Annotated in this window: 107 protein-coding genes, 2 pseudogenes and 2 riboswitches (1 of these 111 only partly in view); of the genes and pseudogenes, 46 read left to right on the top strand and 63 right to left on the bottom strand. The window is 71.3% G+C overall.

Going from position 1 to position 111654, the window contains the following annotated elements; genetic code table 11:
* Positions 1-178, bottom strand: partial view of a zinc-binding dehydrogenase gene (locus tag FHX33_RS08660; protein ID WP_183428351.1) — the beginning only. It extends 785 nt beyond the left edge of the window; only the first 178 of its 963 coding nucleotides appear in the window; its start codon is at positions 176-178; its stop codon lies beyond the left edge, outside the window.
* Between the two features lie 106 nt (positions 179-284).
* Here FHX33_RS08660 and FHX33_RS08655 point away from each other — a divergent pair, with 106 nt between their 5' ends.
* A complete protein-coding gene (locus FHX33_RS08655; protein ID WP_021763338.1) occupies positions 285-884 on the top strand; it encodes a TetR/AcrR family transcriptional regulator in 600 nt (199 codons plus the stop codon).
* A 67-nt stretch (positions 885-951) separates the two neighbouring features.
* Here FHX33_RS08655 and greA read toward each other — a convergent pair whose 3' ends face one another.
* Together greA and FHX33_RS08645 are read right to left on the bottom strand one after the other, a co-directional pair.
* Positions 952-1443, bottom strand: a complete 492-nt coding sequence (gene greA / locus FHX33_RS08650) for a transcription elongation factor GreA (protein ID WP_021763337.1) — start codon at positions 1441-1443, stop codon at positions 952-954.
* Between the two features lie 108 nt (positions 1444-1551).
* Positions 1552-1947 (bottom strand): DUF4307 domain-containing protein, encoded by a 396-nt coding sequence (locus tag FHX33_RS08645; RefSeq protein ID WP_248616264.1) that lies wholly within the window; start codon positions 1945-1947, stop codon positions 1552-1554.
* 135 nt (positions 1948-2082) lie between these two features.
* Here FHX33_RS08645 and FHX33_RS08640 point away from each other — a divergent pair, with 135 nt between their 5' ends.
* The gene (locus FHX33_RS08640; RefSeq protein WP_021763335.1) at positions 2083-2358 is read left to right on the top strand and encodes a hypothetical protein; all 276 of its coding nucleotides are present in this window, start codon (positions 2083-2085) and stop codon (positions 2356-2358) included.
* Between the two features lie 37 nt (positions 2359-2395).
* On the opposite strand, the gene trhA is transcribed toward FHX33_RS08640, so the two are convergent.
* Entirely contained in the window at positions 2396-3085 is a 690-nt protein-coding gene (gene trhA, locus FHX33_RS08635) for a PAQR family membrane homeostasis protein TrhA (protein WP_039922470.1), read from the bottom strand.
* A gap of 201 nt (positions 3086-3286) precedes the next feature.
* Here trhA and FHX33_RS08630 point away from each other — a divergent pair, with 201 nt between their 5' ends.
* From FHX33_RS08630 to FHX33_RS08615, 4 genes are all read left to right on the top strand, one after another.
* Positions 3287-4081, top strand: a complete 795-nt coding sequence (locus FHX33_RS08630; RefSeq protein WP_021763333.1) for an isoprenyl transferase — start codon at positions 3287-3289, stop codon at positions 4079-4081.
* A 316-nt stretch (positions 4082-4397) separates the two neighbouring features.
* The gene (locus tag FHX33_RS08625; RefSeq protein ID WP_021763332.1) at positions 4398-5513 is read left to right on the top strand and encodes an aminotransferase class V-fold PLP-dependent enzyme; all 1116 of its coding nucleotides are present in this window, start codon (positions 4398-4400) and stop codon (positions 5511-5513) included.
* Between the two features lie 229 nt (positions 5514-5742).
* Positions 5743-7086: a PhoH family protein gene (locus FHX33_RS08620; protein WP_248616263.1), complete on the top strand. Its 1344-nt coding sequence runs from the start codon at positions 5743-5745 to the stop codon at positions 7084-7086.
* A gap of 102 nt (positions 7087-7188) precedes the next feature.
* Complete coding sequence (locus tag FHX33_RS08615; RefSeq protein WP_021763330.1) at positions 7189-7776, top strand: prepilin peptidase; 588 nt, start codon at positions 7189-7191, stop codon at positions 7774-7776.
* Between the two features lie 103 nt (positions 7777-7879).
* On the opposite strand, the gene FHX33_RS08610 is transcribed toward FHX33_RS08615, so the two are convergent.
* Genes FHX33_RS08610 through xseA form a run of 5 tightly spaced genes read right to left on the bottom strand, consistent with a single transcriptional unit; the run spans position 7880 to position 12197 of the window.
* On the bottom strand, positions 7880-9286 hold the full coding sequence (locus FHX33_RS08610) for a class II fumarate hydratase (RefSeq protein ID WP_039922465.1): 1407 nt from the start codon (positions 9284-9286) through the stop codon (positions 7880-7882).
* A 37-nt stretch (positions 9287-9323) separates the two neighbouring features.
* Positions 9324-9992, bottom strand: coding sequence for a carbonic anhydrase (locus FHX33_RS08605; RefSeq protein ID WP_039922463.1), 669 nt, complete (start codon positions 9990-9992; stop codon positions 9324-9326).
* Positions 9993-10649: a DUF4245 domain-containing protein gene (locus FHX33_RS08600; RefSeq protein ID WP_021763327.1), complete on the bottom strand. Its 657-nt coding sequence runs from the start codon at positions 10647-10649 to the stop codon at positions 9993-9995.
* Entirely contained in the window at positions 10646-10897 is a 252-nt protein-coding gene (locus FHX33_RS08595) for an exodeoxyribonuclease VII small subunit (protein WP_039922461.1), read from the bottom strand. The genes FHX33_RS08600 and FHX33_RS08595 overlap by 4 nt, the downstream gene beginning before the upstream one ends.
* Before the next feature lie 10 nt (positions 10898-10907).
* A complete protein-coding gene (gene xseA, locus FHX33_RS08590) occupies positions 10908-12197 on the bottom strand; it encodes an exodeoxyribonuclease VII large subunit (protein ID WP_338092007.1) in 1290 nt (429 codons plus the stop codon).
* Between the two features lie 78 nt (positions 12198-12275).
* Between xseA and FHX33_RS08585 the strand changes: the two genes are divergently transcribed.
* Positions 12276-13316, top strand: coding sequence for a 4-hydroxy-3-methylbut-2-enyl diphosphate reductase (locus FHX33_RS08585; RefSeq protein WP_051336892.1), 1041 nt, complete (start codon positions 12276-12278; stop codon positions 13314-13316).
* Positions 13317-13325: 9 nt separating this feature from the next.
* Here the strand turns inward: FHX33_RS08585 and FHX33_RS08580 are convergent, their stop codons facing one another.
* The 3 genes and pseudogenes from FHX33_RS08580 to FHX33_RS21545 all read right to left on the bottom strand — a co-directional run.
* The gene (locus FHX33_RS08580) at positions 13326-14444 is read right to left on the bottom strand and encodes an acyltransferase (protein ID WP_021757609.1); all 1119 of its coding nucleotides are present in this window, start codon (positions 14442-14444) and stop codon (positions 13326-13328) included.
* Positions 14441-15202, bottom strand: a pseudogene (locus FHX33_RS21550) (PP2C family protein-serine/threonine phosphatase); the annotation flags it as partial. The pseudogene FHX33_RS21550 and the gene FHX33_RS08580, both read right to left, overlap by 4 nt.
* A gap of 87 nt (positions 15203-15289) precedes the next feature.
* A pseudogene (locus FHX33_RS21545) lies at positions 15290-15673 on the bottom strand (winged helix-turn-helix transcriptional regulator); the annotation flags it as partial.
* Positions 15674-15767: 94 nt separating this feature from the next.
* On the opposite strand from FHX33_RS21545, the gene FHX33_RS08570 reads away from it, so the two are divergent.
* Complete coding sequence (locus tag FHX33_RS08570) at positions 15768-16637, top strand: SDR family oxidoreductase (protein ID WP_183428350.1); 870 nt, start codon at positions 15768-15770, stop codon at positions 16635-16637.
* Between the two features lie 25 nt (positions 16638-16662).
* Here the strand turns inward: FHX33_RS08570 and FHX33_RS08565 are convergent, their stop codons facing one another.
* Positions 16663-17319, bottom strand: coding sequence for a DUF6264 family protein (locus tag FHX33_RS08565; RefSeq protein WP_021765777.1), 657 nt, complete (start codon positions 17317-17319; stop codon positions 16663-16665).
* A 64-nt stretch (positions 17320-17383) separates the two neighbouring features.
* On the bottom strand, positions 17384-18412 hold the full coding sequence (gene fbaA / locus FHX33_RS08560) for a class II fructose-bisphosphate aldolase (protein ID WP_021765778.1): 1029 nt from the start codon (positions 18410-18412) through the stop codon (positions 17384-17386).
* 203 nt (positions 18413-18615) lie between these two features.
* Here fbaA and glpX point away from each other — a divergent pair, with 203 nt between their 5' ends.
* Positions 18616-19617 carry a class II fructose-bisphosphatase gene (glpX, locus tag FHX33_RS08555; RefSeq protein ID WP_021765779.1) on the top strand — a complete coding sequence of 334 codons (1002 nt, stop codon included), beginning with the start codon at positions 18616-18618 and terminating at the stop codon, positions 19615-19617.
* Positions 19618-19709: 92 nt separating this feature from the next.
* On the opposite strand, the gene FHX33_RS08550 is transcribed toward glpX, so the two are convergent.
* Together FHX33_RS08550 and FHX33_RS08545 are read right to left on the bottom strand one after the other, a co-directional pair.
* Complete coding sequence (locus tag FHX33_RS08550; RefSeq protein WP_183428349.1) at positions 19710-21140, bottom strand: DNA recombination protein RmuC; 1431 nt, start codon at positions 21138-21140, stop codon at positions 19710-19712.
* A 103-nt stretch (positions 21141-21243) separates the two neighbouring features.
* The gene (locus FHX33_RS08545; RefSeq protein ID WP_021764862.1) at positions 21244-21825 is read right to left on the bottom strand and encodes an exonuclease domain-containing protein; all 582 of its coding nucleotides are present in this window, start codon (positions 21823-21825) and stop codon (positions 21244-21246) included.
* 6 nt (positions 21826-21831) lie between these two features.
* Between FHX33_RS08545 and FHX33_RS08540 the strand changes: the two genes are divergently transcribed.
* From FHX33_RS08540 to FHX33_RS08530, 3 genes are all read left to right on the top strand, one after another.
* Positions 21832-22680: a class I SAM-dependent methyltransferase gene (locus FHX33_RS08540; RefSeq protein WP_246396888.1), complete on the top strand. Its 849-nt coding sequence runs from the start codon at positions 21832-21834 to the stop codon at positions 22678-22680.
* 32 nt (positions 22681-22712) lie between these two features.
* The gene (gene ychF / locus FHX33_RS08535; RefSeq protein WP_021764238.1) at positions 22713-23786 is read left to right on the top strand and encodes a redox-regulated ATPase YchF; all 1074 of its coding nucleotides are present in this window, start codon (positions 22713-22715) and stop codon (positions 23784-23786) included.
* Positions 23787-23955: 169 nt separating this feature from the next.
* Positions 23956-24342 carry a hypothetical protein gene (locus FHX33_RS08530; RefSeq protein ID WP_021764239.1) on the top strand — a complete coding sequence of 129 codons (387 nt, stop codon included), beginning with the start codon at positions 23956-23958 and terminating at the stop codon, positions 24340-24342.
* Positions 24343-24388: 46 nt separating this feature from the next.
* On the opposite strand, the gene FHX33_RS08525 is transcribed toward FHX33_RS08530, so the two are convergent.
* Complete coding sequence (locus FHX33_RS08525; RefSeq protein WP_039923143.1) at positions 24389-24886, bottom strand: DUF427 domain-containing protein; 498 nt, start codon at positions 24884-24886, stop codon at positions 24389-24391.
* Between the two features lie 50 nt (positions 24887-24936).
* Between FHX33_RS08525 and FHX33_RS08520 the strand changes: the two genes are divergently transcribed.
* Positions 24937-25524, top strand: coding sequence for an LON peptidase substrate-binding domain-containing protein (locus tag FHX33_RS08520; protein WP_183428442.1), 588 nt, complete (start codon positions 24937-24939; stop codon positions 25522-25524).
* A gap of 130 nt (positions 25525-25654) precedes the next feature.
* Here the strand turns inward: FHX33_RS08520 and FHX33_RS08515 are convergent, their stop codons facing one another.
* Positions 25655-26002: a YciI family protein gene (locus FHX33_RS08515; protein WP_021764242.1), complete on the bottom strand. Its 348-nt coding sequence runs from the start codon at positions 26000-26002 to the stop codon at positions 25655-25657.
* Between the two features lie 121 nt (positions 26003-26123).
* Between FHX33_RS08515 and FHX33_RS08510 the strand changes: the two genes are divergently transcribed.
* Positions 26124-26567 carry a hypothetical protein gene (locus FHX33_RS08510; protein ID WP_183428348.1) on the top strand — a complete coding sequence of 148 codons (444 nt, stop codon included), beginning with the start codon at positions 26124-26126 and terminating at the stop codon, positions 26565-26567.
* A gap of 69 nt (positions 26568-26636) precedes the next feature.
* Here the strand turns inward: FHX33_RS08510 and FHX33_RS08505 are convergent, their stop codons facing one another.
* Positions 26637-27401, bottom strand: a complete 765-nt coding sequence (locus tag FHX33_RS08505) for a hypothetical protein (RefSeq protein ID WP_155829075.1) — start codon at positions 27399-27401, stop codon at positions 26637-26639.
* Positions 27402-27541: 140 nt separating this feature from the next.
* Complete coding sequence (locus FHX33_RS08500) at positions 27542-28084, bottom strand: sugar O-acetyltransferase (RefSeq protein ID WP_021765165.1); 543 nt, start codon at positions 28082-28084, stop codon at positions 27542-27544.
* A 179-nt stretch (positions 28085-28263) separates the two neighbouring features.
* Between FHX33_RS08500 and FHX33_RS08495 the strand changes: the two genes are divergently transcribed.
* Positions 28264-28830, top strand: a complete 567-nt coding sequence (locus tag FHX33_RS08495) for a GNAT family N-acetyltransferase (protein WP_021765166.1) — start codon at positions 28264-28266, stop codon at positions 28828-28830.
* Between the two features lie 82 nt (positions 28831-28912).
* Here the strand turns inward: FHX33_RS08495 and FHX33_RS08490 are convergent, their stop codons facing one another.
* The 10 genes from FHX33_RS08490 to FHX33_RS08445 all read right to left on the bottom strand — a co-directional run bounded on the left by FHX33_RS08490 (position 28913) and on the right by FHX33_RS08445 (position 40064).
* Positions 28913-29689 carry an ABC transporter permease gene (locus tag FHX33_RS08490; RefSeq protein WP_039923850.1) on the bottom strand — a complete coding sequence of 259 codons (777 nt, stop codon included), beginning with the start codon at positions 29687-29689 and terminating at the stop codon, positions 28913-28915.
* A complete protein-coding gene (locus FHX33_RS08485) occupies positions 29689-30477 on the bottom strand; it encodes an ABC transporter ATP-binding protein (RefSeq protein ID WP_021765168.1) in 789 nt (262 codons plus the stop codon). Before FHX33_RS08485 ends, FHX33_RS08490 begins: the two co-directional genes overlap by 1 nt.
* The gene (locus FHX33_RS08480) at positions 30474-30848 is read right to left on the bottom strand and encodes a DUF1048 domain-containing protein (RefSeq protein ID WP_021765169.1); all 375 of its coding nucleotides are present in this window, start codon (positions 30846-30848) and stop codon (positions 30474-30476) included. Before FHX33_RS08480 ends, FHX33_RS08485 begins: the two co-directional genes overlap by 4 nt.
* Position 30849: 1 nt before the next feature.
* A complete protein-coding gene (locus tag FHX33_RS08475; RefSeq protein ID WP_021765170.1) occupies positions 30850-31182 on the bottom strand; it encodes a PadR family transcriptional regulator in 333 nt (110 codons plus the stop codon).
* Between the two features lie 104 nt (positions 31183-31286).
* Positions 31287-31835: an AAA family ATPase gene (locus tag FHX33_RS08470; RefSeq protein ID WP_021765171.1), complete on the bottom strand. Its 549-nt coding sequence runs from the start codon at positions 31833-31835 to the stop codon at positions 31287-31289.
* A 31-nt stretch (positions 31836-31866) separates the two neighbouring features.
* On the bottom strand, positions 31867-32610 hold the full coding sequence (locus FHX33_RS08465) for an ABC transporter ATP-binding protein (RefSeq protein WP_183428347.1): 744 nt from the start codon (positions 32608-32610) through the stop codon (positions 31867-31869).
* Positions 32597-33514: an ABC transporter ATP-binding protein gene (locus FHX33_RS08460; protein WP_021762980.1), complete on the bottom strand. Its 918-nt coding sequence runs from the start codon at positions 33512-33514 to the stop codon at positions 32597-32599. The genes FHX33_RS08465 and FHX33_RS08460 overlap by 14 nt, the downstream gene beginning before the upstream one ends.
* Complete coding sequence (locus tag FHX33_RS08455; RefSeq protein WP_183428346.1) at positions 33511-36252, bottom strand: ABC transporter permease; 2742 nt, start codon at positions 36250-36252, stop codon at positions 33511-33513. The genes FHX33_RS08460 and FHX33_RS08455 overlap by 4 nt, the downstream gene beginning before the upstream one ends.
* Positions 36249-39332: an FtsX-like permease family protein gene (locus FHX33_RS08450; RefSeq protein ID WP_183428345.1), complete on the bottom strand. Its 3084-nt coding sequence runs from the start codon at positions 39330-39332 to the stop codon at positions 36249-36251. The genes FHX33_RS08455 and FHX33_RS08450 overlap by 4 nt, the downstream gene beginning before the upstream one ends.
* Before the next feature lie 72 nt (positions 39333-39404).
* Entirely contained in the window at positions 39405-40064 is a 660-nt protein-coding gene (locus tag FHX33_RS08445; protein ID WP_183428344.1) for an alpha/beta hydrolase family protein, read from the bottom strand.
* A 93-nt stretch (positions 40065-40157) separates the two neighbouring features.
* On the opposite strand from FHX33_RS08445, the gene FHX33_RS08440 reads away from it, so the two are divergent.
* Complete coding sequence (locus FHX33_RS08440; protein ID WP_183428343.1) at positions 40158-41213, top strand: NAD(P)H-dependent flavin oxidoreductase; 1056 nt, start codon at positions 40158-40160, stop codon at positions 41211-41213.
* An 18-nt stretch (positions 41214-41231) separates the two neighbouring features.
* Here FHX33_RS08440 and FHX33_RS08435 read toward each other — a convergent pair whose 3' ends face one another.
* Together FHX33_RS08435 and FHX33_RS08430 are read right to left on the bottom strand one after the other, a co-directional pair.
* Positions 41232-42635, bottom strand: coding sequence for an MFS transporter (locus tag FHX33_RS08435; RefSeq protein WP_183428342.1), 1404 nt, complete (start codon positions 42633-42635; stop codon positions 41232-41234).
* A 35-nt stretch (positions 42636-42670) separates the two neighbouring features.
* Positions 42671-42916, bottom strand: coding sequence for a hypothetical protein (locus FHX33_RS08430; protein WP_021762289.1), 246 nt, complete (start codon positions 42914-42916; stop codon positions 42671-42673).
* A 78-nt stretch (positions 42917-42994) separates the two neighbouring features.
* Here FHX33_RS08430 and FHX33_RS08425 point away from each other — a divergent pair, with 78 nt between their 5' ends.
* Both FHX33_RS08425 and FHX33_RS08420 read left to right on the top strand, forming a co-directional pair.
* A complete protein-coding gene (locus FHX33_RS08425) occupies positions 42995-43363 on the top strand; it encodes a DUF7882 family protein (protein ID WP_021762287.1) in 369 nt (122 codons plus the stop codon).
* A gap of 3 nt (positions 43364-43366) precedes the next feature.
* Complete coding sequence (locus FHX33_RS08420) at positions 43367-43687, top strand: DUF7882 family protein (protein ID WP_021762285.1); 321 nt, start codon at positions 43367-43369, stop codon at positions 43685-43687.
* Positions 43688-43717: 30 nt separating this feature from the next.
* Here the strand turns inward: FHX33_RS08420 and FHX33_RS08415 are convergent, their stop codons facing one another.
* The 4 genes from FHX33_RS08415 to FHX33_RS08400 form a co-directional block, all read right to left on the bottom strand.
* On the bottom strand, positions 43718-44653 hold the full coding sequence (locus FHX33_RS08415; RefSeq protein ID WP_183428341.1) for an NADP-dependent oxidoreductase: 936 nt from the start codon (positions 44651-44653) through the stop codon (positions 43718-43720).
* Between the two features lie 80 nt (positions 44654-44733).
* The gene (locus FHX33_RS08410; protein ID WP_183428340.1) at positions 44734-45855 is read right to left on the bottom strand and encodes an NYN domain-containing protein; all 1122 of its coding nucleotides are present in this window, start codon (positions 45853-45855) and stop codon (positions 44734-44736) included.
* Between the two features lie 135 nt (positions 45856-45990).
* Positions 45991-47406: an aspartate aminotransferase family protein gene (locus FHX33_RS08405; protein ID WP_021764394.1), complete on the bottom strand. Its 1416-nt coding sequence runs from the start codon at positions 47404-47406 to the stop codon at positions 45991-45993.
* A 27-nt stretch (positions 47407-47433) separates the two neighbouring features.
* Complete coding sequence (locus tag FHX33_RS08400; protein WP_183428339.1) at positions 47434-48918, bottom strand: CoA-acylating methylmalonate-semialdehyde dehydrogenase; 1485 nt, start codon at positions 48916-48918, stop codon at positions 47434-47436.
* 142 nt (positions 48919-49060) lie between these two features.
* On the opposite strand from FHX33_RS08400, the gene FHX33_RS08395 reads away from it, so the two are divergent.
* Positions 49061-50671: a PucR family transcriptional regulator gene (locus FHX33_RS08395; RefSeq protein ID WP_338092006.1), complete on the top strand. Its 1611-nt coding sequence runs from the start codon at positions 49061-49063 to the stop codon at positions 50669-50671.
* A gap of 16 nt (positions 50672-50687) precedes the next feature.
* Here the strand turns inward: FHX33_RS08395 and FHX33_RS08390 are convergent, their stop codons facing one another.
* The 7 genes from FHX33_RS08390 to FHX33_RS08360 all read right to left on the bottom strand — a co-directional run bounded on the left by FHX33_RS08390 (position 50688) and on the right by FHX33_RS08360 (position 58298).
* Entirely contained in the window at positions 50688-51068 is a 381-nt protein-coding gene (locus FHX33_RS08390) for a cupin domain-containing protein (protein ID WP_021765018.1), read from the bottom strand.
* A complete protein-coding gene (locus FHX33_RS08385; protein WP_021765017.1) occupies positions 51065-51997 on the bottom strand; it encodes an ABC transporter permease in 933 nt (310 codons plus the stop codon). Before FHX33_RS08385 ends, FHX33_RS08390 begins: the two co-directional genes overlap by 4 nt.
* Entirely contained in the window at positions 51994-52977 is a 984-nt protein-coding gene (locus FHX33_RS08380) for an ABC transporter permease (protein ID WP_021765016.1), read from the bottom strand. Before FHX33_RS08380 ends, FHX33_RS08385 begins: the two co-directional genes overlap by 4 nt.
* The gene (locus tag FHX33_RS08375; RefSeq protein ID WP_183428337.1) at positions 52977-54173 is read right to left on the bottom strand and encodes a polyamine ABC transporter substrate-binding protein; all 1197 of its coding nucleotides are present in this window, start codon (positions 54171-54173) and stop codon (positions 52977-52979) included. Before FHX33_RS08375 ends, FHX33_RS08380 begins: the two co-directional genes overlap by 1 nt.
* A 1-nt stretch (position 54174) precedes the next feature.
* On the bottom strand, positions 54175-55278 hold the full coding sequence (locus tag FHX33_RS08370) for an ABC transporter ATP-binding protein (protein WP_183428336.1): 1104 nt from the start codon (positions 55276-55278) through the stop codon (positions 54175-54177).
* 46 nt (positions 55279-55324) lie between these two features.
* Entirely contained in the window at positions 55325-56731 is a 1407-nt protein-coding gene (locus FHX33_RS08365) for an NAD(P)/FAD-dependent oxidoreductase (protein WP_039921938.1), read from the bottom strand.
* Between the two features lie 115 nt (positions 56732-56846).
* Positions 56847-58298: a helix-turn-helix domain-containing protein gene (locus tag FHX33_RS08360; RefSeq protein WP_246396886.1), complete on the bottom strand. Its 1452-nt coding sequence runs from the start codon at positions 58296-58298 to the stop codon at positions 56847-56849.
* A gap of 132 nt (positions 58299-58430) precedes the next feature.
* On the opposite strand from FHX33_RS08360, the gene aceA reads away from it, so the two are divergent.
* A complete protein-coding gene (gene aceA, locus FHX33_RS08355; RefSeq protein ID WP_039921939.1) occupies positions 58431-59750 on the top strand; it encodes an isocitrate lyase in 1320 nt (439 codons plus the stop codon).
* A 37-nt stretch (positions 59751-59787) separates the two neighbouring features.
* Positions 59788-61422: a malate synthase A gene (gene aceB / locus FHX33_RS08350; protein ID WP_021762665.1), complete on the top strand. Its 1635-nt coding sequence runs from the start codon at positions 59788-59790 to the stop codon at positions 61420-61422.
* Between the two features lie 11 nt (positions 61423-61433).
* On the opposite strand, the gene FHX33_RS08345 is transcribed toward aceB, so the two are convergent.
* Together FHX33_RS08345 and FHX33_RS08340 are read right to left on the bottom strand one after the other, a co-directional pair.
* Positions 61434-61808, bottom strand: a complete 375-nt coding sequence (locus FHX33_RS08345) for a DUF488 domain-containing protein (RefSeq protein ID WP_248616249.1) — start codon at positions 61806-61808, stop codon at positions 61434-61436.
* Positions 61805-62374, bottom strand: coding sequence for a carboxymuconolactone decarboxylase family protein (locus tag FHX33_RS08340; RefSeq protein WP_021762667.1), 570 nt, complete (start codon positions 62372-62374; stop codon positions 61805-61807). Before FHX33_RS08340 ends, FHX33_RS08345 begins: the two co-directional genes overlap by 4 nt.
* A gap of 231 nt (positions 62375-62605) precedes the next feature.
* On the opposite strand from FHX33_RS08340, the gene FHX33_RS08335 reads away from it, so the two are divergent.
* Positions 62606-63424 carry an NmrA family NAD(P)-binding protein gene (locus tag FHX33_RS08335; RefSeq protein ID WP_183428335.1) on the top strand — a complete coding sequence of 273 codons (819 nt, stop codon included), beginning with the start codon at positions 62606-62608 and terminating at the stop codon, positions 63422-63424.
* Here the strand turns inward: FHX33_RS08335 and FHX33_RS08330 are convergent.
* The 7 genes from FHX33_RS08330 to FHX33_RS08300 all read right to left on the bottom strand — a co-directional run bounded on the left by FHX33_RS08330 (position 63421) and on the right by FHX33_RS08300 (position 71019).
* Positions 63421-63783 carry an iron chaperone gene (locus FHX33_RS08330; protein WP_183428334.1) on the bottom strand — a complete coding sequence of 121 codons (363 nt, stop codon included), beginning with the start codon at positions 63781-63783 and terminating at the stop codon, positions 63421-63423. The genes FHX33_RS08335 and FHX33_RS08330 overlap by 4 nt on opposite strands.
* A 44-nt stretch (positions 63784-63827) precedes the next feature.
* A complete protein-coding gene (locus tag FHX33_RS08325; protein WP_021764212.1) occupies positions 63828-65312 on the bottom strand; it encodes an MDR family MFS transporter in 1485 nt (494 codons plus the stop codon).
* 120 nt (positions 65313-65432) lie between these two features.
* Entirely contained in the window at positions 65433-66584 is a 1152-nt protein-coding gene (locus tag FHX33_RS08320; RefSeq protein WP_183428333.1) for a cysteine desulfurase family protein, read from the bottom strand.
* Positions 66581-67441, bottom strand: coding sequence for a carboxylating nicotinate-nucleotide diphosphorylase (gene nadC, locus FHX33_RS08315; RefSeq protein ID WP_021755161.1), 861 nt, complete (start codon positions 67439-67441; stop codon positions 66581-66583). Before nadC ends, FHX33_RS08320 begins: the two co-directional genes overlap by 4 nt.
* The gene (nadB, locus tag FHX33_RS08310) at positions 67435-68997 is read right to left on the bottom strand and encodes an L-aspartate oxidase (protein WP_183428332.1); all 1563 of its coding nucleotides are present in this window, start codon (positions 68995-68997) and stop codon (positions 67435-67437) included. The genes nadC and nadB overlap by 7 nt, the downstream gene beginning before the upstream one ends.
* A 1-nt stretch (position 68998) precedes the next feature.
* Positions 68999-70288: a quinolinate synthase NadA gene (nadA, locus tag FHX33_RS08305; protein ID WP_420870874.1), complete on the bottom strand. Its 1290-nt coding sequence runs from the start codon at positions 70286-70288 to the stop codon at positions 68999-69001.
* Between the two features lie 5 nt (positions 70289-70293).
* Positions 70294-71019, bottom strand: a complete 726-nt coding sequence (locus tag FHX33_RS08300) for an NUDIX hydrolase (RefSeq protein WP_021765033.1) — start codon at positions 71017-71019, stop codon at positions 70294-70296.
* Between the two features lie 139 nt (positions 71020-71158).
* Positions 71159-71251: riboswitch (glycine riboswitch) on the top strand.
* Position 71252: 1 nt separating this feature from the next.
* Positions 71253-71363, top strand: a riboswitch (glycine riboswitch).
* 62 nt (positions 71364-71425) lie between these two features.
* On the opposite strand from FHX33_RS08300, the gene gcvT reads away from it, so the two are divergent.
* Genes gcvT through gcvP form a run of 3 tightly spaced genes read left to right on the top strand, consistent with a single transcriptional unit; the run spans position 71426 to position 75897 of the window.
* Positions 71426-72592: a glycine cleavage system aminomethyltransferase GcvT gene (gene gcvT / locus FHX33_RS08295; RefSeq protein ID WP_183428331.1), complete on the top strand. Its 1167-nt coding sequence runs from the start codon at positions 71426-71428 to the stop codon at positions 72590-72592.
* A gap of 2 nt (positions 72593-72594) precedes the next feature.
* Complete coding sequence (gcvH, locus tag FHX33_RS08290; RefSeq protein ID WP_021764747.1) at positions 72595-72966, top strand: glycine cleavage system protein GcvH; 372 nt, start codon at positions 72595-72597, stop codon at positions 72964-72966.
* A gap of 15 nt (positions 72967-72981) precedes the next feature.
* A complete protein-coding gene (gene gcvP / locus FHX33_RS08285; protein ID WP_183428330.1) occupies positions 72982-75897 on the top strand; it encodes an aminomethyl-transferring glycine dehydrogenase in 2916 nt (971 codons plus the stop codon).
* Positions 75898-75988: 91 nt separating this feature from the next.
* Here gcvP and FHX33_RS08280 read toward each other — a convergent pair whose 3' ends face one another.
* On the bottom strand, positions 75989-76783 hold the full coding sequence (locus FHX33_RS08280; RefSeq protein ID WP_021760059.1) for a CPBP family intramembrane glutamic endopeptidase: 795 nt from the start codon (positions 76781-76783) through the stop codon (positions 75989-75991).
* Between the two features lie 281 nt (positions 76784-77064).
* On the opposite strand from FHX33_RS08280, the gene FHX33_RS08275 reads away from it, so the two are divergent.
* The 3 genes from FHX33_RS08275 (at position 77065) to FHX33_RS08265 (ending at position 81592) form a co-directional block, all read left to right on the top strand.
* On the top strand, positions 77065-78855 hold the full coding sequence (locus tag FHX33_RS08275; RefSeq protein WP_021760063.1) for an ABC transporter family substrate-binding protein: 1791 nt from the start codon (positions 77065-77067) through the stop codon (positions 78853-78855).
* A 190-nt stretch (positions 78856-79045) separates the two neighbouring features.
* Positions 79046-80578 (top strand): ABC transporter permease, encoded by a 1533-nt coding sequence (locus FHX33_RS08270; RefSeq protein ID WP_021760065.1) that lies wholly within the window; start codon positions 79046-79048, stop codon positions 80576-80578.
* Positions 80579-81592, top strand: coding sequence for an ABC transporter permease (locus FHX33_RS08265; protein WP_021760067.1), 1014 nt, complete (start codon positions 80579-80581; stop codon positions 81590-81592). It abuts the gene before it with no gap.
* Between the two features lie 32 nt (positions 81593-81624).
* Here the strand turns inward: FHX33_RS08265 and FHX33_RS08260 are convergent, their stop codons facing one another.
* On the bottom strand, positions 81625-82251 hold the full coding sequence (locus FHX33_RS08260) for a PH domain-containing protein (RefSeq protein WP_179701840.1): 627 nt from the start codon (positions 82249-82251) through the stop codon (positions 81625-81627).
* A 68-nt stretch (positions 82252-82319) separates the two neighbouring features.
* Between FHX33_RS08260 and FHX33_RS08255 the strand changes: the two genes are divergently transcribed.
* Positions 82320-84176: an ABC transporter ATP-binding protein gene (locus tag FHX33_RS08255; protein ID WP_021758079.1), complete on the top strand. Its 1857-nt coding sequence runs from the start codon at positions 82320-82322 to the stop codon at positions 84174-84176.
* A gap of 128 nt (positions 84177-84304) precedes the next feature.
* Complete coding sequence (gene typA, locus FHX33_RS08250) at positions 84305-86221, top strand: translational GTPase TypA (protein ID WP_021758077.1); 1917 nt, start codon at positions 84305-84307, stop codon at positions 86219-86221.
* A gap of 90 nt (positions 86222-86311) precedes the next feature.
* Here typA and efeB read toward each other — a convergent pair whose 3' ends face one another.
* The 3 genes from efeB to efeU all read right to left on the bottom strand — a co-directional run bounded on the left by efeB (position 86312) and on the right by efeU (position 89759).
* A complete protein-coding gene (gene efeB, locus FHX33_RS08245; RefSeq protein ID WP_183428329.1) occupies positions 86312-87622 on the bottom strand; it encodes an iron uptake transporter deferrochelatase/peroxidase subunit in 1311 nt (436 codons plus the stop codon).
* Positions 87623-87629: 7 nt separating this feature from the next.
* Positions 87630-88811, bottom strand: a complete 1182-nt coding sequence (efeO, locus tag FHX33_RS08240) for an iron uptake system protein EfeO (RefSeq protein WP_021762466.1) — start codon at positions 88809-88811, stop codon at positions 87630-87632.
* An 84-nt stretch (positions 88812-88895) separates the two neighbouring features.
* The gene (gene efeU / locus FHX33_RS08235; RefSeq protein WP_021762465.1) at positions 88896-89759 is read right to left on the bottom strand and encodes an iron uptake transporter permease EfeU; all 864 of its coding nucleotides are present in this window, start codon (positions 89757-89759) and stop codon (positions 88896-88898) included.
* A 100-nt stretch (positions 89760-89859) separates the two neighbouring features.
* On the opposite strand from efeU, the gene FHX33_RS08230 reads away from it, so the two are divergent.
* The 4 genes from FHX33_RS08230 (at position 89860) to FHX33_RS08215 (ending at position 93247) form a co-directional block, all read left to right on the top strand.
* The gene (locus tag FHX33_RS08230) at positions 89860-90291 is read left to right on the top strand and encodes a hypothetical protein (RefSeq protein ID WP_021762464.1); all 432 of its coding nucleotides are present in this window, start codon (positions 89860-89862) and stop codon (positions 90289-90291) included.
* A 46-nt stretch (positions 90292-90337) separates the two neighbouring features.
* A complete protein-coding gene (fdxA, locus tag FHX33_RS08225; RefSeq protein ID WP_021762463.1) occupies positions 90338-90658 on the top strand; it encodes a ferredoxin in 321 nt (106 codons plus the stop codon).
* Between the two features lies 1 nt (position 90659).
* Positions 90660-91778: a succinyldiaminopimelate transaminase gene (gene dapC, locus FHX33_RS08220; RefSeq protein WP_021762462.1), complete on the top strand. Its 1119-nt coding sequence runs from the start codon at positions 90660-90662 to the stop codon at positions 91776-91778.
* Positions 91779-91975: 197 nt separating this feature from the next.
* Complete coding sequence (locus tag FHX33_RS08215; protein ID WP_051336935.1) at positions 91976-93247, top strand: citrate synthase; 1272 nt, start codon at positions 91976-91978, stop codon at positions 93245-93247.
* Between the two features lie 37 nt (positions 93248-93284).
* Here the strand turns inward: FHX33_RS08215 and FHX33_RS08210 are convergent, their stop codons facing one another.
* Both FHX33_RS08210 and FHX33_RS08205 read right to left on the bottom strand, forming a co-directional pair.
* The gene (locus tag FHX33_RS08210) at positions 93285-95909 is read right to left on the bottom strand and encodes a penicillin acylase family protein (protein ID WP_183428328.1); all 2625 of its coding nucleotides are present in this window, start codon (positions 95907-95909) and stop codon (positions 93285-93287) included.
* A 64-nt stretch (positions 95910-95973) separates the two neighbouring features.
* Positions 95974-96588, bottom strand: coding sequence for an SACE_7040 family transcriptional regulator (locus FHX33_RS08205; RefSeq protein WP_039922534.1), 615 nt, complete (start codon positions 96586-96588; stop codon positions 95974-95976).
* 73 nt (positions 96589-96661) lie between these two features.
* On the opposite strand from FHX33_RS08205, the gene FHX33_RS08200 reads away from it, so the two are divergent.
* From FHX33_RS08200 to FHX33_RS08165, 8 genes are all read left to right on the top strand, one after another.
* The gene (locus tag FHX33_RS08200; protein ID WP_021763403.1) at positions 96662-98248 is read left to right on the top strand and encodes a carboxyl transferase domain-containing protein; all 1587 of its coding nucleotides are present in this window, start codon (positions 96662-96664) and stop codon (positions 98246-98248) included.
* A gap of 5 nt (positions 98249-98253) precedes the next feature.
* A complete protein-coding gene (locus tag FHX33_RS08195; protein WP_183428327.1) occupies positions 98254-100314 on the top strand; it encodes an acetyl/propionyl/methylcrotonyl-CoA carboxylase subunit alpha in 2061 nt (686 codons plus the stop codon).
* Complete coding sequence (locus FHX33_RS08190; RefSeq protein ID WP_021763221.1) at positions 100311-101528, top strand: acyl-CoA dehydrogenase family protein; 1218 nt, start codon at positions 100311-100313, stop codon at positions 101526-101528. Before FHX33_RS08195 ends, FHX33_RS08190 begins: the two co-directional genes overlap by 4 nt.
* Before the next feature lie 58 nt (positions 101529-101586).
* Entirely contained in the window at positions 101587-102348 is a 762-nt protein-coding gene (locus FHX33_RS08185; protein ID WP_021763222.1) for a CoA transferase subunit A, read from the top strand.
* Positions 102345-102992, top strand: coding sequence for a CoA transferase subunit B (locus FHX33_RS08180; RefSeq protein ID WP_021763223.1), 648 nt, complete (start codon positions 102345-102347; stop codon positions 102990-102992). Before FHX33_RS08185 ends, FHX33_RS08180 begins: the two co-directional genes overlap by 4 nt.
* Entirely contained in the window at positions 102989-103474 is a 486-nt protein-coding gene (locus FHX33_RS08175) for a MaoC family dehydratase (protein ID WP_021763224.1), read from the top strand. Before FHX33_RS08180 ends, FHX33_RS08175 begins: the two co-directional genes overlap by 4 nt.
* Complete coding sequence (locus FHX33_RS08170; protein ID WP_183428326.1) at positions 103471-104310, top strand: aldolase/citrate lyase family protein; 840 nt, start codon at positions 103471-103473, stop codon at positions 104308-104310. The genes FHX33_RS08175 and FHX33_RS08170 overlap by 4 nt, the downstream gene beginning before the upstream one ends.
* Before the next feature lie 163 nt (positions 104311-104473).
* Entirely contained in the window at positions 104474-105538 is a 1065-nt protein-coding gene (locus FHX33_RS08165) for an aldo/keto reductase (protein ID WP_039921095.1), read from the top strand.
* A 92-nt stretch (positions 105539-105630) separates the two neighbouring features.
* On the opposite strand, the gene FHX33_RS08160 is transcribed toward FHX33_RS08165, so the two are convergent.
* Positions 105631-106215, bottom strand: a complete 585-nt coding sequence (locus FHX33_RS08160; protein WP_021758141.1) for a TetR/AcrR family transcriptional regulator — start codon at positions 106213-106215, stop codon at positions 105631-105633.
* Positions 106216-106412: 197 nt separating this feature from the next.
* Here FHX33_RS08160 and FHX33_RS08155 point away from each other — a divergent pair, with 197 nt between their 5' ends.
* Together FHX33_RS08155 and FHX33_RS08150 are read left to right on the top strand one after the other, a co-directional pair.
* Positions 106413-107759 (top strand): M16 family metallopeptidase, encoded by a 1347-nt coding sequence (locus FHX33_RS08155; RefSeq protein WP_179701855.1) that lies wholly within the window; start codon positions 106413-106415, stop codon positions 107757-107759.
* A 38-nt stretch (positions 107760-107797) separates the two neighbouring features.
* Positions 107798-108400 (top strand): histidine phosphatase family protein, encoded by a 603-nt coding sequence (locus tag FHX33_RS08150; protein WP_021757930.1) that lies wholly within the window; start codon positions 107798-107800, stop codon positions 108398-108400.
* A gap of 28 nt (positions 108401-108428) precedes the next feature.
* On the opposite strand, the gene FHX33_RS08145 is transcribed toward FHX33_RS08150, so the two are convergent.
* Positions 108429-108926, bottom strand: a complete 498-nt coding sequence (locus tag FHX33_RS08145) for a GNAT family N-acetyltransferase (protein WP_021757931.1) — start codon at positions 108924-108926, stop codon at positions 108429-108431.
* Positions 108927-109006: 80 nt separating this feature from the next.
* Between FHX33_RS08145 and dapB the strand changes: the two genes are divergently transcribed.
* Both dapB and FHX33_RS08135 read left to right on the top strand, forming a co-directional pair.
* Positions 109007-109786 carry a 4-hydroxy-tetrahydrodipicolinate reductase gene (gene dapB, locus FHX33_RS08140; RefSeq protein ID WP_179701857.1) on the top strand — a complete coding sequence of 260 codons (780 nt, stop codon included), beginning with the start codon at positions 109007-109009 and terminating at the stop codon, positions 109784-109786.
* Between the two features lie 7 nt (positions 109787-109793).
* A complete protein-coding gene (locus FHX33_RS08135) occupies positions 109794-110252 on the top strand; it encodes a tetratricopeptide repeat protein (RefSeq protein ID WP_021762484.1) in 459 nt (152 codons plus the stop codon).
* 18 nt (positions 110253-110270) lie between these two features.
* Here the strand turns inward: FHX33_RS08135 and FHX33_RS08130 are convergent, their stop codons facing one another.
* Positions 110271-111167 carry a TIGR01777 family oxidoreductase gene (locus FHX33_RS08130; RefSeq protein WP_021762485.1) on the bottom strand — a complete coding sequence of 299 codons (897 nt, stop codon included), beginning with the start codon at positions 111165-111167 and terminating at the stop codon, positions 110271-110273.
* A gap of 3 nt (positions 111168-111170) precedes the next feature.
* Positions 111171-111596, bottom strand: coding sequence for an OsmC family peroxiredoxin (locus tag FHX33_RS08125; protein ID WP_021762486.1), 426 nt, complete (start codon positions 111594-111596; stop codon positions 111171-111173).
* Positions 111597-111654 lie beyond the last annotated feature (58 nt).

The raw sequence follows: 111654 nt of genomic DNA, 5'->3' as shown, positions 1-111654 counted from the left end.
GGCCCTCTTGGAAACCGAACCCGCCGAGCGTGCCCCGCCGGATCACCGCATCCACCCCGCCGACACCGATGGCCTCGGTGCGGATGACGACCTGCCCGGGAGCGGCGACCGGCGACGGTGCCTCGACCACCTCCATCCCGCTCGGGTCTCCGAATCGGCGGATGGACACTGCTCTCATCGTGGTCTCCTCGTCCTGCTCGCGCTCTGCGATACTGAGGGCCACGGTAGTGGACGCCCCCGTCCACTTACCCGAAGTGAGAACGAGGACGGGACGATTGCCTCAGATGCTCCGAGCCGATGCCCAGGACAACCGCGACCGGATGCTGGAGGCGGCCCGCCGGCTCTTCGCCGAGCGCGGCATCGACGTCACGATGCGGGAGGTCGCCCGGCACGCCGGCGTCGGCCCGGCCACCCTCTACCGGCGGTTCCCGACCAAGCAGATCCTGGTCGACGAGGCGTTCGCGGAAGAGCTCCGCGCGTGCCGGGGAATCGTGATCGACGGCTGCGCCGATCCCGATCCGTGGCGCGGCTTCTGCACCGTCATCGAGAGCATCAGCGTGCTCAACGGGCGCAACCACGGCTTCGTGGAGGCGTTCCTCTCCGCGAGCCCGTCGGACCAGAGCTTCACGGTCCACCGGACCGCTCTGCTCCAGATGCTCTCCGATCTCGCGGCTCGGGCACAGGCGTCGGGAGGCCTGCGGCCCGACTTCGTGATCGACGATCTCGTGCTGGTGCTGCTCACCGGACGGGCCCTGTCGACCACTCCGGTCGACGGCCGCACGGCCGCTGCCCGTCGCTTCGCCGCGCTCGCCATCGACGCGTTCCGCGCCTCGGACGCGCATCGGCCGCTGCCACCGCGTGCGCGACTGCAGGCCGCACTCTGAGAGAGCCCGGTGTCAACGACGACGGGCCCGCGATCTCTCGCGGGCCCGTCGTGATGCTGAGACGTCGTTACTGTCCGGCGTAGGTCTCGACCTTGGTGATCTCCACCGCGATCTGACGGCCGTTGGGAGCCGTGTACTCCGTCTTCTCGCCGATGTTGAGGCCGAGGATGGCCGCGCCGAGCGGGCTCTGCTCGCTGTAGACGGGCAGCTCGCTGCCGGCCGCGATCTCGCGGTTGCCGATGAGGAAGACGCTCTCGTCGCCCGCGATGGTCGCGGTCACGACCGTGCCCGGCTCCACGACGCCGTGGCTCTCCGGCGCGTCGCCGACGGTGGCGGCGCGCAGGAGGTTGGTCAGCTGCACGATGCGGGCCTCGATCTTGCCCTGCTCGTCCTTCGCGGCGTGGTAGCCGCCGTTCTCCTTGAGGTCGCCCTCCTCGCGGGCCGCCTCGATGCGCTTCGCGATCTCGTTGCGGCCGTTGATGCTGAGCTCCTCGAGTTCCGCCGCGAGGCGGTCGTAGGCGTCCTGGGTCAGAAAGGTGACCGGGGTCTCCTGGGCCATGGTGAGCTCCTTTGCGCCCGCGGCGATGGCCGCGTGGGCAGATCGTCCGGCCGGGGCCGGTGGGTAAAGTAGACGCCCCGACCTCGGTCGGGGCGTATCCACAGAATGCTAGGTCAGCCAGCAGGTGTTAATCAAACCTGTGTTGCTCTGCTGGATGGTGCGGATCGTCTCCGTGTGCTGGGTGATGCGGAGGTCGGAGCCCGGGTAGCTGACGATGCGCCAGCCGACGATCGCGAAGTCTTCGTTGAGCGCCTGGATGGCGCACGTCACGGGCGTGCCCTTCGGTGCGTTGATCGTGAAGCTGATGTCCACGTGATGCGCGTCGGGGATGGTGTACGCGGTGTCGGTGGCCTCCAGATCGGACTGGTTGTTGTCCCAGCCCGCCCAGAAGACCCAGGCGACGACGACCGCGAGGACGGCGACAGCGCCACCGATGAGCAACCAGCGGTCCCGGCGCTTGCGCTGCGGCGTACGCCCGTAGCGGCGATCGATGGTCTCCGTCACGGCCATGCTCGCCGGTTCCGCCTCTCGGTACACGTTCAGGCCTGCCGTCGGGGCGGCGGTAGGCTGAGTCAAGACTAGGAGACGAAGCTGGGAATCGCGGCTTCCTCCCGACTCGAGAGAAGAGATCCCCGAACGATGATCGCCGACGCCCTCCTGCGCGCCTCCGTCTGGCTGGCCGCGACGCCGACCCCGACTCCGTCGAGCGGTCCGAGTGAGGACCAGGTCACTCCGGGCGTCGTCGGGTTCGTCGTCACGTTCCTCGTCGCGGTCGCCGTCGTGCTCCTGGTGATCGACATGGTGCGCCGCATCCGCCGTGTGCGCTACCGCGCGGAGATCGCGGAGAAGCTCGACGCCGAGCAGGCCGGGCAGCAGGATGCCGCGCCGGGCGCCGAGGACGACGACCGGGCGTAGCCCCGCTCAGCCGACGTCGTGCTCAGCCGACGCCCGCTCAGCCGACGTTGTAGGCCGGGTGCAGGGCGATGAGCAGCGTCGCCGTCCAGTGGCAGAGGAACGCCAGCACGGTCAGCGTGTGGAAGATCTCGTGGAAGCCGAACTTCCCCGGGAACGGGTTCGGCCGCTTCACTCCGTAGATGACGGCGCCGATCGTGTAGAACACGCCGCCGACGAGCACCAGCACCATCATCGCGACGTTGGCCTCCACCAGGTCGACGATGTACATCATCGCCGCCCAGCCCAGCAGCAGGTAGATCGGCACGTACAGCCACCGCGGGGCGCCGATCCAGAACACCCGGAAGCCGATGCCGAGCAGCGCGCCGCCCCAGACGATGCAGAGCAGCAGGACGCCCTTCGACGGCGGGAGCGCCAGCACCGCGAGCGGTGTGTAGGTGCCCGCGATCAGCAGGAAGATGTTGGCGTGGTCGATGCGCTTCAGCACGACCTTGGTGCGCGGCTTCCAGTTGAAGCGGTGGTACAGGGCCGAGTTGCCGAACAGCAGCATCGATGTGAGCACGAAGACGGCGGATGCCCACTTGGCCGGTGCCCCCTGCGCGAGGCAGATGAGCACGATGCCCGCGGCGATGGTGAACGGGAAGGTGCCGGCGTGGATCCAGCCGCGCCAGGTCGGCTTGATCTCGGCCGGATTGGCCGGGGAGGCATCCAGCAACGGGATGTTCGGCAGATCCGGTCCCTGCTCGCGTGCGGCGGCGTCGTCCGCTTGAACGGCCGCGTCGGACGCATCGAGCGACGAGGCGGGCTCGTGCAGCAGCTCGGCGACGTCCTCGGGTTCGTGGCGGTTGCGGGGCGACATGGCCCAAGCGTAGGGGAATCCGGTGCCGGGATGCTGAGAGTCGCACCCGGTGCGGGGCGCTAACGTATCCCCGTGAGCAAACGCAGTACCGCCCCGGGGAGCGGGCTGCTCTACGGGCTCTACCAGAAGCGGCTGCGCCGCGAGCTGGCGGGACTGGGGGAGCAGGCCCTTCCGAAGCACGTCGCCATGATCATCGACGGCAATCGGCGCTGGGCGCGCCAGGCCGGGCTCACCACCGTGGCCCACGGCCACCGCGCCGGAGCCGCGAAGATGCGCGAGTTCCTCGAGTGGTGCGACGACCTCGGCGTCTCGGTCGCCACCCTGTACCTGCTGTCGAGCGACAACCTCACGAACCGCGAGAGCACCGAGCTCTCGGACCTCATCGAGATCATCGCCGAACTCGCCGACGACCTCTCCCGCTACCGCGACTGGCGCGTCCAGCACGTGGGGTCGCCGGCCGGCCTCCCGGAGCCGCTCGTCGCCGCGCTCGCCGCCGCCGAGCAGCGCACGGCAGGCAACACGGGCATGCACATCAACCTCGCCGTCGGTTACGGAGGCCGCAAGGAGATCACCGACGCGATGCGCAGCATCGTCGCCGCGCACCACGCGGACGGGGGCAGCCTCGAGACCCTTGCCGACCTCCTGACCCCGGACATGATCGGCGAGCACCTCTACACCGGCGGCCAGCCCGATCCCGACCTCGTCATCCGCACCTCGGGAGAGCAGCGGCTCAGCGACTTCATGCTCTGGCAGAGTGCCCACTCGGAGTTCTACTTCGTGGAGGCCCTCGGGCCGGACCTGCGCGAGGTCGACTTCCTGCGCGCGGTGCGCGACTACTCCCGCCGTCAGCGTCGCTTCGGCGGCTGAGCGGGCGCAACGCGGGCCCGTGCCGCGAGCCCGTGCCGCTAGCGGAGGAGTTCCGTGCGTCCCGGGCATGAATCCCCTCCGTTCCCTGCCGACACGCCGAGCACCCCGCCCGAACTCCTCCGTTGCCGACAGGCCGGTCGCCGTGCGGCGAAAGGAGGAGGTCCTCTGTGTCGTGCCCTGACAGGACGGGTAGGGAGGAGATCGGCGGGTACCAGGTCCAGATGTCCTCCGCTCGCTTTGCCGCGTGGCCGACGGCGCGCCGCCGCCGGGCTCGCCGGGGGCTCCGCCGACCGGCAGAATCGTACGGGAGGTTCGGATGACGTCTGTCGAAGAGTTCGCACGCGGGTTCGGCGAGGAGCCGGGATACCTGGACTACGGCCGGGTGGGCCCCGTCTCGCAAGCGGTGCGGACGGAGGCCTCCGCCCAGTACGAGATCCTGGGCCGGGCGCGCTACGGGACCGTCGACCGGCTGCAGCTGGAGGACGCCCGTGTCCGCGACGCCGTCTCGGCCCTCACCGGCTTCCCCGCCGACCGGATCGCGTTCCAGCCGAACGCGTCGCTCGGCCTGATGCACGCCGCCTTCGGTCTCACGGGCGGCGAGGTGCTGCTCTCCCGGGGCGAGTTCCCGTCGGTCACCTACGCCGCGGTGCGCGCCGCGCAGGCGATGCGCGTCATCACGCCGACCTGGCTCGAGACCGACCACGGCCGGGTCACGCCCGCGCAGATCCGCGAGCAGATCACGCCCGCGACGAGCGCGGTGATGGTGAGCCTCGTGGACTCGCGCACCGGCTACCTGACCGACATCGACGGCATCCGCCAGGTCATCGGCGACCGGCTGCTGATCGTCGACGCCATCCAGGGCTTCGGGGTCGTGGATGCGCCGTACGAGGTCGCCGACGTCGTCCTGTCCGGCGGCCAGAAATGGGCCCGTGCGGGATGGGGGACCGGCTTCCTCGCGCTCAGCGAGCGGGCGATCGACCACCTGACCCCCGTCTTCAGCGGCTGGACCGGGACGGCGGAGGGGCTCACCTGGGACGAGGTCGTCGAGCCCGCCCACGCCGCCAAGGCCTTCTCGATCTCCAACCCCGATTCCATCGCGCAGGCGCGTTTCGCGGCCTCCCTCGAGGAGATCGCCGCGACGGGCGTGCCCGCGATCAACGACGCCATCGCCGACGGCGTGGAGCGGGTCATCGACCTGGCCGACGAGTTCGCGCTCCCGGTGACCTCCCCGCGCAACCCCGCGGAGCGCGCCGGCATCGTCGTCGTCGAGCCGCCGGAGACGCTGACCGCGCTCAGCGCCTCCCTGTTCAACCACGGGGTGAGTGCGTCGGTCCGGCAGGCCTCGGTGCGGTTCAGCGTGCATGCCGGGACCACCGAGGAGACGCTCGGGATGCTGCGGGCGGCCCTCACCTCGTACGCCTCGGCGATCTGACGCGCGCGCACCGGCGCGCGTCCAGCCTCCACAACTGGGGGCGAATGTTCACCTGATGGAAACACGACACGCGGGTGCCGCGGCGTTTCGTGTCGGAGGTGCGGCGTAGTTTCAAGGCATCGGGCATGGCGCCCGGTCGAGACGGCCACATAAGTTCGTTTCGGAACCCAGCGGCCGACTCGCCAAGTTGATCCGCAGCCCTCGCGGGGGCGGCGGGGTGGGAGTGGTCGTGGCTGAATCAAAGACCCGGCAGTTCGAGGCGGCACCCGACGGAACGAAGCAGGCCGAGCGCACGTACGTGCTCGACACCTCGGTCCTCCTGTCGGATCCCAAGGCGATCCACCGGTTCGCGGAGCATTCCGTCGTCATCCCGGTGGTCGTCGTCAGCGAGCTGGAGGGCAAGCGGAACGACCCGGAACTCGGGTACTTCGCACGGCAGGCGCTGCGCAACCTGGACGACCTGCGGGTGGAGCACGAACGGCTCGACTTCCCGATCCCGATCGGCGAAGGCGGCTCACTGCGGGTGGAGCTGAACCACTCCAGCATGGCGGTCCTCCCGAGCGGGCTGCAGCTCGGCGACAACGACTCCCGCATCCTCGCCGTCGCCCTCAACCTGGCGAACGACGGCCTCGATGTCACCGTCGTATCCAAAGACCTCCCGCTGCGCGTCAAGGCCGCCTCGGTCGGCCTCGCCGCCGAGGAGTACCGGCACGAGCAGGTCGTCGACTCCGGCTGGACCGGGCTCGCGGAGATCTCGCTCGGCAGCGATCAGATGAGCGACCTCTACGAGGAGGAGGGGATGCGCACCCCGCTCGTCGACGCCCTCCCCGTCAACACCGGCCTCGTCATCCACTCGGACCGTGGTTCGGCTCTCGGCCGCGTGGTCGCGAAGGGCGAGGTCAAGCTCGTCCGCGGCGATCGCGACGTGTTCGGGCTGCACGGTCGATCGGCGGAGCAGCGGCTCGCGATCGACCTGCTGCTCGACCCGGAGATCGGCATCCTCTCGCTGGGCGGCCGCGCGGGCACCGGCAAGTCGGCCCTTGCCCTGTGCGCCGGCCTGGAGGCAGTGCTCGAACGGCAGCAGCACAAGAAGATCATGGTGTTCCGGCCGCTGTACGCGGTCGGCGGCCAGGAGCTCGGGTACCTGCCCGGCGACCAGGGCGAGAAGATGAACCCGTGGGGTCAGGCGGTCTTCGACACGCTCGGCGCGCTGGTGTCGCAGAACGTGCTCGACGAGGTGCTGGACCGCGGCATCCTGGAGGTGCTCCCGCTCACGCACATCCGCGGCCGCTCGCTGCACGACGCGTTCGTGATCGTCGACGAGGCGCAGTCGCTGGAGCGCAACGTGCTGCTCACCGTCCTCAGCCGCATCGGCCAGAACTCGCGGGTCGTCCTCACCCACGATGTCGCCCAGCGGGACAACCTACGGGTGGGCCGCCACGACGGCGTCGCCTCGGTGATCGAGACGCTGAAGGGGCACCCGCTGTTCGCCCACGTGACCCTGACCCGCTCCGAGCGGTCGGCCATCGCCGCCCTCGTGACGGAGATGCTGGAGGCCAACGAGCTCGCGTGACGGGATGCGCACGCCGCGCGTGACGGCGTGTGGATGGCCGTCGGATTCCCGGATGTCCTGTGGGTTTCTCCCGCCAGAGAGGCAGTCTCCTAGCGTGGAGGCATGGGGGGAAACACAGGGATCCGGGTCCTGATCCGGATCGTGACCGTGGCTGGGCCGGCCCTCGCGCTGTGGGGAGTGCGGGGCGCCGGTCCGGCCGCGGTGGGCGCGATCTATCTGGCCGTCGTGACAGTGCCGCTGGTCGTCACGGATGTGCGCGAGCGGCGGTTGCCGAACGCGCTGGTGCTTCCGGGATACGCGTTCGCAACGGTCGGGCTCGTGTGGGATGCGTTGGCGCGCGGGTCACCGAGGCACGACACGCTGGCGTCGGTGACGGTCGTGCTCGCCGGGGGAGCGGGCGTGCTCGGGCTGTTCCTGCTGCTGGTGTGGAGCGGCGGGCTCGGGATGGGGGATGCGAAGCTCGCCGGATTGCTCGCGATTGCGCTGGGGGCGGCGGTGCCGGTGTTGCTGTGGGTGGCGGCGGTGTTCCTCGCGGCGGCGCTGCACGTCGTGATCGAGGGGGTGGTACGGCGCGGGAGCCGGAAGAGTGGGGGCCGGGGGAGCGGAGGACCGGCGAGCGACCGGCCGGAGGTCGCCTTCGGGCCGGCGATGCTGGGGGCGTTCTGGATGGTGGTGGTCGGAGCGCAGTAGGGACCCGTAGGGGGAGCGCAGCGGGCGACCTGGTCGTCGCAACACGCCGCGCCGGAGATGCCGGGCGCGGCGTGTTGCGACCACTGGTTGGTGCGGTGCGGGCTCAGCCCGGGTGGGTCATGCTGAGCACGTCGAGGGCGGTGTCCAGCTGCTCCAGCGTGACCTCGCCGCGGTCGACGAAGCCGAGGTCGATCACGGCCTCACGCACCGTGATGCCCTGGGCGACCGAGTGCTTGGCGACCTTGGCGGCGGCCTCGTAGCCGATCACGCGGTTCAGCGGCGTGACGATGGACGGGCTCGACTCGGCGAACGCGCGGGCGCGGTCGAGGTTGGCCTCGAGACCGGCGACGGTCTTGTCGGCGAGCACGCGGCTCGCCTGCGTCAGCAGACGGATCGACTCGAGCAGTGCGGTGCCCATCACCGGGATGGCGACGTTCAGCTCGAAGAGACCCGACGCGCCGCTCCACGCGATAGTGGCGTCGTTGCCGACGACCCGGCTGGCGACCATGAGCACGGCCTCCGGGATGACCGGGTTGACCTTGCCGGGCATGATCGACGACCCCGGCTGCAGGTCGGGGATGTGGATCTCGCCGAGACCGGTGTTCGGGCCCGAGCCCATCCAGCGCAGGTCGTTGCAGATCTTGGTCAGGCTGACCGCGATGGTGCGCAGCGCGCCCGACGCCTCCACCAGCGCGTCGCGGTTGGCCTGGGCCTCGAAGTGGTCGCGCGCCTCGGTGATCGGCAGCTCGGTCTCGGCGGTGAGCAGCTCGATGACCAGCTGCGGGAAGCCGAGCGGCGTGTTGATGCCGGTGCCGACGGCCGTGCCGCCGAGCGGGACCTCCGCGACGCGGGGGAGAGCCGACCGCACGCGCTCGATGCCGTAACGGATCTGAGCGGCGTAGCCGCCGAACTCCTGGCCGAGGGTCACGGGGGTGGCGTCCATGAGGTGGGTGCGACCCGACTTGACCGCGGTGGCCCATGTCTGGGCCTTCTCCTCCAGCGCGACAGAAAGGTGGTCGAGCGCGGGGATGAGGTCGTCGATGAGCGCGCCGGTGACGGCGATGTGCACCGAGGTCGGGAAGACGTCGTTCGACGACTGCGACGCGTTGACGTGGTCGTTCGGGTGCACCGGCTTGCCCAGGCGACGCGACGCGAGCGTCGCCAGGACCTCGTTCATGTTCATGTTCGACGAGGTGCCCGATCCGGTCTGGTAGACGTCGATCGGGAACTCGGCGTCGTGCGCCCCGCTCACGACCTCGTCGGCCGCGGCGGCGATGGCGTCGGCGATCTCCTGGTCGAGGACGCCGAGGCGCGCGTTGGCGAGGGCCGCGGACTTCTTGATGCGGGCCAGCGCCGCGATCTGGGTCGGCTCGAGCACCGATCCCGAGATGGGGAAGTTCTCGACGGCTCGCTGCGTCTGCGCGCTGTAGAGCGCGGCCGCGGGAACGCGGACCTCGCCCATCGTGTCGTGCTCGATGCGGTACTCGGCGTCCGCCTGGGTGTCCACCACGGTGTGTTCTTCCTTTCTGATGCCGAAGACGCTGCGGTCAGCGCTCGGGCTGCTTTTCGGCGACCGGATCGGTCATGCCGACGACGATGTCGGGGACGACCCGACCTTCCTGAAGACGGTAGTTCGCCCCGACGATGGCGAGGACGTTCTCGGCCACGGCGGTGCTGATGATCTCGGAGCGGGCGAGAAGCTCGGCGACCGTGTCGCGCAGATGCTCGCGGCCCACCTCCATCGGGTCGGCGGCGCCGGGCGCCACGGGCTCGTCGTCGCGGGTGCCGGAGACCCGGTGGACCGCGGGGACGATCGGCGCGATCAGGTTGGCGATGTGTGGGGGGAGGGGCTCGGCGTCCGGCTCCTGGGAGGCGATGGCCGACGCGACCGCGCCGCACGAGTCGTGGCCGAGCACGAGGATCAGCGGCACCTTCAGCACGGCGACGGCGTACTCGAGCGAGCCGATGACCGACTCCGACGCCACCTGGCCGGCATTGCGCACGACGAAGGCGTCGCCGAGGCCCATGTCGAAGATGATCTCGGCGGCGAGGCGGGAGTCGGCGCAGCCGAAGATCGCGGCGACCGGCGTCTGGCCGGTCGAGAGGGACTCGCGGCGCTCGACATCCTGGCGGGGGTGCTGCGGGGCGCCGGCGATGAAGCGCTCGTTGCCCGCGAGCATGGCGTTCCAGATACGTCCGGGACGGGTCGTGGGCATCTATTCGCCTTTCAATGCGGTGATCTGGTCGGCCAGCGACGCGGCCACGGTGCGGAACTCGGCGTCGTCGGCGGTCCCGACGACGACGATGGAACTGTGGCCGGCGTTCGTGGTGAGCCCGTACTCGACGTCGCCGACGTCGGACGAGGACTTCCGGTTGTCGTAGACATCCCAGGTGACGCCATCGATGTCGCGCGTGCCGGCGATGCGGGACTTGTTCACCTGGTCGGCCACCCAGCTGTCGTTGGCGTCGAAGCCCTGGGTGATGCCGATGTACTCGCCCTTCGGCGTGATCAGCCCGATGTACCAGGAGTCGACGCCGTCGGCGGTCTTGGTGCGCAGCTCGGCGCTGTTCGACTTCCAATCGGCGGGGAGCTTGGGCACGAGGAGGCGATCCGCCTGGCTGCCCTGGGCCTCCTGGGCGACGCTCGCGTAGTCGACGGGAGGCTGCGTGGCGGTGGGGTTGCCGCGCGGGACGACCAACACGATCACGACGACGAGCGCGACCGTCGCGATCAGCGAGTAGACGAGGTTGTTGATCGTCTGCCGGTTGCGGTGGTTCGCGGAGTTCTGCGCCTTGCGGGCGGCGGTCTCCTCGGGGGTCTCGGGACGGCCGAGCTCGGCGACGACCGCCGGCGGCTTCTCTCGGGGGCTCATTCGCTGTCAGCGGCTCCCGCTGCGGCGGACCCGGCGCGCGCCGCGTCCAGGCGGGCCTTCGCTCCGATCAGCCACTCCTCGCAGTGCCGGGCCAGCGCCTCACCGCGCTCCCAGAGCGCGATCGACTCCTCGAGCGTCGCGGATCCCTGCTCGAGTTCCGTGACGACGCGGACCAGCTCGTCGCGGGCCTCCTCGTAGCTGAGATCGCTGAGGGGGTCCACGCCGGAGGTGGTCTGGGAGGTCGGCATGGCATCCATTCTATTTGCCCGGCCGAGTGCCCGCTGAGTCCGCGTCCGACCGGGCCGGGGAGGGGAGCTCCTCGCCGGCCGTCGCGGCGAACGCGCCGCCCGAGACGGTCACGCGCAGCGCGCTCCCGGGCGCCGCCTGGGTCGGATCCGAGACGACGTGCCCCTCGCCGTTCTGCACGATCGCGTAACCGCGGTCGAGGGTCGCCTGGGGGGAGAGGGCGCGCAGGTGGCCGCGCAGTTCGGCGATCCGCGCGGTCTCGCGTTCGACGCCGCGTTCGACCAGCTCGACGCCGCGCGCCACGTAACGGGTGAGCTCCTGGGCGCGCGAGTCCACGATCCAGGTCGAGGAGGCCAGGGCCGGGCGGCTGCGCAGGTGGCCGATCCGGTCGACCTCGTTGCGGATCATGTGCGTGAGGCGGGCGCCGATGCGCGCGCGGGCCTGGTGCACGCGGGCGAGTTCCTCGGCGACGTCCGGCACGACCCGCTTCGCCGCATCCGTCGGGGTGGAGGCGCGGAGGTCGGCGACCTCGTCGAGGAGCGGGCGGTCGGCCTCGTGCCCGATCGCGCTCACGAGCGGGGTCGTCGCGGCCGCCGCGGCGCGCACGAGGGCCTCGTCGCTGAAGCCGAGCAGGTTCTGGAAGTCGCCGCCGCCGCGCGCGACGATGATGACCTCCACCTCCGGGTCGGCATCCAGCGTCCGGATGGCGGCGACGACCTCGGGAACCGTGCGCTCGCCCTGCACAGCCGCGTAGACGGTGCGGAAGCGCACCTGCGGCCAGCGCAGCTGCGCGTTGCGGAGCACGTCCTTCTCGGCGTCGGAGTCCCGGCCGGTGACCAGCCCGATGGTGTGGGGGAGGAACGGGAGGCGCTTCTTGCGCTCGGGCGCGAACAGCCCTTCCGCCGTCAGCTGCTGACGCAGGCGCTCGAGACGCTCGAGGAGGTCGCCGATGCCGACGTGGCGCATGTCGGAGACCTGCATGGTCAGGGTGCCGCCCTTGACCCAGTAGTTCGGCTTGACCGCCGCGATGACGCGATCGCCCTGCTTGAGGTCGGCCGGGATGCGCGCCTTCACCGACGACCAGATCGTGAAGCTGATCGTGGCGTCGCCCTCGAGGTCCTTGAGCTTGCCGTAGACGTTGCCGCCGGAGACGCCCCACTGGGTGATCTCTCCTTCGACCCAGGCCGTGCCCAGCCGGTCGATCCAGCCCTTGATCTTGCCCGCCAGCACCGAGACGGGCCAGGGCGCGTCCAGCGTCGGCGGCCCGGGCGTGAACGTGGGCACGTTCGTGGTCTCCGTCACCGTTCGGGAGCCTCCCATCCGTTCCTCAGCGCTCACCCGTAGGATCGAAGGGTGAGCGACGCGACTATCAGCCTGCCGATGCCCCGGATCCCGCGGACCCCCGGTGCGCGCGGCCGGCTTCAGGATATCCCGGTCGCCGGACGCAAACGTGTGCTGCTGGCGGCTCCCCGCGGCTACTGCGCCGGCGTGGACCGTGCGGTGGTCGCCGTCGAGAAGGCGATCGAGCACTACGGTTCGCCCGTCTACGTGCGCAAGCAGATCGTGCACAACGTGCACGTCGTGTCCGAGCTCGAGAAGCAGGGCGCGATCTTCGTCGACGAGGTCGACGAGGTGCCCACGGGATCCCACGTCGTCTTCTCGGCGCACGGCGTCTCGCCGGCGGTCGTCAACGCCGCCTCCGACCGCGGCCTGCACGCGATCGACGCGACCTGCCCACTGGTCACCAAGGTGCACCGTGAGGCCGTGCGATTCGCGCGCGACGACTTCGAGATCCTGCTCATCGGCCACGAGGGCCACGAGGAGGTCGAGGGCACCGCGGGCGAGGCCCCCGAGCACGTGACCCTCGTCAACGGCCCGGAGGACGTCGACCGCATCGTCGTCAAGGACCCGGACAAGGTCGTGTGGCTCTCGCAGACCACCCTCTCGGTGGACGAGACCATGGAGACGGTGCGCCGCCTGCGCGAGCGCTTCCCGAACCTCCAGGACCCGCCCAGCGACGACATCTGCTACGCCACCCAGAACCGCCAGGTCGCGATCAAGAAGGTCGCCGAGCAGGCCGAGCTCGTGATCGTGGTCGGCTCCGCCAACTCCTCCAACTCGGTGCGCCTCGTGGAGGTCGCGCTCGAGTACGGCGCGAAGGCCGCCTACCGCGTCGACTACGCCAGCGAGATCAAGCAGGAGTGGCTCGACGGCGTCGCGAGCATCGGTGTCACCAGCGGTGCGTCCGTGCCCGAGGTGCTGGTGCAGGAGGTCCTCGACGACCTCTCGGGTGCGGGTTACCGCGACGTCGAGGAGGTCAAGACGGCCGAGGAGGACCTGATGTTCTCGCTGCCGAAGGAGCTCCGCAAGGACATCACCGGCAAGCAGGACGCCCGGGCGATCGGTGGCCGCGGGCGCTGACGGCAGCGTTCAGAACAGCCTGCGCAGGACCGGCACGCGCCGGGCACCGATGCTGATCGCGAACGACAGTACGCAGACGCCGGCCCACACCGCGATGGCGACCCACAGCGTGGTCTGAAGCCGGGGGAGGAGTCCAGGGACCACCAGCTCGGCGAGCACCAGGATGAAGAAGTGCACGAGGTAGACGCCGAACGCGGCGTCCGAGAGCGTGGTCAGCATCCCGCGTCGCTGGACCGGCCGCGTGCGCACGTGCGCGCACAGGCTGTTCACGACGACGAAGACGCCGACGGACGCGGCGGCGACGATCGCCGAGTAGTAGCCGGGGGGCGACACCGCGTTCAGCCAGCCGGGCACCGCGACTCCGTTGTACTGCCAGATCGTCATGGCCAGCAGGGCCACGGTGGCGAGGGCGGCCGCGATCGTCCAGCCGGCCCGGAGGGTGACATTCCGGAGTGCCCAGCCGGCGAGGAAGTAGCCGACATACGGCACCCATTGGGTCAGGGCGTTCAGCACGATCGGGTGGGGATCGCCGTGCATGGTCGCGAGACCGGAGAGACCGACCACGACGACGGTCAGCCCGAGGGTGCACGAGGCGAAGATCACGGCACGCCGCGGCCCGCCGCCGTGGAGGAAGGCGGCCAGTACGGGCGCCACAGCGTAGAGGCCGACGATCAGCCAGAGGAAGTAGAGATGCGTGTACGTCTTCGCGTCGAAGACGAGCCCCGCCGTCTCGACGAGAGTGAAGTGCTGATGCGACATCAGCATCCGCACGACGACGAAGTAGAACACCTGCCAGAAGACGAAGGCGGGGCCGAGCCGGAGCAGCCGCTTGCGGTAGAACGCTGCCGGCCCGTCGACGTGAGCGCGCGGCGACAGGACGAGCGCGCCGCTCACCATCACGAACACGGGCACGACCCACACGTTGGCCACGTCGATGACGGTCGCCGCCCACCACGTTCCGGATCCGCGGATCGCAGGGTTGCCGACGATGTTGCCGAACACGTGGATCGCCACGACGCCGAGAATGGCCGTCGTCCGCAGGACGTCGAGCCCGACCGAGCGGGTGCGGGGAGCGGCGACGTCATCTCCCGTCGCGATCGCGTCGAGCTCGTGGGGCGGCTGGTTCACCCGGGAAATCTACCAGGCCGGTCTCGAGCGCGCGGGCTGTCGCCGTCCAGGGAGCGGGAGGACGCGGGGTCGTCGGCCGCCGAGCCACCGAACACCGGGGCGTAGGCCGGGGCTTCGGGATACTCGACGACGTCCGCGACGACGACTGACACGTTGTCGCGCGCTTCGTGAGCGCGGGCGATCGTCAGCAGGGCGTCGGCCGCCTCCTGCGGGGTGCCGGAGGCGAGGGCATCGGCGATGATCTCGCGCGCGACGTAGTCGGTCAGGCCGTCGCTCGCGAGCAGCCAGCGGTCGCCTCGCCGGGCTGGCTCGGCGACCACGTGCAGGGCGGCGGCGTCGTCCGGGTCGCCGCCGAGGACGTGGGTCACGATGGAGCGCAGCGGGTGGATGGGCACGTCGGCCTCGTCGATCGCTCCGGAGGCGACCAGCTCGGCGACCAGGGAGTCGTCGCGGGTCAGCTGCTCCATCCGACCCGACCGCAGCCGGTAGGCGCGCGAGTCGCCCGTGTGCGCCACCAGGATCCGGGCGCCGTCGGCGAAGAGGCCTGCGAGCGTCGTCGCCATGCCGGCCAGCGCCGGATCGAGCCGCACGCGGAGCGCGAGATCGGCGTTCGCGATCGCGATCAGCTCGCGGAGGCGCTCCTCGGTCGGGACGCGCCCGCCCGTCGCATCCAGCATCGATGCGAGCCGGATCGCGACCGTCGCCGACGCGATCTCGCCGGCTGCATGACCACCGACCCCGTCGGCGACGAAAGCGGACCACGCGGAGGCGTACAGCGAGTCCTCGTTGCCGTCGCGGAAATCGCCGCGCGTGGACGCCTGCCCCGTCGAGAACCCGAGCGGCACGGGTGGGGCGGCCGGTTCGCCGGAGAGGATGTCGTCGGCGTTGCCGGCGATCCACTCCATCAGCGGCAGCAGGTGCGTGGTCAGGTCGCGCCCGCGCGGCGTGAGGCTGTAGTCGACGCGCGGTGGCACGGTGGGCTGCGCCGTGCGCAGCACGAAGCCGTCGGCTTCGAGGGTGCGGAGGGTCTGCGCGAGCATCTTCTCGCTGATCCCCTGGACGGTACGTCGCAGCTCTCCCCAGCGCAGATCGCTCTGAGAGAGGGCGACGAGCACGAGCACGCCCCAGGTGCTCGTGACGTGATTCAGCACGATCCGGCTCGGGCAGGCCGACGGGAGCACGCCGTCGGTGAAGCCGAACCCGTTCAATGACGCGAGACTGGTGTCCACGTCAGTAACTTACCAAAAGGTGGGTACCTCCGATCGGGAAGTATCGGGCGTGTGGATGGGTTCCCCTCGATGTCCGATCGAAAGGAAACCCTCCATGACCATCGTCGTCACCGGCGCCACCGGCCACCTCGGCCGCCTCACCGTCGACTCCCTCCTCGCCCGCGGCATCGCCGCCTCCGACATCCGGGCGGTCGGCCGTTCCGCGGAGCGGCTCGCCCCGCTGGCCGCGCAGGGCGTCGAGACCGCCGTCATCGACTTCGAGAAGCCCGAGACGCTGACCGCCGCCTTCGCGGGTGCGGACGCGGTGCTGCTCGTCTCCGGCTCGGAGGTCGGCAAGCGCGTGCAGCAGCACCGCAACGCCATCGAGGCCGCTGAGGCCGCCGGAGTCGGCCGTCTCGTCTACACCAGTGCGCCGCACGCGACCGACGGCGCGCTCGTCCTCGCGCCGGAGCACAAGGCGACCGAGGAGCTGCTGGCCGCCTCCTCGCTGCCGGTCACCATCCTGCGCAACAACTGGTACACCGAGAACTACAGCGGGCTGATCGACCAGGCCGCCGCGACCGGCGAGATCGTCGGCAGCGCCGGTGAGGGCCGCGTGGCCAGCGCCTCCCGCAAGGACTACGCGGAGGCTGCCGCCGTCGTGCTCACGACCGACGGCCACGAGGGCGCGATCTACGAGCTGAGCGGCGATGTCGCCTGGACGTTCGACGAGCTCGCCACCGCCGTCGGCGCACTGGCCGGCCGGGAGGTCGTCTACCGGTCCGTCACGCCGGACGAGCACACGAGCATCCTCACCGGCGCCGGGCTGGACGAGGGCACGGCCGGGTTCGTCGTGGCGCTCGACGGCAACATCCGCGACGGCGAGCTCGCCGACGCGACGAGCACCCTCGCCGAGCTCATCGGCCGGCCCACGACGCCGCTGGCGCAGGGCCTCGCCGAGGCACGCGAGGAGGCGGCGGCCTGACCGTCGCCCCCGGATCGTCGGGGGCTCAGGGCGTCGCCGGTGCCGTGGGCACCGGCGACGCCGGCATCACGCCGCTGTAGAAGTCGATCAGCGTGGGATCGGTCGACAGGATGATGGCGAGGAACACGAACAGGACCACCAGCGCGACCACCCCGGCGGTGAGCGGGATCCAGAACGCCATCCTCCGCCGGACGAGCTGCCAGACGGCGAGCCCGGTCGAGAGGGCCCACAGGCCGGTCATCGTCACGGTGCCCACGGTGATCAGCGTCCCGACGGCCGCAGCGGGCGTGAAGTCACCGAGTCCCTGACTCGAGTGCAGCAGCTGCATCGAGGTCGGGAAGGCCTGCAGGATGGCCACCGAGTACGACATCCCGAAGAAGCCGAACGCGATCAGCAGGATCGTGAGGGTGAGGTTCCACCGCGGCGCCGGAGGCCGACCGTGCGCAGCGTCCGGTGCGGCACCGGGATACGGAGACGTCGTGGGCGGAGGGGCCTGACGGTACGGAGCGCGCGTGGATTCCGGGGCCGACGGCTGCGTCGCCTCGTCGTCGACGGTGGGGTTGGGGCGGGCCGTGTCGAGCCGGTCGACGTCCTCCGGCGGCTTCCACACCCACCCGGGCGGGGCCAGCTCGCCGTACTGCGGCCGTGGCCGCTCGTCCGGCTTCGGGTCTTCGTCGGCCATGCAGGCCGCCTCCTTCGGGATACGCGAAGCGGCGGCCGGCCGAAGCCGACCGCCGCCGGGGGGATTACTTGCCGGAGTGTCCGGCCGAGCCGAGCTGCTGCGTGGCCTCGATGACGCGGGCGGCCATCGCCGTCTCGGCGACCTTGCCCCACGCGCGCGGGTCGTACAGCTTCTTGTTGCCGACCTCGCCGTCGACCTTCAGCACGCCGTCGTAGTTCGACAGCATGTAGCCGGCGATCGCGCGGGTGTAGGCGTACTGCGTGTCGGTGTCGATGTTCATCTTGATGACACCGTTGCGGACCGCCTCGGCGATCTCCTCGTCGGTCGAGCCCGAGCCGCCGTGGAAGACGAGGTCGAGCGGCTTCGGGCCGGTGCCGTACTTGGCGGCGAGGCCGTCCTGGATCTCCTTGAGGAGCTCCGGGCGCAGCTTGACGTTGCCCGGCTTGTAGACGCCGTGCACGTTGCCGAAGGTGAGCGCGGCCATGTAGCGGCCGTTCTCGCCGAGGCCGAGCGCCTCGACGGCCTTCTCCACGTCGGCGAGGGTCGTGTAGAGGGCCTCGTTGGAGCCCTCGTGGCGCACGCCGTCCTCCTCGCCGCCGACGACGCCGATCTCGACCTCGAGGATGGCGTTGATGGCCTTCGTGCGCTTGATCATCTCCTGCGCGATCTCGAGGTTCTCGTCCAGCGGCACCGCCGAGCCGTCCCACATGTGGGACTGGAAGATGGGGTTGCGGCCCGCACGGACCTCCTCCTCGGAAGCGGCGATGAGCGGCAGCACGAAGTCGTCGAGCGCGTTCTTCGGGCAGTGGTCGGTGTGCAGGGCGACCGTGATCGGGTAGTTCTTGGCGACCTCGGTCGCGAACTTCGCGAACGCGAGCGCGCCGGTCGCGCGGGCCTTCACGGTCTGGCCGGCGAAGTAGTCGGCGCCGCCGGTGGTCACCTGGATGATGCCGTCGCTGCCGGCCTCGGTGAGGCCCTGGAGCACCGCGTTGATCGTCGACGACGACGACACGTTGAACGCGGGATAGGCGAACCCGCCGGCCTTCGCTTTGTCGAGCATCTCTGCGTACTGGTCCGGCGTGGCGATGGGCATTGCAGCTCCTTGGGAATCAGGGTGTCGAACGGGTCTCATCATACCGACGACGCCCCGCGCCCGGCCGTGGGGTCGTGCGAACGCGCATCGGAGGTGAACGTTCGTGCGCATCCTGCCGCGTCTGCGCACGGCGTGGATACACTGGCAGCGTCGCCACGGGCGGCCTAGACAATGTCGTTCGATTCCGTCCGGGAGGACCCATCATGACCAGCACCGACACCGCATCCCTGTTCCTGCATCCTGACCGGAACCTGGCGATGGAACTGGTGAGAGCGACGGAGGCGGCCGCGATCCGCGCGACGCCGTGGATCGGCCGGGGCGAGAAGAACCTCGCCGATGGTGCGGCGGTGGACGCGATGCGCAAGTTCCTCGGCACGGTCAACTTCGACGGCCTGATCGTCATCGGCGAGGGCGAGAAGGACAACGCCCCGATGCTGTTCAACGGCGAGCACGTCGGCAACGGCCGCGGGCCGGCCTGCGACATCGCGGTCGACCCGATCGACGGAACGTCGCTGACCGCCGCGGGGCGCCAGAACGCGCTCTCCGTGATCGCGGTGTCGGACCGCGGCACCATGCTCGACGCGTCGAGCATCTTCTACATGTCGAAGATCGTCACCGGGCCGGAGGGCGCCGGGGTCGTCGACCTGTCGCAGTCGATCGGGGACAACATCCGGGAGCTGGCGAAGGCCAAGGGCAAGCCGGTCGGCGAGATCCGCGTGGCCGTGCTGGACCGGCCGCGGCACGCGGAGCTGATCGAGGAGATCCGCGCCGCGGGGGCCGGCACGCGTCTGTTGTTCGACGGTGACGTCGCCGGTGGCATCAACGCGGCCCGGTACGAGTCGCGCATCGACATGTGCGTCGGCGTCGGTGGAAGCCCCGAGGGCGTCATCACGGCCGCTGCCGTCAAGGCGCTCGGCGGGTTCATGCAGGGCAAGCTCGCCCCGAAGGACGACGCCGAGCGGGCCGGCGGCATCGCCGCGGGCCTCGACGTGGACCGGATCTACGGCGCGGACGACCTCGTGCAGGGCGACAACACGTTCTTCGTCGCGACCGGCGTGACCGATGGCGGTCTCGTCGAGGGTGTGCGCCGCAAGGGACCGATCATCCGCACCGAGTCGATCGTGCTGCGGTCGAAGTCGGGCACCATCCGCCGCGTCATCGCCGACCACCTCGCCGAGAAGTGGCTGGAGCCGGAGCAGCTGTAAGGGGGGCGTTCCCCGCACGCATTCGTGCCGAATGTCGACTCTGGTGGTACCAAAGTCGACATTCGGCACGAATGTTTCTGGGGAGTGTCGCGTCAGGCGGCGCCGGACTCCTCGTCCTCCGCGTCGCGCTCCTGCTCCTGCGCGTGCGCGCGCTCCTGCTCGTCGATCGCGAGCTTGTCGATGCCGTGCATGTCGCGCGGCTCGAGGTCGAGTTCGAGCTCGGTCGTCAGCTCGAAGGCGGTGAGCTCGCGGGGAGACTCCTCGATGCCCTCGATCACGCCGATGACCTTGGACTCGTCGAGGGCGCCCAGCTTGCGGGCGGCGGGGAAGACCTGGCGCTCGAACGAGCCGACGAAGCCGTTGTAGTCCTTGACCGTGCGCTCGATCGAGCGGCCGAGCTTCTCGATGTGGGTCGCGGTGCTGGCGAGCCGGCTGTAGAGGGTGCGGCTGAGGTCGAAGAGCTGCTTCGCCTCCTGGGTCAGCACATCCTGCTGCCAGCTGAACGCGACCGTCTTGAGCACCGACCACAGGGTGACGGGGGAGGCGAGCGCCACGCGCTTGCCGAACGCGAACTCCATGATCGACGGGTCCGCCTCCAGCGCCGACGAGACCAGCGACTCGCTCGGGATGAACGCGATGACGAGCTCGGGGGAGGACTCGAGGCCGGTCCAGTACGCCTTGCTGCCGAGCGCCGTGATGTGGTCGCGGACGGCCTTCACGTGCTGCTTCATGAGCGCCTGACGCTGCGCGCCCTCCGCACCGGTCGCCGTCGCCGGGATCTGGCTCGCCTCGAGGTACGCGTTGAACGGCACCTTCGCGTCGAGCGCGATGTTCTTGCCGCCGGGGAGGCGGACGATCATGTCGGGGCGGCCGGCGCCGGACTCCGAGTGGATGCTCGACTGCACGTCGAAGTCGACACGCTCCAGCAGGCCGGCGGCCTCCACGACGCTGCGCAGCTGGGTCTCGCCCCACACGCCGCGGGTGCTGTTGGAGCGGAGCGCCGAGGCGAGGGCCTCCGCGGTGCTGCGCAGCCGCTCCTCCGACTCCGCCGCCGTGCGCAGCTGCTGCGTCAGCTGACCGTGCTGCTCGCTGCGCTGCGACTCGAGCGCGACGACCTTGCGTTGCATGTCGGTGAGGCTCTCGCGCACCGGCGCGAGCGCCTGCAGGACCTTGCTCTCGGCGCGCTCGCGCTCGACCTGCGCCTGCGCCTCGGCGCGGTGGCGCTCGACCGTCTCGCGCTGCAACTCCTGCGCCGTGCGCAGCTGCTCCTCCAGCGCGTCGACGCGCGACTGCGCGCCCGCCAGGTCGGCGCGGATCTCCGCCTGGACGGCCTGCTCGGCCGCGCGCAGCTCCGCGAGGGCCGTGGTGTGCTGCGCCTCGATCACCGCCGGGTCGACGGCGGGGGCGGCCGGGGCGGAGTTCGCCGCGCGGTCGCGCAGCAGCTTCGCGACGGCGAAGCCGGCACCGACGGCGCCGACGACGAGGCCCAGGAGGAGACCGAGGAGCAGGGCGAGGATGTCCATGCCGCCAGTGTGACAGGGGGGTCCGACACTGGGGCGCTCCCGCGCGGCGGGTGCGGCTAACGGTCGGTGGCTGCCGGAGGAGTCGCGGTGCGGCGCGGCGGGATCAGGCCGCGGCGACCATCCCGATCCGGCCGACCCGGGCACCGGTGAGGGCGGAGAGGTCGTCGATCGTGGCGGCCTCGTGCCGCTTCGCCGCGTGGATGACGATGGCGGCGCACGCCTCGGCGTCGGCGAGGGCGTCGTGGTGGGCGAAGTCCTCGAAGCCGGCGGCCATCGCCGCGACCGGCAGGCGGTACGAGTCGAGGGAGTAGGTGTGGCGGGCGACCTGCAGGCTGCACAGGTAGCGGTACTCGGGGCAGGCGACGGCGGTCGCGGCGCACGCGGCCCGGATGACGCCCATGTCGAAGCCGGCGTTGTGGGCGACGAGGTGGTCGTCCTCCGCGAACTCGACGAGGTCGGCGAGCTGGTCCACCCATCCCGCAGCCCCGATGACGTCTTCGGGCTGGATGCCGTGGATGCGGACGTTCCACTCCTGGAAGTGGTCGTGCCCGAACGGCGGCTGGATGAGCCAGCCGACGCGGTCGACGACCCTGCCGTCCCTGACCTTCACCAGCCCGACGGAGCAGGCGGATGCCGCGGAGGAATTCGCGGTCTCGAAGTCGATGGCGGTGAAGTCCAGTGTCACGTCGTCATGCTCGCACGGCCCGCCGACACCGCCCGCGCACGGGGCGGGCGCGCCGCCGCATCGGCGACGCCCGATCTCGCCCCGACCTCCCGCGCGTACGATCGCAGCATGCGCCAGCGTCACGACCGAGACCTCCTCGCCGCCTCCTTCGACCGTGCCGCGGAGGTGTACGACGCCTCCCGTCCCGGGTACCCGGCCGAGGCCGTCGCCTGGATCGCCGAGGGCGTCGCGGGGGACGTGCTCGATCTCGGCGCGGGCACGGGCAAGCTCACGGCCTCGCTCGTCGAGGCCGGCCTGACCGTGACCGCCGTCGACCCGTCGCCCGAGATGCTGCGCGTGCTCGGCGAGCGGCTGCCCGGTGTGGAGGCGCGTCTCGGCACGGGGGAGAGCCTCCCGGTGGCCGACGCTTCCCAAGACCTGGTGGTCGCCGCGCAGGCGTGGCACTGGGTCGACACCGAGCGGGCCGTGCCCGAGGTGGCGCGCGTGCTGCGGCCCGGGGGCCGGCTCGGCCTGCTGTGGAACGACCGCGACGAGCGCGTCGACTGGGTGCGCCGCCTGGGCGAGCTGATCGGCGCGGGGGATGCGTACTCCGGCGACGAGGAGGAGCCCGTCGTCGGGCCTCCCTTCGGCGAGCTGGAGCGGCGCGACGTGCCGTGGACCCAGCGGCTCGACCTCGACGGGCTGCTCGACCTCGTGCGGTCGCGCAGCTACTTCATCACCAAGGACCCGGACGCGCAGGCGGCCGTCATCGCCTCCGTGCGGCGGCTGCACGCCGAGCATCCCGAGCTCGCCGGCGCGGCGACGATCGAGCTGCCGTATGTGACCCGGGCCTACCGGGCGGCCCTCGCGGGCTGAACGGCGGCCACCGCCCCGTAGAATGGACGACCGTGGCTCTCACTATCGGTATCGTCGGACTCCCCAACGTGGGCAAGTCCACCCTGTTCAACGCGCTGACCAAGAACGACGCGCTCGCCGCGAACTACCCGTTCGCGACCATCGAGCCGAACGTCGGCGTGGTGAACCTTCCCGACCCGCGGCTCGACAAGCTGGCCGAGGTCTTCGGGAGCGAGCGTATCCTCCCGGCGCCCGTGTCGTTCCTCGACATCGCCGGCATCGTGAAGGGCGCGAGCGAGGGTGAGGGTCTCGGCAACAAGTTCCTCGCCAACATCCGCGAGGCCGACGCCATCGCGCAGGTCGTCCGCGGCTTCAGCGACCCGGATGTCGTGCACGTCGCCGGCAAGGTCGACGCCGCCGGCGACATGGAGACCATCAACACCGAGCTCATCCTCGCCGACCTCCAGACCCTGGAGAAGGCGGAGGCGCGGTACGAGAAGGAGGTCAAGGGCCGCAAGCTGGAGCCGATCGTGCTCGAGACCGCCCGCGAGGCCGCCGCGTACCTCAACGAGGGCAAGCCGCTGTCGACCTCCAGCATCGACCTCGAGCCCATCAAGGAGCTCGGCCTGCTGACCGCGAAGCCCTTCATCTACGTCTTCAACGTGGACGAGGACGTGCTCACCGACGACTCCCGCCGTGCCGCGCTCGCCGCGCTGGTCGCCCCGGCCCAGGCCGTCTTCCTCGACGCCAAGCTCGAGTCCGAGCTCATCGACCTGGACGCCGCCGACGCCGCCGAGCTGCTCGCCTCCACCGGCCAGACCGAGAGCGGCCTCGACCAGCTCGCCCGCATCGGCTTCGACACCCTCGGCCTGCAGACCTACCTCACCGCCGGCCCCAAGGAGTCGCGCGCCTGGACCATCCCGAAGGGCGCCAAGGCCCCGCAGGCCGCCGGCGTCATCCACACCGACTTCGAGAAGGGCTTCATCAAGGCCGAGGTCATCTCGTTCGACGACCTCGTCGAGGCCGGCTCCGTCGCCGAGGCCCGCTCCCGCGGCAAGGCCCGCATGGAGGGCAAGGACTACGTCATGCAGGACGGGGATGTGGTGGAGTTTCGATTCAACGTGTAGGCGGTCCGGGCCTCGCGCCCGCTCGTCGCTGACGGAGGAGATCCCGGCCGGTACCCGGTCGGATCCCCTCCGTTACCTGTTTCTACCCGGCGCGTCGCCGGTGATCTCCTCCGTTGCCGACGGTAAAACTCGATAGGTCAGCTGTAGCTTTCGTTGAGGGGGTGTGTCCATGACCGAGTATCTCGACGAACTCGTCGGCGCCGATCTCGCACAGGTGTGGTTTGTGCGCGACTACCTGCAGCTGATCTTCGAGAACGATCGGGAATCACTTTCGCTCCAGTGCTACGTGTGGCCTCAGGTCCAGACCGAGGCCGCTCAGATCCAATTCGGGGATGCCGGCTATCGGGACTCTCTATGCGCTGCAATCGGTCAGCGAGTGTCGGGCGTGACCTCGAGCCGCGGAATCGCGATCAGTCTCGCCGATCGGACTTTCTCGCTCATGCCCAACGCAGACGAGCTCGTCGGACCCGAAATAGCCATGCTTCATTCACCCGGAAGCGGGAGTGACTGGATGGTCTGGCGTCCGGGGGAAGAGTCGTTCGAGTACCTCGCATGAACCGTGACGTTGTGAGTTCCGGTTCACTGCGTAGGCATCCCGGCATTCACCACCCCAGCGACCCCGGCGCCCCCTTGAAGGGCCCGACGACGGCGCTCGTGATCCAGCCGCCGTAGAAGTCTCCGGGCTGCGGCGTGACGACCTCGCCGTCGACCGTGCACTCGTCCATCTGCTGTGCGTAGACGGCGACGCGGTCTCGGAGCAGCTCGTACCCGGGCGACGGATGCGGGTAGTTCCACGCGCATGCGGACCGCGCCTCGCCTCCGCCGCGCACGTCGAGATAGCGCGCGGCGCCTTTGAACTCGCAGAACGACGAACCGTCGGCGTCAGCCAGCGCGTCGGCTGCGAAGTCCGCGATCGGGAGGTAGTAAACCGGTGGGTGGCTGGTCTCGAGCACCCGGACGACATCTCGGGTGTCGACGATGAGCTGCCCGCCCAGGCGGATCGTGACGGTTGCGGGGACGCGCTCGATGCGCGGCGGCCTCGGGTAGTCCCACACGGACTCCTGTCCCGGTCCTGGGGTCTCGGGGCGCGGTCGGGGCACCTGTTCACCCTACGCCGGTGGTGATTCACTGGAGTATGGCCGCCTCCCCGATGTTCCCGCTCGGCTCCGTGCTGTTCCCCAGCGTGCCCATCCCGCTGCGGGTGTTCGAGCCGCGGTATCTCACGTTGGTCGGCCGATTGCTCGACGAGGTCGAACCGGATTTCGAGTTCGGCGTCGTCCTCATCGAGCGCGGGTCCGAAGCCGGGGGCGGCGACCAGCGCGCCTCGGTCGGGACGATGGCGCGACTCGTGAGCGCCGCCGCGGGCGCCGACGACCTGCTCATCGTCGGCGTGGGGACCCGGCGGTTCACGGTCGAGCGTTGGGCCGACGAGGACCCGTATCCCCGGGCCGAGCTCTCCATGCTGCCGGACCTCGAGTGGTCCGAGGCGCTCGCACCACTGCGGACCGAAGCCGAAGCGGTTGTCCGCCGCTCGATCGCCCGCGTCGCGGAGCCGCGCGCGGAGGCCGATGTCGAGCTGTCGGACGATCCCGTCGAAGCAGCGTGGCAACTGGCAGCGATCGCCCCGCTGGGCGAGTACGACAGGTACACCCTGCTGCGGTCGACATCGATGGGAGGCCTCCTGCGTCAGGTGATCGACCTGACCTTGGAGGCTGAGGAGCTCTGGTCCGCTGAGTGAGGCCGCGGACCATCGGACGCCACCTCTGGTCGTGCCTGGCGGAGGAGATCCCGGCCGGTTTCAGCTCTGATCTCCTCCGTTACCTGTTCCTGCGCGGCGCGTCGCCACAGAACTCCTCCGTTCCCGTCACTTACTGCCCGACGACCCCGCCGCTGTGCACCAGCCGCACCTCCACACCCGCATCCCCGCGGATCGCCGGGTTGGTGCGGGCGATCGCGAGGGCGGCATCCAGGTCCGGCGCTTCGATGACGTAGACACCCGCCACCGCGACGGGCGCGTCGACGAACGGCCCCTCGGTCACGCCGCTCTCGCGCACGGAGCGGGCGAGGTCGCGCGGGGTGAAAGCGTAGGCGGTACGAAGGGCGCCGGAGTCGGCCAGGGCATCGCCGTGGGAATTCGGCTCCTCCAGATCCTCCTCGGTCGCGTCCAGGCGGTGTGCGGAATCGCCCGTGTAGATGAGGACGGCGTACTGAGGCATGGTGGGTGTCCCTTCGACGACGGTGACGTTACCCGTGGCAGGGCGGCTCCGCCACCCGCGGACGGGTGGGCCGCTCGAACGGACGTGCCCTCGACGCTACGCTGATGGCATGGGGGATGTTATGAAGAAACCAGTGGTCATTGCCGTCGTCATCGGACTGACGGCATTTCTGGCCGGTTGTGCGCCGATGGACACCTCGGCCGGGGAGCCGACGTCGAGCCCGGTCCGATCGTCGTCGCCGGATCCCGCGCCGTCCGAAACGGCGACGTCGACACCCGTGGCCGACTACACGGTCCTCGGGTTCGATGCGCAGAGTCTCTGGAATCAATGCCAGGAGGGGGTCGTCGCGCAGAACCAATGGATGGAGGAGACCCATCCCGGGATCACGACCATCCAGCCCCTCACGCCCGACGGCGTCCGCGACGCTCAGGACCGTGGCCGCGTGCAGGTCGTCGCGCCCTCGGCCGTGCTGCAGGACGGCAAGCCGCTCGCCATCTGGATCTGCGAATTCTCCGGCGAGCCGGCGTCGCCCCACCTCGAGTACGCGTCGATCTCCGATCGGTGACGCGAGGAGGTTACCGGCCCATCCCGTAGCGGGGGATCGCCGCCGCCGGAACGGTCACCGCCCGGCCGGCTACCCGCCGTACTTCGCGTGGACGACGATCGGGGTGCCGTTCGCGGAGCAGATCTGACCGACGAGCGCGTCGGCGGCGGTGAAATCGCCGAGGGGAGCGTGGGTGAAGCCGCCGGGATGGTCGCCGTCCCCGGTGAGCCACTCGGCGAGCTGCGGGATGGAGGGGCCGAGCAGGCCCGCCTTCTCCGGGTGCGCCTGCGCGGTGGCGGCGAGAGCGGACAGGTCGGTCTTCGCTTTCGCGGTCTGCTCGCTCCACTGCGCGTCGGTCACGTCGCCGGCATCGTGACCTGCATCGGCATTGGTGTACGCCTCCGTGATCGACGACAGCGTGGCGCACTGGGTCGTGGTGGTGCGGTCCGGTGCGAACGGCCGCGGGCTGAAACGGAGGTCGGCGGTGAGGCGCGAATCGGCGGGAACCCACACGTCGATCCGCAGGTGCGTCCCCGGCGCGACGGCGGTCACATCGAAGTCGAACGACTGTGCGCCGCCACACGCCCCGGAACGGGAGTCGACGCCGGTCGCGGGGGAGATGGTGTAGAGGCCGCCGAGGCACGAGAAGTCGACGTGCAGCGACTTCGCTCCCGTCGGAAGCACCAGGTCCGCTGTCGCGGGGCCCTCGTGATAGAGCTGGGCGGTGGGCCAATCGGCGGTGGACACCGGAGTCGGCGTGGACGTCGACGCGCTGCGGGCAGCGGTGCAACCGCTCAGCGCCGCGGTCGAGATCGCTGCGATTGCGATGGTGGTCGTCCAGCGTGAGATGCGCATGATCGTGGTCCCCTCCACACGGTGATACGGATGAGGACATCCTGCCGCATCCCGCTGCCCGCACGCGTCGCCGCCGCGCGGGCGTCTGCGGCGCGTCGGGACGTTTGCGGTGCGGCACGCGGGGCGCCGCGCAGCGCGCCTCACCACCGCCGCTTGATCGCGCCCTTCGGGCCGGCGACCAGGCTCGCCTCCGGCACGTCCTCCGCGACGACGGTCCCGGCGGCGATCACGGAGTCGCGGCCGATCGTGACGCCGGGGAGGATGGTGGCGCCGGCCCCGATCCAGACGTTCTCCTCGACGACGATGGGGCCGCCCGTGAGCCAGACGCGGCGGTCGTCGGTGTCGACGGGATGGCCGACGGTGATGAAGGTGACCTTCGGGGCGATCATGACGCGCTCGGCGAGACGGATGCCGGCGTAGTCGAGGAAGGTGCAGTTCTGGTTGATGAAGACGCGCTCGGCGAGCTCCAGGTTCAGCCCGTGGTCGGTGAAGAACGGCGGGTAGATGGTGGTCTTCGCCGGCACCGGGCGGCCGAGGATCCGCTCGAACAGCTCGGCCTTGCCCGCGTCGTCGTCGAACGGGAGGACGTTGAGCCGCGAGGTCAGTGCGGTCGCCTCCAGGACCCGCTCCGACATCGCCTGGAACTCGGGACTGTGGATGCGCATGAGGAGGTCGCCGGGCATGCGCCCATGCTGCCACCGATGTCCCCGCTGCCGGACCAGGGGCGCCGTGGGTCGCCACTGCTGCTCCGAGTGCGGTCGCTCGGGACGATTGCGGCGCGGCGCGCGCGGGCAATCGTCCCGGGGCGCAGCAGTCGCCATTCGGCGCCACCGATGTCGCCGCCTCCCGCTACGCTTCCGGCATGTCCATCGAAGTGCTGCCGGCGACGGGTCGCTGGGATGATTTCGCGACGTTCATGGTGCCGCGCAAACCCGGGGGCGGGGGATGCGTGTGCATGTCGTACCGGGATGCGCGGCTCGACATGCCCGCCCGCATCGAGTACATGCACGCGGAGTGCGAGACCGAGCCGGGGCCGGGGGTGCTGGCATACCTCGACGGCGAGGTCGCGGGCTGGTGCTCGGTGGCGCCGAAGTCGACGTACCGGCGGCTGCTGAACTCCCGCACCATCCCGCATCTGGACGAGGAACTCGACCCGTGGTCGATCGTGTGCTTCGTGGTGCGGGGCGGGTTCCGCAAGCGCGGCGTGATGCACCAGCTGCTCGACGGGGCGGTGGAGCACGCGCGGGCGTCGGGCGCGACGATCGTCGAGGGCTACCCGGTCGACACGGGCGGCGAGAAAGTGGATGTGATCAGCGGCTACGTCGGAACGGTGGCGCTGTTCGAGAAGCACGGCTTCGAGCGGTACGCCGAGACGAACGCGCACTCCGGGGGAGCGGACCGCTGGGTGATGCGGCGGACGTTGCGCTGACGTCCGCTCGGTTAAACACGACCACCGCCGACCCGGGAGGGCTGGCGGAAGTCGGTGCCGGACGAGGCCGGCGGGGCGGGGATCACCCCGCCGTGACCCGGCGGCGGTAGACGGCCATCGCGACGGCGTAGGCGACGACCAGGATGCCGACGCACCAGGCGAGGGCGACCCAGATGTCGCTGCCGACCGGCTGGCCGGCGAACAGGGCGCGGATCGAGTTGACGATGGACGTGACGGGCTGGTTCTCGGCGAACCACCGGACGGGGCCGGGCATGCTCTCGGTCGGGACGAAGGCCGAGCTGATGAACGGCAGGAAGATGATCGGGTAGGCGAACGCTCCTGCGCCGTCCACGGTCTTCGCCGACAGTCCGGCGATGACGGCGATCCAGGTGAGTGCCAGGCTGAACAGCAGCAGGATGCCGGCGACGCCGAGCCAGGCGAGCACGCTCGCCCCGGTGCGGAATCCGACCAGCAGGGAGACGAGCACGACCAGCACGACCGAGATCATCGTCGAGACGAGGGACGTGATCACGTGCGCCCAGAGCACGCTCGACCGGGCGATCGGCATGGACTGGAAGCGCTCGAAGATCCCGCCCTGCAGATCCATGAACAGCCGGTACGCGGTGTACGAGATGGCCGTCGCGACCGTGATCAGCATGATCCCGGGCAGGAGGTAGTCGACGTACGAGCCGGAGAACGAGCCGGTGTCGATCGCGCCGCCGAAGACGAACACGAACAGCAGCATGAACGCGATCGGCATGAGCGCGGTGGTGATGATGGTGTCGAGGCTGCGCGTGATGTGGCGCATGGACCGTCCGGTGAGGACGGTGGTGTCGCTGAAGAATGTCGCGGTGGACATCATGACTCCTTCGAGGTCGTGCCATCGCCGACGATGGCGAGGAAGACGTCCTCCAGGCTGGGCTGCTTCTCGACGTACTCGACCTCGGCCGGCGGAAGCAGCTGCTTCAGCTCGGCCAGGGTGCCGTTCGCGATGATGCGGCCCTCGTGGAGGATGGCGATGCGGTCGGCGAGCTGCTCGGCCTCATCCAGGTACTGCGTGGTGAGCAGCACCGTGGTGCCGCGGCCGGCGAGCTCCTTCACGGCCTCCCAGACCTCGATCCGCGCCTGCGGGTCGAGACCGGTGGTGGGCTCGTCGAGGAAGATCACCGGCGGATCGCCGATCAGGCTCATGGCGATGTCGAGCCGGCGGCGCATGCCGCCCGAGTAGGTCGCGACCTTGCGGGAGCCGGCCTCGGTGAGCGAGAAGCGGGCGAGCAGCGCGTCTGCGATCGCTGCCGGCTTCTTCCGGTGCCGCAGCTGGGCGACGAGGATGAGGTTCTCGCGCCCGGTGAGGATCTCGTCGACGGCCGCGAACTGGCCCGTCAGGCTGATCGAGTCGCGCGCCTCGGCGGGCTTGGTGGCGACGTCGAAGCCGTTGACGACGGCCTTCCCGGCGTCGCCCTTGAGCAACGTCGAGAGGATCTTGACCGCCGTCGTCTTGCCCGCGCCGTTGGAGCCGAGCAGGGCGAAGATGCTGCCGTGCTCGACGTCGAAGTCGACGCCGCGGAGGACGCTGAGCTTCTTGTAGGACTTCTCGAGGCCCCGGACCTGGATGGCCGGGCCGCGCTCGACGGTCTGCGTGGTCATTCCTCCGCCTCCTGCTTCGTCTCGGCCGCCTCGACGGCGGCGTTCAGACGGGCGCGCTCCTTGTCGATCCAGCGCTTGCCCGTGTAGGCCTCGGCGAACGCCTCCGCGAACTCGACCGGGTCCTCCCCGACGATGTCGCGGACGGGGGTGCCGTCGGTCGCGGCGCGCTCCCAGAGGTCGACGAAGTCGCCCATCATCGTGACGAGGGTGTCGCCGTCCTCGACGCCGCCGTTGTACATGAAGTACCGCTGCACGGCCTTCGCGACGGCGTTGTAGGGCTCGGGCAGGGCCTCCAGCCGTGCCCGGTACAGCCGGTACTGCTTCTTCTGCTCGAGCGATCCGGTGATCGCCTCGACCCATTTGGCCGCCATGTCAGTTCTCCCCTTCGTGTCGGAGCTGTTCCAGTCGTTCTGCGAGGAAGCTCCACGTCCTCCAGAACTCGTCGAGGTACTCGTGTCCCGCGGTGTTCAGCGAGTACACCTTGCGCGGCGGGCCCTTCTCGGACGGGACCTTCTCCACGTCCACGAGGCCGCGCTGCTCGATGCGCACGAGGAGCGCGTAGATCGTGCCCTCGGCGATGTCGGTGAAGCCCTGATCCCGCAGCCACGAGGTGATCTCGTAGCCGTACGCGGGCCGGGCCTGGAGGATGGCGAGGACGATGCCCTCGAGGGTCCCCTTGAGCATCTCGGTCGCTTGCTTGCTCATGGACTCTCCTTCCGGCTACTCAGTGTTGCTTGGTACTGGTAGATAGTAACGCCGAGTACCGGTAGATAGCAACACTGAATAGTGAGGAGGTTCCGCAGCCGGCGTCAGGAGTCGTGCAGGATCGAGCGGATCGCCTGGAGCGCGCGCTCCGGCTCTCCGTCGACCGTCGGCACGAAGTGGACTCCGGGCCGCTGCTCCGCCATCGCGAGCAGGTCGGCGTAGAGCGCCTCGATCGGCTCCGCGGCCGGCAGGCGCTGGAGCACGGCAGCGTCGCGGTGTCGGGGATCGTCGGACGCGGACCGTGCGGCGAACCGTGCCGACGCCTCCGCCGGATCGCCGACGAGCACGATCTCCACGAACCCCGCCTGCGCCGCGTGCGCGGCCGCGGCGAGTTCGTCCGCGAATTCCGGCCGCCGCAGGAACTGCGGCACGACGACATCGTGCCCTGCGGTCAGGTGCGCATCGATCATGGCGAGCGCGATGCGGCGCGCGGCCGTCCCGGAGGCTTCGGGATCGTCCGACCAGCGCCCCAGCGCGCCGCGCACGGAGTCGATGTCGAGGGCGAGCGCGAGCGGGCGATCCTCGACCAGCAGCGCAGCGAGCGTCGACTTGCCGGAGGCCGGAGCGCCGTTGATCAGGATGAGCCTGGCCATCCACCGACGATATCCGAGGCGGTCCCCGCCGTCACTCCCGCACGTGCGCTCCACGCCGCCGGGGCACGGTGCGCCCGTCGTGCAGCTCGATCACGCGGTCGGCGCGCGCCATCAGGAGCGGGTCGTGCGTGGTGACCACGGCCGCGACGCCGGAGTCGTGCACCAGCTCGACGAGCAGATCCATCATCGCCGCGCCGGTCACGCTGTCGAGCTGACCGGTCGGCTCGTCGGCGAGCAGGACCTGCGGGCGGGCCGCGAGCGCGCGGGCGATGCCGACGCGCTGCTGCTGGCCGCCGGAGAGCTCGGACGGTCGCTGGGCGGCGTGCCCGCTCAGCCCGACACGGTCGAGCAGGTCGGCCACCCGTGCGTCGCGCTCGGCCGGCTCGACGCCGAGGAGTCGCAGCGGGACCTCCACGTTCTCCGCTGCCGACAGCACCGGGACGAGGCCGAACGCCTGGAAGACGAAGCCGAGGCGCGTCCGCCGCGCGGCGACGAGTTGCGACTCGGTCGCGGTCGTGAGGTCGAGACCGCCGAGGGTGACCGTTCCGGTGGTCGGCATGTCCAGACCGCCGAGCACGTTGAGGAGGGTCGTCTTGCCGGAGCCGGACCGGCCGCGGACGACGAGCAGCTCGCCCGGGTGCACCTCCAGCGAGACCGCTTCGAGCGCCGTGACGTTGCCGGCCGCGGTCGTGAAGACGCGCCCGACCCCCTCGGCCCGCAGGAGCGGCCGGAGCGCGGTGTCGTCGACCTGTCCCGGCATCTCAGCGCTGGTCATCGTGGCTCCCGTCGTCCTCGCGGTCCTGGTGCGGGAAGACCCCGACGTGGTCGGACTCGAGTGCGAGGCGCACCCGATCGCGCATCGAGAGCGCGCTGAGGTACTCGGGGGGCAGCTGGAGGCGCCCGACCCGGTCCAGCACCGCGAACTCCTCGGCGACGGTGTGCTCGTCCCCGCTCTCGGTCCGCCCGGTGCGCCGCAGCACCTCCGTGGAGGTGCGGCCGTCGCGGATCTGAATGGTCCGCGCGACGTGCTCCGACACCGCGGGGTCGTGCGTGACGATGAGGGTCGTGACGCCGAGCTCGCGGTTGACGCCGCGCATCGCCTCCAGCACGTCCGCCGAGGTGTGCTCATCGAGTTCACCCGTCGGCTCGTCGGCGAGCAGCACGGCGGGCTCGTTCGCCAGTCCGACGGCGATGGCGACGCGCTGCTGCTCGCCGCCGGACATCTCGGCGGGCCGGCGGTCGGCGCAGTGCGACACCTCCAGCAGGTCCAGGAGGTCGCGGCTGCGCTCGACCCGGTCGGGACGGCGCGCCAGCGACATGGTGAGCGCGATGTTCTCGCGGGCCGTGAGGTAGGGGAGGAGGTTGCGTGAGGTCTGCTGCCAGACGAAGCCGACCGTGCGGCGTCGGTAGTCGACGCGCTGCCTGGCGGTCAGCGCGAGCAGGTCGCGGCCGGCGACGGAGGCGGCGCCGGCGGTGGGCTTGTCGAGCCCGGAGAGGATTCCGAGCAGCGTGGACTTGCCCGAGCCGGAGGCGCCGACGATCGCCACGAGCTCGCCGCCGCGGACGCGCAGGTTGAGGCCCTGCAGCGCCTGCACCTCCACGCCCTCGGCGGTGAAGATGCGGACGAGGTCGGAGCATTCGATGCCCGCGTCCGGGCGGTCATGCGGCATGACGGTCATTCTTCCCCTCCTACCCGCAGCACGGCGGCCGGAGAGCGGCGGCGTGCGACGGCGAGCGCGATGAGTGTGACGGCGACGGTCGAGAGGGCGAAGCCTCCCGCCGCCAGAGCGATGAGCCCGGGGTCGATGACGACCTCCGGTGCGATCGGGCCGCCCGTGAACCCGCTGAGGTCGATCGGGGCGAGCACGATCGCCGGCAGAGCGATGCCGACCAGGACGCCGGCGACGATCCCGACGATCAGGAGCGGCCCGAGCTCCCAGCCGAGCAGGGCCGCGGTCTGGCGGGAGGTGTAGCCGATGGTGCGCAGGGTGGCGACCAGCCGGGTGCGCGCGGCGGTGCCGATCACGAGCGCGAGCAGGAGGGCGCCGACGCACATCAGTGCCGACAGGGCGATGGACAGCAGCGCGACGGTCTCGAGCCCGGCCACGAGCGGCGCCTGACGCAAGGCCGTCTGCTCGAGCCGGGCGTCACCGATGGTCGCGCCGTCGCCCGCGATGGCGGCGAGTTCGCGGTGGACCGTTCCCGGATCGGCGCCGGGGGCGAGGGCGACCAGCACGGTCTGGGGCGCGCCGGTGATCTCCGCGGAGGCGGGCAGGGCCGTGCGGTCGATGATCGCCCACTGGCTGTCCCGGATGTAGATGCCCGGCGCGAAGGAGAACTCGGTGACGCCGAGATGGACGGCGGTGCGTCCGTAGAGGATGGCGCTCGTCACCGGGATCGCCGGATCGAAGCCGCCGATGACGGCGCCGGTGCGGGCGGAGTCCTTCTGCGGGAGCGCAGCCGAGACGCGTGCGGACTCCGGGATGCCCGACTGCACCCGGGCGAGCTCGACCGGGTCGACCAGGTATCCCGACAGCTCGCCGCCCTGCGATCCGGCCTGCACGCGCACGCCGCCCGCCCACTCGACCACGGCGCTCGCTGCGACGCCCGGTGCGGTGCGCAGGCCCTTCACCTGGGCGTCGCTGAACGTCGTCGGCGCGGTCACGCTGAGGTCGGCGCCGACGCGGGCGAGCGCGCCCGTCTCGATGCCGGAGCGCTCGGTGCTGAGCACGCTCGCGGAGAACACCGCGATCGCGACGCCGAGCACCACGGCGAAGACCGGCCAGAGACCGCCCGAGCGGGCACGGAGGGCGCCCGCCGCGCCCAGATAGGCTACCGGGCCGCGGCGCCGGCGCAGGGAGCGGGCCAGCCACGCCAGGGGGAGGGGATAGACGCGGAGGACGATCACGCAGGCGGCGAGGGCGATCAGCACCGGCGTGACCGCCAGGAGCGGGTCGACGCCGAGCCCGGCATCCCGCGGGGCGAGCCCGCGCTGGAAGAGGGCGGCCACCCCGAGAGCGGCGAGCCCGACGACGAGGACCTCCAGCACCCAGCCCCAGCGGCGGCGGACGGCGTGCTCGCTCCGGAGGTCGTCGCCCGGGCCGAGCCGCCCGGCGGCGACGGCGCAGAGGGCGGGAGGCGCGAGTGCGCAGAGCACCGCGAGCGCGACGGGCAGCGCGATCGTGTCGACACCAGGAGTCAGGAGCAGCGCGGCCGTCAGTCCCAGGGCCGCGGCCGGAACGGAGACGACGGCGGTGTCGACGGCGAGACCGAGTCGCAGGCGGGCCGGGGAGGCGCCGCGAGCCGCCAGCAGCGCGAGCGTCTCGCGCCGGCGCCCGAGCAGCAGCCGCACTCCGAGCACGAGGACCGCGAACGCGACGCCGATCGGGCCAGCGGCCAGGATGGCGAAGAGCGTGTTCGCGGGCTGCGCGCGGGTGACGTAGTCGTCGAGCGTGCGGTCGAGGGAGGTGGAGAACCGCAGCGCCGTCGGGGTGCCGTCGAAGGTCGCAGGGGGCGGACTGGACAGGAAGCGGGCGAGCGACGAGCGCACGGCATCCAAGCGGTCCACCGAGAATGCCGCGGGGGAGACGGGGAGCCAGGCCTGCGTGGAGGTCGCGGTGAAGAGGGGCGCTATGCGCGTCCAGGAGTCCGGATCGACCCAGGCGACCGCGCGGTAGAGCTTGCCCGCGTCGCCGAGGTCGGCGTAGCTGCCGTGCGCCCGGAGCGTTCCGAGCGCCCAGAGGTCGGAGCCGGACGCCCGCGGGTGCACCGTGCCGCTGAGCCGGAGCCGGAAGGAGCCGGTCGAGAACGCGGTGCGGGTCTCGCCGACCTTCCAGCCGAGCAGCGTCGCGGCCTCCGTCGCCATGACGACGTCGATCGTCGTGCCCTCGGCGGGGGTGCCGCTCGCTGTCGTGCTCGGCAGGGCAGCCGGCCACGTGCCGGCATCGAGCGTGGCCGACTCCCGCAGACGCTGGTACGCCTCCACGTCGGTGACGTACTGCGTGTTCCCCGCCGCCCCGGCCGGACCCTCGGTGGCGACGTCGTCGCTCCGCGCGGCGAAATCGCCGGGGAGCGTGACCGCCGAGAGCGCCGGGAGCATGCCCGAGCGCGCGGCGGCGAGCGCGGCCGGCATCCCGTTCCACACGGCGGCGGGATCGGCGGCGCCGGTGGACGGCGTGGCCGACATCGACGACATCCCCGTCACTACCGACGTGAGCAGGTCGCGGTTGGCCGGGGTCGCCTCCTCGACGCGGTAGTGCAGCTCGTCGCCGAGGAGGCCGTCCGCGAAGCGCGGCCAGGCCGACACCGCCGTCGTCGCGATCAGCACGACGACGCCGAGCAGGGCGAGGCCACCGCGGGAGGCGGCGAACGCCCGCGCCGCGAGCGCGGGAGCGGAGAGGAGGGAGCGCCGGCTCATCGCGTCTCCGCCCGGTACGAGGTGTCGGCGGTCTGGCGCCGGACGGCGCGTCCGTAGAGCCACAGGACGACGGCCACCGCGACGGCCAGCGCACCGATCGCGACCGCCAGCCCGATCGGGTCGAGCCGTCCTTGCACGGAGAGCGTGCTCGGTGCGGTGACGACCGACAGGCGGGCGAGGGCGTTCCCGGCCAGGAGGAAGACGGCCAGGCCGCCGACCACGCCGACCAGGGCGGCGCCGAGCACGACTCCGGCGAGTTCGCGTCGCCGCGCGGACACCTGCTGCCGCGAACCGACGCCGACGGCGCGCAGCACGACCACCTCGGCACGTCTGTCGCGGAGGGCCGACAGGGCAGCGGCCGCGACGGCCACCACCGCGAGGAGCGCGCATCCCGCCGCTCCCAGCCACAGCGCGGCGACGGCGCTCGCCATGAAGCGCGCGACGAAGGCGCCCGACGCATCGGTGACGACGGCGTCGGCACCGCCCGCCTGCTGTGCAGCGTGGGCCACCCGCTGCGGGTCGGGCGTGGCGAGCCAGATCGAGCCCAGTCGCGGGACGGTCGGGGCGGTGCGGAGCATCTGGTCGTCGAGCGCGCGGAGGTCGACGAGGACGGCGCTCTGGTCGGAGGTCCCGGGAACGGCGGCGACGACGCCCGCGACCGTGCCCTGGAGGGTCGCCCACGGCGAGTCGAGTTCGATGCGTGCGCCGGTATCGAGCCCGGCAGCGTCTGCGGTCGCCCGGGTGACGATCACCGGGACGTCGCCGCCCGACCCGGGGAGCAGGCGCACCGCCTCGTCGCTGCCGGCGGGCACGAGCGGGGAGTCGAAACCGAGGGCGCCTGCCGTGCCGTTCGTCACGGTGAACGCGGACCCGAAGGCCGCAGACGCCGGCTTCCAGCCGCTCGTCGTGAGCGGCCCTCCCGCATCCACGTCGGTGATCCGGACCTGGACCGGGACGGCGGTCGCGCCGGTGTCGAGGTGGGTGTCCACGGCGACGAGCGACCACGGGCCGCCGTCCGGGATGGCGGCGGAGACCCGCCCGGGTGCGCCTCCCGCGACCGGTGCCGCTGACAGCGGGGCGACGGCGCCGTTCCCGTCGCTCACCCAGAACGTCAGCCGAACGGCCGGCGCGGGGACCCCGCCTCCGGGAACCGTCGCGGTCACGACCGCTGCGATGGTGTGCGCGCCGTCGCCGAGCGCCACACCTCGCAGCGGATCCTGGGCCGTCAGCTGCTGAGCGGCGGCACGCGGCGCGAACATGTAGGCGCCCACGTCGACCAGCGTGGGCAGCGCGCGGGCGGGTGCGGCGACCAGGGTCACGTCCTCCTGACCGAGCGTCGCGTCCGTCACGAGCGCGGGAGCGGCGGTCGATACGGTCGGGATGTCGGCGAACCGGTCGGTCGGCGGGAGGTCCCCGGCCCCGCGCACGCTGCCCGCGACACCGAGGTCCACCCGCACGTCCGCCCCCGCCACCAGCCGCGACGAGTCGTGGAGGAAGCCGGACCACGTCCCGACGTACCCCGCCGCGAAAGTGGCGGCGCCGACCGCGAGCACGACGAGCGCGACCGGGGCGGCGACCAGCTGGACGCCGCGGCTCACCTGCCGGGCGGGCAGCACCGCCGCGAGGCCCCTGCGACGCGCGGCCAGCCGTTCGACGCCGGCGGCGACGGGTCCGAGCGCGACCAGTGCGGCGACCACCACGGCGCAGAGCACGGCTGCGGGGGCGACGGTGCCGACCGGGTCGACCCTCCCGTCCGCATCCGGCGCGCCGTAGGAGAGGAACCGCCAGAGCGTCACTCCAGCGGCCGCCAGCGCGAGCACGCCGAGGGTGAGGGAGGCGGCCGAACGCACCCGGCCCGACTCCACCTGCCCGGGAGCGGAGTCGGCCGACCGTGCGGTGACGGCGGTCACGACCGCGGTGGCCGCGACGGCGACCACGAGCACCGCCGCGGCCGGCACGATCGCCGCGAGCACGGCCTCCGGGAGCCCGGTGGCGGAGCCCGCTCCGGTGGTTGCGAGCACGGCGAGCGCGAGTGCAGCGCCGATCGCGGTGGCGATGAGCGCGACGAGCGCGGACTCGGCAGCATCGGCGCGCACCAGCGTGCCCACTGTCGCCCCGCGGGCGCGCAGCACCCGGGTCTCGCCGAGCCGGGACCGGGCCAGCAGCCGCGCCAGGAGGACGAGCGAGATGGTCGAGCAGACGGCGAGCAGCGCGAGCGGCACGGGAAGGACGGCGGCCAGGGCGCCGACGGACTGCTGCATGTCTGCCACGGTCGCGGCGGCCTGCCCGAGAGGCGTGAACGGCCCCGACGCCGCCTCGGAGTCGGTCAGGGCACCGACGGCATCGGTGTAGCCGGTCCGGAGGCGCGGGAGGTCCGCCGCCGTCACGCGCGACGCGTCGGGCGTGACGACCCACTGCGCCGTCACCGAGGTGGTGACCGCGGTGAGGAGGCCCGAGTTGCCGATCAGGCGTCCATCGGTGCCGCCGGTCCCGGCGGTGACGCCGAGCCAGGCGGGCGCAGCGGCATCCTTCGGCGCCCAGATCCCGGAGACGACGACACCGACCGTGCCGGCATCGGCGGTCAGCGGCAGCCGTGCGCCGACCTCCAGGCCGGCCGCGCGGGCCAGGGCGGCGTCGACGGCGACCTCGGAGTCCCCCTTTGGCCACGTCCCGGAACGCAGGTCGGCGCGCGCACGCAGGTCCGCCGCATCGGTCAGGAGCAGCGCGGTCCGGTCGCCGCCGATCGCGACGGACGCGGCGAAGGCGGTCCGGTCGACCGTCACCGGCGCCGCCCGGAACTGCCGGGCGAGGACGGATCGCACGGTACGGTCCTGAGCGCGTGCATCGTCCGGATCGAGCGCCGACTGGTACGCCTCCGCGACGGTCGCCGCGGGCCCGGCCTCGATGCTCTGGCGCACCGCGAGCGTCGGCGAGCGCACGGCCAGCCCCGCCATGGTGCAGGCGAGGAAGGCGATCACGACGACCGTCAGAGCAGTCGCCGCGAGAACGCCCGCCTGCGCGCGCGAACGCTGCGGCCAGAACGCACGGATGCGTCCCTCCGTCCGAGCCCCCACGCGCATCCCCTCACCGTATCGCGACGGGGACGGTGTTTTTGTGCGCGTGCGCGCGGGGCGGCGACGATCGTACCGCGGTCAGGCGCCTCGGCCGACGACCTCGTCCACGAACCCGGCGACCGTCGACCCGATCAGCTCCCGCACCGCCGCCGCGCCGAGAGGCGACGACTTCAGGGTCTTCATGCCGTGGTCGGCGCCCGGAACGGCGACAACCCGGACCCCGTCCCGGGCCGCCGCCTCGGCCGCCACCGTCTCGGCCGTCCCGAACGTGTCACGGTCTCCTTGGAGTACCAGCACCGGCACGTCCGGGAGCAGCAGCTCGTCGAGGCGCGACTTCTCGGGTCGCCCCGGCGGGTGCAGCGGGAAGGCGAGGCAGACGACTCCGGCGGCGCCGAGCTCCGTCGCGGTGCGGCAGGCGACCCGGGCGCCGGCGCTGCGACCGCCGACGAACAGCGGGAGGCCCGCCGCGAGGTCCGCCACGACCGGTGCCGTCTCGCGCCACGCGATGTCCAGCGCCTCGGGACGGGAGGCGACGCGCTTGCCGGCGACCCGCCAGGGCTGCTCGTAGCGGGCGACGGAGATGCCGGACGCGGGCAGGGCGTGCGCGAGCGCGTCCAGGTCGACGGCGTCGATGCCGCCGCCGGCGCCGTGGCCGAGCCAGAGCAGTGCGCGCGGAGCGTCCGCCGCCGCGACCACGAGGCGACCCGGACCGAGCGAGGTGGGGGCGGTGATGTCCATCCCTTCGACGGTACCCGGTCCGCGCTGTGGCGGCGCGGATAGGCTTGTCGCGTCGGAGGCGTGCGCACGGGCACGCGGCGTCGGGAGGCCGGAATGCGTTTCGAAGAGCTCGTCGGCGTGGAGCTGCCGCTGGTGCTGGGCCCGTTCGGCGGCCTCTCCTCCGTGGAGCTGACCACGGCCGTCAGCGCGGCGGGCGGCCTCGGATCGTTCGGGCTCTACGGCTTCACGGCCGACCGCATCCGGGCGACCGCTGCGGCCCTCCGCTCCCGGACGGACCGCCCGTTCGCCCTCAACCTGTGGCTCCCGCTCGAGCTGCCGGGGGAGCACCCGGTCGAGCGGGAGGAGTACGCGCGGTACGTCGAGGCGCTCGGTGCCCTGTTCGACGCGGCGGGTGCGGAGCGCCCTGCGTGGCCGATCGCGCTGCCGCCGTCGTTCGACGAGCAGATCGAGGCGGCGCTCGCGGCCGCGCCCGCCGTGCTGAGCTTCATCTTCGGCGTGCCGCCGGCGGAGATCGTCGAGGCCGCCCACGACCGCGGGATCGTCGTGATCGGGACGGCCACCACGGTCGCCGAGGCGCGTGCGCTCGCGTCCGGCGGGGTGGATGCGGTCGTCGCGTCGGGCTCCGAGTCGGCCGGGCACCGCCCCTCCTTTCTGGCCCCGGCGGAAGACAGCCTCGTCGGCGGTCTCGCGCTCGTGCCGCAGGTGGTGGACACCGTGGAGGTGCCGGTGATCGCGGCAGGTGGCATCGCCGATCGGCGCGGTGTCGCGGCAGCGTTCGCCCTCGGCGCGGACGCCGTACAGGTCGGGACGGCCTTCCTCGCCACCCGGCAGTCGGCCGCCCCGGAGGCGCACCGCGCGCGCATCCGCACGGCCGAGGCCTCGGACACCGTCCTGACCCGCGCCATGAGCGGGCGGCTGGCGCGGGGTCTGCGCAACCGCGCGGTCCGCGAGATCGAGGAGGGCGGCACGATCGCGCCCTTCCCGGTGCAGAACGCGCTCACCGGGGTGTTCCGCCGGACGGCGGGCGAGCGCGGAGACGACGAGCTGCTGTCGCTGTGGATGGGGCAGAGCGCGGCGCTCGCCCGGCACGACGACGCCGCGGAGGTGCTGGCCGAGCTGGCTCGGGGCCTCCCGGACCGCTCGCGCTGACCCGACCCGATGCTCCGCTCAGGCCGCCGCGCCCGCCGCGCGCCCGCCCGGCCGCACGAACACCAGCAGCCCCAGGTGCACGACGGCCAGGCCGGTCGCGACGGCGACGGCGGTGAGCCAGCTCCCGCCGGTGGTCCCGCCGCTGAAGAGCAGCCCGAGGAGTGTGGTGGCGACGATCGCGCCGACATAACGCGAGGTCTGGAAGATGCCCGCCGCGACCCCGCTGTCCTCCGGCCGCGCCGACGCGTAGAGGGCCTGGTTCATCGAGATGCTGACGACGCAGTAGGGGATGCCGAGCGCGGCGGTCAGCACCAGCACGACCCACGGCGCGGTCGAGACCGTGGCGACACCGAGCAGGGCCGCGCCGACGATCAGCGACGACGCGCCCCAGAGCAGGGTCCGGCGCAGCCCGACCCGCTCGATCGCCCGGGCCGCCAGGGGCGTCGCGACGATCGTGACCGCGGCCAGCGGGAACATCAGGAGGCCCGCGATGCCGGCCGGGTACCCCGCGTGCGCCTGCAGGTACTGCGGGAGGCCGAAGAACGCCGAGTAGTAGACGACGCTGAAGATGGCGAAGCAGAGGTACACCATCATCAGCCGGCGGTTCGCAGCGAGCAGGCGCAGGTCGAGGAACGGGTGCCGGGTGCGCAGCTCCCGCCAGACGAACGCCGCGCCGGCCGCAGCGAAGATCGGCAGCAGCCACCAGAGCGGCGCGGGGGAGAGGTCGAGCAGGAACACGAGCAGCGCGGTCAGCGTCGTGACGAAGAGCAGGATGCCCGGGATGTCCGACTCGGCCAGAGTGCGCGACAGCGGCACGCGCTCCCGCTCGGCGTCCCGCGGCGCGAACACCCACACCCCGACGAACGCGAGCGCGGCGAGCGGCACGTTCACCCAGAAGATCGACTGCCAGCCGAGGAAGGTGACGAGCGCCCCGCCGAGCACGGGGCCGATCGCGGCGCCGGACGTGTTGGCGATCTGGAGGCGTCCCAGCAGCCGCGGGGTGCCGACGTCCGTCCCGGCGGAGAGCGGCCGCAACATGGCGATGGCGGAGGGGAAGGCGGTCGCCGTCCCGATCGCCAGGGCGACCCGGCCGGCGCAGACGGCGGCGAAGGACTGCACGAACGGCGTGACGGCGCAGGCGATCGCAACGACGATCATCCCGAACAGGAACAGCCGGCGCGGCCCGAACCGGTCGGCGAGCCGCCCCATGAGCGGCTGCCCCGCCGCAGAGGCCAGATAGAAGGAGGTGATCACCCAGGTGACCGTCGTCACATCCACCCGGAAGTCGCGCTGCAGCGACACCAGCGCGACCGCGATCATCGACGAGTTGAGCGGGTTGAGCACCGTCCCGACGCTGAGCGCGGCGACGGCGGCGCCCACCCGGCTCCCGCGCGGTCGGGGGTCCGGGGCAGGGGAGGTCACCCGTCCAGCCTAATCAGGCGTCGGCCGGCCGGTGGTCAGGCGTCGAGGTCGTCGGTCGTCACGGGGATGGTGGAGCGGTAGGGGTACGCCGGGACTCCCGCGTACTCCTCCTCGTCCGCCAGCTCGTACACGTCGTACGCGAGTGCACCGGCGAAGAGGGTGGCGACGCGGATCTCGCCCGGCGGACATCCGCCGATCAGCGGCACCACGACGAGGCTGTCCAAGGTCCGGCCGTCCTCGTAGAGGAGGGCCGCTCTGATGGTTCGCGTGAGAGCGTCCATGGCCCGGACTTTACGCCGAGGTCCGCGGATCACTTGACGACGCGCCCGCTCGCCGCGAAAGTGGGAGCCGGAGGAACGATGGGCACTTTGATCTACGACGGCGCGGACGGATTCGCCTTCGACGACCGCGTACTGGCGCACCTGCAGGCGGTCATCGCGACCAAGCTCCGGCGGCGGGAGGGTTTCCTCCTGATCTGGACGGACACGACGGTGGGCGCCGAGGGCACGTTGCGCTCGATCTGGCTCGATCCCGCCATCAGCCTGCAGTTCGTCTTCGCCCATCCGACGTTCCCCGAGCTGAACCGGGAGTGGCTGGGGCTGCTCACCGAGCGCGCCAACGGCAACGGCGGCCTCGTGCTCGAAGACGCCCTGCGCGCCGAGATCCGCGCCGAGGTGCCGGAGGGCACCTACAAGGCCGCACGGTCGCAGCAGCGCAAGGAGGGCTGAGCGATGGGCAAGCTGCTCTACGCCAACGGTCAGGAGTACGAGTTCGACGACCGCACCCTGTCGCACGTCAAGATCGCGCTGGTCACCAAGCTGCGCCGGCACGAGAGCTTCCTGCTCAACTGGCAGATCCCGCCGGAGCAGGGCGGCGGCCGGATGAGCATCTGGGTCAGCCGCGAGATCCCCATGGCGTTCGTGTTCGCCGGCAGCCGCCCGCCCGTGCTCAACGAGCGGTGGATGGAGGCCCTGCTGCACTCCAGCCAGCGCACCGGCGGCATGGTGGTCATGACCGAGGAGGAGGCCGAGTCCGGCCACTTCAGCGAGTAGGCGGACCGCTGCTCCCGTCCGGCGGCCCGGTCAGGGCAGCAGTGCGATCTTCCCGCCCGGGTGGCCCTCGGCGAGGAAGCGCAGGGCTTCCGGCGCCTCGTCCAGCGGGTAGGTCCGCGCGATCGGCACCTGCAGGCGACCGCTTCCGGCCAGCTCGAGCAGGGAGGCGCGGACGGAGTCGCGGTACGCCTGGCTCTCCGGCTGCGCCCCGAAGACGGCGGCGAAGCCCTCCTGGTCAGCGCGGGCCGCGGCGACGATCGTGACGATGCGAGAGCGGTCGGGCACGAGTTCCAGGGAGACGTCGATCGCCTCGTCCGTGCCGACCGTGTCGAGGGCGGCGACGATCGGCCCGTGCGCCGCTGCGCGCGCCCGGTCGGCGAGCCCGTCGCCGTAGAGCACCGGGACGCCGCCGAAGCGGCGCACACGGGCGAAGCTCGCCTCGCTCGCCGTGCCGACGACGTGCACGCCGAGCTCCCCGGCCTGCTGCAGGATCATGACCCCGACGGCGCCGGAGGCACCGTGGACAAGGATGGTCTCGCCCGCCCGGGCTCCCACCGTGTGCAGCATCTGCGCCGCGGTGGTGCCCGCGAGGAGGAGGTTGGCCGCCTCCTCGTCGGGGATGCGCTCCGGCTTCGCGAAGACGTCCTTCGCGGGCACGGTCACCTCATCGGCGTAGCCGCCCTGGATACGGAAGGCCACGACCGCGTCGCCGACCGCGGCGGCGCCGGAGCCGATCTCGGTGTCGGGACCGACGGCGCTCAGCACGCCGGCGACCTCGTAGCCGATGGCGACCGGCAGCTCGAGTCCGGGTCGCGGGGAGGAGACGTGCTTGTAGTCGGCCGGGTTCACCCCGGCGGCGCGCACCCGGATGGTGACCTCACCCGGCCCCGGCGCGGCGACCTCCCGCTCCACCAGCTCCCAATCCTCGGGTCCACCCCACCGCGTCGCGATCCACTGTCGTGCCATGGGGCCAGTCAACGCCCGGATGCTGTGTGCCGGCTCAGCGTCTCGGCGCCGCGGCGACACGGCATCCGGACGTCCGGCCGTCAGGCCGAGACGGTGTCGGTCGCGCGGCCGCTGTGACGGGCGCGGCGCGAGCGGGTGGGCGCGAGCCGCACCATCTGCGCGGTCGAGCTGTCGTCGAGCTCGACGATCGGGCTGCGCGACTTCACGAAGTCGCTGAACGAGCGGAAGCCGAGGGCCTTCTCGCTGAACGACGGATCCATCCGCTTCATCTGGCCCTTCACCGTGGAGCTGTGCAGCCACTCGGTGTCGTCCTTCTCGTGGCCGAGCTGGAGGGCGCGGGTGAGCAGGCGCGTGGCCTCGGCCTGGAGCTCGGCGTCGGCCTGCTCGACCGGGGTCGGCTCGGCGGCCTCGGCGGCTTCGGCCGGCTGCTCGACCGGGGTGCGCTTCCGGCGGGAGCGCGAGCCGCGTCCCGTGGTGGCCGGCTCGGCCTTCGCGGCGTCGGCTTCGGCGTCGCTCTCGGGCGCGTCGGCGACGGTGTCGGCACCGCTTGCTTCTGCCGCAGCGGTGCCGGTCGCGGCCTCGTCGGCGGCGGCCTCCTCGACGACGTCGTCCGCGGTGTCGTCCGCGACCTCGTCGTGGGCGACGCCCGGGATGTCGTCGTAGCTGTCGAACTCGTCGCACGCGGCGGCGAGGGACTTCGCGGTGGAGCCCGCGACGCCGATCCCGATCACGTAGCGGCCGAGGCGCTTGATCCGCTGGGCCAGCGGCACGTAGTCGGAGTCGCCGGCCACGACGACCACGTGGGTCAGCTCGGGCAGGCGGAAGAGGTCTTCGACGGCGTCGACGGCGAGCCGGATGTCGGCGCCGTTCTTCGCGTAGGCGGCGGCGGGGAAGAGCTGGACGAGGTCCACGGCGCGGCCGACGAGCTGGCCGCGGTAGTCGGCGTTCACCGTCGCCGACCAGTCGGCGTACGCCCGGGTCAGCACGAGCGTGCCGAACGACGACGCGAAGTCGATGATGGCGCCCAGGTCGACCCTGGCCTCCTCGAGCTTGGCCGCGAACGCCGGCTTCGGCTTGTCGCCGGACGACTTCTGCCGGTCGCGCATGAACTGCCCGCGTCCGTGCACCTGGTCGTAGCGGGAGATGACGATGTTGTCGAAGTCGATGTAGACCGCGACGCGGCCGTGCCCAGGTTCACTCATGGCCCCACGATATCCCGCGCGCCCGACCCCTCCCTGTGCCGGCCCCTCGCAGATGTGGCCCAAATGTCGGGGATGCGCGTGGCATACCCGACATTTGGGCCACATGCGGAGGGGCAGAGGAGGGGATCGAGCGGGTCAGGAGGCGGTGTAGCGGTCCGCGACGTCGAGCGCGGCGTCGATGGCGGCGAGGCCGCGGCGCAGCTCGTCCTCCTCGATCACCAGCGGCGGGGCGATGTGCACGCGGTTGAAGTGCGTGAACGGCCACACGCCGGCCGCCTTGCACGCGGCCGCGACCGCTCCCATGGGAGCCGCGTCGGCGCCCGTCGCGTTGAACGGCACCAGCGGCTCCCGCGTCTCCCGGTCGCGCACGAGCTCCAGCGCCCAGAACAGCCCGCGGCCGCGTACCTCGCCGAGGGACGGGTGCTTGTCGAACCAGGAGGTGATCTCGGGCTCGACGACGCGCTCGCCGAGGTCGCGCACGCGCTCCAGGATGCCGTCGCGCTCGAACACCTCGAAGGTCGCGACGCCCGCCGCGCAGGCCAGCGGGTGGCCCGAGTAGGTGAGCCCGCCGGCGAACGACACATCGTCGAAGTACGACGCGATCGGCTCGGAGATGACGACGCCGCCGAGCGGCACATATCCCGAGTTCACCCCCTTCGCGAAGGTGATGAGGTCGGGCACGACGTCGAACGCGTCCACCGCGAACCACTCGCCGATGCGCCCGAAGCCGACCATGACCTCGTCGGCGATGTAGACGATGCCGTACTTGTCGCACAGCGCCCGCACGCCGGGAAGGTAGCCGGGCGGCGGGACGAGCACGCCGTTGGTGCCGACGACGGTCTCGATGATGATCGCCGCCACGGTGGCGGCGCCCTCCAGCACGATGACGCTCTCGAGGTGCTCGAGGGCGCGCTGCGTCTCCTCCTCCGGCGTGGTCGCGTGGAAGGCCGACCGGTACGGGTACGGGCCGAAGAAGTGGGCGACCGAGGGATCGCTCGGCTCGTTCGGCCAGCGGCGCGGGTCGCCGGTCAGCGAGATCGCCGTGGCGGTGCCGCCGTGGTACGAGCGGTACATCGAGAGGACCTTGTGGCGTCCGGTCACGCGGCGGGCCATCCGGACCGCGTACTCGTTCGCGTCGGCGCCGCCGTTGGTGAAGAACACCTTGTCGAGGGTGCCGGGCGCCACGCGGGCGATGCGGCGCGCGAGCTCGCCGCGCACGTCGTTCGCCATCGAGGGCTGGATGGTCGCGAGGCGACCGGCCTGCTGCTGGATGGCCGCGACCAGGTCCGGGTGCTGGTGCCCGAGGTTCAGGTTGACCAGCTGGGAGCTGAAGTCCAGGTACGCGTTGCCCTGGTAGTCCCAGAACGTGGAGCCGTCGCCGGCCGCGATCGGCAGCGGGTCGATCTGCGCCTGCGCGCTCCACGAGTGGAACACGTGGCTGCGGTCGTCGCTGCGCACCTGGGTCTCGGCGTCCGTGTCACCGAAGGGGTGGCGCGCCCCGGTGCGGTCGTCGAACCCGGTGCGGGCGGTGATGGGGAGGGTGTCGGTCATGAGGATCCTCGTGTCTCGTCGCGCGGGTCAGGAGTTGCCGGGGAAGGCCAGCTGGATGCTGGACTGCACCGGGTCGGGCCAGCGGGTGGTGACGACCTTGCTGCGCGTGTAGAAGTGGAACGACTCGGGGCCGTAGATGTGGGAGTCGCCGAAGAGCGAGCCCTTCCAGCCGCCGAACGAGTAGGCGCCGACGGGCACGGGGATGGGCACGTTGACGCCGACCATCCCGACCTCGACCTCGAACTCGTACTGGCGGGCGGCGCCGCCGTCGCGGGTGAAGATCGCGGTGCCGTTGCCGTACTGGTTGGCGTTGACGAGCGCGATCGCCTCATCGAAGGTGTCGACGCGCACGACCGACAGCACCGGGCCGAAGATCTCGTCGTCGTAGACGCGCATCCCGGGCTTCACGTCGTCGACGAGGCTGACGCCGATGAAGAAGCCGTCTCCGTCGAACTGCTTGGTGGTGCCGTCGACGACGACGGTCGCGCCCTCGGCGGCGGCTCCGGTCACGTAGGAGGCGACCTTGTCGCGGTGCTCGCGCGTGATGAGCGGCCCCATCTCGCTGGCGGCGTCGGTGCCCGCGCCGATGGCGAGGTCGCCGAGGCGGCGCTCGATGGCGGGGACGAGCCGGTCGCCCACGTCGCCGACGGCGACGAGCACGCTGACGGCCATGCAGCGCTCGCCGGCGGAGCCGTACGCGGCCGAGACGGCGGCGTCGGCGGCCGACTCGATGTCGGCATCCTCGAGCACGACCATGTGGTTCTTCGCGCCGCCCAGGGCCTGCACCCGCTTGCCGCTGGCGCTCGCGCGCTGGTAGATCGACCGGGCGATCGGGGTGGAGCCGACGAAGCTGACCGCGGAGACGTCGGGGCTGTCGAGCAGCGTGTCGACGGCCTCCTTGTCGCCGTGCACGACGTTGAGCACGCCGGCGGGCAGGCCGGCCTCGAGGAAGAGCTTCGCCAGGAAGACGGAGGCGCTCGGGTCCTTCTCGCTCGGCTTGAGGACGACGGTGTTGCCGCACGCGATCGCGCTGGCGACCATCCAGAGCGGCACCATGACCGGGAAGTTGAACGGGGTGATGCAGGCGACGACGCCGACCGGCTGCTTGACGCTGTGCACGTCGATGCCGGTGGAGACCTGCTCGCTGAACTCGCCCTTGAGCTGGTTGATCAGGCCGGACGCGAACTCGACGTTCTCGAGGCCGCGGCCGATCTCGCCCGCGGCGTCGGAGAGCACCTTGCCGTGCTCGCTGGTGACGATGGCGGCGAGGTCGTCGCGGCGCTCCGTCAGCAGGTGGCGCAGGCGGAAGAGCACGTCGGCGCGCTTGGTCAGGCTGGTGGCGCGCCATCCGGGCAGGGCGGCGCGGGCCGCGGCGATGGCGCGCTCGACGTCGGCGCGGCTGCCGAGCACGACCTCGTGCTGCTGCTCGCCCGTGGCGGGGTCGTACACGGCTCCGGTGCGGGCGGTCTCGCCGGTCTCGGTCCCGTCGATCAGATGGCGGATGAGGGCCACGGGCATTCTCCTTGCGTGGTTCCGGACGAAGTGCCCGGATGGAACAGTAGGCTTGTCTCCCAATGGTTGCAGAGAGCGAGGCGGGCGAGTGATGCCAGATCGTCGGGGCTTGTCGGTGGATGAGACAGATCGTCCGGATCCGGTGTCGCCAGTCGTGCTGCCCACCATCCGCGAGATCCTCCGGTTCGACGAGGTCGCCGCGGCCCTGCCCGAGGTCCTGTCCGGCGACGACGCCCTCGACCGGCCGGTCCGGTGGGTGCACGTCTCGGAGACCGCCTCCAGCGCCCGCCTGGTCAGCGGGGGCGAGCTCCTCCTGTCGACCGGCGCCGGCTGGCCCACCGACGACGCCGGCCTGCGTGGCCTCGCCGAGCAGCTGGCCGGGGGCGGGATCGCCGGGCTGGTGCTCGAGCTCGGCGAGCGGATGCCCTCCGCGCCGACCGCCCTCCTCGACGGGTTCCGTGCCGCGGGTCTGCCGTTCGTCGTCCTGCACCGGGAGGTGCGCTTCATCGCGATCACCGAGGCGGTGCACTCCCGCATCATCGCGGACCAGATGGGCGCGCTGCGCGCCCGCGACGAGATCCACGCCCTCTTCACCGAGCTGAGCCTGCGCGGCAGCCCGGCGGACTTCATCGTCGCCCAGGCCGCCCGTGCGCTCGACGCCCCGGTCGTGCTCGAGGACCTCAACCACCGCGTGATCGCCGCATCCGGCATCGACGGCGACGAGCAGGCGCTGCGCGACTGGGAGCAGCGCTCCCGGCAGGAGCACCGGGGGACCGGCGGCGAGCGCTGGCTCATCACGCCGATCGAGGCGCGGGGGATGCGGTGGGGTCACCTCGTCGCCCTCCCTGGCCGCGCCCATCCCGCCGGCCGGTCGAACGTGCTGGAGCAGGCCGCGGTGGCCCTCGCTCTCAGCAGGCTCGCCGACCGGGACGCCGACGAGTGGACGCGGCAGAGTCACGACCGCCTGCTCGGCGCGCTCCTCGGGCGCCGGTTCGCGACCGAGAGCGGGCTGGTCGCCCGGTTCGAAGCGTCCGGGCTCCCGGTCGCCGGGCGGGCGCTGAGCGGCGTCGCGATCGGGTTGCACGCGGTCGCCGGGCAGACCCCGGACGTCGCGGCCCTCGTCGCCGCCGCGAGCGCCGAGGCGAGGGACCAGGGCGTCGAGGCGCTCGTGTCGCAGCATCCGGACCGTGCGTCCGGGATGCTCGTGCTCGCGATCTCCTCGCGGCCCGAGCGGTCGGTGACGGACGCGACGCTCACCGCCATCGGCACTGCGGTCGCGCGCGCCGCAGCCGCGAACCCGGGGACCGGCGGAGCCGTCACCGTCGCGCTCGGATCGGAGGCGCCGGGCATCCCGGGCCTGCTCGCCTCCGTCGCGGAGGCCGGGCAGCTGCTCGCGCGCGCCGATCCCCGCCGGTCGCAGGGCGTCACGGTGCTGCGTGCCGAGCACCGCCCCCTGCTGCGCCTGGTCACCACGCTCGGTGCCGACCCGCGCATGCAGGAGCACAGCGAGCTGATGCTCCGGCCCCTGATCGACTACGACCTCGCCAGCGGCGGCGACCTGCTGGAGGTGCTGCGCGCCTACGCGGCCCATCCCGGCAACCGCACCAAGGCGGCCGCCGCCAGCCATCTCTCGCGCTCGGTCTTCTACCAGCGCATCGCCCTCATCGAGGAGCTGCTCGGGATGGACCTGGACGACGGCGAGACGCTGAGCGCCCTGCACGCCGCCCTGCTGGCGCGCAGCGCCCGCGGCTGAGGCCGCCCCGCCGCCGTCAGGCCAGCCAGACCTTGCGGAGGGTCTCGGTCACGGTCCACACCGTCTCGTCGCCCGCGGTGAGGCGCACCACGTCGCCCGGCCCGATCGCCAGGATGTCCCCGGTCGCGACGAACTCGACGGTCGCGCGGCCGGCGATCACGACGAAGAGCTCGTCGGACTCCACGTCGCTCATCGTGCCGGGCGTCATCTCCCAGACGCCGACCTCCGAGCCGCCGAAGGAGCCCAGCTCGGCCAGTCCCGTGCGAGGGGTGCCCGACACGCGCTGCGTATCGGGCACGTCCTCGTGATCGAGCGGCAGGGCCAGCGCGTCCACCCGGCCGGTCGTGGCGAAACGGTCGCCGGCAGGGCCCGCGCCGGCGGAGTATCCCTCGCTCATGCGCTCGCCAGCGTCTTCGCCATCTCCTCGGTCGACGCCCCGCTGCGGCGGAGCACGAACCCGACGACGGCCAGGGCGACCAGGGTGAGGACGAACATGACCGCCGAGACCGCGGCGATCTCCGGCCGAAGACCGACGCGCAGCGAGCTGAAGATGTACACCGGCCACGGCGTCGACCCCGGCACCTGCACGAAGCTCGACACGATGGTGTTGTCGAGGCTGAGGGTGAACGACATGAGTGCGCCGGCCCAGATCGCGGGGCTCGCGACCGGGAGGGTGATCTGCCAGAAGCGCTTCAGCGGGGGTGCGTAGAGGTCGGCGGCGGCCTCCTCCAGCGCCTCGTCCATGCCCTGCATCCTGGCCCGGACGATGAAGGTCACCACCGCCACCGAGAGCACGGCGTGCGCGACGACGAGGCGCACCATCCCGTTGCTGAAGATGCCGATGCCGAAGTCGGTGCCGAGGCTCACGAACCACGGCAGCATCGAGACGGCGTCGACGATCTCGGGGGTGAACAGCGTGATCGACAGCAGGAGCGTCGCCCACAGCACCCAGGAGGTCTTCGCCTTCGACCGCGCGAGGGCCAGGCCGCCGAGCGTCCCGAGGATGGTCGAGAGCAGCGCGGCCCCGACGGCGGCCTCCAGCGACGTGATGACCGAGGAGCGGATGACCGGGCTGGCCCACGCTGCTGCGTACGCGTCGAAGCCGAAGCCCTGCCACGTCGCGAGCAGGCGTCCTGTGTTGAACGAGTACACCAGCATCACGAGGATCGGCAGGAACAGGAAGGCGAACACCAGGATGCCCCACACCGTCAGGCCGATGCGCACGCCGTCGGGGCGTCGGCGACGGCGCACCGTCCGGCGCCGTGCGTTGCGGCCGCTGTCGCTGCGGACGGCGAGCATGGCCTCTGTCGCGGTCTGCGTCGTCATGCGCCCGCTCCCTTCGAGAGATCGACCCGGCGGGACCGCCGGACGACGTACCGGATGACCAGGGCGACGCCGCCCACGATGACGACCGCCGCCGCGATGAACAGCATGAGCAGCACCGCCATCGCCGAGCCCAGCGCCCAGTTCTGAGCCGTGTTGAACTGGCTGGCGACCAGCTGGCCGACCATGTTCCCCTGGGCGCCGCCGAGCACCGAGGCGGTGACGTAGTCGCCCATCAGCGGGATGAACACCAGCAGGCAGCCCGACGCGATCCCCGGCGCGGCCAGCGGCAGCGTCACCTGGAGGAACGTGCGCACCCGGTTGGCGCCCAGGTCGCCGCTCGCCTCGCGCAGCGGCTGCCCGGCGCGGTCCATGGCGACGTACAGCGGCAGGATCATCAGCGGCAGGTAGTTGTAGACGACGCCGAGCTGCACGGCCGCCTGCGTGTAGAGCACGTTCAGGTCGCCGTGGATGATGCCGAGGCTCTGCAGGGCGTCCGAGACGAATCCCTGCGGCGAGAGCACGATCTGCCACCCGAGCGTCCTGACCAGGAAGTTCGTCCAGAACGGCACGAGCACCAGGGCAAGCGCCAGGGCGCGGTACTGCGGGCGCAGCTTCACCGCCAGCCAGTACGCGAACGGCACGCCGATCACGAGGCAGATCGCCGTGCCGACGAGCCCGATCCGCAGCGTGTTGACGAACGTGCCGAGGAAGGTCGCGTCCAGCGCCTCCCCGTACCGGTCGAACGAGAGCTTGTCGTTGGCGTGCGCGGAGAACAGGTCGGGCTTGTACCCGAAGCTGTACCAGAGCACGAGGGCCAGCGGGACGACGAAGAAGAACAGCACGAACGCCCAGGTCGGGAAGCCGGCGATCGTGGTGCCCGAGATGCGGGTGCGCAGGCGGCGCCGCTGCGGTCCGGGTGCCGGCCCGGAGCCGGTGGCGTCGCGCTCGCCGGCGCGGGATGCGGTCGCTGTCGCGGTCATCAGGAGCCTGCCTTCGCCATCATGCGGTTCACGATCGAGACGAGCCGCTCGGCCGCGCCGTTCAGCTCGGCCGGGGTCAGCCGGGCGATCACGTCGTCGGTGGGGAACACGAGTTCCGGCAGGGCGAAGTCCTCGCTCTGCGCGCGCTCGCGGAGCCCCTTCACCCCGGTCGAGTACCCGATGTAGTCGACCTCGCGGTACGACGCGTCCGGTTCGAGGATCGCGTCGATGAACGCGTAGGCCGCGTCGGGATGCTGCGCACCGGTCGCGATGGCCCAGGTGTCCATCCACAGGTTCGCCGTCGGCGTCGGGTAGACGAACTTCCAGTTCTTGGGGATCGTGTCCGTGGCGAGCATCCCCTGGCGGGCGTCGCCGTTGAACGCCTGGCAGAGGGCGAAGGTGCCCTCGGGGATGCCGCTGGTGACGGCCGTGGAGTTGAACGCCTTGATGTGCGGCGCGAGCGTGTTGACCAGGTAGTCCTCGGCGGCGTCGAGGTCGGCCTTCTTCGTCGTGTTGGGGTCGATGCCGTTGGCCGCGAAGTACATGCTCGCGACCTCCCACGGATCCTCGAGCACGGCGACGTTCTTGCTCGCCTCCTTCTGGGCGGCATCGAGGAAGTCGGACCACGAGGTCATCGGCCGGCTGATCACGTCGGTGTTGTAGGCGAACCCGGTGGTGCCCCAGTCCTTGCAGACCGAGTAGACGTTGCCGCGATCCCACGACTGGTCGAGGTAGTGCGGGTCGATGTTGCTCAGGTTGCGCAACCGGGAGTGGTCGAGCTTCTGGAGGAGCCCGTTCGCCGACATCATCGGGATGTAGCTGCCCGTCGGCACGACGATGTCGTACCCGCTCGTGCCGCGGGTGGCGCCGAGCTTCGCGATCATCTCCTCGTTGGAGCCGTAGCTGTCGAGCTGCACGGTCACGCCGTGCTTCTTCTGGAACGACGTGATGTTCGACGGGTCATCGTAATCGCCCCAGCTGTACACGTTGAGCTGGGTCTCGAGCTTGCCGTCGGGTGCCACGGAGGCGCCGAACGCGGTCTCCCTGGTGCACGCGGTGAGGGCGAGCCCGGCCGCGGTGACGGCGAAGCCGCCGAGCAGCGCGCGCCGGGTGATGCGGGCTGCCCCGGCCTGGGGGATCAGGGCGACGACGTCGGCGGCGCTGCTCGGGCGGCCGGTGCGGGAGGTGCGCCGCATCTCAGGCGGCCTCGGCGTCGGCGTCGGGCTCGGCCGCGAACACATGCAGGTCGCTGTCGTCCCAGCCGCACCACACCGCGTCCCCGGTGCTCAGCTGCTCGACCTGGCTCGGCGGCCGGCGCGAGAGCAGCTCGACCCCGGCCGCGGTGACGACGACGTACTGGATCACGTCGCCGAGGAACGAGATGCCGGCGAGCGTGCCCTGCACGCCCGTCCCGGCGGGACGCTCCCGGCCGACGGTGACGGCTTCGGCCCGTACGGCGACCCGCACGCGCTCGCCGCTGCGGGCGTCCGACCCGGTCGCCGCGCCCACCCGGCCGTCGGCGGCGAGCAGCGAGCCGTCGGGCTGCACCGTCGCGTCGATGAAGTTCTGCTTGCCGATGAACCCGGCGACGAACGCGTTCGCCGGCGACAGGTACACGGCCTCCGTCGTGCCGATCTGCTGCACCGCGCCGCCCTGCATCACGACGATCCGATCGCTCATCGAGAGCGCCTCCTGCTGGTCGTGGGTGACGAAGACGAAGGTGATGCCGAGCTGGCGTTGCAGCAGCTTCAGCTCGATCTGCATCTCCTCCCGCAGCTTGCGGTCGAGTGCCGACATCGGCTCGTCCAGCAGCAGCACGCGCGGCCGGTTGACGAGCGCGCGGGCGAGGGCGACGCGCTGCTGCTGGCCGCCCGAGAGCTTCTGCGGGCTCCGGTCGGCGAAGGAGCCCATGCGCGAGAGCTCCAGCGCGTCCCGCACCCGTTCGGCGATCTCCGCGCGGGGCACCCGCTTCTGCCGCAGGCCGTACGCGACGTTCTCGGCGACGGTCATGTGCGGGAACAGCGCGTAGGACTGGAAGACCGTGTTGACCGGGCGCTTGTGCGGAGGCGTGTCGATGACGCTCACCCCGCCGACCGCGATGTCGCCGTCGTCGGGATGCTCGAACCCGGCGATCATCCGCAGCAGCGTCGTCTTGCCGCAGCCGGAGGGGCCCAGGAGCGAGATGAACTCGCCGCTGCGCACCTCCAGATCGATGTGGTCGACCGCGATCTGCGATCCGAACAGCTTGGTGACCCCGCGCAGCTGCACGGAGCCGTCGGAGGCCGGTGGGGTGGACGTCATCGTCGGGGTTCTCCTCGTGGTCGGATGGAGGCGGAAGGCGAGGTGCTCAGCTGTCGAAGCCGAGCCCCACCGCATCCAGGGTCTTCAGGAACAGGTTGCGCTTGCCGTCGTTGTGGTCCGCGCGGTCGAGCGACAGCCGCGTCAGGTTGATGCCGAGGGAGGCGGCGGGCTCGGGCGGGAAGGGCAGCGGCCGGCTCTTCACCATGTCGAGCTCGGTGCGCTCGGTGCTGCGGCCGGCGAGCAGGTCGAGCATGACCTGCGCGCCGAAGTGGGTCGCGGCGACGCCGAGGCCGGTGTAGCCGGTGGCGTACGCGACCCGGCCGCCGCGCGCCGAACCGAAGAACGCGCAGAACCGGCTGCACGTGTCGATCGCGCCCGCCCACTTGTTCGTGAAGCGCACGCCCTCCAGCTGCGGGAACGTGGTGAAGAAGTGGCTCGCGAGCCGGGCGAAGGTCTCGGGGCGGTCCTCGTACTCCTCGCGCACGCGTCCGCCGTAGTGGTAGATCGCGTCGTAGCCGCCGAACAGGATGCGGTTGTCCGCCGAGAGCCGGTAGTAGTGGAACTGGTTCGCCGAGTCGCCGAGGCCCTGCCGTCCGCTCCAGCCGATGGAGGCCAGCTGCGCGTCCGACAGTGGCTCGGTCATGAGCACGTAGTCGTACACCGGCACCGTCTGGAGGCGGTTGCGCTTCAGCAGGCTCGGGAAGACGTTGGTCGCGAGCGCGGTGCGCTCCGCGCGGACCACACCGTTCGGGGTCTCGAGAGTGGTGCCGTCGCCGATGCTCTCCACCGGGGAGTGCTCGAAGATCTCGACCCCGAGGTCCGCGCAGGCCCGGGCCAGCGCTCGGGCCAGCTTCGCCGGGTGCACCAGCGACGAGTCGGCGGTGCGGAGGAGGCCGGCGAGGTAGGTGGGGGAGTGCACCTGGGCGCGCACCGCGTCGGTGTCGAGGAAGACGGCGTGCTCCCCGTCCGCGGCCTCGCGCAGCCACTCGACCTGGTGCGGCTCGGTGGCGAGGTCGATGGCGCCGTTCCGTTCGAAGTCGGCGTCGAGGTCGAGCTCCGCGATGATCGCCTCGATCTCGTCGAGGTTCCGCATCCCGAGCCGCTGGAGCTGGTCGAACTCCTGCGGGAACCGGCTGAGGCCGTTGTCCTCGCCGTGGGTCAGGCTCGCCTCGCAGAAGCCGCCGTTGCGCCCGGAGGCCGCCCAGCCGATGCGGCGCCCCTCCAGCAGGACGACGCGGGCGCCGGGGTTCTCGCGCTTGGCGAGCAGCGCCGTCCACAGTCCCGAGTAGCCGCCCCCGACGACCGCGAGATCGCACGAGAGATCGCCGCTGAGCGTGGGGTACGCGTCACCCGGGGCGTCCTCGATCCAGAAGACGGACTGCCGGGTGCCCGCGAGCGCGTGCCGCACCACGGACGCATCCGGTCGGCTCCGTTCGAAAACCGTACTGCCCACTCGATTCACGCGCCTCTCTGCTGGGTTTGTGACATTCTGCCCCCTGCGAGCGGGACAGAACGACGGATTCCGTACCGAATCCGTCGGCATTCCGTTCATTCCGTCCGACGGGTGGTCAGGGCTGGTGGCGCTCGAGGAAGTCGTAGACCTCGGTGGTGTCCACCCCGGGGAACGTCCCCGTCGGCAGCGCGGCGAGAAGTGACGTCGGCGTGCGCGCTGCCGGCCAGGCCTGCCCCTCCCACCGCTCCGCGAGCGCGCCGGACGGGCGGCGGCAGCAGCTCTCGTCCGGGCAGCGCGAGAGGGCGCGGTGCGAGGTCTCCCGGCCGCGGAACCACTTCACGTGCTCGAACGGCACGCCCACGCTCACCGAGTAGTCGCCCTCCTTGGCCTTCTCGATGCGGGAGGTGCACCAGAACGTTCCGCGGGGCGTGTCCGTGTACTGGTAATACGGGCTGAACCGGTCCTCCACGTCGAACACCGTGCGCGCCGTCCAGCTGCGGCAGACGGGCGTCCCTTCGATCGCGCCGAGGGCGTCGGACGGGAACGCGACCGAGTCGTTCTCGTACGCCTTGATGATCGTGCCGGACTCGTGCACCTTCATGAAGTGCACCGGGATGCCGAGCCGCGCGGTCGCGAGGTTCGTGAACCGGTGCGCCGCCGTCTCGTACGACACGGCGAAGGCGTCGCGCAGATCCTCCATCGAGATGCGGCGGAAGTTCTTGGCCTCCGTGAGCACGGCCACGGCATCCTTCTCGGGCAGGAGCAGCGCTGCGGTGAGGTAGTTGGTCTCGATCCGCTGCCGCAGAAATTCTGCGTAGTTTCCGGGCTCGTCGTGACCGAGCAGCTGGGACGCGAAGGCCTGCAGGATGGGGGAGCGGGAGTCGCGGGAGGCCGACTGCTCCGTCGGCAGGTAGATGCGCCCGTTGCGCTTGTCGGTCACCGAGCGGGTGGAGTGCGGCAGGTCGCCGACGTAGTGCAGCGAGAAGCCGAGGTGATCGGCCATATCGGCCACGGTCTGCTGCGAGACGGGCCCGCCGGTGTGACCGACGGCGGCGAGGAGCTCTGCGGCGATGGTCTCCAGCTCGGCGAAGTAGTTGTCGCGGGCGCGCATGGTCGCGCGCAGCTCGGCGTTCGCGCGACGGGCCTCCTCCGGGGTCGCGGCGCGCTCGCGGTGCAGCCGCTCGACCTCCTGGTGGAGGGCCAGGATGGCGCGGAGCGTGGCGTCCGGAACCGACTTCGATACCCGCACGGGATCGATCCCGAGCGCGCTGAAGACCGTGCCCCGCTGGGCCCGCTCGACCGCGATCTCGAGGGCGGAGCGCTCGTCGGGCGCCTCGGGGGCGAGCAGGTCGTCGACCGTGACGCCGAGCGCGGCCGCGATGGCCCGCAGTTGCGGCAGCCGCGGCTCGCGGTTGCCGTTCTCGATGGTGGAGACCTGCGAGGGGGCGCGGTCGATCGCCGCGGCCAGGACCTCCAAGGTCATGCCGCGCTGCACACGCGCCGCCCGGATGCGCCGCCCGAGGGTGAGCGCGTCCGCCGCCAGGTCCTCATCGACCGTGTCTGTCATGCAGGCCATGCTGACACCCGCCGGAAGTTCTGGCAAACAGAAGAACCGCCGGATTTCTGTGGACGGATCCGTCCGGGACGGCGCGCGCGGGGCACAGGATCGTCTCAACCGAACCGACCGATGGAGGTCACGATGAGCACCGCAGCCCACCCCGAGCCCCGCCCCGGCGACACCGTGCAGACCGCCGCCGAGCTCCAGCTGGAATGGGACGCCGACCCGCGCTGGTCCGGCATCCGCCGCGACTACACCGCTGCCGACGTCGTCGCCCTGCGCGGCCCCGTCCGGGAGGAGCAGACGCTCGCCCGCCGCGGCGCGCAGACTCTCTGGGAGCTGATCCAGCGCGACGGCAGCGGGCCCGACGCCCGGTGGGTCTCGGCCCTCGGCGCCCTCACCGGCAACCAGGCTGTGCAGCAGGTGCGCGCCGGCCTCGAGGCCATCTACCTCTCCGGCTGGCAGGTCGCCGCCGATGCAAACCTCTCCGGCCAGACCTACCCCGACCAGAGCCTGTACCCGGCCAACTCGGTGCCCGCGGTCGTCCGCCGCATCAACAACGCGCTGCTGCGCGCCGGGCAGATCGAGGGCGTCGACGGAACCGTCGGCGACTGGATGGCGCCGATCGTCGCCGACGCCGAGGCCGGCTTCGGCGGCCCGCTCAACGCCTACGAGCTCATGCACGGGATGATCCAGGCCGGCGCCGCGGGCGTGCACTGGGAGGACCAGCTCGCCAGCGAGAAGAAGTGCGGTCACATGGGCGGCAAGGTCCTCATCCCGACCGGCCAGCACATCCGCACGCTCAACGCCGCGCGCCTCGCCGCCGACGTCGCGGGCGTCCCCACCATCGTGATCGCCCGCACCGACTCGCTGGCCGCCACGCTGCTGACGAGCGATCACGACGAGCGTGACAAGCCGTTCCTCACCGGCACCCGCACCGCGGAGGGCTTCTACGAGGTGACCAACGGCATCGACCCGGTCATCGCCCGCGGGCTGGCCTATGCGCCGTACGCCGACCTCCTCTGGGTCGAGTCGGCCGAGCCGGATCTCGACCTCGCCCGCCGCTTCGCCGAGGCCGTCCACGCGCAGTACCCGGGCAAGAAGCTCGCCTACAACTGCTCGCCGTCGTTCAACTGGAAGAAGCACCTCGACGACGAGACGATCGCCCGGTTCCAGCGCGAGCTCGCGGCGATGGGATACGCCTTCCAGTTCATCACCCTCGCGGGCTTCCACGCCCTCAACCACTCGATGTACACGCTCGCCCGCGACTACGCGTCGCGGCAGATGAGCGCCTACGTCGACCTGCAGGAGGCCGAGTTCGCCTCCGAGGCCGACGGCTACACCGCCACCCGCCACCAGCGGGAGGTCGGCACGGGCTACTTCGACCGCGTCGCGACCGCGCTCAACCCCGACAGCGCCACCCTCGCCCTCGTGGGATCCACCGAACAGCACCAGTTCTGACGGACTGGCCGCACCGACTGACCAAGGAGACACGACCATGATCGAGATCACCGGTCCGACCGTTCCCGGCTCGGACGAGATCCTCACCCCGGAGGCGCTGAGCTTCCTCGACCACCTGCACCAGGCGTTCGCCGCCCGGCGGCAGGAGCTGCTCGCCGAACGGCAGCAGCACCGCGGGGAGGCCGGCAACGGCCGCGACCCCAAGTTCCTGAGCGCGACGGCCGCCGTCCGCGAGGACCCGACCTGGCGCGTCGCCGGCGCCGGCCCGGGGCTGGAGGACCGCCGCGTCGAGATCACCGGCCCGACCGACCCGAAGATGGCGATCAACGCCCTCAACTCCGGCGCCCGCGTCTGGCTCGCCGACCAGGAGGACGCGACCAGCCCCACCTGGGCGAACGTCGTCGGCGGCCAGCGCACCCTGCGCGCCGCGGTGCGCGGAGAGCTGGAGTTCGCGAGCCCGGAGGGCAAGGAGTACCGCGTGACGACGCCGCAGGAGCACACCCCGACCATCGTCATGCGCCCACGCGGCTGGCACCTGGTCGAGAAGCACCTCGCCTTCACCGATCGCGCCGGACGTACGGCGCCGGCCAGCGCGTCCCTCACCGACTTCGGGCTGTACTTCTGGCACAACGCCCAGGCGCTCGTCGACGGCGGCCGGGGACCGTACTTCTACCTCCCGAAGCTCGAGGGGCACCAGGAGGCGCGGCTCTGGAACGACATCTTCGTCTTCGCGCAGCAGCGCATCGGGATGCCCGTCGGCACGGTCCGCGCGACCGTCCTGATCGAGACCATCCCGGCCGCGTTCGAGATGGAGGAGATCCTCTACGAGCTGCGCGACCATTGCGCCGGCCTCAACGCCGGCCGCTGGGACTACATCTTCTCGATCATCAAGACCTTCCTGGGTCGGGGCCGCCGCTTCGCGTTCGGCGACCGGGACCGCATCACCATGACCGTCCCGTTCATGCGCGCCTACACCGAGCTCCTCGTCGCGACCTGCCACAAGCGGGGCGCGCACGCGATCGGCGGCATGAGCGCCTTCATCCCGAACCGGCGCGACCCGGAAGCCACCGAGCGTGCTCTCGCGAAGGTCGCCGACGACAAACGACGGGAGGCGGGCGACGGCTTCGACGGCACCTGGGTCGCCCATCCCGACCTCATCCCGACGGCCCTCGCGGAGTTCGACGCCGTGCTGGGAGAGCGCCCGAACCAGCTGTCGCGGAAGCGGCCGGACGTGCACGCCACCGCCGACGATCTGCTCGATGTGACGACGGCCGACAGCACCGTCACCGACGCGGGCGTGCGCTCCAACGTCTCCGTCGCGCTGCGCTACATCGAGGCGTGGCTCGGGGGGACGGGCGCCGTCGCGATCGACGGGCTGATGGAAGACGCCGCGACCGCCGAGATCTCACGCTCCCTGCTGCGCCAGTGGATCGACAACCGCGTGACCACACAGGAGGGCACGACCGTCGACCGCGCCCTCGTCGAGCGGATCCTGGACGAGGAGCTCGACCGGCTCCGCAGCCCGGAGGGCGACGACCGCTTCGCCGAGGCGGCGGACATCCTGCGCGAGGTCTCCCTCGGCGAGGAGTTCCCGACCTTCCTCACGATCCCGGCGTACGCCCGTCATCTCGTGGACGCGCCGGAGCCCGAGCGGCTCGCGCTGGCGGGCTGACCGCCCGCCGGTCATCCGGGGTGGTGCTCGAGGAATCCTTCGAGCACCACTCCGTGGTTGTGCTCGCCGCGCGCCCCGACCAGCAGCGTAACGACGGGATGCGCGCGGCCGATCTCCCGCAGCTCCTCCACCGCGGGGTTCTCCGCCAGCTCCGCTTCGTAACGGGCGCGGAACTCCTCGAACGGCGGGTCGTCGTGGTGGAACCACTGCCGAAGCCCCGTGGACGGCGCCACCTCCTTCAGCCAGAGATCGAGCTCCGCCCGCTCCTTCGAGACGCCGCGCGGCCACAGCCGGTCGACGAGCACGCGGAAGCCGTCGTCGGGCGACGGATCGTCGTAGACCCGCCGCACCCGGAACGTGCCCACTCGATCCGGTGTCGCGCTCACAGCGGAGCCAGGAGGGCGCCGCGCAGCCGGTCGCTGAGCCCGGGCGGGACGTCCACCGCCACCCCGAGCGCCTGGATCGCCCGGCTGAAGTAGTTGCGGGCCGCGGCGGCGAGCGTGATGTCGACGATCTCCCGGTCGGTGAAGCCCAGCTCCCGCAACCGCAGGGTGTCAGCGTCGGTCATGTCGGCCGCATCGGTGCTGATGCGCTCGGCGTACTCCATCATCGCCACCTCCGCCTCGCTGAGATCGGCGCGACGGTAGTCGCGCGCGATGGCCTCCAGCGACTCCTCGTCGACGAGCGTCAGCATCTTGGAGCCGTGCGCGAGCCGGCAGTGCTTCGAGTGGGCACCCTGCGCGGCGGCCAGCGTGACGAGCTCGTAGCGGCGCAGTCCCAGCTGCGAGGCGATGGCGCGGGCGAGCTGCTCCCACGCCAGATACGCCTCGGGGTTCACGGCCATGACGCGCGTGTGCTCCGGCACGTAGCCGAGATGGCGCTGGTCGTCCGCGTAGATCTCGGCGACGACCCCGGTCGCCTGGTCCGGTTCGCTGGTCTGGATGATGGACACGGCTGCCTCCTCGTGACGCCCCCGACGCGCCCATGATGCCATCGGGCCACCACCGCCACCAGTGCGGATCCGGGGAGGCTGCACTAGGCTCGCGGGCAGATGTCGATTCTGCTGAGCGATCTCCGACGGGCCTGACCGTCCGCTCGTTCGCTGCGCCTGTGGCCGGGTCGTGACGCCGCGGGAGCCTCCTGGCTCCCGTCCGTCCCTACGACCCCCTCATCAGGAGCAGACATGGAATCCATCCTCATCACCGGTGCCTCCGGGCGCCTCGGCGGCGCGATCGTCGCCGCCCTCGCCGCGCGAGTCCCGCGCGAGCGGCTTCGCGTGCTCGTTCGCACCACCCCCGCCGCGGACGCCTTCCGGGCCCGAGGCGTGACAGCCCGGCTCGGCGACTACGCCGATCGAAGATCCCTGGTGGACGCCTTCGCCGGCGTCGACCGCCTCGTCTTCGTCTCGAGTCCGGTGCACGATCCGGCGATCCGGGTGCCGCAGCACCGAGCCGTTGTGTCCGCCGCGGTCGCCGCGGGCGTGCGCCGGGTCGTCTACACGAGCGCGTTCGGCGCCGCGCACGATCCCGGGCATGCAAAGACGGAGGCTCTGCTGGCCGAGCGGTTCGGTCACGGCGACGACTCCGGCGCCACCATCCTGCGCAACGGCTTCTACACCGAGCCGTTCGTCGACCGGGCCCTGGCAGAGGCCGTCGTCGGTCGCGTCACATCGGCAGCCGGTGGGGGAGCTCTTGCGACGGCGTCGCTCGTCGACCTCGCCGAGGCGGCCGCGCTCGCGGCGACCCGACCGCCTGCGCGCCCTGTGCTCGAACTGCGCGGCCCCGCGTGGACCTACGACGAGCTGGCCGCCCACCTCTCGTCCGAGCGCGGCAGGCCGGTCGTCCACGAGCGCGTCGACGTCGAAGCGGCAGGAGCCTTCGGCCCGCTGCACGCGCTGGCCGCCGGCGGACGTCTCGCCACCGGGTCCGACGACCTCGCTGCGCTGCTCGGGAGGCCGCCGCGCACGCTCGCGGACGTGGTCCGCTCGGCGCTGCAGCGCTAGGCGCCGAGTTCGCGCCGCCGCACGGCGAGCACCGCCCGCAGCGTCTCCTCGCTCAGGGGCGCTGCGGGCGGGAAGTGGAGGGTCGCGCCGGTGATGCTGCCCTCGGCGAGCGTCCCGGCCAGTTCGGCGGCGGCCGGAGGGCTCATCAGCAGGAGGCTGCAGTCCTTCGCCGTCGCGGAGAGGCCGACCAGGCCCTTCCCGTTCAGCCGGAAGATCGGGACGCGGTAGCTGATGACCTGCTCGGCGTCGGGGACGATCGCGACGATCCGATCCCGGACGATGCGCAGCGCGGAGCCGAACGGCTCGCCGATCCGATCGAGGTACTCGTCGACCGTGTCCGCATCCACTCCGCGCGCCATGCCGCGACCCTAGCGCCGCGCCGCGAACGGTCGCAACACGCGGGTCAGTGCGCGAAGGCCCCGTCGGAGACGGAGTCGGCCGGCTTGCTGATGAAGAAGGAGCCGACGACGGCGAAGAGCGAGATGATCGCCGCGGCGAGGAACGCCACCTTGATGCCGCCTGCCGTCGCGACGTCGAGCGGAGCGCCACCGGCCGTCAGGGCCGCGGTCTGCGCGGACAGCACGGCGACCAGCAGTGCGGTTCCCGCGGCACCGCCGACCTGTTGCACGGTGCCGACGATCGCGCTGCCGTGCGAGTACAGGTGCGGCGGCACGGCGCCGAGACCGGCCGTGAACAGCGGCGTGAACATCAGCGCCAGGCCGAGGCTCATCACGATGTGCGCGGCCAGCACCATCCCGACCGGCGTGGTCTCGCTCACCAGGGTGAGCGACCAGAGCGCGAGGCTGACCAGGATGGAGCCGGGCACGACGAGCACGCGCGGCCCGAAGCGGTCGTAGAGTCGGCCGACGAACGGCGCGGCCAGCCCCATGACGAGGCCGCCGGGCAGCAGGAGCAGACCGGTCGAGAGCGTGTCGAGGTGCAGCACGTGCTGCAGGTAGAGCGGCAGCACGATGATCACGCCGAACATCGCCGCCGTGCTGATCGCCATGAGCACGATCGAGACGGTGAAGACGGGGGAGCGGAAGGTGCGCAGGTCGAGCAGCGCACGATCCCGTCGCTGCAGGATCAGCTGGCGCAGGATGAAGGTCGCCAGACCGATCACGCCGATGGCGAGCGAGATCCAGAGCGCGGCGCCGGGGCCGCCCGACGCGCTGCCCGACTCGCCCGAGAGGGTGAGTCCGTAGACGAGTCCGCCGAATCCGAGCGCGGAGAGGACCACCGAAAGGACGTCGATGCGCACCTTCGTGGTCTCGGTCACGTTCTCGACGAAGCGCATCCCGATGAGCAGCATGATGAGCGCGATCGGCAGGACGATCAGGAAGATCCAGCGCCACGCGAGGTAGTTGAGGATGAAGCCCGAGATGGTCGGACCGATGGCCGGCGCGACCGAGATGACGATGGAGACGTTGCCCATCGTGCGCCCGCGCTTCGCCGGCGGCACCAGGGTCATCAGGGTCGTCATGAGCAGCGGCAGCATCATCGCGGTGCCGGACGCCTGGATGACGCGGGCGCCGACGAGCACGGCGAAGCCCGGGGCGAGCGCGGCGGTCAGCGTCCCGAGCGAGAAGAGCGACATCGCGGTGATGAACATCGCGCGCGTCGTGAACCGCTGGAGCAGGAAGCCGGTGATCGGGATGACGATCGCCATCGTCAGCATGAACGCCGTGGACAGCCACTGTGCGGCCAGTGCGTCGATCTTCAGGTCGTCCATCAGCTTCGGGATGGCGACCGTCATGATCGTCTCGTTCAGGATGACGACGAACGTGGCGGCGAGCAGCAGCCAGATCACCCGGTTGTTCCGGCGCTCGATGCGGCCGTTCTCGGCGGCGGTGTCCGTCGTCGCGGGGTCGGCGAGGACGGCGGGCACAGGTGAGGTCTGCTCAGTCACCGGTCAACAGTACCGACGACGGGCGACACCGGGGGTTTCGCGCGGGTAAACGATGGCCCCGTTCACTGACCGCGAAACCGGGAATAGATCGGGTGCCGATCAGCGGCCCAGCGACTGCACCGTCCGCACGGCCTCGCCGACCGCGGGGGCGACGGAGGCGAGCTCCGCCGCGCCGACCTCCGGACCCCAGGAGAAGCGCACCGCGGTGCGGGCGAGGTCCTCGGGGTAGCCGAGCGCGAGCAGCACGTGCGAGGCGTCCTCGCTCCCGGCGGCGCACGCCGAACCGCTCGACGAGACGATGCCGTGGCGCTCGAGCTCGAGGAGCACGGCCTCCCCGTTGGTGCCGGGGAAGACGAAGGAGGCGGTGCCGGGGAGGCGCCGCCCCGGATGCCCGGTGAGCTGCGCTCCCGGAGCGACCGCGAGCACGGCGGCGACGAACCCGTCCCGCGCCTCGGCGGCGGCCGCCGCGTTCGCCTCCCGATTCGCCGTCGCCAGCCGCGCGGCCGTCGCCAGGGCGACAGCACCGGCAACGTTCTCCGTGCCCGAGCGCCGGCCGCGCTCCTGTCCGCCGCCGTGCAGCACGGGTTCCAGCGGGATGCGCCCGCGCACGAAGAGCGCGCCGATGCCCTTGGGAGCGCCGATCTTGTGGCCGGAGACGCTCAGCGCGTCGACGCCGAGTTCGCGCACGTCGAGCGGCAGCCAGCCCGCCGCCTGCACCGCGTCGGTGTGGAACGGGATGCGGTGCTCGTGCGCCAGCGCCGCCAGTGCGGCGATCGGCTGGACGGTCCCCACCTCGTTGTTCGCGAGCATCACGCTGGCGAGTGTCGTGTCCGGGCGCAGTGCGGCCGCGAATGCAGCGGGGTCGACCAGCCCGTCGCGGCCCACCGGGACGAACGTCGTCTCGAAGCCGTGCAGGCGGACGAGATGATCGACGGACTCCAGCACCGCCTCGTGCTCGATCGGGGTCGTCACGATGTGCCGGCCGCGCGGAGAGGCGAGCGCGATGCCCTTGATCGCGAGGTTGTCCGCCTCGGTGCCGCCGGACGTGAAGATGACCTCCGAGGCGCGACAACCGAGCCAGGCGGCGACCGCTGCTCGGGCGTCGGCCAGCGCGCGTGCCGCCGATTCACCGACCGCGTGATGGCTCGACGGGTTGCCGAAGTCGCCGGTCAGGTACGGCCACATCGCCTCCAGCACCTCGCGGCGGACCGCGGAGGTCGCCGCCGCGTCGAGGTACAGGCCGCCGGTCATGGCGTCTCGACCACCACGTCCAGGCCGAGGTCGAGCGAGCGCACGCTGTGCGTCAGGGCGCCGGAGGAGATGACGTCGACACCGGTCTCGGCGATGGCGCGGACCGTGTCGAGGCTGACGTTGCCGCTGGCCTCCACGATCGCGCGCCCGGCGATCAGCGCGACGCCCTCCCGCAGCTCGTCCAGGGTGAAGTTGTCGAGCATGATCGTGTCCACGCCCGAGGCGAGCACCGGCTCGATCTGGTCGATCCGGTCCACCTCGACCTCGAGGTGCGTCGTGTGCGAGAGCTGCGCGCGGACGGCGAGCAGGGCGTCGGTCACGCTCAGCCCGGACTGCGCGGTGAGCACGGCGAGGTGGTTGTCCTTGGCCATGACGGCGTCCGACAGCGAGTAGCGGTGGTTGTGCCCGCCACCGGCCCGGACCGCGTGGCGCTCGAACGCGCGGAGGCCCGGCGTCGTCTTGCGGGTGTCGACGACGCGCGCCGAGGTGCCCTCGACCTCCCGGACGAACGCGGCCGTGAGGGTGGCGATCCCGCTCATCCGCTGCGTGAAGTTCAGGGCCACCCGCTCGCCCTGCAGCACCGAGCGGGCCGGGCCGCTGACGGTCGCGAGCGTGTCGCCCGCAGCGAACTCCTCGCCGTCGGCACGCTCGAGGACGACCTCGATCGCCGGGTCGGTCAGGGTCATCGCCGCAGCGAAGACCTCACCGCCCGCGAAGGTGCCGGGCTCCCGTGCGACCAGGCGCGCAGTGGCATATGCCGATTCCGGAATGAGGAGCTGGCTCGTCAGGTCGCCCCACGGGGCGTCCTCCACGAGGGCGGCTCGGACGACGGTCTCGATGATCTGGCGGGTCAGCATGCGAGGGCGGCTTTCTGGAGGTCGGCGGCCGGCGCGAGCACGGTGTGGCGTGCGGGGGCGGCGGAGGTGAGGGGGAAGTCGGAGCGGAAGTGGGCGCCGCGCGATTCCTCGCGGGCGAGAGCGGCGGCGACCACGAGGCGGCCGACCTGGAGGAGGTCGCGGTCCTCGCCCGGACCGGGGGCGGCGGTCGCCGCGAGCTGGGCGGCCGCTGCCGTGAGTCCCGCGCGGTCGCGGTGGACGCCCGCGGCGGCCCACATCAGCGCGCGGAGGGCGTCGCGGTCGTAGGGGATCGTCGGCGCGACGGACTCACCGGACTCGTCGACGTCGTCGACGCCGGTGCCGACCGCTCGGCCGGACAGCGCCGCCTCCGCCAGCCAGGCGGGCGCGGGCTGCCAGGGCTCGCCGATCGCCTGCACCGCGCGGTGCGCGAAGACGAGCCCTTCGAGCAGCGAGTTGGAGGCGAGCCGGTTCGCGCCGTGCGCGCCGGTGCACGCCACCTCGCCGACGGCGAAGACGCCGGGGAGCGTCGTGCGCCCGCTGGTGTCGGTCGCGACGCCGCCCATCACGTAGTGGGCGGCGGGGGTGACCGGCACGGGCTCGCGGGACCAGTCGATCCCGGCGGTGCGGCAGGCGGCGTCGATCGTCGGGAACCGCCGGGCGAGGAAGTCGGCGCCGAGCGCCGTCGCGTCGAGCACGACCGGCGTGCCTCCCTGCGCGGCCATCTCGATCGCGATTCCCCGGGCGACCACGTCCCGCGGCGCCAGCTCGGCGTCGGGATGCACGTCGACCATGAACCGTTCTCCGCGCGCATTGCGCAGCACGGCGCCCTCGCCGCGCACGGCCTCCGACACCAGGAACGATCCCGGGATCGCGAGGGCGGTGGGATGGAACTGCACGAACTCCAGGTCGGCCACGGCCGCTCCCGCGCGCCAGGCCGCGGCGACCCCGTCCCCGGTCGCGACGGCGGGATTCGTCGTGTAGGCGTAGAGCTGCCCGAAGCCGCCCGTCGCGAGGATGACCGCGTCGGCCGCGATCTCCCGCTCGCCACCGGAATCCGTCCGGACGAGCACGCCGGCCGCCGCGCCGTCGCGCACGACGACCTCCCGCAGGAACGCGTGCTCCACGATCTCGACGGCGGAATCCAGGACGGTGGCCACGAGCGCCCGCTCGATCTCCGCCCCGGTCGCATCCCCGCCGGCGTGCAGCACGCGGGGGCTCGAATGCGCCGCCTCCAGGCCGCGCGCCAGCGCGTCGCCGTCGCGGTCGAACGCGACGCCGAGGGCGATCAGCTCACGGATGCGCTGCGGGGCGTCGCCGCACAGCGCTTCGACGGCCTCCCGGACGTTCAGCCCGGCACCCGCACGCAGCGTGTCGTCCACATGCGCCGCCGTGCTGTCGTCGGCGAAGAGGGCTGCGGCGATCCCGCCCTGCGCGTACCGGGTGTTGCTCTCGGAGAGCTCGCCCTTGGTGACCAGCACGACATCGTGGTCGCGGGATGCGCCGAGCGCGGCGACCAGCCCGGCGATCCCGCTGCCGACGACGACCACGCGTGCCATGTCAGGCCGCCATCGTGGTGTCCGGCCGGGCGGCGAGCATGCGCTCGAGGGCCACCCGTGCGGGCTCGGCGACCTCGGCCGGCACGCTCACCTGGTTGTAGACCTCGCCGCGCACCAGACCCTCCAGCACCCAGGCCAGGTAGCCGGGGTGGATGCGGTACATCGTCGAGCACGGGCACACGACCGAGTCGAGGCAGAAGATCGTGTGCTGGGGGAACTGCGCGGCGAGTCGCTGGACGAGGTTGATCTCGGTGCCGATCGCGAAGGTCGAGCCGGCGGGCGCCGCCTGGATGGCCTTCACGATGTAGTCCGTCGAGCCGTACTCGTCCGCGGCGTCGACCACGTCCATCGGGCACTCGGGGTGCACGATCACGCGCACACCGGGGAACTCGGCGCGCGCGCTCTCGATCTGGCCGACCGTGAACCGCTTGTGCACCGAGCAGAAGCCGTGCCAGAGGATGACGCGGGCGTCCTGCAGGGTCTGCTCGTCCGTCCCGCCCCAGGCCTTGCGCGGGTTCCAGAGCGGCATCTGCTCCAGCGGCACGCCCATCGCCTTGGCTGTATTGCGGCCGAGGTGCTGGTCCGGGAAGAAGAGGACGCGCTGGCCGCGCTCGAACGCCCACTCCAGCACGGTGGCTGCGTTGGACGAGGTGCAGACGATGCCGCCGTGCTCGCCGCAGAACGCCTTGAGCGCCGCCGACGAGTTCATGTACGTCACCGGGATGACCGGGGCGCGCCCCGCGGCGTCCGGCTCGGTGCCGTACAGCTCCTCGAGCTGCTCCCAGCACTCCTGCACCGAGTCGAGGTCGGCCATGTCGGCCATCGAGCAGCCGGCGGCGAGGTTCGGGAGGATGACGCGCTGGTCGGGCCGCGACACGATGTCCGCCGTCTCGGCCATGAAGTGCACGCCGCAGAAGACGATGGCCTCGGCCTCCGGGCGCGCCTTGGCGGCGTTGGCGAGCTGGAACGAGTCGCCCACGAAGTCCGCGAACTGCACGACCTCGTCGCGCTGGTAGAAGTGGCCCATCACGGCGACGCGGTCGCCGAGCGCGGCCTTGGCGTCGAGGATGCGCGTGTGCAGCTCGTCGGCGCTCGCCGTGCGGTACTCCTCGGGAAGCTCGCCCTGGCGCGGGGTGAACGCCGGGATGGGGTCGGCCATGGAGGCGCCGGGACCGTACGAGGGCGGTGCGGCGTCGAAGTTCCACGGCGCCTCCACGAGGTCGGGGGTGCAGGTCGCGCCGTCCAGCTCTCCGCTGGCGATGAGCTGGATGGTCGTGTCGACCGAGGCGATCGTGGTCATTTCTCTCCTCCGAATGGGTGCTGCTGGCGCGGCAGGGGGCCCGCGTCGGCGAGGTCGATCGAGTCGTTGTACCGGTACAGGCGCGGCGGCCGGTGGGGCGTGCCGGTGAGGTACTCGTCCGTCGCGACCACGGCCCCGGAGGCCTCGATGGTGCGGCGGAAGTTGGCGGGGTCCAGGGCACGGCCGAGCACGGCCTCGTGCACCTCCCGCAGCTGGGCGAGGGTGAAGCGCTCGCCGAGGAAGGCGTGGGCGATGCGGGAGTACTCCATCTTCGTGTGGAGGCGCCAGAGCGCGTACTCGACGATCAGCTGGTGGTCGAAGGCGAGCGGCGGGAGGTCGTCGGCGGGGAACCAGCGGACGTTCTCGCCCACGCTCGCGCGCTCGGCCTCGTCGGAGCGGACCAGCGCCCAGTAGACGATCGAGACGACGCGGTCGCCGGCAGGGGAGCGGGAGGTGTCGCCGAACGCGTACAGCTGCTCCAGGTAGCGCGGGGTCAGCCCGGTGGTGTCGTTAAGGGTCCGGGCGGCGGCGTAGGCGAGGTCCTCTTCTCCACGCAGCGGGCCGCCCGGCAGGGCCCACCGGCCCTCGAACGGCTCGCGGATGCGGCGGACGAGAGGGAGCCAGACCTGCGGCAGGCCGCCGGTCTCGTCGTCCTTGCGCAGGGCGAAGATCACCGTCGAGACGGCGAGGATCGCGCTCGCTCTCGTGTGCTCCGTCGTCATGGCCGCTCCCGGCTGGTGGGTGATGCCCTAAAAGTCATCGTGACTCTAACCTGCGTTCATCTTAGTGTCATGACGACCAGAACGCCAAGTCGGGGGCGACCGGGTATGCTGACCTCGATCAACTGAACACAGGGCCGACGAGGTCGATGCGGGAGAGTCGCACGCGTGCGTGCGACACCGAAGGAGCAATCCTCCCCGACAATCTCTCAGGTACGCGTACCGCATCGGACTGGCCACTCTGAAAAGCAGGACGGCGACCGCCGTCCTCGCCCAAGGTGAAAATCGGCGACGCCCGCGACGGGCGGCGCCGGTGAAGCTCTCAGGCCGGATGACAGAGGGGGAGTTCTTCCCGGAGCGGGCGACCGCTCCGACAGCCCCCGGCCGACGGCCGGCGATCGGAGAACTCATGACCTCGCAGGACGGCGCCCCGCAGCAGAGCGGACGCCTCTCTCCCCTTCACGACGCGCACGCCGCCGCCGGTGCCTCGTTCACCGACTTCGCCGGCTGGCAGATGCCGGTGCGCTACTCCAGCGATCTGGCCGAGCACCACGCCGTGCGCACCGCCGCCGGGCTCTTCGATCTCTCGCACATGGGCGAGATCGTCCTGATCGGACCGGAGGCCGGAGTCGCCCTCGACTACGCGCTCGCCGGCAAGCTGTCGAGCCTCGCCATCGACCAGGCGAAGTACTCCCTTCTGCTCTCCCGGGCCGGCGGCATCGTCGACGACCTGGTCGTCTACCGCACGGGCGACGACCGCTACATGGTCGTCGCCAACGCGGGCAACCGCGAGGTGGTCGCCGAGGAGCTCCGCGACCGCACCTCCCCGTTCGACGTCGAGGTCTACGACGAGAGCGACGACATCGCGCTCATCGCCGTGCAGGGCCCGGCGAGCCTCTCCATCCTCCTCGCCACACCGGGCTTCAGCGTCGAGGACGGCGACATCGGCGAGCGCCTCGCCGCGCTGAAGTACTACTGGAGCATCCCCGCCGAGTTCGAGGGCCACCAGGTGCTCATCGCGCGCACCGGCTACACCGGCGAGGACGGCTTCGAGCTCTACCTCGCCCCCGACGAGGCCGGCACCCTCTGGGACGCACTGCTGGAGGCCGGAGCCGAGCAGGGCCTCGTCCCGGCCGGTCTCGCCAGCCGCGACACCCTGCGCCTGGAGGCCGGGATGCCGCTGTACGGACACGAGCTCGGCCTCGACACGAAGCCCGCCTCCGCCGGCCTCGGCCGCGTCGTCAACCTCGCCAAGGACACGGACTTCGTCGGCCGCGCCGCCAGCGAGGACGGCCCGCACCCCGAGGCGCGCGTGCTCGTCGGGCTCATGGGGGAGGGCAAGCGCGCCGCGCGGGCCGGCTACCCCGTCGTGGTCCCCGCCGCCGACGGCGCGGACGAGGTGGTCGGCGTCGTCACCTCCGGCGCCCTCTCGCCGACCGTCGGCGTCCCCATCGCGATGGCGTACGTCGACCCGCGCCTCGCCCGCCCCGGCACCGAGCTGCACGTCGACGTGCGCGGCAGCCGCCTCCCGTTCACCGTCACCGCCCTCCCCTTCTACAGCAGAAAGAAGCATTGACCATGGCCGCAGAGCAGGACCTCAAGTACACCGCCGAGCACGAGTGGCTGCTCGTCGAGGGCGACGTCGCGACCGTGGGCATCACCGCCTACGCGGCCGAGAAGCTGGGCGATGTCGTATTCGTCGAGCTGCCCGCCGTCGGCAGCACGGTGGCCGCGGGCCGCGTGGTCGGCGAGATCGAGTCCACCAAGTCGGTCGGCGAGCTGTTCGCACCGGTCGACGGCACGGTCGCCGCGGTGAACGACGCCGTCGTCGACGCCCCCGAGCTGGTCAACAGCGACCCGTTCGGCGAGGGCTGGCTCGTGAAGGTCTCCTTCACCGAGCTCCCCACCCTGCTCAGCTACGACGAGTACACCGCCCTCACGGGCGAGTGAGGCGAACCCCCGCACATGACTGAACTCTTCCAGGCGCGTCACATCGGCACCGACGACGACGCGCAGCGCACCATGCTGTCCGCCGTCGGGGACGCCCACTCCCGCGCGTACGCGTCCGTCGAGGAGGTCGTCGCGGCGGCCGTGCCCGCGGGCATCCGTGTCGACCCGGCGTACCGTCCGGCCCTGCCGGCGCCCGCGAGCGAGCGGGCCGCGCTCCGCGAGCTGCGCGCGATCGCGTCCCGCAACACGGTCAACCGCTCGCTGATCGGCCTCGGCTACTACGGCACGCTCACGCCGGCCGTGATCAAGCGCAACGTCCTCGAGAACCCGGGCTGGTACACGGCGTACACGCCCTACCAGCCGGAGATCTCGCAGGGCCGCCTGGAGGCTCTGATCAACTTCCAGACGATGGTCGCCGACCTGACCGGGCTCGACACCGCCAACGCGTCGATGCTCGACGAGGGCACGGCCGTCGTCGAGGGGATGCTGCTGGCGCGCCGCGCCTCCAAGGCCGCGTCGTCGCGGTTCGTCGTGGACGCGGACATCTTCCCGCAGACCCTCGCGCTGCTCCGCAACCGTGCGGAGGCGGTCGGCATCGAGCTGATCGTGCGCGACCTGGCCGCGACCCCGGCCGACGCCCCGGAGCTGGCCGACGCCTTCGGCCTGTTCGTGCAGTACCCGGGCGCCTCCGGTCGCGTGTGGGACCCTTCCGGCGTCATCGCGGCTGCGAAGGCCGGGGGAGCGGTCGTCGTGGCCGCCGCCGACCTGCTGGCGCTGACCCAGCTGCGGTCGCCCGGTGAGCTGGGCGCCGACGTCGCCGTCGGCACCAGCCAGCGCTTCGGCGTCCCGATGGGCTTCGGCGGTCCGCACGCCGGTTACATGGCCGTGCGCTCCGGCCTGGAGCGCCAGCTGCCCGGCCGGCTCGTCGGCGTCTCACAGGACGCCGTGGGCAAGCCGGCCTACCGCCTGACCCTGCAGACGCGCGAGCAGCACATCCGGCGCGAGAAGGCCACGTCCAACATCTGCACCGCGCAGGTGCTGCTGGCCGTCATGGCGGCCATGTACGCCGTCTACCACGGCCCGCAGGGGCTGCGCGCGATCGGGCGCCAGGTGCACCTGACCACCGCTGCGGTCGCGGACCTCCTGCGCGCGTCCGGCGTGGACGTCGTCTCGAACTCCTACTTCGACACCCTCCAGGTCGCCGTCGACGACGCCGCGGGCGTCGTCGAGCGCGCCCACGCGCACGGGCTGCTGCTGCACGCCACCGACGCGGGTCTCGTCTCGCTCAGCGTGGACGAGGAGGTCGCCGCCGACCTCCGCGACGGCGACTTCCCGCTCGCCGACCTGGTCGAGGTGCTCGGCGGGACCGTCGACAGCGCGCCCGAGCTCAGCCTCCCCGCCGAGGCGTCGTTCGACGGAGCCCTCGCCCGCACGTCCGCGTACCTCACGCACCCGGTGTTCAACACACATCATTCCGAGACGGCGATGATGCGCTACCTGCGTCAGCTGCAGGATCGCGACTACGCGCTCGACCGCGGCATGATCCCGCTCGGCTCGTGCACGATGAAGCTCAACGCCGCCACGGAGATGGAGGCCGTCACCTGGCCCGAGTTCGCCGCCCTCCACCCGTTCGCCCCCGCGGCGGACGTGCAGGGCTCGCTGGCGCTCATCGACCAGCTGGAGGCGTGGCTCGCCGACGTCACGGGGTACGACACCGTCTCGCTGCAGCCGAACGCGGGTAGCCAGGGCGAGCTCGCCGGACTGCTGGCGATCCGCGGCTACCACCGCTCGCGCGGCGACGGTCAGCGCACCGTCTGCCTCATCCCGCAGAGCGCCCACGGCACCAACGCGGCCTCGGCCGTGCTCGCCGGCATGCGCGTCGTCGTCGTGGCGACGGACGACCTCGGCAACGTCGATCTCGACGACCTGCGGGCCAAGATCGCGGAGCACGCCGAGACGCTCGCCGCGCTCATGATCACGTACCCGTCGACGCACGGCGTCTACGAGCACGAGGTCGTCGCGATCACCAGTGCCGTGCACGACGCCGGGGGACAGGTCTACGTCGACGGCGCCAACCTCAACGCGCTGCTCGGCTACGCCCGGTTCGGTGACTTCGGCGGCGACGTCAGCCACCTGAACCTGCACAAGACCTTCTGCATCCCGCACGGCGGCGGGGGTCCGGGCGTCGGCCCGGTCGCGGCCAAGGCGCACCTCGCGCCGTTCCTCCCCGGTCACCCGCTCGCTCAGGACGACACCCACGTGCTCGCGACCGGGGGACGCGTCGAGCACGGCGGCGGCCCGGTCTCGGCGGCCCCGTACGGCAGCCCGAGCATCCTCCCGATCAGCTGGGCGTACGTGCGGATGATGGGCGCGGAGGGCCTGCGCGACGCCACCGGCGCCGCCGTGCTCGCCGCCAACTACGTCGCCGCCCGCCTGCGCGAGCACTTCCCGGTGCTCTACTCGGGCGACGCGGGCCTCGTCGCGCACGAGTGCATCCTCGACCTGCGCCCGCTCACCGAGCGCACGGGCGTCACGGTGGACGACGTGGCCAAGCGCCTCGTCGACTACGGCTTCCACGCACCGACGATGTCGTTCCCCGTCGCCGGCACCCTGATGGTGGAGCCGACCGAGAGCGAGGACCTCGCCGAGCTCGACCGGTTCGTCACCGCGATGATCGCGATCAAGGCGGAGGCCGACGCGGTCGCCGCCGGCGCCTGGCCCGTCGACGACAACCCGCTGCGAGGCGCACCGCACACGGCCGAGTCCGTCGTCGCCGCCGATTGGAGCCACCCGTACACGCGCGAGCAGGCGGTCTACCCGGTGCCCGGGCTGGTCCGCGGCAAGTACTGGCCGCCGGTGCGCCGGATCGACCAGGCCTACGGCGACCGCAACCTGTTCTGCGCCTGCCCGCCGCCGGAGGCCTTCTCCTGAGCCCTGCTTGCTGTTGACCGAGTGCGGTCTCCCGGTACATCCGCCGTCGTTCGACGCGGCGCAGTCGTACCGGGGGACCGCACTCGCGGTTTCACGCGAAGATGGACGGCCACCAGGCGACGGCGAGCGGATACCCGACGAACGACACGATGTCGATGACGACGTGCGCGACCACGAGGGGCATCGTGCGGCCCCAGCGCGTGTAGCACCAGCCGAACACCACTCCCATGATCGCGTTGCCGATGAAGGGCCCGAAGCCCTGGTACAGGTGGTAGCTGCCGCGCAGCACCGCGGCCCCGACGATGATCGACCAGCGGCCCCAGCCGAGCTGCCTCAGACGCGTGAAGAGGTAGCCGACGACGATGACCTCCTCCTGGAGGCCCGCCCGCAGCGCCGCGAGGATCAGCACCGGGACCGTCCACCAGTGCGTGGTCAGCGACGAGGCCTCCACCGTCACCGTGATCCCGAGCAGCCGGGTGAGGGCGAAGAACAGGATGCCCGGGATGCCGATCACCAGGAACAGCAGGCCGCCGCGCCCCAGATCGCCCCACGGGCGGGTCGCGTCGAGGCCGATCCGCCGGAAGCCGCTGCGCGCCGGCTGCCAGAGCAGGAAGATCGCCAGAGCCACCGCGAAGAGCGGGAACAGGTTGCCGAGCACCTGGTAGAGGAAGTCGAACAGCTCGCGGCTCGACTGCGACGGGTTGACCTGCGCGACCTGATCGGCGAGCGCCTGCGAGCGCGTGCTCTTGTCGATGATGTCGACGATCGAGTAGATCGCGGACTGGCCCAGGGAGAGCCCCAGGACGATCGCGATCTCCCACCACAGCCGGGCCCGTCCGGTGCGCTCGACGGGCACCTCGCCGGACCAGGTCGGTTCACTGCTCATATGTGCATCCTGCCAGGCGCCGGCCGCAGGGGTGTACGGCTGTCTCGAAGCGTCCGGACGACCGCGAATCCAGTGGAAGCGCTTGAAATCCTGCGCAGGACGACGCATTCCGGGCGTTTTCGAGCATAGTGCGCAACAATCCGCCGACTGAGTTACCACTGTGTAACGTTTCCGGGCCTCATTTTGCATTGGCGGCGTGCGCTACCTAGGGTCATTCTTATCGAGCGCGGACCGGGCACTCTCGCATGCCTGTGCCGCGCACACTTCGCACAGGAGGAACATTGCACACCAAGGGAAGAAAGGTCAGGTTCGCGGTCAGCGCGGTCGCCATCGCCGGCGTCGCTGCGCTCGCCCTCTCCGCCTGCACCACGTCCGGCAGCACGGGCGGCTCGTCCGCTGCCAAGGGCGGCACCGTGACGGTCGCTGTCGTGAACGACTTGACCTCGCTCAACTCGCAGACCCCCCAGGGCAACCTGGACACCAACGGCCAGGTCGGCTACCTCGACGGCTCGTACGGATCCGGTTTCCAGTACATCGACAACAACTACAAGATCGTCCACGACAACTCGTACGGCACGTTCGAGAAGACCTCGGACGACCCGCTGACGGTCAAGTACACCCTTCCCAAGGACGCCAAGTGGTCCGACGGCGAGCCGGTGACCGCCGATGACATGGTCCTCGGCTGGGCCATGCAGTCCGGTTACTACGACTCGGCGACGCTCGACCCCAACAGCGGCGAGGTCACGGCCGGGACCCAGTACTTCACCCCCGCCGCCGGTACCGCCGGCATCGACCAGACGTCGTACCCGACCGTGGGCGACGACAACCGGTCGATCACCCTCAAGTACGCGAAGCCCTTCGTGGACTGGGAGCTCTTCAACCCGATCGCGCAGCCCGCGCACATCGTGGCCAAGAAGGCGGGCCTCTCCTCGGCCGCCGACCTGACGAAGCTCCTCAAGGGCCTGCCGAAGGGCGACCCGGCCAGCCCGGCCGCTCCCGACGCGACGCTGAAGAAGGCCGCGGACTTCGTGAACACGGGCTACGACATCACCGCGTTCCCGACCGACAAGGACCTCCTGGTCTCGTCCGGTCCGTTCGTCGTCTCCAGCTGGACCCCCGGTCAGTCGATCACGATGACCAAGAACAAGTACTACTGGGGCGACAACAAGGGCAACGTCGACAAGATCGTCTTCCGCATCATCCCGGACGCGAACGCCCAGGTCACCGCTCTCCAGAACGGTGAGGTCGACATCATCAACCCGCAGGCCTCGGCCGACACCCTCACCGCGCTGAAGAACACCAGCGCGAAGGTGCTGACCGGCGACCAGGCGTCGTACGACCACCTCGACCTCAACTTCGGCTCGCCGACGTTCTCCGACCCGAAGGTCCGTGAGGCGTTCCTCAAGACGATCCCGCGTCAGCAGATCCTCGACTCGATCGTGACCCCGGTGAACCCGAAGGCCAAGGTCCTCAACTCGCAGATCTGGCTGCCGAACCAGTCGCAGTACGCGGACGCCGAGAAGAACAACGGCTCCAGCGCGTACGACAAGGTCGACATCGACGGCGCCAAGGCGCTGCTCGCCGGCGCGACCCCGACGGTCCGCATCCTGTACAACACGAACAACCCGAACCGTGTCGACGAGTTCCAGGCCATCCAGGCGTCCGCCGCGAAGGCCGGCTTCAAGATCGTCGACGCCGGCTCCCCGGACTGGAGCACGCTCCTCCCGGGCGGCGACTACGACGCTTCGCTCTTCGGCTGGATCAGCCCGGGTGCAGGCACGTCGCAGATCCCGCAGCTGTTCACCACCGGTGGCGGCGGTAACTACAACCGTTACAACGCGATGAACGACGTGGCCGTCCAGACCCAGACCACCCTGGACAAGGACGAGCTCACCAAGCTCGAGCTGAAGATCGACACGGCGACGTTCAAGGACGGCTACGGCCTGCCCCTGTTCCAGCTGCCCGGCGTCTTCGGCGTCAACGCTCGCGTCGACGGCGTGAAGTTCATGGGCAACCAGACCGGTCCGTTCTGGAACTTCTGGGAGTGGTCGGTCAAGTCCTCCTCGAAGTAACACCATTGGCAGAGAGAGTGCCCGGGTGAACCCCGGGCACTCTCCTGCGGCGGGGCGTCGGCTTCCGGGTCGGCGCCCCGTATCATGTAGTCGGTGGACGCGATCCGTCCCCCCTTCGTAAACGCGCTTAGGCGAGCTGGGCCCGCCGCCACCCCGTCGGGCGCGTCCTGTCAGTAAAGGTTCTCAACCTATGGCGAGTTTCATCCTGAGACGACTATTGGTCTCGGTGCTCATCATCATCGCCGCCTCGTTCCTGATGTACATGCTGGTGGCATACAGTGTCGACCCGCTCCAGGACCTCCGAAGCAGCAATTCCCCGAACAAGACCCAGCTCATCGCGGCGCGAGTCCAGCTCCTGCAGCTCGACGTCGTCCCGCCGCTGCGCTGGCTGCTCTGGCTGGGCGGGGCCGCGAAGTGCCTCATCCCGTTCGCCAACCAGTGCGACCTCGGTGCCACGATCTCCAACGCGAAGGTCGTCGACATCCTGCCGCAGGCACTCGGTTCGACGATCCAGCTCGTGACCGTCGCCCTCGTGCTGGCGATCCTCCTCGGTGTGACGATCGGTATCGTCACGGCCCTCCGGCAGTACAGCGGACTCGACAACGTCGTCACGTTCCTCAGCTTCTTCCTGTACTCCCTCCCGGCCTTCCTCGTCGCCGTGCTCCTCAAGGAGTTCGTCGCGATCGGCTTCAACAACTTCCTGGTGCATCCGGTGATCCCGTGGTGGGTGGCGGTGATCATCGGCATCGTCGCCGGGTTCATCTGGCAGTCGCTCATCGGCGGTGACCGGCGCAGGAGGCTGCTGACCTTCGTGATCTCCGGCGTGGCCACGGCCGGCGTGCTGCTCCTGATGTCCGCGTTCAACTGGTTCCTGGAGCCGGGCCTCGGTCCGGTGGTGATGATCCTGCTGGTCGCGGCGGTCGTCATCGGCACGACCGCGCTGATCTCGGGCCTGCAGAGCCGTCGCGCGCTGATCTCGGCGTCCATCGCCGGCGCGATCTCGCTCGTCTGCTACTTCGCGCTGCAGGGGCTGTTCTCGGTCTCGACGCCGGCGACGATCTTCATCCTCGCGGTGGTCGCCATCATCGTGAGCGTCGCGATCGGTTGGTTCGTGGGCGGGTACGACCGCGGCCAGAACATCCGCATCGCCGTGATCGTCACCATCGTCTCCGGGTTCCTGATCCTCGTCGACCGCTTCATGCAGGCGTGGCCGCAGTACTTCCAGGACACCAACGGTCGTCCGATCGCGACGGTCGGCTCGTCGACGCCCGGTCTCGGCGGCGACATGTGGGAGTCGGGCCTCGACACGTTCACGCACCTGCTGCTCCCGACGATCGCCCTGCTGCTGATCTCGTTCGCGTCGTACACCCGCTACTCGCGGGCCGGCATGCTCGAGGTCCTCAACCAGGACTTCATCCGCACCGCGCGTGCCAAGGGACTGCCGGAGCGCACGGTCATCGTGCGCCACGCGTTCCGCAACATGCTCATCCCGATCACGACCCTCGTGGCCTTCGACGTCGGCGCGCTGCTCGGTGGCGCGATCATCACGGAGAAGGTGTTCGCGATCCCGGGTATGGGCTCGATCTTCGCGGCCGGCCTGAGCCGCGGAGACCTCAACCCCGTGATGGCGTACTTCCTGGTGATCGCGGCCATGGCCATCCTGTTCAACTTCCTCGCGGACCTCGCATACGCCGCACTCGACCCGAGAGTGAGGGTCCGATAAATGTCTGCTCCTGAATCCCGTATCGCCGACGAGCTCGAGGCTCCCAGCAGCCCGCCCGTCAGCCAGGGCAAGCTGATCTGGAAGCGGTTCCTGTCCAACAAGATCGCCGTCGGCAGCGCCATCCTGTTCATCCTGATCGTGATCTTCTCGATCTCCGCCATCGGCATCGGCCCGATCCACGGCTGGTGGAAGTACAGCTACACCGAGCTGAACGACCAGGTCTCACAGGGCAACCCCTCTGCCGAGCACCCGTTCGGTCAGGACCGCATCGGCAAGGACTACTTCGCTCTCACCATGCGCGGTGTGCAGAACTCCGTGCTCGTGATGGTCGTGCTCGGCCTCATCGCGAGCGTCGTGGGCGTCGTGGTCGGCGCGATCGCCGGCTACTTCCGCGGCATCGTCGACGCGATCCTGATGCGCATCACCGATGTGTTCATCGTGATCCCGGCGCTGGTCATCGGCTCCGTCGTCGGACACGCCTTCGGCGGTCTCGGCGCGTTCTTCCTCGCGCTGATGCTCGGCTTCTTCTCCTGGATGGGCATCGCCCGACTGGTCCGCGGCGAGTTCCTCTCGCTGCGCGAACGCGAGTTCGTCGAGGCGGCCCGTGTGGCCGGCGCGTCGGACATGCGGATCATCTTCAAGCACATCCTGCCGAACGCCATCGGCGTGGTCATCGTCTCGTCGACGCTGATCATGGCCTCCGCCATCCTGCTCGAGACGGCGCTGTCGTTCCTCGGCTACGGCATCAAGGCGCCCGACGTGTCGCTCGGTCTGCTGATCAGCTCGAACCAGTCGGCCTTCCAGACCCGGCCGTGGCTGTTCTGGTGGCCCGGTGCGTTCATCGTGACGCTCGCGCTGCTGGTCAACTTCGTCGGCGACGGCCTGCGCGACGCCTTCGACCCGCGCCACCGCCGGTTCAACCTCCGCAAGATGCGCGAGGAGGAGCCGGAGCCGGGTGAAGGCGGCGACGGCCAGTCGAAGACGGGCGCCGCCCTCGCGGAGGACGTGCTGTGACCACCCGCTTCGCCGCCGTGCTCCCGGCCTTCTCAGGCCAGGAGCAGGGCGGCGACCGCGCCGGCCGCCAGCAGCACGACGCCGACCAGCGTCGCGACGTGCCAGCGGCTCGTCACGGGCGTCTCGTCGGCGCGGCCGGGTTCGATCGCGCCCGAGGCCTGCTGCTCCGCCCAGCGGCGGCGCACGACCTCGGCCGCGGCGCCGGACTCGGTCGACAGCAGGTCGCCGGGGCGGCGGACGCTCGCCTCGACGCTGGGCTTGCCGACGCGACCCCTGGTCTCCTCACGGGTGGCGCGCAGCGTCCTGCTCGTGCCGGGAGCCGGCGCGGACCACACCGGGATCTTCTTCCCGGGCGTGTACAGGGTCAGCGCGTACTTCGTGTCGACGTGGATGAGCGCCTCCCACGGGATGCGGACGGTCCGCGTCACGTTGACGACGGTCAGCCCCTCGCGGTCGACGACGAAGAGCGGACGCCACAGCATCGCCCAGCCGATCAGCGCGAACAGCGCGCCCGGCACGATGTAGAGCAGTCGCGCGTCGTGGACGCTCAGCAGCAGTCCGACGGTCAGGACGGCGGCAGCCGCCCAGATCAGGACGGCAAGGACCCGGTTGAACCGGGAGACGAAAACCTCGCGGTCGGGGGAGGGGACGTAGGGCATGGATCCATGCTCTCATCCCGCCCACAAGGCATCCCGACGCCGACCGCCCCCGAAAGGAACCTCGAATCATGACCGACACCACCACCGGTCAGGCCGGCGTCGTGACCGACGCCCCCGTCCTGGAGGTCACCGACCTCTCCGTCGACTTCGGCGTCGACGGCGTGTGGGTCCCTGCGGCCAAGAAGCTCAACTACTCGATCAAGGCGGGCGAGGTGCTCGCGATCGTGGGCGAGTCCGGCTCCGGCAAGAGCGCGAGCTCGATGGCGATCCTCGACCTCCTGCCGAAGAACTCGCGCATCCGCGGCTCGATCAAGCTGGAGGGCCGCGAGCTCACCGGCCTCTCCCAGCCGCAGATGCGGCGGGTGCGCGGCAACCAGGTCGCCGTGATCTTCCAGGAGCCGATGACCGCGCTCAACCCCGTCTACACGGTCGGCTTCCAGATCGTGGAGACGCTGCGCATCCACTACGGCATGTCGCCCCACGAGGCGAAGGAGCGCGCGCTCGAGCTGCTCGACATGGTCGAGCTGCCGGACCCCGTCAAGGCCTTCCACTCGTACCCGCACCAGCTCTCCGGCGGACAGCGTCAGCGCGCGATGATCGCCCAGTCGATCTCGTGCGACCCGAAGCTCCTCATCGCCGACGAGCCGACCACGGCCCTCGACGTCACGGTGCAGGCCGAGATCCTGGAGCTGCTGCGCAGCCTCCGCGACCGTCTGGACAGCGCCATCCTGCTGATCACCCACGACATGGGCGTCGTCGCCGACCTGGCCGACAACATCGTCGTGATGCGCAAGGGCGACATCGTCGAGTCGGGCACCGTGGAGGGCGTCTTCGCCGCTCCGCAGCACCCGTACACGATCGCCCTCCTCGATGCCGTGCCGCACCTCGGGCAGCGCGACGACGAGGAGATCGACACGACCGCCGCCCTCGCCGCGGGGACCGAGAACCCCGACGCCGCATTCGCCGAGCGCATCCGCGTCAACGAGCGCATCGCCGCCGCCGAGCACGAGAAGTCCGAGATGGACAAGCGCACGGTGGTCGTCGACTTCGAGAAGGTCTCGATCGAGTACCCGAAGCACGGCCGCGTGCCGGCGTTCCGCGCCGCGACCGACATCGACCTGACCATCCACGAGGGCGAGGTCGTCGGCCTGGTGGGCGAGTCGGGCTCCGGCAAGACCACACTCGGCCGTGCGGCGATCGGCCTGCTGCCCATCCACTCGGGCAAGCTCGTCGTCGCCGGGCAGGACATCAGCACGGCGAAGCGCGACGAGATCCGCAAGCTGCACCGCAACGTCGGCATCGTCTTCCAGGACCCGTCGTCGTCGCTGAACCCGCGCCTGCAGATCGCCGACTCGATCGGCGAGCCGCTGCGCCTGGCCAAGGGCCTGAAGGGTGCAGACCTCGCCAAGGAGGTCGACCGCCTCCTCGACAGCGTCGAACTGCCGCGCGCCTACCGCAGCCGGTTCCCGCACGAGCTGTCGGGCGGCCAGAAGCAGCGCGTCGGCATCGCCCGCGCGCTGTCGCTGAAGCCGCAGGTGCTGATCGCCGACGAGCCCACCAGCGCGCTCGACGTGTCGGTGCAGGCCCGCGTCCTGGAGCTCATGCAGCAGCTCCAGAAGGAGATGAACTTCGCCTGCCTGTTCATCACCCACGACCTCGCGGTCATCGACGTGCTCGCCGACCGCATCGCCGTGATGCACCACGGCAGCCTGGTCGAGGTCGGCACGCGCGACGAGATCCTCCGCTATCCGAAGGAGGCGTACACGCAGCGCCTCCTGGCGGCGGTGCCCCTCCCGGACCCGGAGCAGCAGCGCGCCCGCCGCGCCCTGCGCCTCGAGCTCCTCGCCGCCGGATCCGACGAGACCGTGCCGGTCAACGAGGGCGTGCCGACGGAGCCGGAGCCGCCGGTCGCGCAGGGCCTGTAACCTCTCGTCCACCGGATCGTCACCGAACGCCGCCCCGCCTGAGCGCGGAGGCGGCGTTCTGTGCTGTCCGATGGGGATAGAATGGACCGTTCCCCGAAAACCACCTGACGAGAGTCGAGCCTTCACGCATGTCCGAGAACGCCGTCGCCCACCGCGACGATCTGCGCAACGTCGCGATCGTGGCCCACGTCGACCACGGCAAGACCACGCTGGTCGATGCCATGCTGCGCCAGACGAACTCGTTCGGTGACCACGAGCACGTCGAAGAGCGTGCGATGGACTCCAACGAGCTGGAGCGTGAGAAGGGCATCACGATCCTCGCCAAGAACACGGCGATCTCGTACAAGGGCAAGCACGCCACGAACGGCCCGATCACCATCAACGTGATCGACACCCCGGGCCACGCCGACTTCGGCGGCGAGGTCGAGCGCGGCCTGTCCATGGTCGACGGCGTCGTCCTGCTCGTCGACTCGAGCGAGGGCCCGCTGCCGCAGACCCGCTTCGTGCTGCGCAAGGCGCTCGAGGCCAAGCTCCCCGTCATCCTCGCGGTCAACAAGACCGACCGTAACGACGCCCGCATCGAGGAGGTCGTGAGCGAGAGCCAGGACCTGCTCCTCGGCCTCGCGAGCGACCTCGCCGACGACGTCCCCGACCTCGACCTCGACGCCATCCTCGACGTGCCCGTCGTGTACGCCTCGGGCCGCGCCGGCGCCGCGAGCCGCAACCAGCCCGCCAACGGCGAGCTGCCCGACAACGACGACCTCGAGCCGCTGTTCGAGGCGATCCTCGAGCACATCCCTGCTCCGAGCTACGACCCCGAGGCGCCGCTGCAGGCCCACGTCACCAACCTCGACGCGTCGCCGTTCCTCGGCCGTCTCGCGCTGCTCCGCATCTTCAACGGCACCCTGAAGAAGGGCCAGACCGTCGCGTGGGTCCGCCACGACGGCGACGTGCACAACGTGCGCGTCACCGAGCTGATGATCACGAAGGCGCTCGACCGCTACCCGGCCGAGAGCGCGGGCCCCGGTGACATCGTCGCCGTCGCCGGCTTCGCCGACATCATGATCGGCGACACCCTCGCCGACCCCGACGACATCCGCCCGCTGCCGGCCATCCACGTCGACGAGCCCGCGATCTCCATGACCATCGGCACGAACACGTCGCCGCTGGTCGGCAAGATCAAGGGCCACAAACTCACCGCCCGCATGGTGAAGGACCGCCTCGACCGCGAGCTGATCGGTAACGTGTCGCTCCGCGTGCTCGACATCGGCCGCCCCGACGCGTGGGAGGTGCAGGGCCGCGGCGAGCTCGCGCTCGCCATCCTCGTCGAGCAGATGCGCCGCGAGGGCTACGAGCTCACCGTCGGCAAGCCGCAGGTGGTCACCAAGCGCGTCGACGGCAAGCTGCAGGAGCCGTACGAGCACCTCACGATCGACGCCCCCGAGGAGTACCTCGGCGCGATCACCCAGCTGCTCGCCGCCCGCAAGGGTCGCATGGAGAACATGGCGAACCACGGCACCGGCTGGGTCCGCATGGAGTTCATCGTCCCGTCGCGCGGCCTCATCGGCTTCCGCACCGAGTTCCTCACCACCACGCGCGGCACCGGCATCGCGAACGCGATCTCGCAGGGCTACGACGAGTGGGCCGGCCAGATCGTCACCCGCAGCAACGGCTCCATCGTGGCCGACCGCGCCGGCGTGGTCACCCCGTTCGCCATCATCGCGCTCCAGGAGCGCATGACGTTCTTCGTGAACCCCACCGAGGAGGTCTACGAGGGCATGGTCATCGGCGAGAACTCGCGCGCCGACGACATGGACGTGAACATCACCAAGGAGAAGAAGCTGACCAACATGCGTCAGTCGACGGCCGACAACTTCGAGTCGATGACGCCGTCGCGCCAGCTGACGCTCGAGGAGTGCCTGGAGTTCGCCCGCGAGGACGAGTGCGTGGAGGTGACCCCGGAGGCCGTGCGCATCCGCAAGGTCGAGCTCGACGCCACCGCCCGTGGCCGCGCCGCCGCCCGCCTCAAGCGCCAGGACGCCTGAGCCTCACCGCACCGTAAAAGGGAGGGGATTCGTCACGAATGTGGCGAATCCCCTCCCTTTTCTGCACATTCGGCACGAATGTGGCGAGCGCTACGCGAAGAGCCCGGCCCCCACGTACGAGCCCTCTTTCGCGCCCGGCGGGACGGCGAAGATGCCGGAGCCGACGTGTTTCAGGTACTCGTTCATCAGGTCGCTGCGCGCCAGCCGCGACTGGATGGGGATGAACTGCTTGCGGGGATCCCGCTGGAAGGCGATGAAGAACAGCCCGGCGTTGAGCCGGCCGAGGTCGTCGTTGCCGTCCACGAAGTTGTAGCCGCGGCGCAGCAGCTGCGCGCCGTCGTTCATGGTCGGGTGAGCCAGCCGAACGTGCGAGTCCGGGTCGATCTTCGTGCCGCCGTCGGGCGAGAGCGCCAGGAAGTTCGGATCGCTGAACTCCGTGCCGCCGGAGAGCGGAGCCCCCTCGCCCTTGTCGCGGCCGATGATGCGCTCCTGCTCGCCGAGCTGCTGCCGGTCCCAGGTCTCGATGACCATGCGGATCTTGCGCGCGACGAGGTACGAGCCGCCGGCCATCCAGGAGGCGCCGTCCGAACCGGACGCCCATACCTGGTCCTCGACGACCGTCTGGTCCTCCGACTTGATGTTCGCGGTCCCGTCCTTGAAGCCGAACAGGTTGCGAGAGGTGACCTGGCTGCGGGAGGTGGAGGAGGTGCGGCCGAACCCGAGCTGCGACCAGCGGATGGAGGCGCGGCCGAAGGCGATGCGCGACAGGTTGCGGATCGCGTGGACGGCGATCTGCGGGTCGTCGCTGCACGCCTGGATGCAGAGATCGCCTCCGCTGATCGCGTCCAGCAGCGCGTCGCCGGGGAAGTGCGGGATGTCGACGAGGGCCGCGGGGCGCTTCGACGCGATCCCGAACCGGTCCTGCCCGTCCGCTGTGGTGAAGAGCGTCGGGCCGAAGCCGAAGGTGAGGGTGAGGCCGCCCGGGGGGAGGTCCAACGCCTCGCCGGTGTCGTCCGGGGGCTGGTCGGCCGGGCCGGAGGCGGGACCGTATTTGCCGGCGGGCTTGCCCTGGGTCATCCGCGCGGCCGCGACGGTCCAGTCGCGCAGCAGGTCGATCAGGCCGTCCCGGTCGAGCCCCGGGTTCACGTCGAAGGCGGCGAAGTGGAGGCGGTCCTGGACGGCCGTGGTGATGCCGGACTGGTGCTCGCCGTAGAACGGATGGACGGCGGCCGCCGCCTGTGCGCCCGAGACGGCACGGTCGACGGCGATCCCGGCGCCGAATCCGACCACCCCGGCGCCGACGCCGAGGCCGGCGAGGCCGAGCAGACCCCGCCGGGACAGGCCGGAGCGCCCGGAGTCCTCCGCGGACTCCGGGCGCTCGGTGGGTGTCTCGTCGCTCACGCGCCTCCTACTTGACGAGGATCGACGTCAGCTGGCTGAGCGGCTCGCTGAGGGCGTTGACCTCGTCGGAGAGCTCCTTCACCTGCTCGGTGGTGAGCTGGGTGTAGCTGACGTAGCCGTCGCCCGCGGTGTACTGGGCCAGCAGCTTGTCGATCGCGGCGAACTCCGCATCGAGCTTCTTCGCAGTGCTCGTGCCGGTGCTGCCCTTCTCCATCAGGATGTCACGGACGGTCCCGTACGCGACCTCCGCGCCCTCCACGTTCGCTTTGAAGTCCCACAGGTCCGTGTGCGAGAAGGTCTCCTCCTCGCCGGTGATCTTGCTCCGCGAGACCTCCTCCATCAGGCCGCTGGCGCCGTTGGAGATCTGGTCGAGGGTGAGGCTGAAGTCCTTGGCGTACACCAGGTCGTAGAGCTTCTGGGTGTCGGCGACGAGCTGGTCGCCGAGCACCTTGCGTCCGGCGGCGTCGGACGGGGTGAAGCCGGCCGGGGCCCAGAGGTCCTTCTCGATGCGGTGCCAGCCGGTCCAGTCCTGGCCCTGCTCGAGGTCGGCCTCGCGGAGGTCGATGGCCGGGTCGATGTCGCCGAACTGCTCGGCGGTCGGCTCGATGCGCTCGTAGAACATGCGGGCGGCGGGGTACTGCGCCTGCGCGGCCGCGTCGTCGCCGCTCTCGTACGAGGCGGCGAACGCCTTCGTGGCGGTGAGGAGCTGGCCGGCCTGGTCCTTCACGTAGCTCGTGTAGTTGGTGACGGCCTGCGCGACCTGCTTGCTCTCGCTCGCGGACTTCGTGTCCGCGGCGCCCTTGGTCACCGTGAAGGCGGTGACGGAGGTCGGGCTGCCGACCATCCCCTTCTTGCAGGCGGTGAAGTAGTCGCCCTCGGCGAGCTGCACGACGTAGTTGACGGTCGTGCCGGGGCCGATGTTCTCCTTCTCGCCGGCGATCCGGAGCTTGTCCTGGGCGAGCACCTCGAACTCGTTGACGTCGGAGCCCTTGTTCGTCACCTGGAAGGTCACGGGGCCCGAAGGCGCTGTGGCGGTCGAGACGGTGCAGCTGTCGTCGTTCAGGGTCACCGAGACGGCCTCGGCCTCGGCGGTGGCCTTGTTCGGGACGCAGCCCGTCAGAGCGGCGGCGAGGGCGGCGGCGCCGGCGATGCTGCCGGCGATGACGCCGAGCGGACGGTATCGAGCCATGGGAGTGCTGTGCTTTCTCTCGGGAGCGGGGAGGGAGGTGCTGGGGAGGTGCGGTGCTGCAGGTCTGCGGTGCTGTCCGGTGCCTCAGGAGGCGACGGGCGTGCTGCTCGTCGCACCGGGCGCCTCCGCTTTCGCAGGCTTGCGGTGCGCGGTGCGTTGGGCGCGCACGTAGAAGAACGAGACGACGATGATGTAGCCGAACCACGCGATGACCTGCAACCAGGTCGGCGACGGGTTGAAGTTGACCGCGCCGGCGAGCACGGTGCCGTACCAGCTCGACGCGGGGATCGCGGCGCTGATGTCGTAGGCGTGGATGCCGGCGCCGGGGATCACTCCGGCCTCCTGCAGGTCGCCGATGCCGTAGGCGAGCACGCCGCCGGCGACGAGGATGAGGAACGCGCCCGTCCAGGCGAAGAACGTCCCGAGATTGATGCGGACCATGCCGCGGTAGAGCAGGAAGCCGAGCACGGCCGCGGTCAGGAGGCCGAGCAGGGCGCCCACGAAGGGCTCCCAGCCGCCGCCGACGCTGTCGACGGTAGCCCAGACGAACAGGGCGGTCTCGATGCCCTCGCGGCCGACGCTGAGCATGGCCAGGATGACCACGCCCCAGCCCGCGCCGACGAGCACGGAGTCGAGCTTCTCGTGCAGGAGGGTCTTCATCGAGCGGGCCGTCTTGCCCATCCAGAAGATCATCCAGGTCACGAAGGCCACGGCGACGACGGAGAGGCCGCCGCCGACGATCTCCTGCGCCTGGAAGCTCAGCCCGTACGGGCCCCACGTGAGCAGGGCGCCGATCCCGAGCGGCACGACGAGGGCGATGCCGACGCCGACCCAGAGCTTGGAGAGCACGTCCTTCCGGCCGACTTTCACGACGTAGGCGATGAGGATGGTGACGATCAGCGCCATCTCGAGGCCTTCGCGGAGGCCGATCAGGTAGTTCGCGAGCACAGAGGACCTTGCTGGGAGAGGGGGAGGAGGTTGGTAAGGCTAACCTTACCGAATCGAGGGTACGTCCTGCCCTCTCGATCTGTCCAGATAAGATGCGAGAATGCTCAGCCGGATCCTCAACGCCGTCCTGCTCGTGCTGGCCGGCATCCTGGTCGGGGCGGTGGGAACCGTGGCGCACTCGATCGACGTCACCTGGGGCGTGAGCATCCCCCTCGGCCTGATCGGCTCCCTGCTGGCGTTCACGCTCCTGCTGGTCGGCCTGCGCCTGCTCGCGACGACCCGCGTCCCCGCGATCCTCGCCGCGCTCGGCGCGATCGCGACCATCCTGCTCTTCACGCAGCAGAGCCCCGGCGGCTCCGTGCTCATCCCGAACACGCTGCCCGGGCAGATCTGGCTCGTGGCCCCGCTGCTCATCGCCGCCATCGTGATCGCGTGGCCCGACCTGCGTCGCCGCGACGCGCGCCCCGTGGTCGTCGCACCGGCACCCGCTCCGGTGCCGGCGGCGGAATCCGTCACCCGCGTTTCGGAATAAGCTAGTCGAGTAGCTCTCGAGCTCTCGCGAAGGGAACAGAACCACCGTGACCTATGTCATCGCCCTCCCGTGCGTGGACGTCAAAGACCGCGCCTGCATCGACGAATGCCCGGTCGACTGCATTTACGAGGGTGAACGGTCGCTCTACATCCACCCCGATGAATGCGTGGACTGCGGCGCCTGCGAGCCGGTCTGCCCGGTCGAGGCCATCTACTACGAGGACGACCTCCCCGAGGAGTGGGCGGACTACTACAAGGCCAACGTCGAGTTCTTCGACGACATCGGCTCGCCGGGCGGCGCGGCCAAGGTCGGCGTGATCGCCAAGGACCACCCCGTCATCGCCGCCCTGCCGCCGCAGGCGCACTGACGTGGCGCTGAAGGAGCTCCCGGACTACCCCTGGGATCTGATGGCCCCGTACGCCGCGCGCGCTCGTGAGCACGCAGACGGTGTCGTGGACCTCTCCATCGGCTCGCCCGTGGACGAGACGCCCGAGCTGATCCGCACGGCGCTGGCCGCGGCGACCGATGCGCACGCCTACCCGCAGACCGTCGGCACGCCGGCGCTGCGCGAGGCGATCGTCGCGTGGTTCGCGCGCCGCCGCGGGGTCACCGGCCTCACCGTCGACAACGTGCTGCCGACGATCGGCTCCAAGGAGCTGGTCGCGTTCCTGCCGTTCCTGCTCGGGCTGGGGGAGGGGGACGTGGTGGTGCACCCGCGCGCCGCCTACCCGACCTACGCGATCGGCGCGGCGATGGCCGGCGCGGACGCTCTCGCCAGCGACGACCCGGCCGAGTGGCCCGAGAACACGCGCCTGATCTGGCTGAACAGCCCGGGCAACCCCGACGGGCGCGTGCTGTCGGTCGACGAGCTGCGCGCCGCGGTCGCCCGCGCCCGCGAACTGGGCGCCTACCTGGCGAGCGACGAGTGCTACGCCGAGCTCGGCTGGGACGCCCCCTGGGACGCTGACCGCATCCCGAGCGTCCTCGACCCGCGCGTGATCGGCGACGACCGCCGCAACATCCTCGCCGTGTACTCCCTGAGCAAGCAGTCGAACCTCGCCGGCTACCGCGCCGCGTTCGTCGCGGGGTGCCGCACGGTCGTCGGGAGGCTGACCAACGTGCGCAAGCACGCCGGACTCATGCTGCCCTCGCCGCTGCAGGCCGCGATGGTCGCCGCGCTGGGTGACGACGAGCACGTCGCGCAGCAGCGCGAGCGCTACCGCGCGCGGCGCGAGCTGCTGCGTCCCGCTCTCGAGGCCGCCGGGTTCCGCATCGACCACAGCGAGGCCGGGCTCTACCTCTGGGCGACCGAGGGACGCGACGCCTGGGAGAGCATCGGCCGGCTGGCCGACCTCGGCATCCTGGCCGGCCCCGGCCACTTCTACGGCGACTCCTACCCCGAGCACGTGCGGCTCTCGCTCACGGCGACGGACGAGCGGATCGCCGCGGCGGCCTCTCGGCTGCGCGCTTTTGGAGACTCCCTCTAACGCGATGCGGTCCGCTTTGAGTGATGCGACAGTAGCCGTGCGGGTTCGTTAGGCTGTACCCGCACGAATGATTGCAGCGCTGCCACGATCGGCGCGCGTGGTTATGCCCGTACCCAAGACCTGGAGGCGTTGTGACTGGACTCGGCACCGAGAATGCACCGGCGGAGCGTGTCGGCTCCACCGATGGCGAGGCGGCCGTGGCCGAACTGCGCTACCCGGGCGGCGTCGCCGAGTTCCCCATCCTGCCGAGCACGGCGGGCGCCTCGAGCATCGATCTGTCGACCCTCACCAAGCAGACAGGCCTGACCAGCCTCGACTACGGCTTCGTCAACACCGCGGCGACGCGGTCGGCGATCACCTACATCGACGGAGACCGGGGCATCCTGCGCTACCGCGGCTACCCGATCGAGCAGATCGCCGAGAACTCGTCCTTCCTCGAGACGGCGTGGCTCCTCATCCACGGCGAGCTGCCGACGCCGACCGAGCTGGCCGACTTCGATGAGCGCATCCGTCGCCACACGCTCCTCCACGAGGATCTGCGCCGCTTCTTCAGCGCCCTCCCGCACGACGCGCACCCGATGTCGGTGCTGTCGAGCGCCGTCTCCGCGCTGTCGACCTTCTACCAGGACTCGCTCAGCGTCTCCGACCCCGAGCAGGTCGAGCTCTCCACCATCCGCCTGCTCGCGAAGCTCCCGGTGATCGCCGCCTATGCGCACAAGAAGAGCCTCGGCCAGGCGTTCCTCTACCCCGATAACTCGCTGAGCTTCGTCGACAACTTCCTGCGCCTCAACTTCGGAACGCTCGCCGAGCCGTACGAGGTCAACCCGGTGCTGTCGCGGGCGCTGGAGCGCCTCCTCATGCTGCACGAGGACCACGAGCAGAACGCCTCCACCTCGACCGTCCGCCTCGTCGGCTCGACGCAGGCCAACCTCTTCGCCTCGGTCTCGGCCGGCATCAACGCCCTCTACGGTCCGCTGCACGGCGGCGCCAACGAGGCCGTGCTCGACATGCTCGCGGGCATCCGCGACTCGGGCGAGAGCGTCCAGAAGTTCGTCGAGCGGGTGAAGAACAAGGAGTCCGGCGTCAAGCTCATGGGCTTCGGTCACCGCGTCTACAAGAACTTCGACCCGCGCGCCAAGCTCGTCAAGCAGTCGGCCGACGAGGTGCTCGCCGCTCTCGGCGTGCACGACCCGCTCCTCGACATCGCGAAGGAGCTGGAGGAGGTCGCGCTCGCCGACCAGTACTTCATCGACCGCAAGCTGTACCCGAACGTGGACTTCTACACGGGCGTGATCTACAAGGCCATGGGCTTCCCAACGCGGATGTTCACCGTGCTCTTCGCGATCGGCCGCCTCCCGGGCTGGATCGGTCACTGGCGCGAGATGAACCTCGACCCCGCCACCAAGATCGGCCGGCCGCAGCAGCTCTACACGGGCAGCCCCGAGCGCAGCTGGCCGACCGGCCGCTGAGTCCCGCCCGGCGCTGAACGGGCGTGCGCCCGCGCGCTCAGCGCGATGACGGGCGCAGCGTCAGGGTCTGCGTGGCGGCCGCCGCGATGGCGGCACGGCTAAAGGCCCACGGGAGCGTCTTGTTGGCCGCCCAGAGATCGGTCTGATCGGTGTAGTGCGGGTCGAACGCGTGCCCGGAGGCGCCGGCCAGGTTGATCCAGCGGCTGCGGTCGAAGTCGGCCAGGTCGACGACCATCCGCATCGACGGGACGCGGTCGACCGAGTACCCGACGGACGCGTCCCAGCCGTTCGCCTCGACGACGCTCGACCCGCCACCGACCGGGTAGGGGCCGCGGTTGAGCAGCCACTCCACCGGCGCCACGCCCGATGTGCCGAGGCTGGCGTTCGTCAACGTGAGCGTGTGGATGCGGTCCCAGCGCCAGGTCGTGGCGTCAGCGCCCATCAGCGAGCGGGCCTCGGTCCACGCCTGATCCGCGGCACGCGCGATCATCGAGTCCCTGTCGCTCGTTCCCAGCTCGGCGTCGGCCCACCAGGGCGAGTCGGGCTGCGCGACGAGGTTCTGCACGACCGCGAACCAGCGGTCTCCGCCGGAGGGCTGCGCCGATGCCGGGAGCTTGCGGCCGAACGCGTCGTGCAGGAGGTTCTTCCAGAAGATGTTGAAGTAGGCCGCGGCGGCGCTGTCGGCGTCGTCGTGGAGGTCCCACCCGGCGAGCAGCGCGGCCCCGCGCGCCGCGCCGGAGGACGGATCGGCGGCGTCCCCGACGGCACGGAGCAGCGGGACGAGCGTGGCGGCGTTCGCGTCGTACGTGTCGCCCTGGATGGCCGCCAGCTGCGCCGCCGTGACCTTCTTTCCGCTTGCGACGAGGGCCTGCAGCCGCACGGCGATCTGGTTGGCGCGGTAGCCGTACTCCCAGTCGCGCGTGATCATGACGGGATAGTCGGGGCCGACGGCGGCGTTGTTGGCCGTCACGATGTACCCGCTGGGTGGATCGAGCACCGAGGGGAGCTGGTCGTACGGGACGGTGCCCACCCAGCCGTACTGGCTGGTCCAGCCCGGCACGGGGACCGTTCCGTCTCCCGCGGCCCGGATCGGCACCGCGCCCGGCGCCTGGTAGCCGATGTGACCGTCCACGTCGGCGTAGACGAGGTTCTGCGACGGCACCTGGAAGTTCGCCGCCGCGGCGCGGAAGCTCGTCCAGTCGGTCGCCGTGTCGAACGCGAAGATCGCGCCCGCGGTCGGGCCGGGTGTGAGCGCGGTCCATTGCAGGGACAGCTGGTACTGCTCCGCCGGGATGCCGAGCTTGCCGGCCTGGTTCTTGGCGATCGCGGCGTAGTCGTCTCCCACGTCGGTGATGATCGGGCCGTGCCGGGTGGAGCGGACTGTGAGCGTGACGTCCTTGCCGCCGGCGACCTTGATGGTCTCGCGGCGGATGTCGAGCGGCACCTGTGCCCCGTCGTACTCGTAGGTGTCGCCGGTCACCTTCTCGACGTAGAGGTCGGCGACGTCCGGGCCGAGATTGGTGAAGCCCCAGGAGATGCGGTCGTTGTGCCCGATGACGACGCCGGGGAACCCGGAGAATCCGAAGCCGCTCACGTCGAACGGGCACTCCGCGGTCACCGTCGCGCAGTGCAGTCCGACCTGGTACCAGACGGAGGGGAGGGAGGCACCGAGGTGCGGGTCGTTGGCCAGCAGCGGTTTGCCGGTGGTGGTCAGGGCCCCGGAGACCACCCAGGAGTTGGATCCGATATCGCTGCCGGCCGGACCCATCAGGCGGGGGAGTGATTCGAGGCTCGCCGACACCTGCTCGAGCTGCGCCCTGTAGTCGGCGGGGGGCGCGGCCGCGAGCGCCCGGGCGTCCGCCCCGCCTGCTCCCGCTGCTCCGGCGTCCGCTGCGGTCGTGTTCGCCGCGTCCGGCGTCGTCCGCGCGGGGTCGCCTCCGCCGTCGGACGTGATGGTCGGGTGGGCCGCGTAGTCGTAGCCCGGGTGGAGGTCCGCGATCTGCTCGGGGGTGAGCTTCGTGGCCAGCAGCGCGCGGTCCACCTCCTCCACGAGATTGGAGCGGAGGTCCCACGCCATCGCCTTCAGCCAGGCGATGGAGTCGACGGGCGTCCACTTCTCGGGCTTGTAGCCCGGGTTCTGGAGGCCGAGGACGGCGTACTCGACGCTGAGCTCGGCGCCGGCGTGCGCGGCCAGGTAGGCGTTCACCCCGTCCGCATAGTCCTGGTAGTAGCGGAGCGCGGTCGGGTCGAGGAGCTTCACCTCCTGCTCCGCGACGCGGCGCCAGCCGAGGGTGCGGATGAACGTGTCCGTCGGCACCTGGCTCGCACCGAACATCTCCGAGAGCCGGCCCGCCGTGACGTGCCGGCGGAAGTCCATCTCCCAGAAGCGGTCCTGCGCGTGCACGAACCCCTGGGCGCGGAAGAGGTCGTCGGCCGTGGAGGCGACGATCTGCGGGATGCCCGCGCTGTCGCGGTAGACCGTGACCGGCTTCTGGAGGTCGGGGACGTCGAGGGATCCGGAGGTCTGCGGGAAGGACCGGGTCACGGTCCAGAACCCGACGCCGCCGGCGATCGCCGCGACGACGAGGAGCACGGCCAGCACGCCGCCCACGGCGCGCAGCACCCGGTGGTGCTGCCGCAGTCTGGGGGTGTCGTCGCCCACGTCCCTCCTCCTGCTCGGTGCTTCCTTGGACCCTAACGCACGCCGGTGACGTGGCGGCAGCGCCTCAATGTGCGGTGAGCGCGGCCCACGCCATCCGCTCCAGGACCGGCCGCGCCGCCGCCGGGGCGACCTGCGCCGAGCCGACGCGCGCCGAGTGCGGTGTCGAGTTGATGAGCCCGAACGTCGCCTGCACCCGGACGCGGAGCTCGTCCGGTGCGAGGGAGGGCTGGAGCCGGCCGAGCACGCGGGTCCACAGCTCGACGTAGCGGCGCTGGAGGCGGCGGACCTCGCGCCGGTCGTCGTCGGGGAGCGCGTCGAGGTCGCGGTCCTGCACGCGGATGGTGTCGGGCGCTCCGAGGGCGAAGTCGACGTGGAAGGCGATCAGGGCGCGGAGGGCGCTGGCCGCATCCCCGCTCTCCTCCTGCACGGTCGTGCCGCCGTCGAGCAGGCCCTGGCTCACGTCGACCAGCAGCGCGGCGAGCACCGCCTGCTTGGAGGGGAAGTGGCGGTAGACGGCGGGGCCGCTCACCCCGACCGCCGAGCCGAGGTCTTCGATCGAGACGCCGTTGTAGCCGCGTTCGGCGAACAGCCCGGCGGCGGCGTCGAGCAGGGCCGCCCGGCGATCGGCCTTGGCGCGGCTGCGCTGGGTGGGCCGGCCGGGGGCGTCGATGTCGGTCATGCGGTCTCCCGAGAGGGTGGACATTTCGGTTAATGAACACTAACCTAAAACTGGGTTAGCGACCACTAACCGAATGTCGACGACGACAGGGAGCACGATGCCCGCCACCACCACCCAGCGCGAGCTGGTCGCCGAGCTGCGCGAGCGCCTCGCCGTCGCGGCGGCGGGCGGCCCCGAGCGTTCCCGCGAGCGCCACATCGCCCGGGGCAAGCTGCTCCCGCGCGACCGCATCGACACCCTCCTGGACGAGGGCAGCCCGTTCCTCGAGGTCGCGCCGCTGGCCGCGACGGGGATGTACGGCGACGAGAGCCCGGCCGCCGGCGTGATCGCCGGCATCGGCCTCGTCCACGGCCGGCACGTGATGGTCGTCTGCAACGACGCCACGGTCAAGGGCGGCACGTACTACCCGATGACGGTCAAGAAGCACCTGCGCGCGCAGGAGATCGCGCTCGAGAACCGCCTCCCGTGCATCTACCTCGTCGACTCGGGCGGAGCATTCCTGCCGATGCAGGACGACGTGTTCCCCGACCGCGACCACTTCGGCCGCATCTTCTACAACCAGGCCCGGCTGTCCGCGGCGAAGATCCCGCAGATCGCCGCCGTGCTCGGATCGTGCACCGCGGGCGGCGCCTACGTCCCGGCGATGAGCGACGAGACGGTGATCGTGCGCAACCAGGGCACGATCTTCCTCGGCGGCCCGCCGCTGGTGAAGGCGGCGATCGGCGAGATCGTGACGGCCGAGGAGCTGGGCGGCGGCGACCTCCACGCCCGCACCTCCGGCGTCGTCGACCACCTCGCCGAGAACGACGAGCACGCGCTCGCGATCGTCCGCGACATCGTCGCCACCCTGCCGCAGCCGGCAGCACCGGCCTGGGAGGTCGTGCCCGCACAGGAGCCCGCCGTCGACCCCTCCGACCTCTACGACATCGTGCCGGTCGACGTCCAGGCGCCCTACGACGTGCACGAGGTGATCGACCGGATCGTGGACGCCGGGGGGCTGCACGAGTTCAAGCCCGAGTACGGCACGACACTCGTCACCGGCTTCGCCCGCATCCACGGCCACCCGGTCGGCATCGTCGCCAACAACGGGGTGCTGTTCAGCGAGTCGGCGCTCAAGGGCGCGCACTTCATCGAGCTGTGCGACCAGCGCGGCATCCCGCTGCTGTTCCTGCAGAACATCTCCGGCTTCATGGTCGGCCGCGACTACGAGGCCGGCGGCATCGCCAAGAACGGCGCGAAGATGGTCACCGCCGTCGCCACCGCCCGGGTGCCCAAGCTCACCGTGGTGATCGGCGGCTCGTTCGGCGCCGGCAACTACTCGATGTGCGGTCGCGCGTACTCGCCCCGCTTCCTCTGGATGTGGCCGGCCGCGCGCATCTCGGTGATGGGAGGGGCGCAGGCGGCGAGCGTGCTCGCGACCGTGAAGCGCGACCAGCTCGAAGGCGCCGGCGAGGAGTGGAGCGCCGACGACGAGGCCGCGTTCCGCGCCCCGATCGCCGAGCGCTACGAGGAGCAGGGCGACCCGTACTACTCGACCGCCCGGCTGTGGGACGACGGCGTGATCGACCCCGCCGAGACCCGCACCGTCCTGGGCCTCGCGCTCGACGTCTGCTCCCGCAGCCCGCTGCCCGACACGGCCTTCGGGCTCTTCCGGATGTGACCGCCATGACCGTCCCGTTCTCCTCCGTGCTCGTCGCCAACCGCGGCGAGATCGCCTGCCGCGTCATCCGCACCCTGCGCCGCCTCGGCATCCGCTCCATCGCGGTCTACAGCGATGCCGACCGGAACGCCCCGCATGTCGCGCTCGCCGACGTCGCCGTGCGGCTGGGCCCGGCGCCCGCCCGCGAGAGCTATCTCGACGTCGATGCGATCGTCGCGGCCGCCACCGCGACCGGTGCGGGTGCCGTGCATCCCGGTTACGGGTTCCTCTCCGAGAACGCCGAGCTCGCCCAGGCCTGTGCTGCCGCCGGCGTCGTCTTCGTCGGCCCGGGCGTCCACGCGCTGGAGGTCATGGGCGACAAGATCGCCGCGAAGCGGGAGGTCGAGTCGCACGGCGTGCCGACCATCCCGGGCATCGCGGAACCCGAGCTCGACGACGCCGCCCTGATCGCCGCCGCCCGGCGGATCGGCTTCCCGGTGCTGGTCAAGCCGTCCGCGGGCGGCGGCGGCAAGGGGATGCAGGCCGTGCGCGACGCGGCCGACCTCCCCGAGGCGCTGCGCACCGCCCGGCGGGTCGCCGCCTCCGCCTTCGGCGACGACACCCTCTTCCTGGAGCGCCTCGTCGACGCGCCCCGCCACATCGAGGTGCAGGTGCTGGCCGACACGCACGGCACGGTCGTCCACCTCGGCGAGCGCGAGTGCTCGCTCCAGCGCCGTCACCAGAAGGTGATCGAGGAGGCGCCGTCGCCCCTCCTCGACGGCGAGACCCGGGCGCGGATCGGTGCGGCGGCGTGCCGCGTGGCCGAGAGCGTGGACTACGTCGGGGCCGGCACCGTGGAGTTCCTCGTCTCGGCGGAGGCGCCGGACGAGTTCTTCTTCATGGAGATGAACACGCGACTGCAGGTCGAGCACCCCGTCACCGAGCTGGTGACCGGTCTGGACCTGGTGGAGTGGCAGCTGCGCATCGCCGCGGGGGAGCCGCTCGGCTTCGCTCAGCGGGACGTGCGCCTGGACGGTCATGCCGTCGAGGCGCGGGTGTACGCCGAGGACCCCGACCGCGGCTTCCTGCCCGGAGGCGGGCGCGTCCTCGCGCTGCGCGAGCCGGCCGGGGAGGGCGTGCGCGTCGACAGCGGGCTGGCCGCCGGGCTGGAGGTCGTCACCGAGTACGACCCGATGCTGTCGAAGGTCATCGCCTGGGGCGAGGACCGCTCCTCCGCTCTGGCTCGGCTCGATGCCGCCCTCGCCCGCACGAGCATCCTGGGTGCGACGAACAACGTGGGCTGGCTGCGCGACCTGCTCGCCGACCCGGAGGTCGTGGACGGGACGATGGACACCACGCTCATCGACCGCCGGCACTCCGAGCGCGAGCCGTCGGCGCCGTCCGTCTCCGAGATCGTGCTGGCCGCCCTGCTCGCGCATCGTGCTCGGGAGGCGTCCGCCCCGCACGGCGCCGGCGCCCTCTGGTCCGCGCCCTCGGGCTGGCGGATGGCGGACAGCCGGCCGGTGTCGTACGACGTGGCCGGCACGACCGTGGCGGTCGCCGACGGCGGGGCACGCGTGCTGCTCGGCGACGCGGAGCACACCGCCGAGCTCTCCGTGCACCCGGGCGGTGCCGGGGAGCCGCATCACGCCCTCCTCACCCTCGACGGCATCACTGCGGGATTCGACATCGCGCAGGACGGCCCCACCCTCTGGCTCGCGAGCGACGGACGCACCCGCGGCCTGCGGCTGCGCAGCAGGGAGGAGCGGCTGGCCGCGGCGCTCGCCGCGGTCGAGCGTGGCGACGCGGCCGCGCATCCCGAGCTGCGCTCGCCCATGCCGGGGACGGTCGTCGCCGTGCCGGTCGCCGACGGGGACACCGTGACGGCGGGCGACACCGTCGCCGTCGTGGAGGCCATGAAGATGGAGCACCGCCTCCTCGCCCCGATCTCGGGCGTCGTCCGCGTGCAGGCCGCCCCCGGCGACCTCGTGCGGCTCGATCAGCTCGTCGCCCGCGTCGACGCGACACCATCGCCCGACGACGCGGAACCCCATGGACAGTCACCACGAGAGACAGGAACCCCATGACCATCCAGATGACCGGGCGGACCGCCCCCGCCGCCGACACCGACGTCGCCGGCTTCGAGCTCACCGCCGAGCAGCGCGCCCTGCGCGACGAGGTGCGGGAGTTCGCCGACACCGTCGTCGCGCCCGCCGCCTACGAGTACGACACCAAGCGCAGCCTCCCGTACGGCATCATCGCCGAGATGGGCCGGATGGGCCTGTTCGGGCTGCCCTTCCCCGTCGAGTACGGCGGCCAGGGCAAGGACTACCTCTCGCTCTGCCTCGCCGTCGAGCAGCTGGGACGCGTCGACCAGTCGATCGGCGTCACCCTGGAGGCGGGTGTCGGCCTCGGCGCCATGCCGATCTTCCGCAGCGGCAGCGAGGAGCAGAAGCAGCGCTGGCTGCCGATGCTCGCGAAGGGGGAGGCCCTCGCCGGGTTCGGGCTGACCGAGGCGGACGCCGGGTCGGACGCCTCCGGCACCAAGACGACCGCCGTGCTCCGCGACGGCGAGTGGGTCATCGACGGCACCAAGCAGTTCATCACCAACTCCGGCTCCGAGATCACCGCCCTCGTGACGATCACCGCCGTGACCGGCGAGGAGCGCCGCGCCGACGGCTCGATCAAGAAGGAGCTGTCGGCCATCATCGTGCCGAGCGGCACCCCCGGCTTCGTCGCCGAGCCCGTCTACGACAAGGTCGGCTGGCACACCTCCGACACGCACCCGCTGACCCTCACCGACGTGCACGTGCCCGAGGAGAACCTGCTCGGGGAGCGCGGTCGCGGGTACGCGAACTTCGTCGCCACCCTCGACGAGGGGCGCGTCGCCTTCGCCGCGCTCTGCACGGGCGCCGCGCAGGGCTGCCTCGAGGAGGCGCTCGCCTACGCGAAGACCCGCAACGTGTTCGGCCGTCCGATCGGCTCCAACCAGCACATCGCCTTCAAGCTCGCGCGGATGCAGGCCCGGGTGCACACCGCCCGGCTCGCGTACTACGACGCCTGCTTCAAGCTGATGGCCGGCCAGCCGTTCAAGATGGAGGCCTCCATCGCCAAGCTCACCGCCAGCGAGGCCGCCATGGACAACGCCCGCGACGCCACGCAGATCTTCGGCGGCTACGGGTTCCTCAACGAGAACCCGGTCGCCCGCCACTACCGCGACTCGAAGATCCTCGAGATCGGCGAGGGCACCTCGGAGGTCCAGCTCATGGTCATCTCCCGGGCGCTCGGCTTCACCGCCTGAGCCCGGTCCCCGTGCGCGACAATGACAGAAGCTCGATGGTGAGAGAGGGAGGCATCCCGTGATCGACAAGACGGTGGCCACGGCGGCGGAGGCCGTCGCGGACGTGGGCGACGGCGCGAGCCTCGCGGTCGGCGGCTTCGGGCTGTGCGGCATCCCGAGCGCCCTGATCGGTGCGCTGCTGGAGGCCGGCACGAAGGACCTCGAGGTGGTCAGCAACAACTGCGGCGTGGACGACTGGGGTCTCGGCCTGCTGCTCGCCGAGCGACGCATCCGCAAGATGATCAGTTCGTACGTCGGCGAGAACAAGGAGTTCGCCCGGCAGTTCCTCTCGGGTGAGCTGGAGGTCGAGCTCACGCCGCAGGGCACGCTCGCCGAGAAGCTGCGCGCGGGAGGGGCCGGCATCCCCGCCTTCTACACCCCGGCCGGCGTCGGCACCCAGATCGCGCAGGGCGGCCTGCCGCGACGATACGCGCCCGACGGCTCGGTCGCGGTGGCCTCCGAGCCGAAGGAGGTGCGCACCTTCGACGGCGCCGACTACGTGCTGGAGGAGTCGCTCCGCCCCGCTTTCGCCCTCGTGCACGCGGCGAAGGGAGACCGGCACGGCAACCTCGTGTTCCACGCTGCGGCGATGAACTTCAACCCGCTCGCCGCCATGGCCGGGCGCATCACCATCGCCGAGGTGGAGGAACTGGTGGAGCCGGGGGAGATCGACCCCGGCGCGGTCCACTGCCCCGGCATCTTCGTCCAGCGGGTCGTCCACGCGCCGGGCGTCGAGAAGCGGATCGAGCGGCGCACCGTCGCCGAAGGGAGCCGGTCATGAGCCTCACCCGCACCGAGCTCGCCGCCCGCGTGGCCCGCGAGCTGCGCAACGGCCAGTACGTCAACCTCGGGATCGGCATGCCGACGCTCATCCCGAACTACATCCCCGAGGGGGTGGAGGTCATCCTGCACTCCGAGAACGGGGTGCTGGGCGTCGGGCCGTACCCCGCAGACGCCGACGTCGACCCTGACCTCATCAACGCCGGCAAGGAGACGGTGACCGTCGAGCGCGGCGCCGCGTACTTCGACTCGTCGCTCTCGTTCGGGATGGTGCGCGGCGGGCATGTCGACGTGGCCGTCCTCGGCGCGATGGAGGTCTCCGCGGCCGGCGACCTCGCCAACTGGATGATCCCGGGCAAGATGGTCAAGGGCATGGGCGGCGCGATGGACCTCGTGTTCGGCGCCAAGCGGCTCATCGTGATGATGGAGCACGTGGACCGCGAAGGCCGCCCGAAGATCCTCCGGGAGTGCACCCTCCCGCTGACCGGTTCCGGCTGCGTCGACCGCATCGTCACCGACCTGGCCGTCATCGACGTGACGCCGGACGGGCTGGTGCTGCGCGAGCTGGCGCCGGGCGTCACCGTCGACGAGGTCGTCGCCGCCACCGGTGCCCCGCTCGCTGTCGCGCTGGAGGCGGCGTCGTGAGAGAGGTCGAGCAGCGCGGGCTCTACTACGAGGAGCTGGAGCTCGAGACGCGCTATCTGCACCGGCCGGGGCGCACGCTGACCGAGGCCGACAACGTCCTGTTCACGACGCTGACGATGAACACGCAGGCGCTGCATCTCGACGCCGCGTGGTCGGCCCGCCAGCCGTTCGGCGAACGGCTGGTCAACTCCATGCTCACGCTCTCGACCCTGGTCGGCTCGTCGGTGGCGCAGCTCACCCAGGGCACCATCGTCGCGAACCTCGGCTTCGAGCAGGTGGCGTTCCCGCACCCGATGCACCACGGCGACACCCTGTACGCCGAGACGGTGGTGACGGCCAAGCGGCTCTCGGCCTCCCGTCCCGGGCAGGGGATCGTCACGCTGGAGCACACCGGCCGCAACCAGGACGGCACGGTCGTCGCGACCGCCACGCGCCAGGTCATGGTGTGGTGCCGGGAGGCGCACGAGCGGACGACCGCGTGACCGGCCGCGCCTTCCCGTGGGGTCCCGCGCTGCTGTTCTGCCCGGCGGACCGGCCCGACCGCTACGCCAAGGCGCTCGAGCGGGCGGACGCGGTCATCCTCGATCTGGAGGACGCGGTCGACCCGTCCCGCAGGCCGGCGGCCCGCGAGGCGCTCGCCGCGTCGCGCCTCGACCCCGCCCGCGTGATCGTCCGGGTGAACCCCGCGGGCTCCGACGATCACGACGCCGATCTCGCCGCGCTCGAGATGACCCCCTACCGGGCGGTCATGCTCCCGAAGGCCGAACGCGCGGCCGACCTCGGCGCGTTCGACGGGATGGACGTCATCGCCCTGTGCGAGACGGCGGCCGGCGTCGTGGCCGCGCCCGAGCTCGCGCGCGCCGCAAACGTGCTGGCGCTCATGTGGGGCGCGGAGGACCTGGTCGCCTCGCTCGGCGGGACCTCCAGCCGGCATCCGGACGGCACGTACCGCGACGTCGCTCGGCACGCGCGCTCCGCCGTGCTGCTCGCCGCGGGCGCCGCCGGGGTGCACGCGGTCGATACGGTGCACCTCGACATCGCCGACCTCGACGGCCTGCGCGCTGAAGCGGAGGACGCCGTCGCGGTGGGCTTCGCGGCGACGGCGTGCATCCATCCCGGGCAGGTGGAGACGGTCCGCACCGCGTACCGGCCGACCCCGGAGGAGGTGGCGCGCGCACGCGAGCTGCTTGCCGCCGCCGAGGAGGCCGGGGGAGGGGTCTTCCGCTTCGCGGGCGCGATGGTCGACGGTCCGGTGCTGGCCCACGCACGAGCCGTCGTCCGGCGGGCGGGGGCGTCGGAGGGCGCTCCGCAACCGTGATGAAACCGTGATCTAGGTTTCTGTCGCAGTTCACCCGTTTCCCCGTCGGCGTGTCGCGGGTTTGCCGTACCCTTCAAATAGAGTTCGGGAGTAGATCATTCTCGAATCGATTCGACAGTACGATCCGGCCGGTCAGCGGCAGGATCGGGTGCAGGGGGATGACATGCCGCAGCTGCTTCCCCTGCGCCTGCTCGAGTCGGTCGGTCTGCGCACCGCCCCCGTCGCGACTCCGATCGTGGAGCCGTCGACCGACACCGGCGGCCCGCTCGACATCGACCCCGCGCTGGAGCGCACCGGGCCCCTCTCGATCATCGCTCCGCGCCGCATCGGCGAGAGCGACCTCACCGTCTACCCGCTCTCCCTCGGGGCGAGCGTCTTCGGCTGGACCGCCGACGGCGACACCTCCCTCGACATCCTCGACCGCTTCGCCGCGCTCGGCGGCGACTTCATCGACACGGCCGACAGCTACGTCGGAGGGCGCAGCGAGGTGCTCATCGGCAAATGGATGCGCGAGCGCGGCAACCGCGACCACGTCACCGTCGCCACCAAGGTCGGCCGGCACCACGAGAACCCCGGGCTCGGCTCGGTGAGCATCGTGCGCGCGGTCGAGGCCTCGCTGGAGCGCCTGCAGACGGACCGCATCGACCTGCTCTACTTCCACGACGACGACCCCGAGGTGCCCCTGGAGGACAGCCTCGCGACCGCCGAGTGGCTGATCGAGTCCGGCAAGGTGCGCTACCTCGCCGCGTCCAACTTCAGCGCCGACCGCCTGATCGAGGCGCGCATCCTGGCGTCCTCGGGCCTGCCGAAGTTCGTCGCCATCCAGACGCAGTACAACCTGATGCACCGGGCGGAGTTCGAGAGCGCGCTGCGCATCGTCGCCGCGGCGCAGGGACTGTCCGTCATGCCGTACTACGCGCTGGCCAACGGCTTCCTGACCGGCAAGTACCGCTCGAAGGGCGACCTCACGGCCGACGCGCGGAGCGTGCGCGCCTCCGCGTACGTCAATCGTCGCGGGCAGCGCGTGCTCGCCGTGGTCGACCGGATCGCGACCGAGCACGGCGCCGAGCCGGCCAGCATCGCGATCGCGTGGCTGCTGGCCAAGCGCAGCGTCGCTGCGCCCGTGGCGAGCGCGAGCCGCCCCGAGCAGGTGAACGCGCTGATGGCAGCAGCCGGCATCCGCCTCACTCGCGCCCAGATGCTCGACCTGGACCGCGTCTCCGAGTAGCGCCGCCTCGCTCGCGCACATTCGTCACGAATGTCGCGAAAGCAGCCCCTATTCACGACATTCGTGCCGAATGTGCGCGGGGCGCTCGCGGCCTACTTCTCGCTCAGGATGCGGTCGAGCGAGCGGTGCAGGGCTGCGCCGGCGGCGATCGGGTCGCCCACGTAGCCGCCGGCGAGCGCGCCGTCGCGGGCGAGGATGAGATCGTCGGCCGCGTCTCCGGGGCGCGGGTGGCCGAGCTCGCGGAAGAGCTGCTCGATGCGCTTCGCGTACCAGTCGCGGTGTGCCGTGACGGCGACGCGGACGGGGTGGTTCTCGTCGGCGAACTGCGCCGCGGCGTTGATGAAGGGGTCGCCGCGGAATCCGGGACGGATCGCCTCCTCGTTGATCGAGTCGACGAGGGCGCGCGCGATCTCGCGCGGGTCGTCCCCGGCCTGCTCGCGCACCGTGAACCACTCGCGCACCTGGCGGTCGCGGCCCTCGACGTACGCGATGATGAGGAGGTCCTTGGATCGGAAGTGCTTGTAGAAGGTCGCCTTCGTCACCCGGGCGCCCGCGATGATGCGGTCCACGCCGACGGTGTGGATGCCCTCCTGGTAGAACAGCTCATCCGCTGTCGCGAGGATCTTGATCTTCGACGGCGCGGGAGGCCGGATCGTCGCTCGGGCGCTAACCACCATCGGGCGCGACTCCTTCTGTCACGGGAGGCGGAGACCGCCCCCTCGGGGGATGGAAACCACCGGACCGGTCGGGACGGAGTCCAGGGGGGTGCGACCGGTCCGGGTGGTGAGTCCAGTATATAGGTAGACAGACCAGTCTGTTTGTCCTCATTGAAGAGTCCCAGGGATTCCGAAGCCACTGGCGTAGGGTGGAGGGGATGAACAGCGCAGTCGACCTCCCGCTCGGTCTGGCCGACCTCTCCTTCGCCGCTTCCGGCGAGGCGCTGGTCCGCCGCACGGTCCTCCCCAGTGGCATCCGCGTGCTCAGCGAGCAGGTCCCGGGAGCGCGCAGCGCCACCCTCGGGTACTGGGTCGCCGTCGGCTCGCGCGACGAGACGGATGAGCCGGGCAGCCTCGGCTCCACGCACTTCCTCGAGCATCTGCTCTTCAAGGGCACGCGGTCGCGCTCGGCGCTCGACATCGCGATCTCCTTCGACTCGGTCGGTGGCGAGCACAACGCCATGACCGCCAAGGAGTACACCTGCTACTACGCCAAGGTGCAGGATCGCGACCTCGCGATGGCCGTGGAGGTCATCGGCGACATGCTGACCTCGTCCCTGCTCGACCCGGTCGAGTTCGAGAACGAGCGCGGTGTCATCCTCGAGGAGCTCTCGATGGCCGAGGACGACCCGGCCGACGTCGCCAACGAGCGGCTCTTCTCCGCGGTGCTCGGCGCGCACCCGCTCGGCCGTCCGATCGGCGGTCGTCCCGACACGATCCGCGCCGCGTCCCGCGACGCCGTATGGGCGCACTACCAGGCGAACTACCGCCCGCAGGATCTGGTCATCACCGCCGCGGGAGCTGTCGACCACGACCTCCTCGTCGACGGCGTCGTCCGCGCCCTCGCGGCCGCCGGCTGGGATCCGGAGGCCACGGCGTCGCCCGTCGCGCGCCGGTCCGACGTCGCCGCGCCGATCGAGCGCGGTGCGGCCCTCGTGACCGTCGAGCGCCCGACCGAGCAGACCAACCTCCTGATCGGCGTGCCCGGCATCGTCGCGACGGACCCGCGCCGCACGGCGATGAGCGTCCTCAACTCCGTGCTGGGCGGCGGGATGTCGAGCCGCCTCTTCCAGGAGATCCGGGAGCGCCGCGGGCTCGCCTACGCCGTCTACTCCTTCTCCGGCTCCTACTCCGACGCGGGCGTCTTCGGGCTCTACGCGGGCTGCGCGCCGGCGAAGACCCGCCAGGTCGCCGATCTCATGCTGGACGAGCTGCACCGTCTCGCGGACGACGGGATCACGCCCGACGAGCTCCGGCGCGCGGTGGGTCAGCTCTCGGGCGGCGCCGCGCTCGCCCTCGAGGACTCCGACACCCGGATGTCCCGCCTCGGCCGCGCCGAGATCACTCTCGGCGAGTTCGCCGACCTCGATGAAAGCCTCCGTCGACTGCACCTCGTCACCGCCGACGACGTGCGCGACCTCGCACGGGATCTGGCCGACCGCCCGATCTCCGTCTCCGCGGTGGGGAGCGTGACCGACGACGTGTTCGCCGGCCTCGCCTCCTGACCCGCCGTCTCCGACATCCACTTCCGAAAGGTCCTCCGGTGCCCCACTACCTCTACCTTGTGCGCCACGGCGAGCAGCAGGATGCCGAGCACGGCCTCCCCGACGGCCCGCTCTCCCCGCGGGGCAAGCGGCAGGCGCAGCTGATCGCCGAGCGGCTGAGCGGCATCCCGTTCACCGCGATGTACCACTCGCCGCTCGTGCGCGCCGCGCAGACCGCGTCGATCATGGCCGAGCGGATGCCCGCCCTGGAGCCGGAGCCGTCGAGCCTGCTGTTCGACTGCATCCCGTCAGGTCCGACGCCCGACATGCCGAAGGCGTTCGAGTCGTTCTTCGGCTCGGTGACCGAGGCCGAGATCGAGGCCGGGCGCGCGCAGATGGACGACGCGGTTGGGGAGTTCCTCACCCCGGCGCTGGGCGACCGCCACGACCTGCTGGTCACCCACAACTTCGTCATCGGCTGGTTCGTGCGCCACGTCTTCGATGCTCCCGCTTGGCGGTGGCTCGGTCTCAACCAGGCGAACTGCGGCCTCACCATCATCCGCGTGCGCTCGGCGAAGCCGCCGGTGCTCGTTGTTCACAACGACCTGGGCCACCTGCCCGTCGAGCTGCGCACCGGCCTCCCGGAGCTGCAGCCGGTCTGAGCGGCCGGATCGACCGCGCGCCAGCCGGTCAGTCGGTCAGCGACTTGCGGAACCAGTCCGTCGCGTTCGGGTTGTCGTTGTAGGGCTGGATGTCCTCGTAGCCGTGCGAGCGGTAGAGCGAGCCGGCGGCCTCCAGACTCGCGTTCGTGTCGAGCACGACCTCGGTGGCGCCGAAGCCGCGGGCGCGGTGCTCGAGTTCCGACAGGATGGCGCGGCCCAGACCGCGGCCGCGGTGCGTCGGGGACACCCACAGGTGCTTGATCTCGTAGCGGACGACCCCGTCGCCCTCCTCGACGTCGCCCGGGCGGAGCCGCAGCTCGCGGACGCCGCCGCACCCGGCCTCGCCGTCCTCGTCGTAGGCGAGCAGGAAGACGCCGGCCGGGGCGACGAACTGACCCGGGTCGGGGAACGTCGTGCGATAGGCGCCCTGGGTCGCGGGGAACGTCGCCGCGCGCTCGGCGAAGTAGTCCGCGAGCATCCGATGGGCGGTCGCGTCGGTGACGGCGACATCTGCGAAAGACACCATCGCCCCAGAGTAGCCCTGCGGCCCCGGTCGGCCGGGGCGCGACGCGAGGGAGGGTGCGCGGGCGCGGGTAGGCTGGGCGGGTGACTATTCGCGTGGCCGTCGCGGGGGCGAGCGGAAAACTGGGAAGCGTGGCCGTCCGGCTCATCGAGCAGGCGGACGACCTCGAGCTCGTCGCGACCCTGGGCTCCTCGTCGTCGCTCGACGAGATGCTCGGCGCCGACGTGCTCGTCGACATGACCCTGCCGCAGGTGAGCCCCGGCATCGTCGCGTTCGCCGTCGACAACGGCCTGAAGGTGCTCATCGGCACCTCCGGCTGGTCGGCCGACCGCATCCTCGATCTCGAGCGTCGCGTCGCCGCCCACGAGGGCAGCGGCGCGGTCGTCATCCCGAACTTCTCCCTCGGTTCCGCACTGGGCACCGCCTTCGCGACCGTCGCCGCCCGCTTCTTCGACTCGATCGAGATCATCGAGACGCACGGTGCCACGAAGGTCGACTCCCCGTCGGGCACCGCGGTGCGCACGGCCGAGCTGATCGGCGCCGCGCGCGCCGGCCGCGGCCCGGTGGAGGCGCCGCACACCGACCAGCGCGCCCGCGGCCAGCAGGTGGCGAGCGTCCCGATCCACAGCCTCCGGATGCGCGGCGTCGTCGCCGAGCAGCAGGTGATCTTCGGCGGCGCGGGGGAGACCCTCACGATCCGGCACGACACCATCGGCCCGCAGGCGTACGAGACGGGGATCCTGCTCGCCCTGCGCGCGGCGGCGACCACGACGGGGGTGACCGTCGGGCTCGACGCGCTCGTCGACCTCGGCATATCCGGCCCGGACGGCGAGCCTCCGCGGCCCACCGTGCGCGAACGCTGAGCCGCCCGTGAAGAATCGCATCGCCGCCATCGTCATGGCGATCATCCTGCTGGTCTACCTGGTGCTGGTCTTCCAGCGCTCGATCATGCTCATCGCCACCGGAGAGCCGGTCGGCATCGCCATGGGCGTCGCGCTGCTCGTGCTCCCGATCATCGCCGCCTGGGCGATCGGCCGGGAGCTGCTCTTCGGCGCGCAGACCGAGAAGCTCGTGCGCATCCTCGACGCCGAGGGCGGGCTGCCCGTCGAGGACCTGCCCCACCGTGCCAGCGGGCGACCGCTCCGGGATGCGGCGGACGCCGAGTTCCCGACCTACAAGGCCGAGGTCGAGGCGGCGCCGGAGAGCTGGCGGGCGTGGTTCCGACTCGGGCTCGCGTACGACGCGTCCGGCGACCGACGGCGCGCGCGGGAAGCGCTGCGCCAGTCCATCCGGCTCTATCGCTCCGAGGCGCGCGCCGCCCGGTCCTGAGCGGACGCTGGCTGCGGGTCAGGCGGCCTTCGACTCCACCAGGCGCTCCATCGCGTCGCGGACCGTCGGGTCGCGGAAGACGAATCCGTCGTCGAGCAGCCGGGCCGGGATCACTTTCTGGCTGGCGAGCAGGAGCTCGCGCCCGGCCTCCTGCAGCGCGAGGGTGACCGCCTTCTCGGGCACCGGGAGGCCGTACGGCCGGTGCACTGCCGCCGCGAGGGCACGGAGCACGCCGCCCGCCGTCGCCGGGGTGGGGCCGGCGATGTTGACCGGACCCTCGAGCGTCGAGGTCAGCAGATGCACGATCGCGGCCGCTTCGTCGTGCAGGCTCACCCACGGCCAGTGCATCCCGCCGCCGGCGATCGGCCCGGCGAGGCCGAGACGCGCGACCGGCAGCAGCGGCTTCATCGCGCCGCCGCGGCCGATGACGAGGCCGGTGCGCAGCAGCACGACCCGCGTCTTCTCCGGCGCGAGCAGCGCCGCCGTCTCCCAGGCGTCCACGACGTCGGCGAGGAAGCCGGTGCCCTTCGAGGCCTCCTCGGTCAGCTTCTGGCCGGGCCGGTCGCCGTAGTAACCGACCGCCGAGCCGTTGAGCAGGACCGCCGGGGACCGCGACGCCTGGCGCATCGCGTCCGTGAGCGTCCCGGTCGCTTCGAGCCGGGAGGAGAGGATGCGGCGCTTCGTCGCCGCGGTCCACGGGAAGTGGTTGAGCGATGCCCCCGAGAGGTTGACGACGGCGTCGGCCGTCTCCATGACGTTGACGTCGATCATCCGGGTCGACGGGGACCAGTGGAACTCATCCGCGGACTGCGGCCGCCGGCGCACGAGCCGGCGCACCTCGTGTCCCGCCTCGGCGAGCTGACGGGTGAGCTCGGTGCCGATCATGCCGGACGCCCCGGCGACGAGCACCCGCATCGCTCAGACCAGCGCGGCGTCGATGGTGATCGGGATGCCGACCAGCGCGCGCGAGACCGGGCAGGTCCGCTTCGCCTCGTCGGCCAGGCGCTGGAAGTCCTCGTCGGAGAGGCCGGGCACGCTCGCCTCGACGGTCAGGTGGCTGCCGGTGATGCCCTCGGCCGGGTCGAAGGTGACGGCGGCGGTGGTGCGGATGCTCCCGGGAGCGGATCCGAAGCCCGCGAGGATGTTCGAGAACGCCATCGAGAAGCAGGCCGCGTGCGCCGCGCCGAGCAGCTCTTCGGGGGTCGTCACGTCGCCGCCGCCCTGCGAGCGGGCCTTCCACGTGACGGGGAGGCTCGCGGCGCCGGAGGAGTCGAGGCTGACGTTCCCGGAGCCGGACGTGAGGTCTCCGGTCCAGACGGTGGTGGATTCGCTGGTGACGGGCATGAGTACTCCTGTTCGGTCCGCCGCGGGCACGGCGGGTCCGTCCAGACTACTGGCGGCC

Origin of the sequence: Leifsonia aquatica (assembly GCF_014190775.1) — a bacterium.
In the GTDB taxonomy this organism is placed as follows: Bacteria; Actinomycetota; Actinomycetes; order Actinomycetales; family Microbacteriaceae; genus Leifsonia; species Leifsonia aquatica.
The sequence above is the reverse complement of the archived record's forward strand: the minus strand, read 5'-3'. Positions and strand labels throughout refer to the sequence as shown.

Excerpts from the sequence above, each read along its gene's own strand:
- FHX33_RS08195 (WP_183428327.1), top strand. The coding sequence starts at position 98,254 with ATGACCGTCCCGTTCTCCTCCGTGCTCGTCGCCAACCGCGGCGAGATC.
- FHX33_RS08605 (WP_039922463.1), bottom strand. The coding sequence starts at position 9,992 with ATGCCCACGACCCGTCCCGGACGTATCTGGAACGCCATGCTCGCGGGC.
- glpX (WP_021765779.1), top strand. The coding sequence starts at position 18,616 with ATGACCAGCACCGACACCGCATCCCTGTTCCTGCATCCTGACCGGAAC.
- FHX33_RS08420 (WP_021762285.1), top strand. The coding sequence starts at position 43,367 with ATGGGCAAGCTGCTCTACGCCAACGGTCAGGAGTACGAGTTCGACGAC.
- aceA (WP_039921939.1), top strand. The coding sequence starts at position 58,431 with ATGAGCACCGCAGCCCACCCCGAGCCCCGCCCCGGCGACACCGTGCAG.
- FHX33_RS08465 (WP_183428347.1), bottom strand. The coding sequence starts at position 32,610 with ATGACCAGCGCTGAGATGCCGGGACAGGTCGACGACACCGCGCTCCGG.
- FHX33_RS08430 (WP_021762289.1), bottom strand. The coding sequence starts at position 42,916 with ATGGACGCTCTCACGCGAACCATCAGAGCGGCCCTCCTCTACGAGGAC.
- aceB (WP_021762665.1), top strand. The coding sequence starts at position 59,788 with ATGATCGAGATCACCGGTCCGACCGTTCCCGGCTCGGACGAGATCCTC.
- FHX33_RS08500 (WP_021765165.1), bottom strand. The coding sequence starts at position 28,084 with ATGCCCGGCGACCTCCTCATGCGCATCCACAGTCCCGAGTTCCAGGCG.
- FHX33_RS08445 (WP_183428344.1), bottom strand. The coding sequence starts at position 40,064 with ATGGACATCACCGCCCCCACCTCGCTCGGTCCGGGTCGCCTCGTGGTC.
- FHX33_RS08475 (WP_021765170.1), bottom strand. The coding sequence starts at position 31,182 with ATGAGCAAGCAAGCGACCGAGATGCTCAAGGGGACCCTCGAGGGCATC.
- FHX33_RS08565 (WP_021765777.1), bottom strand. The coding sequence starts at position 17,319 with ATGGCCGACGAAGACCCGAAGCCGGACGAGCGGCCACGGCCGCAGTAC.
- FHX33_RS08530 (WP_021764239.1), top strand. The coding sequence starts at position 23,956 with ATGACCGAGTATCTCGACGAACTCGTCGGCGCCGATCTCGCACAGGTG.
- FHX33_RS08480 (WP_021765169.1), bottom strand. The coding sequence starts at position 30,848 with ATGGCGGCCAAATGGGTCGAGGCGATCACCGGATCGCTCGAGCAGAAG.
- gcvT (WP_183428331.1), top strand. The coding sequence starts at position 71,426 with ATGACCTCGCAGGACGGCGCCCCGCAGCAGAGCGGACGCCTCTCTCCC.
- FHX33_RS08125 (WP_021762486.1), bottom strand. The coding sequence starts at position 111,596 with ATGCCCGTCACCAGCGAATCCACCACCGTCTGGACCGGAGACCTCACG.
- FHX33_RS08335 (WP_183428335.1), top strand. The coding sequence starts at position 62,606 with ATGGAATCCATCCTCATCACCGGTGCCTCCGGGCGCCTCGGCGGCGCG.
- FHX33_RS08490 (WP_039923850.1), bottom strand. The coding sequence starts at position 29,689 with ATGTCCACCGCGACATTCTTCAGCGACACCACCGTCCTCACCGGACGG.
- FHX33_RS08320 (WP_183428333.1), bottom strand. The coding sequence starts at position 66,584 with ATGACCGGCGGCCTGTACCTCGACGCGGCGGCGACCTCCGCGGTCCGC.
- FHX33_RS08460 (WP_021762980.1), bottom strand. The coding sequence starts at position 33,514 with ATGACCGTCATGCCGCATGACCGCCCGGACGCGGGCATCGAATGCTCC.
- FHX33_RS08440 (WP_183428343.1), top strand. The coding sequence starts at position 40,158 with ATGCGTTTCGAAGAGCTCGTCGGCGTGGAGCTGCCGCTGGTGCTGGGC.
- FHX33_RS08190 (WP_021763221.1), top strand. The coding sequence starts at position 100,311 with ATGACCATCCAGATGACCGGGCGGACCGCCCCCGCCGCCGACACCGAC.
- typA (WP_021758077.1), top strand. The coding sequence starts at position 84,305 with ATGTCCGAGAACGCCGTCGCCCACCGCGACGATCTGCGCAACGTCGCG.
- nadB (WP_183428332.1), bottom strand. The coding sequence starts at position 68,997 with ATGGCACGCGTGGTCGTCGTCGGCAGCGGGATCGCCGGGCTGGTCGCC.
- greA (WP_021763337.1), bottom strand. The coding sequence starts at position 1,443 with ATGGCCCAGGAGACCCCGGTCACCTTTCTGACCCAGGACGCCTACGAC.
- efeO (WP_021762466.1), bottom strand. The coding sequence starts at position 88,811 with ATGGCTCGATACCGTCCGCTCGGCGTCATCGCCGGCAGCATCGCCGGC.
- FHX33_RS08450 (WP_183428345.1), bottom strand. The coding sequence starts at position 39,332 with ATGCGCGTGGGGGCTCGGACGGAGGGACGCATCCGTGCGTTCTGGCCG.
- FHX33_RS08600 (WP_021763327.1), bottom strand. The coding sequence starts at position 10,649 with ATGAGCCCCCGAGAGAAGCCGCCGGCGGTCGTCGCCGAGCTCGGCCGT.
- FHX33_RS08470 (WP_021765171.1), bottom strand. The coding sequence starts at position 31,835 with ATGGCCAGGCTCATCCTGATCAACGGCGCTCCGGCCTCCGGCAAGTCG.
- FHX33_RS08180 (WP_021763223.1), top strand. The coding sequence starts at position 102,345 with ATGAGCCTCACCCGCACCGAGCTCGCCGCCCGCGTGGCCCGCGAGCTG.
- FHX33_RS08280 (WP_021760059.1), bottom strand. The coding sequence starts at position 76,783 with ATGAGCAGTGAACCGACCTGGTCCGGCGAGGTGCCCGTCGAGCGCACC.
- FHX33_RS08155 (WP_179701855.1), top strand. The coding sequence starts at position 106,413 with ATGAACAGCGCAGTCGACCTCCCGCTCGGTCTGGCCGACCTCTCCTTC.
- FHX33_RS08595 (WP_039922461.1), bottom strand. The coding sequence starts at position 10,897 with ATGCCGACCTCCCAGACCACCTCCGGCGTGGACCCCCTCAGCGATCTC.
- FHX33_RS08425 (WP_021762287.1), top strand. The coding sequence starts at position 42,995 with ATGGGCACTTTGATCTACGACGGCGCGGACGGATTCGCCTTCGACGAC.
- FHX33_RS08625 (WP_021763332.1), top strand. The coding sequence starts at position 4,398 with ATGACGTCTGTCGAAGAGTTCGCACGCGGGTTCGGCGAGGAGCCGGGA.
- gcvH (WP_021764747.1), top strand. The coding sequence starts at position 72,595 with ATGGCCGCAGAGCAGGACCTCAAGTACACCGCCGAGCACGAGTGGCTG.
- FHX33_RS08570 (WP_183428350.1), top strand. The coding sequence starts at position 15,768 with ATGACCATCGTCGTCACCGGCGCCACCGGCCACCTCGGCCGCCTCACC.
- FHX33_RS08585 (WP_051336892.1), top strand. The coding sequence starts at position 12,276 with ATGCCCCGGATCCCGCGGACCCCCGGTGCGCGCGGCCGGCTTCAGGAT.
- FHX33_RS08405 (WP_021764394.1), bottom strand. The coding sequence starts at position 47,406 with ATGACCGACACCCTCCCCATCACCGCCCGCACCGGGTTCGACGACCGC.
- FHX33_RS08455 (WP_183428346.1), bottom strand. The coding sequence starts at position 36,252 with ATGAGCCGGCGCTCCCTCCTCTCCGCTCCCGCGCTCGCGGCGCGGGCG.
- FHX33_RS08160 (WP_021758141.1), bottom strand. The coding sequence starts at position 106,215 with ATGGTGGTTAGCGCCCGAGCGACGATCCGGCCTCCCGCGCCGTCGAAG.
- FHX33_RS08300 (WP_021765033.1), bottom strand. The coding sequence starts at position 71,019 with ATGACGACGGAGCACACGAGAGCGAGCGCGATCCTCGCCGTCTCGACG.
- FHX33_RS08375 (WP_183428337.1), bottom strand. The coding sequence starts at position 54,173 with ATGCGGCGCACCTCCCGCACCGGCCGCCCGAGCAGCGCCGCCGACGTC.
- FHX33_RS08640 (WP_021763335.1), top strand. The coding sequence starts at position 2,083 with ATGATCGCCGACGCCCTCCTGCGCGCCTCCGTCTGGCTGGCCGCGACG.
- FHX33_RS08415 (WP_183428341.1), bottom strand. The coding sequence starts at position 44,653 with ATGGCACGACAGTGGATCGCGACGCGGTGGGGTGGACCCGAGGATTGG.
- FHX33_RS08330 (WP_183428334.1), bottom strand. The coding sequence starts at position 63,783 with ATGGCGCGCGGAGTGGATGCGGACACGGTCGACGAGTACCTCGATCGG.
- FHX33_RS08165 (WP_039921095.1), top strand. The coding sequence starts at position 104,474 with ATGCCGCAGCTGCTTCCCCTGCGCCTGCTCGAGTCGGTCGGTCTGCGC.
- FHX33_RS08385 (WP_021765017.1), bottom strand. The coding sequence starts at position 51,997 with ATGACGACGCAGACCGCGACAGAGGCCATGCTCGCCGTCCGCAGCGAC.
- FHX33_RS08495 (WP_021765166.1), top strand. The coding sequence starts at position 28,264 with ATGTCCATCGAAGTGCTGCCGGCGACGGGTCGCTGGGATGATTTCGCG.
- FHX33_RS08540 (WP_246396888.1), top strand. The coding sequence starts at position 21,832 with ATGCTCGCACGGCCCGCCGACACCGCCCGCGCACGGGGCGGGCGCGCC.
- FHX33_RS08485 (WP_021765168.1), bottom strand. The coding sequence starts at position 30,477 with ATGACCACGCAGACCGTCGAGCGCGGCCCGGCCATCCAGGTCCGGGGC.
- FHX33_RS08505 (WP_155829075.1), bottom strand. The coding sequence starts at position 27,401 with ATGCGCATCTCACGCTGGACGACCACCATCGCAATCGCAGCGATCTCG.
- FHX33_RS08205 (WP_039922534.1), bottom strand. The coding sequence starts at position 96,588 with ATGACCGACATCGACGCCCCCGGCCGGCCCACCCAGCGCAGCCGCGCC.
- FHX33_RS08255 (WP_021758079.1), top strand. The coding sequence starts at position 82,320 with ATGACCGACACCACCACCGGTCAGGCCGGCGTCGTGACCGACGCCCCC.
- FHX33_RS08520 (WP_183428442.1), top strand. The coding sequence starts at position 24,937 with ATGTTCCCGCTCGGCTCCGTGCTGTTCCCCAGCGTGCCCATCCCGCTG.
- FHX33_RS08230 (WP_021762464.1), top strand. The coding sequence starts at position 89,860 with ATGCTCAGCCGGATCCTCAACGCCGTCCTGCTCGTGCTGGCCGGCATC.
- FHX33_RS08130 (WP_021762485.1), bottom strand. The coding sequence starts at position 111,167 with ATGCGGGTGCTCGTCGCCGGGGCGTCCGGCATGATCGGCACCGAGCTC.
- FHX33_RS08145 (WP_021757931.1), bottom strand. The coding sequence starts at position 108,926 with ATGGTGTCTTTCGCAGATGTCGCCGTCACCGACGCGACCGCCCATCGG.
- FHX33_RS08370 (WP_183428336.1), bottom strand. The coding sequence starts at position 55,278 with ATGACGTCCACCCCACCGGCCTCCGACGGCTCCGTGCAGCTGCGCGGG.
- FHX33_RS08550 (WP_183428349.1), bottom strand. The coding sequence starts at position 21,140 with ATGGACATCCTCGCCCTGCTCCTCGGTCTCCTCCTGGGCCTCGTCGTC.
- FHX33_RS08655 (WP_021763338.1), top strand. The coding sequence starts at position 285 with ATGCTCCGAGCCGATGCCCAGGACAACCGCGACCGGATGCTGGAGGCG.
- FHX33_RS08410 (WP_183428340.1), bottom strand. The coding sequence starts at position 45,855 with ATGAGTGAACCTGGGCACGGCCGCGTCGCGGTCTACATCGACTTCGAC.
- FHX33_RS08260 (WP_179701840.1), bottom strand. The coding sequence starts at position 82,251 with ATGCCCTACGTCCCCTCCCCCGACCGCGAGGTTTTCGTCTCCCGGTTC.
- FHX33_RS08615 (WP_021763330.1), top strand. The coding sequence starts at position 7,189 with ATGGGGGGAAACACAGGGATCCGGGTCCTGATCCGGATCGTGACCGTG.
- nadC (WP_021755161.1), bottom strand. The coding sequence starts at position 67,441 with ATGCTGACCCGCCAGATCATCGAGACCGTCGTCCGAGCCGCCCTCGTG.
- FHX33_RS08360 (WP_246396886.1), bottom strand. The coding sequence starts at position 58,298 with ATGACAGACACGGTCGATGAGGACCTGGCGGCGGACGCGCTCACCCTC.
- FHX33_RS08390 (WP_021765018.1), bottom strand. The coding sequence starts at position 51,068 with ATGAGCGAGGGATACTCCGCCGGCGCGGGCCCTGCCGGCGACCGTTTC.
- FHX33_RS08265 (WP_021760067.1), top strand. The coding sequence starts at position 80,579 with ATGTCTGCTCCTGAATCCCGTATCGCCGACGAGCTCGAGGCTCCCAGC.
- FHX33_RS08200 (WP_021763403.1), top strand. The coding sequence starts at position 96,662 with ATGTCGACGACGACAGGGAGCACGATGCCCGCCACCACCACCCAGCGC.
- FHX33_RS08510 (WP_183428348.1), top strand. The coding sequence starts at position 26,124 with ATGAAGAAACCAGTGGTCATTGCCGTCGTCATCGGACTGACGGCATTT.
- fbaA (WP_021765778.1), bottom strand. The coding sequence starts at position 18,412 with ATGCCCATCGCCACGCCGGACCAGTACGCAGAGATGCTCGACAAAGCG.
- FHX33_RS08515 (WP_021764242.1), bottom strand. The coding sequence starts at position 26,002 with ATGCCTCAGTACGCCGTCCTCATCTACACGGGCGATTCCGCACACCGC.
- FHX33_RS08380 (WP_021765016.1), bottom strand. The coding sequence starts at position 52,977 with ATGACCGCGACAGCGACCGCATCCCGCGCCGGCGAGCGCGACGCCACC.
- gcvP (WP_183428330.1), top strand. The coding sequence starts at position 72,982 with ATGACTGAACTCTTCCAGGCGCGTCACATCGGCACCGACGACGACGCG.
- FHX33_RS08270 (WP_021760065.1), top strand. The coding sequence starts at position 79,046 with ATGGCGAGTTTCATCCTGAGACGACTATTGGTCTCGGTGCTCATCATC.